This is a genomic window from Devosia sp. MDV22-iso42 (assembly GCF_058629155.1).
Window position 1 is genome coordinate 1 of the sequence record NZ_JBZVWR010000011.1, and the last position, 113,185, is coordinate 113,185.

The 113,185-nt window shown below is 64.4% G+C and carries 104 protein-coding genes, 1 other RNA gene and 1 pseudogene (1 of these 106 cut by a window edge); 40 read left to right on the plus strand and 66 right to left on the minus strand.

Annotated features, from left to right (window positions below):
* The first annotated feature begins 435 nt into the window (after positions 1–435).
* The 6 genes from AC4NN3_RS13440 (at position 436) to AC4NN3_RS13465 (ending at position 8,769) form a co-directional block, all read left to right on the plus strand.
* Complete coding sequence (locus tag AC4NN3_RS13440) at positions 436–2,346, plus strand: sensor domain-containing diguanylate cyclase (RefSeq protein ID WP_491927601.1); 1,911 nt, start codon at positions 436–438, stop codon at positions 2,344–2,346.
* A 404-nt stretch (positions 2,347–2,750) separates the two neighbouring features.
* The gene (locus AC4NN3_RS13445; protein WP_491927602.1) at positions 2,751–4,400 is read left to right on the plus strand and encodes an MGH1-like glycoside hydrolase domain-containing protein; all 1,650 of its coding nucleotides are present in this window, start codon (positions 2,751–2,753) and stop codon (positions 4,398–4,400) included.
* A gap of 70 nt (positions 4,401–4,470) precedes the next feature.
* On the plus strand, positions 4,471–5,760 hold the full coding sequence (locus AC4NN3_RS13450; RefSeq protein WP_491927603.1) for an ABC transporter substrate-binding protein: 1,290 nt from the start codon (positions 4,471–4,473) through the stop codon (positions 5,758–5,760).
* 100 nt (positions 5,761–5,860) lie between these two features.
* Entirely contained in the window at positions 5,861–6,754 is an 894-nt protein-coding gene (locus AC4NN3_RS13455; RefSeq protein WP_491927604.1) for a carbohydrate ABC transporter permease, read from the plus strand.
* 3 nt (positions 6,755–6,757) lie between these two features.
* Positions 6,758–7,651, plus strand: a complete 894-nt coding sequence (locus AC4NN3_RS13460) for a carbohydrate ABC transporter permease (protein ID WP_491927605.1) — start codon at positions 6,758–6,760, stop codon at positions 7,649–7,651.
* A gap of 47 nt (positions 7,652–7,698) precedes the next feature.
* A complete protein-coding gene (locus AC4NN3_RS13465) occupies positions 7,699–8,769 on the plus strand; it encodes an ABC transporter ATP-binding protein (protein WP_491927606.1) in 1,071 nt (356 codons plus the stop codon).
* Here AC4NN3_RS13465 and AC4NN3_RS13470 read toward each other — a convergent pair.
* The 4 genes from AC4NN3_RS13470 to AC4NN3_RS13485 all read right to left on the minus strand — a co-directional run bounded on the left by AC4NN3_RS13470 (position 8,766) and on the right by AC4NN3_RS13485 (position 14,326).
* Positions 8,766–10,571 (minus strand): glycosyltransferase family 2 protein, encoded by a 1,806-nt coding sequence (locus AC4NN3_RS13470; protein ID WP_491927607.1) that lies wholly within the window; start codon positions 10,569–10,571, stop codon positions 8,766–8,768. The two genes, AC4NN3_RS13465 and AC4NN3_RS13470, sit on opposite strands and share 4 nt — an antisense overlap.
* Before the next feature lie 345 nt (positions 10,572–10,916).
* A complete protein-coding gene (locus AC4NN3_RS13475) occupies positions 10,917–11,918 on the minus strand; it encodes an Hsp33 family molecular chaperone (protein ID WP_491927608.1) in 1,002 nt (333 codons plus the stop codon).
* Positions 11,919–12,062: 144 nt separating this feature from the next.
* Positions 12,063–12,995: an ornithine carbamoyltransferase gene (argF, locus tag AC4NN3_RS13480; protein WP_491927609.1), complete on the minus strand. Its 933-nt coding sequence runs from the start codon at positions 12,993–12,995 to the stop codon at positions 12,063–12,065.
* 131 nt (positions 12,996–13,126) lie between these two features.
* A complete protein-coding gene (locus AC4NN3_RS13485; protein WP_491927610.1) occupies positions 13,127–14,326 on the minus strand; it encodes an aspartate aminotransferase family protein in 1,200 nt (399 codons plus the stop codon).
* Positions 14,327–14,698: 372 nt separating this feature from the next.
* Between AC4NN3_RS13485 and AC4NN3_RS13490 the strand changes: the two genes are divergently transcribed.
* Entirely contained in the window at positions 14,699–15,265 is a 567-nt protein-coding gene (locus tag AC4NN3_RS13490; RefSeq protein ID WP_491927867.1) for a GcrA family cell cycle regulator, read from the plus strand.
* 253 nt (positions 15,266–15,518) lie between these two features.
* Here AC4NN3_RS13490 and AC4NN3_RS13495 read toward each other — a convergent pair whose 3' ends face one another.
* Positions 15,519–16,808 (minus strand): ATP-binding protein, encoded by a 1,290-nt coding sequence (locus AC4NN3_RS13495; RefSeq protein ID WP_491927611.1) that lies wholly within the window; start codon positions 16,806–16,808, stop codon positions 15,519–15,521.
* A gap of 87 nt (positions 16,809–16,895) precedes the next feature.
* Here AC4NN3_RS13495 and ppk2 point away from each other — a divergent pair, with 87 nt between their 5' ends.
* Positions 16,896–17,753 carry a polyphosphate kinase 2 gene (gene ppk2 / locus AC4NN3_RS13500; RefSeq protein WP_491927612.1) on the plus strand — a complete coding sequence of 286 codons (858 nt, stop codon included), beginning with the start codon at positions 16,896–16,898 and terminating at the stop codon, positions 17,751–17,753.
* Here ppk2 and AC4NN3_RS13505 read toward each other — a convergent pair.
* A complete protein-coding gene (locus AC4NN3_RS13505; protein ID WP_491927613.1) occupies positions 17,750–18,586 on the minus strand; it encodes a MurR/RpiR family transcriptional regulator in 837 nt (278 codons plus the stop codon). The genes ppk2 and AC4NN3_RS13505 overlap by 4 nt on opposite strands.
* A gap of 92 nt (positions 18,587–18,678) precedes the next feature.
* On the opposite strand from AC4NN3_RS13505, the gene AC4NN3_RS13510 reads away from it, so the two are divergent.
* The 5 genes from AC4NN3_RS13510 (at position 18,679) to AC4NN3_RS13530 (ending at position 25,073) form a co-directional block, all read left to right on the plus strand.
* Positions 18,679–19,449, plus strand: coding sequence for an N-formylglutamate amidohydrolase (locus AC4NN3_RS13510; RefSeq protein WP_491927614.1), 771 nt, complete (start codon positions 18,679–18,681; stop codon positions 19,447–19,449).
* Positions 19,450–19,484: 35 nt separating this feature from the next.
* On the plus strand, positions 19,485–20,981 hold the full coding sequence (locus AC4NN3_RS13515) for an amino acid permease (RefSeq protein WP_491927615.1): 1,497 nt from the start codon (positions 19,485–19,487) through the stop codon (positions 20,979–20,981).
* Positions 20,982–21,035: 54 nt separating this feature from the next.
* Positions 21,036–22,397, plus strand: coding sequence for a glutamine synthetase family protein (locus AC4NN3_RS13520; RefSeq protein ID WP_193337005.1), 1,362 nt, complete (start codon positions 21,036–21,038; stop codon positions 22,395–22,397).
* Between the two features lie 134 nt (positions 22,398–22,531).
* Positions 22,532–23,914 carry an aldehyde dehydrogenase family protein gene (locus AC4NN3_RS13525; protein ID WP_491927616.1) on the plus strand — a complete coding sequence of 461 codons (1,383 nt, stop codon included), beginning with the start codon at positions 22,532–22,534 and terminating at the stop codon, positions 23,912–23,914.
* A 4-nt stretch (positions 23,915–23,918) separates the two neighbouring features.
* Positions 23,919–25,073 (plus strand): iron-containing alcohol dehydrogenase, encoded by a 1,155-nt coding sequence (locus AC4NN3_RS13530; protein ID WP_491927617.1) that lies wholly within the window; start codon positions 23,919–23,921, stop codon positions 25,071–25,073.
* Between the two features lie 118 nt (positions 25,074–25,191).
* Here the strand turns inward: AC4NN3_RS13530 and AC4NN3_RS13535 are convergent, their stop codons facing one another.
* Positions 25,192–26,661: a mannitol dehydrogenase family protein gene (locus tag AC4NN3_RS13535; RefSeq protein ID WP_491927618.1), complete on the minus strand. Its 1,470-nt coding sequence runs from the start codon at positions 26,659–26,661 to the stop codon at positions 25,192–25,194.
* A 99-nt stretch (positions 26,662–26,760) separates the two neighbouring features.
* Between AC4NN3_RS13535 and AC4NN3_RS13540 the strand changes: the two genes are divergently transcribed.
* Positions 26,761–27,699, plus strand: coding sequence for a sugar kinase (locus AC4NN3_RS13540; RefSeq protein WP_491927619.1), 939 nt, complete (start codon positions 26,761–26,763; stop codon positions 27,697–27,699).
* A gap of 6 nt (positions 27,700–27,705) precedes the next feature.
* Here the strand turns inward: AC4NN3_RS13540 and AC4NN3_RS13545 are convergent, their stop codons facing one another.
* Together AC4NN3_RS13545 and AC4NN3_RS13550 are read right to left on the minus strand one after the other, a co-directional pair.
* Positions 27,706–28,248, minus strand: a complete 543-nt coding sequence (locus AC4NN3_RS13545) for a DUF924 family protein (protein ID WP_491927620.1) — start codon at positions 28,246–28,248, stop codon at positions 27,706–27,708.
* A 90-nt stretch (positions 28,249–28,338) separates the two neighbouring features.
* A complete protein-coding gene (locus tag AC4NN3_RS13550; RefSeq protein WP_491927621.1) occupies positions 28,339–29,262 on the minus strand; it encodes a VOC family protein in 924 nt (307 codons plus the stop codon).
* Between the two features lie 179 nt (positions 29,263–29,441).
* Between AC4NN3_RS13550 and AC4NN3_RS13555 the strand changes: the two genes are divergently transcribed.
* Both AC4NN3_RS13555 and AC4NN3_RS13560 read left to right on the plus strand, forming a co-directional pair.
* Positions 29,442–30,221, plus strand: coding sequence for an SDR family oxidoreductase (locus AC4NN3_RS13555; RefSeq protein WP_491927622.1), 780 nt, complete (start codon positions 29,442–29,444; stop codon positions 30,219–30,221).
* Between the two features lie 169 nt (positions 30,222–30,390).
* Complete coding sequence (locus AC4NN3_RS13560; RefSeq protein WP_491927623.1) at positions 30,391–32,313, plus strand: methyl-accepting chemotaxis protein; 1,923 nt, start codon at positions 30,391–30,393, stop codon at positions 32,311–32,313.
* Positions 32,314–32,379: 66 nt separating this feature from the next.
* Here the strand turns inward: AC4NN3_RS13560 and AC4NN3_RS13565 are convergent, their stop codons facing one another.
* From AC4NN3_RS13565 to AC4NN3_RS13575, 3 genes are all read right to left on the minus strand, one after another.
* Positions 32,380–34,185 carry an ABC transporter ATP-binding protein gene (locus AC4NN3_RS13565; RefSeq protein ID WP_491927624.1) on the minus strand — a complete coding sequence of 602 codons (1,806 nt, stop codon included), beginning with the start codon at positions 34,183–34,185 and terminating at the stop codon, positions 32,380–32,382.
* 363 nt (positions 34,186–34,548) lie between these two features.
* On the minus strand, positions 34,549–35,469 hold the full coding sequence (locus AC4NN3_RS13570; protein WP_491927625.1) for a lipid kinase: 921 nt from the start codon (positions 35,467–35,469) through the stop codon (positions 34,549–34,551).
* Positions 35,470–35,604: 135 nt separating this feature from the next.
* The gene (locus tag AC4NN3_RS13575) at positions 35,605–35,733 is read right to left on the minus strand and encodes a hypothetical protein (RefSeq protein WP_269802202.1); all 129 of its coding nucleotides are present in this window, start codon (positions 35,731–35,733) and stop codon (positions 35,605–35,607) included.
* 155 nt (positions 35,734–35,888) lie between these two features.
* On the opposite strand from AC4NN3_RS13575, the gene AC4NN3_RS13580 reads away from it, so the two are divergent.
* From AC4NN3_RS13580 to AC4NN3_RS13590, 3 genes are all read left to right on the plus strand, one after another.
* Positions 35,889–37,121 (plus strand): aminopeptidase, encoded by a 1,233-nt coding sequence (locus AC4NN3_RS13580; RefSeq protein WP_491927626.1) that lies wholly within the window; start codon positions 35,889–35,891, stop codon positions 37,119–37,121.
* A 108-nt stretch (positions 37,122–37,229) separates the two neighbouring features.
* Positions 37,230–38,063, plus strand: a complete 834-nt coding sequence (locus AC4NN3_RS13585; RefSeq protein ID WP_491927627.1) for a sugar phosphate isomerase/epimerase family protein — start codon at positions 37,230–37,232, stop codon at positions 38,061–38,063.
* A gap of 44 nt (positions 38,064–38,107) precedes the next feature.
* Entirely contained in the window at positions 38,108–39,823 is a 1,716-nt protein-coding gene (locus tag AC4NN3_RS13590) for a diguanylate cyclase domain-containing protein (protein WP_491927628.1), read from the plus strand.
* Between the two features lie 58 nt (positions 39,824–39,881).
* Here the strand turns inward: AC4NN3_RS13590 and AC4NN3_RS13595 are convergent, their stop codons facing one another.
* From AC4NN3_RS13595 to AC4NN3_RS13605, 3 genes are all read right to left on the minus strand, one after another.
* A complete protein-coding gene (locus AC4NN3_RS13595; protein WP_491927629.1) occupies positions 39,882–41,261 on the minus strand; it encodes an FAD-containing oxidoreductase in 1,380 nt (459 codons plus the stop codon).
* A gap of 299 nt (positions 41,262–41,560) precedes the next feature.
* On the minus strand, positions 41,561–42,976 hold the full coding sequence (sthA, locus tag AC4NN3_RS13600; RefSeq protein WP_491927630.1) for a Si-specific NAD(P)(+) transhydrogenase: 1,416 nt from the start codon (positions 42,974–42,976) through the stop codon (positions 41,561–41,563).
* 408 nt (positions 42,977–43,384) lie between these two features.
* Positions 43,385–44,245, minus strand: coding sequence for an LOG family protein (locus AC4NN3_RS13605; RefSeq protein ID WP_491927631.1), 861 nt, complete (start codon positions 44,243–44,245; stop codon positions 43,385–43,387).
* A 125-nt stretch (positions 44,246–44,370) separates the two neighbouring features.
* Between AC4NN3_RS13605 and ffs the strand changes: the two genes are divergently transcribed.
* The 4 genes from ffs to recR all read left to right on the plus strand — a co-directional run bounded on the left by ffs (position 44,371) and on the right by recR (position 47,263).
* An RNA gene (ffs, locus tag AC4NN3_RS13610) (signal recognition particle sRNA small type) lies at positions 44,371–44,466 on the plus strand.
* Positions 44,467–44,527: 61 nt separating this feature from the next.
* Complete coding sequence (locus AC4NN3_RS13615; RefSeq protein ID WP_491927632.1) at positions 44,528–46,288, plus strand: DNA polymerase III subunit gamma/tau; 1,761 nt, start codon at positions 44,528–44,530, stop codon at positions 46,286–46,288.
* Positions 46,285–46,608, plus strand: coding sequence for a YbaB/EbfC family nucleoid-associated protein (locus tag AC4NN3_RS13620; RefSeq protein ID WP_491927633.1), 324 nt, complete (start codon positions 46,285–46,287; stop codon positions 46,606–46,608). The genes AC4NN3_RS13615 and AC4NN3_RS13620 overlap by 4 nt, the downstream gene beginning before the upstream one ends.
* A gap of 58 nt (positions 46,609–46,666) precedes the next feature.
* The gene (gene recR / locus AC4NN3_RS13625) at positions 46,667–47,263 is read left to right on the plus strand and encodes a recombination mediator RecR (protein WP_491927634.1); all 597 of its coding nucleotides are present in this window, start codon (positions 46,667–46,669) and stop codon (positions 47,261–47,263) included.
* Positions 47,264–47,273: 10 nt separating this feature from the next.
* Here recR and AC4NN3_RS13630 read toward each other — a convergent pair whose 3' ends face one another.
* Together AC4NN3_RS13630 and AC4NN3_RS13635 are read right to left on the minus strand one after the other, a co-directional pair.
* Positions 47,274–47,588: an ATPase inhibitor subunit zeta gene (locus tag AC4NN3_RS13630; RefSeq protein WP_491927635.1), complete on the minus strand. Its 315-nt coding sequence runs from the start codon at positions 47,586–47,588 to the stop codon at positions 47,274–47,276.
* Between the two features lie 321 nt (positions 47,589–47,909).
* On the minus strand, positions 47,910–49,337 hold the full coding sequence (locus AC4NN3_RS13635; protein WP_491927636.1) for a DNA recombination protein RmuC: 1,428 nt from the start codon (positions 49,335–49,337) through the stop codon (positions 47,910–47,912).
* 137 nt (positions 49,338–49,474) lie between these two features.
* On the opposite strand from AC4NN3_RS13635, the gene def reads away from it, so the two are divergent.
* The 3 genes from def to truA are packed head-to-tail and all read left to right on the plus strand — an operon-like array spanning position 49,475 to position 51,692.
* Positions 49,475–49,990 carry a peptide deformylase gene (gene def, locus AC4NN3_RS13640; protein WP_491927637.1) on the plus strand — a complete coding sequence of 172 codons (516 nt, stop codon included), beginning with the start codon at positions 49,475–49,477 and terminating at the stop codon, positions 49,988–49,990.
* 41 nt (positions 49,991–50,031) lie between these two features.
* The gene (gene fmt, locus AC4NN3_RS13645) at positions 50,032–50,952 is read left to right on the plus strand and encodes a methionyl-tRNA formyltransferase (protein WP_491927638.1); all 921 of its coding nucleotides are present in this window, start codon (positions 50,032–50,034) and stop codon (positions 50,950–50,952) included.
* Between the two features lie 2 nt (positions 50,953–50,954).
* On the plus strand, positions 50,955–51,692 hold the full coding sequence (gene truA / locus AC4NN3_RS13650) for a tRNA pseudouridine(38-40) synthase TruA (protein ID WP_491927639.1): 738 nt from the start codon (positions 50,955–50,957) through the stop codon (positions 51,690–51,692).
* Here truA and AC4NN3_RS13655 read toward each other — a convergent pair.
* From AC4NN3_RS13655 to dapD, 4 genes are read right to left on the minus strand one after another with little or no spacing between them, the layout of a single operon-like run.
* On the minus strand, positions 51,689–52,261 hold the full coding sequence (locus tag AC4NN3_RS13655) for a hypothetical protein (protein ID WP_491927640.1): 573 nt from the start codon (positions 52,259–52,261) through the stop codon (positions 51,689–51,691). The genes truA and AC4NN3_RS13655 overlap by 4 nt on opposite strands.
* A 15-nt stretch (positions 52,262–52,276) precedes the next feature.
* On the minus strand, positions 52,277–52,810 hold the full coding sequence (locus AC4NN3_RS13660; protein ID WP_491927641.1) for a hypothetical protein: 534 nt from the start codon (positions 52,808–52,810) through the stop codon (positions 52,277–52,279).
* Positions 52,807–53,955, minus strand: coding sequence for a succinyl-diaminopimelate desuccinylase (gene dapE / locus AC4NN3_RS13665; RefSeq protein ID WP_491927642.1), 1,149 nt, complete (start codon positions 53,953–53,955; stop codon positions 52,807–52,809). Before dapE ends, AC4NN3_RS13660 begins: the two co-directional genes overlap by 4 nt.
* 1 nt (position 53,956) lies before the next feature.
* Positions 53,957–54,799 (minus strand): 2,3,4,5-tetrahydropyridine-2,6-dicarboxylate N-succinyltransferase, encoded by an 843-nt coding sequence (dapD, locus tag AC4NN3_RS13670; protein ID WP_491927643.1) that lies wholly within the window; start codon positions 54,797–54,799, stop codon positions 53,957–53,959.
* A 112-nt stretch (positions 54,800–54,911) separates the two neighbouring features.
* Here dapD and AC4NN3_RS13675 point away from each other — a divergent pair, with 112 nt between their 5' ends.
* On the plus strand, positions 54,912–55,148 hold the full coding sequence (locus AC4NN3_RS13675; protein WP_193337032.1) for a hypothetical protein: 237 nt from the start codon (positions 54,912–54,914) through the stop codon (positions 55,146–55,148).
* Between the two features lies 1 nt (position 55,149).
* Here the strand turns inward: AC4NN3_RS13675 and AC4NN3_RS13680 are convergent, their stop codons facing one another.
* Positions 55,150–55,989, minus strand: coding sequence for a prephenate dehydratase (locus AC4NN3_RS13680; RefSeq protein WP_491927644.1), 840 nt, complete (start codon positions 55,987–55,989; stop codon positions 55,150–55,152).
* Positions 55,990–56,244: 255 nt separating this feature from the next.
* Here AC4NN3_RS13680 and AC4NN3_RS13685 point away from each other — a divergent pair, with 255 nt between their 5' ends.
* Both AC4NN3_RS13685 and AC4NN3_RS13690 read left to right on the plus strand, forming a co-directional pair.
* On the plus strand, positions 56,245–56,997 hold the full coding sequence (locus tag AC4NN3_RS13685) for a c-type cytochrome (RefSeq protein WP_491927645.1): 753 nt from the start codon (positions 56,245–56,247) through the stop codon (positions 56,995–56,997).
* A gap of 72 nt (positions 56,998–57,069) precedes the next feature.
* On the plus strand, positions 57,070–58,008 hold the full coding sequence (locus tag AC4NN3_RS13690) for a 2-hydroxyacid dehydrogenase (protein WP_491927646.1): 939 nt from the start codon (positions 57,070–57,072) through the stop codon (positions 58,006–58,008).
* Here the strand turns inward: AC4NN3_RS13690 and AC4NN3_RS13695 are convergent.
* A complete protein-coding gene (locus tag AC4NN3_RS13695; protein ID WP_491927647.1) occupies positions 58,002–58,949 on the minus strand; it encodes a bifunctional helix-turn-helix transcriptional regulator/GNAT family N-acetyltransferase in 948 nt (315 codons plus the stop codon). The two genes, AC4NN3_RS13690 and AC4NN3_RS13695, sit on opposite strands and share 7 nt — an antisense overlap.
* A gap of 277 nt (positions 58,950–59,226) precedes the next feature.
* Here AC4NN3_RS13695 and AC4NN3_RS13700 point away from each other — a divergent pair, with 277 nt between their 5' ends.
* Positions 59,227–59,997 (plus strand): tetratricopeptide repeat protein, encoded by a 771-nt coding sequence (locus AC4NN3_RS13700; RefSeq protein ID WP_491927648.1) that lies wholly within the window; start codon positions 59,227–59,229, stop codon positions 59,995–59,997.
* On the opposite strand, the gene AC4NN3_RS13705 is transcribed toward AC4NN3_RS13700, so the two are convergent.
* Positions 59,994–60,902, minus strand: a complete 909-nt coding sequence (locus AC4NN3_RS13705; RefSeq protein ID WP_491927649.1) for a LysR family transcriptional regulator — start codon at positions 60,900–60,902, stop codon at positions 59,994–59,996. The two genes, AC4NN3_RS13700 and AC4NN3_RS13705, sit on opposite strands and share 4 nt — an antisense overlap.
* 184 nt (positions 60,903–61,086) lie before the next feature.
* Between AC4NN3_RS13705 and AC4NN3_RS13710 the strand changes: the two genes are divergently transcribed.
* Entirely contained in the window at positions 61,087–61,416 is a 330-nt protein-coding gene (locus AC4NN3_RS13710) for a RidA family protein (RefSeq protein ID WP_491927868.1), read from the plus strand.
* 14 nt (positions 61,417–61,430) lie between these two features.
* On the opposite strand, the gene AC4NN3_RS13715 is transcribed toward AC4NN3_RS13710, so the two are convergent.
* The 8 genes from AC4NN3_RS13715 to AC4NN3_RS13750 all read right to left on the minus strand — a co-directional run bounded on the left by AC4NN3_RS13715 (position 61,431) and on the right by AC4NN3_RS13750 (position 69,759).
* On the minus strand, positions 61,431–62,435 hold the full coding sequence (locus AC4NN3_RS13715; RefSeq protein WP_491927650.1) for a type II secretion system F family protein: 1,005 nt from the start codon (positions 62,433–62,435) through the stop codon (positions 61,431–61,433).
* Positions 62,436–62,453: 18 nt separating this feature from the next.
* Positions 62,454–63,431 (minus strand): type II secretion system F family protein, encoded by a 978-nt coding sequence (locus tag AC4NN3_RS13720; protein ID WP_491927651.1) that lies wholly within the window; start codon positions 63,429–63,431, stop codon positions 62,454–62,456.
* A gap of 2 nt (positions 63,432–63,433) precedes the next feature.
* On the minus strand, positions 63,434–64,930 hold the full coding sequence (locus tag AC4NN3_RS13725; protein ID WP_491927869.1) for a TadA family conjugal transfer-associated ATPase: 1,497 nt from the start codon (positions 64,928–64,930) through the stop codon (positions 63,434–63,436).
* Between the two features lie 34 nt (positions 64,931–64,964).
* Positions 64,965–66,236 carry a CpaE/TadZ family protein gene (locus tag AC4NN3_RS13730; protein ID WP_491927652.1) on the minus strand — a complete coding sequence of 424 codons (1,272 nt, stop codon included), beginning with the start codon at positions 66,234–66,236 and terminating at the stop codon, positions 64,965–64,967.
* A 138-nt stretch (positions 66,237–66,374) separates the two neighbouring features.
* Positions 66,375–67,796 (minus strand): type II and III secretion system protein family protein, encoded by a 1,422-nt coding sequence (locus AC4NN3_RS13735; RefSeq protein ID WP_491927653.1) that lies wholly within the window; start codon positions 67,794–67,796, stop codon positions 66,375–66,377.
* A gap of 12 nt (positions 67,797–67,808) precedes the next feature.
* On the minus strand, positions 67,809–68,744 hold the full coding sequence (gene cpaB, locus AC4NN3_RS13740) for a Flp pilus assembly protein CpaB (protein WP_491927654.1): 936 nt from the start codon (positions 68,742–68,744) through the stop codon (positions 67,809–67,811).
* A 205-nt stretch (positions 68,745–68,949) separates the two neighbouring features.
* Entirely contained in the window at positions 68,950–69,450 is a 501-nt protein-coding gene (locus AC4NN3_RS13745; protein ID WP_491927655.1) for an A24 family peptidase, read from the minus strand.
* Positions 69,451–69,561: 111 nt separating this feature from the next.
* Positions 69,562–69,759, minus strand: a complete 198-nt coding sequence (locus tag AC4NN3_RS13750) for a Flp family type IVb pilin (protein ID WP_491927656.1) — start codon at positions 69,757–69,759, stop codon at positions 69,562–69,564.
* 443 nt (positions 69,760–70,202) lie between these two features.
* Between AC4NN3_RS13750 and AC4NN3_RS13755 the strand changes: the two genes are divergently transcribed.
* From AC4NN3_RS13755 to AC4NN3_RS13770, 4 genes are all read left to right on the plus strand, one after another.
* Positions 70,203–70,598 carry a pilus assembly protein N-terminal domain-containing protein gene (locus AC4NN3_RS13755; RefSeq protein ID WP_491927657.1) on the plus strand — a complete coding sequence of 132 codons (396 nt, stop codon included), beginning with the start codon at positions 70,203–70,205 and terminating at the stop codon, positions 70,596–70,598.
* A gap of 123 nt (positions 70,599–70,721) precedes the next feature.
* The gene (locus AC4NN3_RS13760) at positions 70,722–71,288 is read left to right on the plus strand and encodes a TadE/TadG family type IV pilus assembly protein (protein ID WP_491927658.1); all 567 of its coding nucleotides are present in this window, start codon (positions 70,722–70,724) and stop codon (positions 71,286–71,288) included.
* Positions 71,289–71,347: 59 nt separating this feature from the next.
* Complete coding sequence (locus AC4NN3_RS13765; RefSeq protein WP_491927659.1) at positions 71,348–71,860, plus strand: TadE/TadG family type IV pilus assembly protein; 513 nt, start codon at positions 71,348–71,350, stop codon at positions 71,858–71,860.
* Between the two features lie 72 nt (positions 71,861–71,932).
* Positions 71,933–72,553, plus strand: a complete 621-nt coding sequence (locus tag AC4NN3_RS13770; RefSeq protein WP_491927660.1) for an HAD family hydrolase — start codon at positions 71,933–71,935, stop codon at positions 72,551–72,553.
* A gap of 45 nt (positions 72,554–72,598) precedes the next feature.
* Here AC4NN3_RS13770 and AC4NN3_RS13775 read toward each other — a convergent pair whose 3' ends face one another.
* From AC4NN3_RS13775 to AC4NN3_RS13840, 14 genes and pseudogenes are all read right to left on the minus strand, one after another.
* Entirely contained in the window at positions 72,599–72,994 is a 396-nt protein-coding gene (locus AC4NN3_RS13775; protein WP_491927661.1) for a VOC family protein, read from the minus strand.
* A 90-nt stretch (positions 72,995–73,084) separates the two neighbouring features.
* Entirely contained in the window at positions 73,085–73,726 is a 642-nt protein-coding gene (gene upp / locus AC4NN3_RS13780; RefSeq protein WP_491927662.1) for a uracil phosphoribosyltransferase, read from the minus strand.
* A 24-nt stretch (positions 73,727–73,750) separates the two neighbouring features.
* Positions 73,751–74,968 carry a phosphopentomutase gene (locus AC4NN3_RS13785; protein ID WP_491927663.1) on the minus strand — a complete coding sequence of 406 codons (1,218 nt, stop codon included), beginning with the start codon at positions 74,966–74,968 and terminating at the stop codon, positions 73,751–73,753.
* Between the two features lie 3 nt (positions 74,969–74,971).
* Positions 74,972–76,306 (minus strand): thymidine phosphorylase, encoded by a 1,335-nt coding sequence (gene deoA, locus AC4NN3_RS13790; RefSeq protein ID WP_491927664.1) that lies wholly within the window; start codon positions 76,304–76,306, stop codon positions 74,972–74,974.
* Between the two features lie 30 nt (positions 76,307–76,336).
* Positions 76,337–78,703: an aldehyde dehydrogenase family protein gene (locus AC4NN3_RS13795; protein WP_491927665.1), complete on the minus strand. Its 2,367-nt coding sequence runs from the start codon at positions 78,701–78,703 to the stop codon at positions 76,337–76,339.
* 121 nt (positions 78,704–78,824) lie between these two features.
* Positions 78,825–79,829 (minus strand): deoxyribose-phosphate aldolase, encoded by a 1,005-nt coding sequence (gene deoC / locus AC4NN3_RS13800; protein WP_491927666.1) that lies wholly within the window; start codon positions 79,827–79,829, stop codon positions 78,825–78,827.
* Complete coding sequence (locus AC4NN3_RS13805) at positions 79,826–80,620, minus strand: purine-nucleoside phosphorylase (RefSeq protein WP_491927667.1); 795 nt, start codon at positions 80,618–80,620, stop codon at positions 79,826–79,828. The genes deoC and AC4NN3_RS13805 overlap by 4 nt, the downstream gene beginning before the upstream one ends.
* Complete coding sequence (locus AC4NN3_RS13810) at positions 80,617–81,027, minus strand: cytidine deaminase (RefSeq protein ID WP_491927668.1); 411 nt, start codon at positions 81,025–81,027, stop codon at positions 80,617–80,619. The genes AC4NN3_RS13805 and AC4NN3_RS13810 overlap by 4 nt, the downstream gene beginning before the upstream one ends.
* Positions 81,028–81,073: 46 nt before the next feature.
* Positions 81,074–82,048: an ABC transporter permease gene (locus AC4NN3_RS13815; RefSeq protein ID WP_491927669.1), complete on the minus strand. Its 975-nt coding sequence runs from the start codon at positions 82,046–82,048 to the stop codon at positions 81,074–81,076.
* Positions 82,048–83,136 carry an ABC transporter permease gene (locus AC4NN3_RS13820; RefSeq protein ID WP_491927670.1) on the minus strand — a complete coding sequence of 363 codons (1,089 nt, stop codon included), beginning with the start codon at positions 83,134–83,136 and terminating at the stop codon, positions 82,048–82,050. Before AC4NN3_RS13820 ends, AC4NN3_RS13815 begins: the two co-directional genes overlap by 1 nt.
* Before the next feature lie 122 nt (positions 83,137–83,258).
* Positions 83,259–84,809, minus strand: a pseudogene (locus AC4NN3_RS13825) (ABC transporter ATP-binding protein); the annotation flags it as partial.
* Between the two features lie 25 nt (positions 84,810–84,834).
* Positions 84,835–85,836, minus strand: coding sequence for a BMP family lipoprotein (locus AC4NN3_RS13830; RefSeq protein ID WP_491927671.1), 1,002 nt, complete (start codon positions 85,834–85,836; stop codon positions 84,835–84,837).
* A 191-nt stretch (positions 85,837–86,027) separates the two neighbouring features.
* Entirely contained in the window at positions 86,028–86,150 is a 123-nt protein-coding gene (locus tag AC4NN3_RS13835; RefSeq protein WP_491927672.1) for a hypothetical protein, read from the minus strand.
* Positions 86,151–86,297: 147 nt separating this feature from the next.
* Positions 86,298–86,783, minus strand: a complete 486-nt coding sequence (locus AC4NN3_RS13840) for an SRPBCC family protein (RefSeq protein WP_491927673.1) — start codon at positions 86,781–86,783, stop codon at positions 86,298–86,300.
* A gap of 235 nt (positions 86,784–87,018) precedes the next feature.
* On the opposite strand from AC4NN3_RS13840, the gene AC4NN3_RS13845 reads away from it, so the two are divergent.
* Genes AC4NN3_RS13845 through AC4NN3_RS13855 form a run of 3 tightly spaced genes read left to right on the plus strand, consistent with a single transcriptional unit; the run spans position 87,019 to position 90,749 of the window.
* On the plus strand, positions 87,019–88,242 hold the full coding sequence (locus AC4NN3_RS13845) for a cell surface protein (RefSeq protein ID WP_491927674.1): 1,224 nt from the start codon (positions 87,019–87,021) through the stop codon (positions 88,240–88,242).
* Positions 88,243–88,273: 31 nt separating this feature from the next.
* Complete coding sequence (locus AC4NN3_RS13850; RefSeq protein ID WP_491927675.1) at positions 88,274–89,212, plus strand: DUF6384 family protein; 939 nt, start codon at positions 88,274–88,276, stop codon at positions 89,210–89,212.
* A gap of 4 nt (positions 89,213–89,216) precedes the next feature.
* The gene (locus tag AC4NN3_RS13855) at positions 89,217–90,749 is read left to right on the plus strand and encodes a coiled-coil domain-containing protein (RefSeq protein ID WP_491927676.1); all 1,533 of its coding nucleotides are present in this window, start codon (positions 89,217–89,219) and stop codon (positions 90,747–90,749) included.
* Positions 90,750–90,797: 48 nt separating this feature from the next.
* Here AC4NN3_RS13855 and AC4NN3_RS13860 read toward each other — a convergent pair whose 3' ends face one another.
* Complete coding sequence (locus tag AC4NN3_RS13860; protein WP_491927677.1) at positions 90,798–91,550, minus strand: SDR family oxidoreductase; 753 nt, start codon at positions 91,548–91,550, stop codon at positions 90,798–90,800.
* A gap of 100 nt (positions 91,551–91,650) precedes the next feature.
* On the opposite strand from AC4NN3_RS13860, the gene AC4NN3_RS13865 reads away from it, so the two are divergent.
* On the plus strand, positions 91,651–92,073 hold the full coding sequence (locus AC4NN3_RS13865) for a winged helix-turn-helix transcriptional regulator (protein WP_491927678.1): 423 nt from the start codon (positions 91,651–91,653) through the stop codon (positions 92,071–92,073).
* Here AC4NN3_RS13865 and AC4NN3_RS13870 read toward each other — a convergent pair.
* The 17 genes from AC4NN3_RS13870 to AC4NN3_RS13950 all read right to left on the minus strand — a co-directional run bounded on the left by AC4NN3_RS13870 (position 92,070) and on the right by AC4NN3_RS13950 (position 108,542).
* Positions 92,070–92,468: a VOC family protein gene (locus tag AC4NN3_RS13870; RefSeq protein ID WP_491927679.1), complete on the minus strand. Its 399-nt coding sequence runs from the start codon at positions 92,466–92,468 to the stop codon at positions 92,070–92,072. The genes AC4NN3_RS13865 and AC4NN3_RS13870 overlap by 4 nt on opposite strands.
* A 131-nt stretch (positions 92,469–92,599) precedes the next feature.
* Positions 92,600–93,187 (minus strand): SCO family protein, encoded by a 588-nt coding sequence (locus AC4NN3_RS13875; RefSeq protein WP_491927680.1) that lies wholly within the window; start codon positions 93,185–93,187, stop codon positions 92,600–92,602.
* Between the two features lie 4 nt (positions 93,188–93,191).
* Positions 93,192–93,671: a copper chaperone PCu(A)C gene (locus AC4NN3_RS13880; protein ID WP_491927681.1), complete on the minus strand. Its 480-nt coding sequence runs from the start codon at positions 93,669–93,671 to the stop codon at positions 93,192–93,194.
* Positions 93,672–93,725: 54 nt separating this feature from the next.
* Positions 93,726–94,109 carry a hypothetical protein gene (locus AC4NN3_RS13885; protein WP_491927682.1) on the minus strand — a complete coding sequence of 128 codons (384 nt, stop codon included), beginning with the start codon at positions 94,107–94,109 and terminating at the stop codon, positions 93,726–93,728.
* A 55-nt stretch (positions 94,110–94,164) separates the two neighbouring features.
* Positions 94,165–95,076, minus strand: coding sequence for a LysR family transcriptional regulator (locus AC4NN3_RS13890; RefSeq protein WP_491927683.1), 912 nt, complete (start codon positions 95,074–95,076; stop codon positions 94,165–94,167).
* Between the two features lie 32 nt (positions 95,077–95,108).
* Positions 95,109–95,846 carry a TSUP family transporter gene (locus AC4NN3_RS13895; protein WP_491927684.1) on the minus strand — a complete coding sequence of 246 codons (738 nt, stop codon included), beginning with the start codon at positions 95,844–95,846 and terminating at the stop codon, positions 95,109–95,111.
* 82 nt (positions 95,847–95,928) lie between these two features.
* A complete protein-coding gene (locus tag AC4NN3_RS13900) occupies positions 95,929–97,239 on the minus strand; it encodes a hypothetical protein (RefSeq protein WP_491927685.1) in 1,311 nt (436 codons plus the stop codon).
* A 66-nt stretch (positions 97,240–97,305) separates the two neighbouring features.
* The gene (locus tag AC4NN3_RS13905) at positions 97,306–99,204 is read right to left on the minus strand and encodes an ABC transporter ATP-binding protein (protein WP_491927686.1); all 1,899 of its coding nucleotides are present in this window, start codon (positions 99,202–99,204) and stop codon (positions 97,306–97,308) included.
* Complete coding sequence (locus AC4NN3_RS13910; protein WP_491927687.1) at positions 99,201–101,057, minus strand: ABC transporter ATP-binding protein; 1,857 nt, start codon at positions 101,055–101,057, stop codon at positions 99,201–99,203. Before AC4NN3_RS13910 ends, AC4NN3_RS13905 begins: the two co-directional genes overlap by 4 nt.
* Before the next feature lie 169 nt (positions 101,058–101,226).
* Complete coding sequence (locus tag AC4NN3_RS13915; protein WP_491927688.1) at positions 101,227–102,210, minus strand: acetyltransferase domain-containing protein; 984 nt, start codon at positions 102,208–102,210, stop codon at positions 101,227–101,229.
* Positions 102,207–104,060, minus strand: coding sequence for a DNA helicase RecQ (recQ, locus tag AC4NN3_RS13920; RefSeq protein WP_491927689.1), 1,854 nt, complete (start codon positions 104,058–104,060; stop codon positions 102,207–102,209). Before recQ ends, AC4NN3_RS13915 begins: the two co-directional genes overlap by 4 nt.
* A 59-nt stretch (positions 104,061–104,119) precedes the next feature.
* On the minus strand, positions 104,120–104,983 hold the full coding sequence (locus tag AC4NN3_RS13925; protein WP_491927690.1) for an SDR family oxidoreductase: 864 nt from the start codon (positions 104,981–104,983) through the stop codon (positions 104,120–104,122).
* A gap of 4 nt (positions 104,984–104,987) precedes the next feature.
* Complete coding sequence (locus tag AC4NN3_RS13930; RefSeq protein WP_491927691.1) at positions 104,988–105,299, minus strand: plasmid stabilization protein; 312 nt, start codon at positions 105,297–105,299, stop codon at positions 104,988–104,990.
* 296 nt (positions 105,300–105,595) lie between these two features.
* On the minus strand, positions 105,596–106,147 hold the full coding sequence (locus AC4NN3_RS13935; protein ID WP_491927692.1) for a DNA-3-methyladenine glycosylase: 552 nt from the start codon (positions 106,145–106,147) through the stop codon (positions 105,596–105,598).
* A 163-nt stretch (positions 106,148–106,310) separates the two neighbouring features.
* Positions 106,311–107,372: a D-TA family PLP-dependent enzyme gene (locus AC4NN3_RS13940; protein WP_491927693.1), complete on the minus strand. Its 1,062-nt coding sequence runs from the start codon at positions 107,370–107,372 to the stop codon at positions 106,311–106,313.
* The gene (locus AC4NN3_RS13945; RefSeq protein WP_491927694.1) at positions 107,369–108,145 is read right to left on the minus strand and encodes an SDR family oxidoreductase; all 777 of its coding nucleotides are present in this window, start codon (positions 108,143–108,145) and stop codon (positions 107,369–107,371) included. Before AC4NN3_RS13945 ends, AC4NN3_RS13940 begins: the two co-directional genes overlap by 4 nt.
* Before the next feature lie 7 nt (positions 108,146–108,152).
* Positions 108,153–108,542 carry a RidA family protein gene (locus tag AC4NN3_RS13950; protein ID WP_491927695.1) on the minus strand — a complete coding sequence of 130 codons (390 nt, stop codon included), beginning with the start codon at positions 108,540–108,542 and terminating at the stop codon, positions 108,153–108,155.
* A gap of 193 nt (positions 108,543–108,735) precedes the next feature.
* Between AC4NN3_RS13950 and AC4NN3_RS13955 the strand changes: the two genes are divergently transcribed.
* The gene (locus AC4NN3_RS13955; protein ID WP_491927696.1) at positions 108,736–110,193 is read left to right on the plus strand and encodes a M81 family metallopeptidase; all 1,458 of its coding nucleotides are present in this window, start codon (positions 108,736–108,738) and stop codon (positions 110,191–110,193) included.
* A gap of 186 nt (positions 110,194–110,379) precedes the next feature.
* Here AC4NN3_RS13955 and AC4NN3_RS13960 read toward each other — a convergent pair whose 3' ends face one another.
* Together AC4NN3_RS13960 and AC4NN3_RS13965 are read right to left on the minus strand one after the other, a co-directional pair.
* The gene (locus AC4NN3_RS13960; RefSeq protein WP_491927697.1) at positions 110,380–112,392 is read right to left on the minus strand and encodes a beta-N-acetylhexosaminidase; all 2,013 of its coding nucleotides are present in this window, start codon (positions 112,390–112,392) and stop codon (positions 110,380–110,382) included.
* Positions 112,393–112,546: 154 nt separating this feature from the next.
* Positions 112,547–113,185: the 3' portion of a MurR/RpiR family transcriptional regulator gene (locus AC4NN3_RS13965; RefSeq protein WP_193337082.1), read on the minus strand. 228 nt of this gene lie beyond the right edge of the window; 639 of the gene's 867 nt are visible here — the last part of the coding sequence; its start codon lies beyond the right edge, outside the window; the stop codon is at positions 112,547–112,549.

Sequence of the window (113,185 nt, forward strand, 5' to 3'; positions counted from 1 at the left end):
AGTCCGGAGCCGTTCGGCGCCGCGCCCTGAAGCGATGACCGGGTTATAGGGGCGGGCTTTTGCCGAGTCAACGCATCGTTCCTCATTTTCGTCGCGACACGTCATTTTTGTGTCGTGTGACGCGAGGCCATGTGGAAAACCCGACTCGTTTGGTCGCGCAAAGCCCCGGCCCGCATGAAGTTCCGGCGCCTGGCGCCGGTGATGGGCGATTTGCACCTGCTCTCCATGCCTCCCGCCTCTGCCCAGCCGCTTCGCGCTCGGCCCAATGAGAGATGGCAATATGGCCAGAGGCGCACGCCTGCGGCGGGGTGGCGGCAGGAGCCGTCCTTATCCTGGCATTCAGGCTCAGGGGCCGTTCAGAATTAACAAACCCTTGCCTGCTATTGTCGCCACCTGGCCGGCAGCGGCCCGCACAGAGCGCAGGCAGGTTTGAGTATGTTGACGGCGTCCACTTGGCAAATCCTGGCAGGCAATCTGGCTGTGGTCGCGCTCTTCGTGCTGTTCGGTTCTCGGGTCAGCTACTGGCTGAAGCCCCTGCCGCGGCCATTTGGCGGGTTCCTGTTTGGCGGCTTCATGGGCATAGGGGCGATTGCCTCCATAGGCATGGCGGCTCAGCTCGAGCCAGGGATCTATCTCGACCTGCGATACTCCTTGCTGGCGGTAGTGGCGCTGTTCGGCGGCTGGCCCGCTGCGCTGGTCAGTTGCGCCATTGCGGCGAGCTATCGCGCCACGATGGGTGGCGCGGCCATGTTTGCCGGCATGCTGGGGATCGGTCTGGCCGGTCTGGCGGGGCTATCGATCAACCTGCTGGTCGGCAGATCGACCTACCGGACCTGGCATGTGGGCGCGGTGGCCGTGCTGTCGGCGTTTCTGACCGCATTGGCGTCCTTGACGCTGCCCGGTGCGACCCCACAGAGTTTGCTGGCCGTTCTGGCACCGACGGTGCTGCTCAACATGACGACCACCATTGTCGCCGGGCTGGCCTATCTGCAGGCCTGGAAAATGACGTCCGAGCGCGAGTTGCTCGCCGTCGCCCTCACCAATGCGCCGGACATGGCCTATGTGAAGGATCGCCACGGCCGTTTCGCCGCGGCAAATCTGGCGACGGCGAAACTGTTCGGCTTTGAGGATGCCAAACGGGTCATCGGCAAGGACAATTATGCGTTTCAGCCAGCCGAGCGCGCCCGCCAGCAGCTCGAGGCCGAGCGACAGATCCTGCTGTCCGGCACGGCGCAACTGGGCCTTGAAGAACAGGTGACCGAGGCGGACGGTATCGTCCGCTGGTATGCAAGCAGCAAGGTGCCACTGCACGACAGGCACGGCACGATCATCGGCCTGGCCGGGGTGTCGCGCGACATCACGGCCAAGCGGCAGCTGGAACAGGACCTGGTCTTCAGCCGGGACACGCTGTCCCATGCGCTGGCCGAGATGACCGGCGGGCTGGCCATGTATGATAGTACAGGCACACTGCTGCTCTGCAACGAGCAGTATCGCGAAGCCTTTCCCTTTACCGGCAGCATGCGCCAGCCGGGCGTGCATTACCGCGATATCCTGCGCGCCGTGATCACCACGCGCGAACAGCCGTCCGCGCCACAGGATCAGGACGCGGCGGCCGCCTGGATCGAGAGCCGCTTCGCCAACCTGCAGCGCGAAACCGAGGACGAAATCCACCTGGCCAATGACCGCTGGCTGCAGATCCGCACGCGCCCGACCAGCAGTGGCACCACCATGGTGGTGGCGATCGACGTCACCCGGTTCAAGCAGGCCGAGATCGACCTGCACACCACGACCACCCAGCTCAAGCACCTGGTGCGCACCGACGGGCTGACGGGCCTGCTTAACCGGCGCGCCTTCGATGATGCCATCGAGGGCGAAGTCCGCCGCACCGGCCGGACCGGCACGGCGCTCAGCCTGCTGCTGGTCGATGTCGACCGGTTCAAGCCCTATAATGATCTTTACGGCCACCTGGCGGGCGACGAGGCGCTGCGCCGGGTTAGCGCCCTGCTCAAGGCCAGCCTCAAGCGGCCGGGCGATGTGGTGGCCCGGTTCGGCGGGGAAGAGTTCACCGCCATCCTGCCCGACACCGACGAGGACGGCGCCTATCTGGTCGCCGAGAGCTTCCGGCGCGCCCTGGCCGAGGCCCGCCTGCCCCATGCTGGCGCCGACAAGGGCTACATCACGGCCAGCGTGGGCGTCGCCACCTATATGCCCGATGCCATCGAGCGCAGCGCCGTGGATCTGATCGAAACGGCCGATGGCGCGCTCTACAGCGCCAAGGCGGCCGGCCGGGACCGGGTCTATGGTACACGCGTGGCCGCCAAGGGCCATTTCCGCGCACAATCCTGACCAAGCAGCCGGCGCGCTGCGGCATCTTGTATGGCAGTTTGCACAGCGTAACCTGCTGACATTAAATAACAATTTCTACGGTGATTGAAGAAATCCAACAAGATCATTGACTTCCCCCGCCTGCCCGCACCATCATCCGGCATCTGAGCGGGAACAATCCCTCAGGAACGGCCGGAGACGCGTCATGGGCCCATGGGCCCAGCCAGGGTATGTGGTCAAGCGCGCGCTACGCGGAATGTCTTTGGTCTGACCGCTGAACACGGACCAATGCTCGTTTCGACCTTCTGAGCGACCCGCAAGGATCTCAACCGTGCGGTCGCGGTTGGCGGGCAGGTCACTCCTACTTCCCAGCGAACCGCACACGGACATCGATCAATCGGTGCCGTCGCGCAGGAGGACCTGGGATGAACCATCAGCCGATCAGCCTCGGCCTGCTCGAGCGCCTGCGCAGCAGCGACCTGGGCACCCGCATCGGTGCAGTAGACAGTCCTGCCATCCTTGCCGAATTCATCGCCTCGGGCGTGCGCTTCGTCTCTTCGGCGCCGCAGATGGAAGCCCGCTATGCCGACGCGGTGCGCGAACTGCTCGCCTGCATCAAGCCGACCACCAATGACCAGCCGATCCTCAATGAGGGCGGCGTCTATCTCGGCTGCTGGCTGGAAAGCACCGGCACGATCAATGCCGAATTGCTCAGCCGCTTCATTCCTTCGGTAGCCGCGGCCACCTTTGCCGGCTTTGCGCACCACCAGCGCGCCGATGGCCTGCTGCCCTACAAGCTGACGGCCAGTGGCCCGGTGTTTTCGCAGATCCAGACGGTGACGCCACTGGCGCGGTCGGTATGGACGCATTATTGCCTCAACGGCCGCGACAAGGCCTGGCTGACGCCGCTCTACGCGGCCATGGCGCGCAACGATGCCTGGCTGGCGCAATGGCGCGATACGCGCGGCACCGGCGCCGTTGAGGCCTTCTGCGCCTTCGATACCGGCCACGACCTGTCGGCGCGTTTCTGGCATGTGCCCGACAGCCCGTTCAACAACGATCCCAAGCAATGGCACCCCGACAATCCGGTCCTGCCCTTCATCGCGCCGGACCTCACGGCCAATGTCGCCTGCCAGCGGCTCTATCTGGCCAGGATGGCCGAGGAACTGGGCGACGATGACAGTGCCTGGCGCGCCAAGGCCGAGGCCAGCACGGCGGCGCTGTTCGCGCAGTGCTTTGATGCAGCAGACGGGTTCTTTTATGATCGCGACCGGCATGACCGGCATGTGCGCATCCAGTCCGACGTGCTGCTGCGGGTGCTGGCCTGCGAGATCGGCGATGACGCCTTCTTCGTTCAGGCGCTGGAGCGCTATCTGCTCAACACGGCCAAGTTCTTTGCCAAATATCCCTTCACCTCCCTGGCGCTGGACGATCCGCGCTTTGACCATGGCTTTGCCGCCAATAGCTGGTGCGGACCGACCAATTTCCTCACCCTGATCCGCGCGGCGCATGCCTTTGAGATCCATCACCGCCATGTCGAGCTGAGCTGGGTCCTGCAGCCGATCCTGAGTGCCCTGTTCAAGGCGTCACGCTTTGCCCAGACGCTCAATCCGTTCACCGGGGAGACCGGGTTCACCGAAGGCTATGCGCCAGCCATCCTCTGCCTGCTCGATTTTGTCGAACGGCTCTGCGGCATCCAGCCCCGCCCCGACGGCACGCTGTGGTTCACCGGGCTGGTGCCGCAACAGATCGAGCACCGCGATGTGGCGCACGAGACCGGCTATGGCCGCCGGATCGAGGGTCATGAATTCGAGCTCATCAACACCCCGGCGGGCATGACCGCCTATCGCGAGCACGCGCCGCTGTTCTCGGCGCCACGCGGCGTCCGCATCATCACCGACCGCGGCGGGGAGGTGCTCGGACTTGTCGGCATGAGCGCCAGCCCGGTGACCGGCAGGCTGACCACACGGCATGGCACCATGGATCTTGCCGTGGGCGCCAATGAACAATTCGATCTCAGGGGGGACCGGTTGGTCCGGGTCCGCAACGCGGGCCTTGTTGCCCCCACCTATTAGGGTCTGGCGGCCGGTGAGGGACCGCGCCGCCAGACTCTGACTGACGTAGCTCACAACGGGAGGAACCACGATGAGCCAGTTCAACCGCAGGCGTTTCCTGCAAGCCACAGCCGGTGTCACCGCGCTGTCCGCCTTTGGCCTGCCGGCCTTTGCCCAGGACAGGCAGATCCGCCATTTCTGGTGGGGCAATCCGGAGCGCGACAAGCGCACCTTTGCCGTCATCGACCTCTATAATGCCAAGAATGCGGGCACGGTCGTCTCGGGAGAGTCGCTGGGCTTTGCCGACTACTTCACCAAGCTGACCACGCAGATCGCCGGCGGCAACATGCCCGACGTGATCCAGCAGGGCTATGGCGTGCTGTTTGAATATATCGCCAATGGCGCCGTCGTGCCGCTCGACGACTATGTCGGCAAGAGCCTCGATATCTCGATGATCGACCAGTCCGCCATCGATGCGGGTACGGTGGACGGCAAGTTCTATGCGCTCTCGATCGGCGCCAATTCGCATATGGCGCTCTACAATACGCGCCTCTACCAGGAAGCCGGGATCACCGGCGGGGAAAATTTCGACCCCTATGGCTACACCTATGACGACCTCAAGCGCATCGCCGTCGAGATCAAGAACGCCACCGGGATTGCCGGCACGGACGACAATACCGCCGACTACCAGAACTTCTCCGATTTCACCGTGCAGAAGGGCGCCAATCTCTACAACCAGGACGGCACCTATGGTCCGACCCAGGAAATCATCGAGGAATACTGGAGCATCTGGGCCGATATCCGCGAGGCCGGCGGCACACCGCCCGGACCGGAATCGGCGGGCCTGGCCGGCGTGTCCGAGCTCAGCCAGATCGGCGTCGTCACCGGCAAGTCGGCCACTTCGTTCCTGTGGAGCAACCAGCTGGTGGGCGCCCAGGGCCTGATGCAGGATCCGCTGGGCGCGGCCATGTATCCCAATACGCCCGACATGATCCCTGGTTCGGTGATCCAGCCCAGCCAGTTCGTCTGCCTTACCCGCGACAGCCAGGACCCAGAGGCGGCCACCGCCTATATGAGCTCCTTCGTCAACGATCTGGACATGACCAAGGTGCTCGGCCTCGAACGCGGCATTCCCTCCAACAGCGCGGTGCGCGCTGCGCTGGAACCGGACCTGTCGCCGGCCGAGGCGGTCTCGGTGGCCTTCTTTGACGCCATTCAGGGCAAGACGGCGCCGCTCACCGCGCCGCCACCCAGCGGCTCGGGCGAGGTGGAACAGACCTTCGAACGCGTCGCCGTTTCGGTGCTGCTGGGGGAAAAATCCATTCCCGAGGTTGCCGCCGATTTCCTTGCCCAGGCCAACGCCATCCTGCGGCGCGCCTAGCAGTCCCATCCGCCGCCAGTGATGGGGCGGAACCCGGGCGGGGTGCCGTGGTCTCCCTGACACAGCGCTCCGCCCAGGCCACGCCATAGAGAACCCGTTCATGGAAAAATTCCTTCGCCGCAACTTTGCCGGCTATGCCTTCCTGGCGCCATGGCTCGTCGGCTTCTTCCTCCTGGCCATCGGGCCGATCCTCGCCTCGCTCTATCTGAGCTTTACCAAGTACAATATCGTCCGCCCGCCGCAGTGGATCGGCCTCGAAAACTATCAATATATGTTCCAGTTCGACGACCGCTTTAAAAAGGCGCTCCAGGTCACCTTCACCTTCGTCGCCATATCGGTGCCAGCCAAGCTGGTCTTTGCGCTGGGCGTCGCCATGGCGCTGGACAAGGGCATTCGCGCCATAGGCTGGTACCGGGCGCTGTTCTACCTGCCCTCGATCCTGGGCGGCTCGATCGCGGTGGCGATCCTCTGGCGCCAGCTGTTCGACTACAATGGCGTGATCAATGCGGTGCTGCGCCTGTTCGGCAGCGACGGGCCCTATTGGCTGAGCGACCCCAACTATTCGCTATGGACGCTGATCGTGCTGGCCGTCTGGCAGTTCGGCTCGCCCATGCTGATCTTTCTGGCCGGGCTGCGCGCCATTCCCCAGGAGCTCTACGAGGCGGCCGAGATCGATGCTGCCGGCCCGGTGCGCAAGTTCTTTGCCATTACCGTGCCGCTGCTGGCCCCGGTGATCTTCTTCAACCTGGTGCTGCAGATGATCGAGGCCTTCAAGAGCTTTTCGGGCGCCTTCATCATCTCGGGCGGCAGCGGTGCGCCGCTGGACAGCCTGCTGTTCTTCACCGTCTATCTCTACAACGAGGCGTTCAGCTATCTGCGCATGGGCTATGCCTCGGCGCTGGCCTGGGTGCTGCTGGCGATCATCGCCCTCTTCACCGCCATTGCCTTCTGGAGCTCGAAATACTGGGTCCACTACGAAAATGAGCGGGGCTGAATCATGACCGGGATACCCATCAGCAACACGGCCGCCGTAGCCGCCGAATACCGAGCCGCCCGCGCCAGGCGCGCCAAGCGCGCCGGCCTGCTCAAGCACCTGTTCCTGACCGTCACCGCGCTGATCATGGTCTATCCACTGGCCTGGATGCTGGCGAGCTCGCTCAAGCCGGACAACCAGATCTTCGGCGACCTGTCGTTGTGGCCAAGCACGTTTGAATGGTCAAACTACTGGCAGGGCTGGAACGCGCTGCCGGTCAGCTTCACCCGGTTCTTCTGGAACTCCACCGTGGTTACCGTGCTCTCGGTGATCGGCAATGTCATCTCGTGCTCGTTCGCCGCCTATGCCTTTGCGCGGCTGGAGTTCAACGGCAAGACCATCTGGTTCGCACTGATGATGATGACGCTGATGATCCCCTATCACGTCGTACTGATCCCGCAATATCTGCTGTTTCTCAACCTGGGCTGGGTGGATACCTATCTGCCGTTGATCGTGCCGAAATTCCTCGCCGGCGACGCCTTCTTCATCTTCCTGATGATCCAGTTCTTCCGGCAATTGCCGCGCGACCTTGATGAGGCGGCGATGATCGACGGCTGCAGCCCATTCAAGATCTACTGGGCCATCATCATGCCCCTGAGCCTGCCGGCCATGGCGACGGCGGCGATCTTTTCCTTCATCTGGACCTGGGAGGATTTTCTGGGCCCGCTGATCTATCTCAACGACATGAACGACTACACAGTGCCCCTGGCCTTGCGCATGTTCACCAGCCAGGACAGCGTTTCGCAATATGGGCCGATGTTCGCCATGTCGATCCTCTCCATCCTGCCCATCCTGATCTTCTTCGTGATCTTCCAGCGCATGATCATCCAGGGCATCGCCATGAGTGGGCTGAAATGACGGCTTCGCCTCGTTACCGTCTCTCTGTATTCAACAAGGACTGACCCATGGCCTCCGTCACCCTCAGCGACGTCCGCAAATCCTATTCCAGCCTCGAGGTCATCCATGGGGTGAGCCTTGACGTGCAGTCGGGCGAATTCCTCGTGCTGGTCGGCCCCTCGGGCTGCGGCAAGTCCACCCTGCTGCGCATGATCGCCGGCCTTGAAGAGATCACCGACGGCACCATTGCCATCGGCGATCGCGTGGTCAACGACCTGCCCGCCAGCCAGCGCAACCTGTCCATGGGGTTCCAGAGCTATGCGCTCTATCCGCATATGAGCGTGCGCAAGAACCTGGCTTTCGGGCTGGGCAACCTGCGCATGCCGAAGGACGAAATCGCCCGCCGCGTCGCCGATGCGGCGAAAATCCTGCAGATCGAGGAATTGCTCGAGCGCAAGCCGCGCCAGCTATCTGGCGGGCAGAAGCAGCGCGTCGCCATCGGCCGGGCCATTGTGCGCGAGCCGCAGCTGTTCCTGTTCGATGAGCCGCTTTCAAACCTTGATGCGGAACTCAGGGTGCAGATGCGAGTGGAGCTGGCGGGGCTCTACAACCGGCTGGGCACGACCATGATCTATGTCACCCATGACCAGATCGAGGCCATGACCATGGCCACCCGCATCGTGGTGCTGCGCGCCGGCAGCATCGAGCAGGTCGGCACGCCCTACGAACTCTACAATTATCCGCGCAACCAGTTCGTCGCCACCTTTATCGGCTCGCCCAGGATGAACATCATCGCCGCCACCCATGACGGCAGCACGGCCACGCTCCCCGATTTCGGGGCTATTACCCTGCCGCTGGGCAACCGGGCCCCCGGCCCGATCGCCGTGGGCATCCGTCCCGAACAGTTCACCCTGGGCAGCGGCGGCGATGCCACCGCCAGCGGCACCATCACCCTGGTCGAATATCTGGGCAGCGAAATTTTTCTCTATGTCCGGCTGGCATCCGGCCAGACGGTCCTGGTCCAGGCCTCCGGCAAGGCGCAGCACAAGCTCGGCGAAAGCCTCGCCATCGCGTTTAGCGCGCAGAACGCGCACTACTTTGATGATCAGGGGCAACGCTTGGGGATGTTTGACGCCTAGCGCCCCTGCCCCGCTACCGGCTCGTGCGGGCTCTTGAACCAGTAGAAGGGCCGGCGCAGCAGATCGGTCAGGGCGCAAAGCGTGGCGGCTGAGATCAGCAGCCAGTAAAGCGGCAGCAGCAGCTGAGGCAGCAGTAGCTGCAGGCTGTGCACCCGGGCGAGGCCCAGGATCGTGGCGGCCAGCGTGCTGCCATAGCCCAGCACGAGGAAGCCGATATAGAGCACCGACCAGCCGCGCCCGTCAAAGAGCGGCGCGCCCAGCGCCAATTGTGCCAGCAGGCACAGGCCCAGGCCGCAATGCAGCAGCGGGGCCACGATCATGCCGAGCACCAGCACCTCAAAGACCAGTGCCGGGCCCAGGCCCATCTCGTCGACCAGAAGCAGTGGCCTGCGATTGTGCACGATGAAGGTCTGCATCCAGCCCTTCATCCAGCGGGTGCGCTGGCCCAGCCAGGGCCGCAGGCGCAGCGGGGCGTGCTCACTGGTGCTGGAATCGAGCGTATCGACGCGCAGCCGCCGTCGCGCCAGGCGGATGCCCAGATCGGCATCCTCGGTGACGTTGAAGGCATCCCAGCCGCCGATGGCGCGCAGGATCGACAGGCGGAAATGGTTGGAGGTGCCGCCCAAGGGCAGCGGCAGGCGCCAGCGGGCCAGTGCCGGCAGCAGCACGCCGAACAGGGCGGCATATTCGGCCGCGAACAGGGCCGCCAGCCAGCCGCGCTCGCCATTGTCGATTGACAGCCGCGCCTGCAGGCAGGCCAGCTCGGGCTCGGCGCGGAAGCGCAGGGCGGCCTGCCAAAGCTGGTCCGGATCGGGGATATCCTCGGCATCATAGACCACGACATGCTCGCCCCGGCACAGCGGCAGCGCATAGGCGAGTGCCTTGGGCTTGGTGTGCGGCGCGGCGTCGGGCACGGTGACCAGCGACACGCGCGGATCGCCCAGCCGGGCGGCGACGGCGGCAATGGTCTGGGGCGAGCCGGCCTCGACCACGAACTTGATATCCAGCCGGGCCGGCGGATAGTCGAGCGCCCAGAGCGCGGCGAACAGCTGGGGCACCATGGCGGCCTCGTGGCGCAGCGGCACCAGCACGGAATAGACCGGCAGCTCCTCATCAGGCGGGCGGCGTGGCGGCGATAGCGGTGGGCGGGGCGTACCCAGTGCCGCCAGACGGATGGAGGCCGGCCCCACCAAAAGCGCCAAGGCCACGGGTAGCAGCCACAGCTCGGCGATGAAGGGCGCCGACAGGGCCAGGACCAGCAGCAGCACCAGGCCCAGGGCAAAGGTCCAGCGGGCCGGCATGGTCAGATCGAGCTGGGCGGCGGCGTAGGGCCAGCGCTGGGCCAGGCCCTGGCGGGCGGCGGTGACCAGATCGTCCGAGACGGAAGCGGCCAGGTAGGCCTGCAGGGCGGAGACGGGCAGGATGCAGATGCGCTGGCGCAGAAGCGGATTGGTCCGTAGCCGGCGCCGCAACTGCAGCAGGCCGGCAAAATCAGGGGCGGTGAAATCGACACGGCGATCGAGCACCTGCATGCGGAACAGCCGCACGCCGGCCAGATGCTCGAGCTGCAGCGGTTCGACCTGGCCCGTCAGGCCGCGCGGAACCCGCTCGAAAAAGGCGTAGCCGGCCCAGGCTGCCGCCCGCTGCATGGCCAGCGTCTCGTCGACGCCGCAGACGATGATGGCGTGCAGCAGCGGGTCGGTCTCGGCTTCCAGCGCGGATTCCAGCAGGGCCAATGCGGCCGCGTCATCGGCGCAGGCATTGCCGAGCACGGTCCGGAGCAGGTCGAGCGCGTCGGACACCCAAAGTGTCCCAGGCGATCAGCGCCGCCATCGCCGTCGGTGGATCATGGCCATCATGGCGGCGCGCCGACAGCACGGTGGCGGCACGATAGTATTCATCTGCATGGCTCTGTCCCCCAAAGCTGCCTGGATGATCGATCTGGATTGGTCTGGCGTGGTGCGGCCAAGCCCTCAGCCGCGCATGGCCGTCTGCCATGCCCTGGCCCCGACGGTGGAGCCACAATCAATGATTAAACCACGCAATATTGCGTGGCTTCAGGTCTTTGTGCAAGACGGGGATGGACTGGGCGTCAGAAATATTTGACGCGCGAAAATGAGCGGGGTGCAGTCTCGCGCGTCCTGCGCTCAGTTCTTGACGTCGAACTGGTGCGGATTGAAGTGATAGGCTGTCGAGCAGAACTCGCAGACCACTTCGATTTCCCCGTTGACCGCCATTTCTTCGCGATCTTCTGCGGTAAAGCTGGTGGCCAGCATGTCTTCGATGCGATCGGCCGAGCAGCTGCAGCGCTCCACCACGGGCATGGGCAGAAACACCCGCACGCCGGTCTCGTGATAGAGCCGGAACAGCAGGCGCTCCGCGCTCAGTTCGGGATCGACCAGCTCGAGATCGTTGACCGTGGCCATCAGGGCCTTGGCCTCGTTCCAGCCGTCATCCTCGGTGAAATCGGGATCGGCCGTGTGCGGGTTATTGAAGTCGCCATCGCCGGGCAGGTCGGCGATATGGGACATGCCATGCTCGGGCAGATGCTGGATCAGCACGCCGCCGGCGCGCCAATGCGGGCGGTGATCGCCCTTCCTGGTGAACTCGGCGACGGCCAGGCGGACCTGGGTGGGGATCTGCTCGGACTGCATGAAATAGGTGTGGGCGACCTCTTCGAGCGAATTGCCTTGCAGCGCGACGATGCCCTGATAGCGCTCCATATGCTGGCCCTGGTCGATGGTCATGGCCAGGTGGCCATTGCCCAGCAGGTCAGCCGGCTTGGTGCGCCCCTCCTCGGCTGCCTTGAGCAGGGCCTCGTGATCGAAGCGGGCATAGCCGCGCAGCCCGTCCGGCGCGTCAAAATCAACCACGATCAGGTTGACCGGACCATCGGTCTGGGTCTGCATGATGAACTTGCCCTCGAATTTGAGCGAGGAGCCGATCAGCGCGGCCAGCACCACGGACTCGCCGAGCAGGCGGGCCACGGGCGCTGGATAGTCATGCCGGGTCAGGATGGTGTCGAGCGCCTCGCCCAGCCGCACGCTGCGACCGCGGGTGTCGAGCTTGTCCAGGGTAAACGGCACAACCGCGTCGTCGCCGCTTTCCGGCCGGTCGAGCCCCAGGGCCGTCATCAGGGTATCAGTCATGGGCGTCGTATCCGTCGTCATTTGTGGTCACGTGGCTTTCAGGTCGGCGGGGCCATAGCGGGGATAGCCCACAAACTCGGCAAGAGTTTGCGGGCTACGCGCACCGAACATTTGCAGGCCATCCCGGCCCGAAGATCGCAGCAGTTAGTTCGTTTCGACCCCGAAGGCCCAGCACAGGATGGCTTTTTGGGCATGCAGGCGGTTTTCGGCCTCGTCAAACACCACCGACTGGGGACCGTCGATCACCTCGTCGGTCACCTCGTCGCCGCGATGGGCGGGCAGGCAGTGCATGAACAGGGCGTCCTTGGCCGCCAGGCCCATCAAACTGGTGTTGACCTGATAGGGTTTCAAGACCCGACGGCGCTCGGCGGCGTCGGTGTCACCCATGGAGACCCAGGTGTCGGTGACAATGAGATCGGCATTTTCCACCGCCTCGCGCGGGTCCTCGATCAGCTTGACCCATTTGCCGGCCTTTTCGATATCGAGCATCAGGTCCTTTTCGGGCCGATACTCATCGGGCACGGCAATGGTCAGCTCGCATTCGAACAGCTCGGCGGCATTGACCCAGGAATGCAGCACATTGTTGCTGTCGCCGACCCAGGCCACCTTGGCGCCCTTGATCGGGCCGCGATGCTCTTCAAAGGTCATCAGGTCGGCCATGACCTGGCAGGGATGGGCGCGGCGCGTCAGGCCGTTGATCACCGGCACGGTCGAGCCTTCCGACAGCTCTACCAGGTCGGCATGGCTGAGGATGCGGATCATGATGGCGTCGACATAGCGGCTCATCACCCGGCCGGTATCGAGCAGGGTTTCCTCGCGCGCCAGCTGCATGTCATTGCCCGAGAGCATGATGGTTTCGCCGCCCAGCTGGCGCATGCCGACGTCGAAGGACACCCGCGTACGGGTGGACTGGCGCTCGAAGATCATGGCGAGGACCTTGTCCTCGAGCAGCTTGGGCCGATCGCCCTGCTTGAGCCGGGTCTTGAGCGAATTGGCGGCATTGAGCATGCCGCGCAGCTCGCCATAGTCGAAATCGTCGATATTGAGAAAATGCCGTGGCGTGCCGGTCGAGGTCATGGGCCGGGCTCCTTTAGTGACGCTGGGGTTATATCCGCCTGCCTGCTGGCCGGCGGCATGGCCTTGCCTCCCCTCTTGCGGGGAGGCGGGCGTTCATCGTCGGCGTCGCGCCTGCTGGAAAAGCATGGTGACTATCCTACCGCCGGGACCGAGGCCGTCTCGGCCTCGATGGCGTCAAAGGCGGCGGCCAGCTTGGCCACGGCCTCCTCGATCTCGACCTCGGTGACGATCAGCGGCGGGATCAGCCGCAGCACATTGTCGCCGGCGCCGACCGCCAGCATGTGGTGATCGTCGCGCAGCCGGGCGACGAAGTCGCGCACCGGCGGGGTGATCTTGATGCCGGCCAGCAGGCCCTTGCCGCGCAGTTCGAGCACATAGTCGGGATATTTCTGCGCCAGCTGCTGCAGGTGCCAGGCCAGCTTCTGGCCCATCTGGTTGACATGGTCGATGAAGCCGGGCGCCAGGATGCGGTCGAGCACCGCATTGCCCACTGCGCAGGCCAGCGGATTGCCGCCATAGGTGGAGCCATGGGTGCCCGGCACCATGGAAGCGGCGACCTCGCCCTTGGCCAGGCACGCCCCGAGCGGGAAGCCGCCGCCAATGGCCTTGGCCACGGCAACGATGTCGGGGGTGATGCCGCTCCACTCAAAGGCGAAGAAGCGCCCGGTGCGGCCATAGCCGCACTGCACTTCGTCCAGAATGAGCAGCAGGCCGTGTTCGTCGCACAGGGCGCGCAGACCCTGCATGAAGTCGGTTGTCATGGCGGTCACGCCGCCCTCGCCCTGCACGGTTTCGATCAGGATGGCGCAGGTCTGCGGTCCGATCAGCGCCCCCACGGCGTCAAGATCGCCCGGCGCGGTGTGCTTGAAGCCGGGGAGCGGCTGGCCGAAGCCTTCGAGATAGCTCGGATTGCCGCCGGCGGCGATGGTGCCCATGGTGCGGCCATGGAAGGCGCCGGTAAAGGCGATGATCTCGGTGCGGTCGGTTTCGCCCTTGGCCCAAAAATGATGTCGCGCCGTCTTGATGGCACATTCGAGCGCCTCGGCGCCCGAATTGGTGAAGAACACCGAATCCGCAAAGGTGGCGTCGACCAGGCGCTGGCCGAGCCGCTCCTGCTCGGGAATGGTGAAGACATTGGACGTGTGCCAGACCTTGTCGGCGGCGTTTTTCAGCGCCGTGACAATGTGGGCGTCGCCATGCCCCAGGGCATTGACGGCAATGCCGGAATGAAAATCGAGGTAAGCGCGGCCCTGCTGGTCAAAAAGGCGCATGCCTTCGCCCCGCTCAAAGGCGAGTTCAGAGCGGGCATAGGTGCCAAAGAGCGCAGACATGGGTCGAATTCCTTCTCAAAGGTCGAGGTTGTGCACGAGGTTTAGATCGACGCGTGACAATAGCGCCACAAAAACCAAAAACGCGCCTGTCTCGCAGCGCGTTTCCGGGGCAGAGTTAGGCCAGTTTTCCCAGATAAGTCAATGATCACAGGCCATGCCTCGCATTTGACTCAAAGATCGTTAGCATAATTTTAACCAGTGAATTTACGGGGAAACTCTCGCCCGACTCTTGATCCTGATTCCTCGCATGGCGTAAACTCATCGTCATTGGGAACACGATATCTCGTGTGGCGGACCCATTCAACATACGACGCCTAGCGTTTGATGGTTGCCAAGGTTTTTGGCGGCGCAATGAAGGATTCTGTTTTGACGATGGTTTCAGGAGCACAACCGGCAGGCTGGACGGACGAGCGCGTCGAGACCTTGAAGAAGCTCTGGATGGAAGGGCTGAGCGCGAGCCAGATTGCTGGCCAATTGGGCGAAGGGGTTACCCGCAATGCCGTGATCGGCAAAGTGCACCGCCTCAAGCTGTCGGCGCGGGCCAAGCCCACCAATTCCGCTCCGCGCGCCCGGCCAGCAGCGCGCCCAGCCCCCCGTCGTGTTGCCAGCCCATCGGCCAGCCCCTCCAATATGGGTTCGGCCAGCAAGATGCGCAGCTCGATGCCGCAGCGCCCGCAGTCCATGGGGGCCACGGCCCTGGCGCATAATCCGGAAATGGAGCACCAGCTCTATGTCGCACCGGCGGTGCAGGAATTGTTCATTCCCGAAGACAAGCGGCTCACTTTGCTGCAGCTGAGCGAGAGCACCTGCAAATGGCCGATCGGGGATCCGCTGCACAAGGATTTCTACTTCTGCGGCCAGCATAGCCTCGAGAGCGGTCCCTATTGCGAGTTCCACTCCAAGCGCGCCTATCACCAGGTCGACAAGAAGCGTCGCTGAGACGAAGCAAATACCAAGATCAAAATATCGGGCGCCCGCGGGCGCCCTTTTTTATCGCTTATGACCACGCTGCCGCATCGAGCCTTCCGGGAGGGGGACCGCCGTCAGGCGGTGGAGGGGGGTGCAACGAGCACGATGGCGATTGCCTATCGGGTGTCCGATGGGGTTCCGATCATGTGGCGCCCCTCTCCACCACGCTTCGCGTGGTCCTCCTCTCCCGTGAACGGGTGAGGATGAAGAAAGGGACGGCCTCTCAGGGCAGGAACACATCCACGCGCATGCCCTCGCCGGGCTTGCTCTTGATCGAGAGCTGGCCGCGATGGCGGTTGACGATGTGCTTGACGATGGCCAGGCCCAGGCCGGTGCCCTTTTTCTTGCGGCTGGCATCGGCGTCGATGCGGTAGAAGCGCTCGGTCAGGCGCGGCACGTGTTCGGGCTCGACGCCCGGGCCGTGGTCGATGATCGTGACGACGTGCTGGAAGCCCGGCCGGCCGGCCGGGGCCAGGCTGACTTCGACGAACTGACCGCCCGCACCATATTTGATGGCGTTGTCGAGCAGGTTCTCGAAGACTTCATAAAGCTGGCCGCGATCGCCGGTCGTGGTCGAGGGGCCGACAAACAGGTTGATGCGGATCTCGACATCGGCGGCCTTGGCCTGGGTCATCAGGCCCTCGCGCACTTCGCGCAGCAGTGCGGCCAGGTCAATGGTTCCGGTGGGGCGCACATGCTGGTGCATTTCGATGCGCGAGAGGCTGAGCAGATCGTCGATCAGCTTGCTCATGCGTTCGGCCTGGCCGCGCATGATGCCGAGGAATTTTTCGCGCGCCGCCGCATCCCGGGCCGCCGGGCCGAGCAAGGTGTCGATGAAGCCGAGCAGCGAGGCCAGCGGCGTGCGCAGTTCGTGGCTGGCATTGGCGATGAAGTCGGTGCGCAGGGCTTCGACCCGCTTGAGTTCGGTCAGGCTCTGGAAGGTGACGATGAGCTGGCGGTGGTCATCGGCGAACCAGTCGAGGCCTGGCTGACTCAGTGGCGCCACCACGACCTTGTCCCAGGTTTCGGAGGGCACGGTTTCGTGCAGCTCGATGCTGCGCGTCACTCCGGTGCGCATGGCCGCGTCGATCGCCTGCACCAGTTCGGGATTGCGCATGGAAAAGGAGAGCGGATTGCCGGTCGTCACGCCGGGAAACTGGCGGCGCGCGGCGGGATTGGCATGCAGCAGCACGCCGCGCCGGTCCAGCACCAGGCAGGGGTCGATCAGGGCATCGGCAAAGACCGAGACGGTGTTGGCCGGGACGACGACCGGCAGTGGCGCCGGCACGGGCTCGGTCGGCGTCTCCATCGTGACCGGGGTGGCCGGCAGCAGGGCGACACCGGCGACCACCGCCGCAAAGCCGATCACCGCGCCGGCCGGGCTCAGGCCGGCAAACAGCGCCAGCCCGGCAAACACGCCAGCGCAGCCGGCCAGCAGGCCGAGCTGGGCGCGCAGGCGAGACAAGGCGGGGTGGGGGCGGCGGCGCGCGGCGCGGCTGTGGGATTCGTCCATTTGCTTTTGCGATTCAGTCAGTTGCCAAGCCCCTTGCACAAGGGGGCTGCTCTATAGCACGGTGACCATGACAGTGGAGCGACACGCGTGACTGACCCAATTGACGGCTTCGACATTGAAAATCCTGAACTCCCCAAGGCCATCAAGAAGCGCGCCATGGAGTCGGGCGGCTATCCCTATGAGGATAAGCTGGATCGCGACAGCTATGAAGCCCAGATGTATGAGCTACAAAAACAGCTGGTGACGCTGCAGGCGCATCTGGCGGCGACCGGCGAACGCGTGATGATCGTGTTCGAGGGGCGCGATGCCGCCGGCAAGGGTGGCACGATCAAGCGCTATCTGGAAAACCTCAATCCGCGCTATTCCATTATTGCGGCCTTGCCAAAGCCCAATGATCGCGAGCGCACGCAATGGTATTTCCAGCGCTATGTAGACTGGCTGCCGGCGGCGGCCGAGACCGTGCTGTTCGACCGCTCCTGGTACAACCGGGCGGGCGTGGAAAAGGTCATGGGCTTCTGCACGCCCGAACAGACCGAACACTTCCTTGAGGAAGCGCCGGAATTCGAAAAGCGGATCACCCGGGACGGCATCCACCTGTTCAAGTTCTGGCTGTCGATCGGCAGGGAAATGCAGCTCAAGCGCTTCCATGACCGGCGCCACGATCCGCTCAAGATGTGGAAGCTGTCGCCCATTGATCTCGAGGCACTGCCGCGCTGGAACGACTATTCCCTGGCCCGCGACGAGATGATCACGCGGACCCATACCGAGCACGCGCCCTGGACGGTAATCCGTACCAATGACAAGCTGCGCGGCCGCATCACGCTGATCCAGAGCGTGCTGGATCGCCTCGACTATGCCGGCAAGGACAGCAAGGCCATCGGCGAGATCGATCCCAGGCTCTGCTTTACCGGCCCGCAGTTTCTCAAGATGCCCCGGACCGACTAGCTGCGCTCGATGGCGCCCATGCGCTTGCTGGCGGTCGCCCAGGTCAGTTCGGTGGTGCGCGCCAGCACGGCTTCGACCAGGGTCAGCAGGGCGCCATTGGCGTCCCAGGTGCGGCCCATTTCGGTGCGGGCGGGCAGTACCAGCTTGGCGAAACGGCTGACCGGGCTCATCCATTCATCGGTGATCAGCACGATCTGGGCGCGCCGCGTGGCCAGATCGGCGGCCAGCTCCAGCAGCGCCGGGTCGTAGCGGCGCACGTCGAACAGCACGGCGACATCGCCGGATCTGACATCCATCAACTGGTCGGTCCGGGTTGCCGGGCGGCCGTCGAACCGCTGTATGCCGGGGCGGATCAGCCGCAGATGGGCCTCCATATAGCCGGCCAGGAAATCGCTGAAGCGGCCGCCCGCCAGCCAGCAGTGGCGCCGGTCGTCGGCCAGCCGGGCGCAGACCGCTTCAAATTCGGAGGCCGGAATCAAGGCGGCCGTCTCGCGCAGGTTGTCCACGGCCTGGGCAATGAAATGATCGAGGAACTGGGCATCGCCGGCGCCCCGGGCGGCGCCGCTGGCGCTGCGCTGCAACGGCGATTTGGAGCGCTGCTCCATCTCGTCGCGCAGGGCGCGCTGGAAATCGGGATAGGACTTGTAGCCGAGCTGGGCAACGAAACGCAGCACCGTGGCCGAACTGGCGCCCGCCTGAAGAGCAAACTCGGCGACCGGCGCCAGGCCCAGCGTCGGATAGGAGCCCAGGAGCCCGCGCGCCGCACGCTTTTCTGCCGCCGTCAGGCGTTCGATGGCATCGTGAATGCGACCGGCAACCGACTTTCCCTCCATCGTTCCTCCTGAACCAGAGCTTTCAGCATTGACAGTTTTTGCATTTGTGAAACTACTGATACAGAAGTTAACCAATTCTGCGTAGGGGCCAAGTGAGCATTGTCGAACAAAGCCCGGTGCTGGTGACCAATGCGCGCGGGGCGTCGCCCTTCGTCATCGTCTGCGATCATGCCAGCAACCGCATTCCCGACCGCTATGGTGATCTGGGTCTGACAATGACCGAACGGCTCAGCCATATTGCCTGGGATCCCGGCGCGCTGGCGGTGAGCCGGCAACTGGCCGACCTGCTAGACGCCCCGCTGGTGCAATCGACCGTGTCGCGCCTGATCATCGACTGCAATCGCGACCTGGATGCGCCGGACCTGATCTGGACGTTGTCGGAGGCCACGGCCATCGCGGCCAATGAGAATCTGGCCGCCGGCGAACGGCAGTATCGGATCGACCATTACCACCGCCCGTTCCACGCCTCGATCGAGACGCTGCTCGAAGCGCGCCGCCAGGCCGCGCGCGAGACCATCCTGGTCTGCATGCATTCGTTCACGCCGGTCTATCACGGGCTGGCGCGCCCCTGGCCGATCGGGCTGATCCATGGCGTGGACCCGCGCTTTACCGAGGCCGTCTATGACGCGCTGGCGGCGGAAACGCCCGATCTCAATATCGGCTGGAACCAGCCCTATGCGGCGCTCAACGGCGTGACGCTGACGCTCGAAAGACATGGCGATGCGCGCGGGCTCGACGCCACCATGATCGAGATCCGCAATGATGAAATCCTCGAACCGGCGGGGGTGGACCTGTGGTCTGCCCGGCTGGCCCGTTGTCTGCAGGCGGCGCGACTGGCGCGGCAGGGGGCAATGGCCGTGTAGTCAATACCAGGGCATTTTCAAAGGGGGACGTGACTGTGAGTGAAACCAGAAAGGTCGGCAGTGTCGCTTATGCGAAACGCGACAAGAGCTATTTTGAAGAACGCGGCCTGACCCGCTATGCGGGCATCTGGTCACTCTGGGCGCTGGGGGTTGGCGCAGTGATCTCGGGCCATTTTTCGGGCTGGAATTTCGGCTTTGCCACCGGCGGCTGGGGCGGCATGGTGGTGGCAGCCGGCATCATCGCCATCATGTATCTCGGGCTGGTGTTCTGCATCGCCGAAATGAGCCCGGCTCTGCCGCATACCGGCGCGGCCTATTCATTTGCCCGCACCTCGATGGGCCCCTGGGGCGGCTTCATCACCGGCCTGTTCGAGAATGTCGAATATGTGCTGACACCGGCCGTGGTGGTCACCTTCATCTCGGCCTATTTCAGCGCCATTGTCGGGCTGGATACGGCCTACTTGCCGGTGATCTGGGTGGTGTTCTACGGCATTTTCCTGGCGCTCAACGTCTATGGCGTGGCCCTCAGCTTCAAGGTGACGCTGGTGGTGACGCTGGCCTCGCTGGCCGTGCTTGTCGTGTTCTGGATCAGCGCCATTCCCAATATCGATTTCTCGCGCTGGGCGCTCAATATCGCCGCCGACGGCTCCGAACTGCCCGAAGGCGGCGGCGAGCTCTTCCCGTTCGGCTTCAGCGGCGTGCTGGCCACCCTGCCCTTTGCGGTCTGGCTGTTTCTCGCCATCGAGCAATTGCCGCTGGCGGCCGAGGAATCGGTCGACCCCAAGCGCGACATGCCGCGCGGCATCCTGCTGGGCATGGGCACGCTGGTGATCTCGGCCTTCATGATCATGCTGCTCAACCCCTCGGTGGCCGGCGTGGGCGCCTATGCGCTGAGCACCTCGGGTGAACCGCTGCTGGACGGCTTCCGCGCCATCTATGGCACCAGCGGCGCCGTGGTGCTGGGCCTGGTCGCCATGATCGGGCTGATCGCCTCGTTCCACACCATCCTGTTCGCGCAGGGCCGCCAGGTCTATTCGCTCAGCCGGGCGGGCTATTTCCCCTCGGCGCTGTCGGTCACCCACGCCACCCACAAGACGCCGCATATCGCCATGATGGCCGGCGCCGCGCTGGGCCTGACGGTGATGCTGATCATCTGGTTTGCCAATGGCGGCGGCGGCGGCGGGGAGACCCAGCTGGGCGACGACATCATCGGCACCGTGCTGCTCAACATGGCGGTGTTCGGGGCGATGCTGAGCTACATCATGCAGGCGCTCAGCTTCATCCTGCTGCGCCGCAACCAGCCCAATATGGAGCGGCCGTTCCGCTCACCTCTGGGGATTGGCGGCGCCGTCGTCACCATCCTCATCGCGGCGGTAACGCTGTTCTACCAGATGCAGGATCCCAACTTCTTCAAGGGCGTGATCTGGGTGGTGCTGTGGTGCGCAGTGGGCATTGCCTATTTTGCCCTGGTCGGCCGCAACCGGCTGATCCTGTCGCCGGAAGAAGAATTCGCGCTCGAACACAAGGCCTGATTGCAGGCGGGCGCCCGGTGATCCGGGCGCCCATTCTTACAGGGGAGACTGAGCATGACCTATTCGCTGGCCGATCTGGCGGCCGACACTGCCGCAGGCAGCATTGATACCGTGCTCGTCGCCTTTCCCGACATGCAGGGGCGCATGATCGGCAAGCGTTTCCAGGCCGAGTTCTTCCTCGAAGTGGCCGAGGACGAAACCCATGGCTGCGATTACCTCTTGGCCGACGACATCGACATGGAGCCGGTGCCGGGCTATGCCGCCGCCAACTGGGGCAAGGGCTATGGCGACTTCGTCATGAAGCCGGACCTGACGACGCTGATGAAGGCGAGCTGGCTCGAGGGCACCGCCATCGTGCTGTGCGACCTCAGCGACCACCACCATCACGAGCCGATCGCCCATAGCCCGCGCGCCATTCTCAAGGCGCAGATCGAAAGGCTGGCCGCCATGGGCTTCATGGCCAATGCGGCCACCGAACTCGAATTCTACCTGTTCGACGAGGACTACCGAACCATCAGCCAAAAGGGTCACGCCAAGGCGCAGACCGCCGGCGACTATATCCAGGACTACCATATCTTCCAGACCACCAAGGAAGAGGGCGTGATGCGGGCGCTACGCAAGCACCTGCAGGCCTCGGGCATTCCGGTGGAGAGCTCCAAGGGCGAGTGGGGCCCGGGCCAGGAAGAGATCAACGTCAAATATGCCGATGCGCTGACCATGGCCGACCGCCATGTGGTGCTCAAGAACGCCACCAAGGAAATCGCCTGGGCCCAGGGCAAGGCCGTGACCTTCATGGCCAAGTGGGACTATGCCCTGGCCGGCTCCTCGAGCCATATCCACATGTCGCTGGCCAATCTGGACGGCAAACCCATGTTTCCCGACAGCAGCGACGACCGCGGCATGAGCACGCTGATGAAGCAGTTCATGGCCGGCCAGCTGGCCTATGCGCGCGACATCACCTATTTCCTGGCGCCCTATATCAATTCCTACAAGCGCTTCCAGGCGGGCACCTTTGCCCCGACCAAGGCGATCTGGAGCCCGGATAACCGTACCGCCGGCTTCCGCCTCTGCGGCGAGCATTCCAAATCCATCCGTGTCGAGTGCCGCATGGGGGGCGCCGATCTCAATCCCTATCTCGCCATCGCGGCGCTGATCGCCGCCGGCATCAAGGGCATCGAGGACAAGCTCGAACTGCAGCCGGCCTTTGTCGGCGACGCCTATGTCAGCGAACAATTGCCCGAGATCGCCAAGACCCTGCGCGAAGCCACCGACTGGCTGCGGCGCTCGGAAATGCTCAAGTCAGCCTTCGGTGCCGACGTCATCGGCCATTATGTGCACACCGCCGAGTGGGAACAGCTTGAATATGACCGCAGGGTGACCGATTGGGAACTCAAGCGGGGCTTCGAGCGCAGCTAGGTCTCCTTGCTGCCACACAATGTTTGACATACTCGGTGTCACCCCCGGCCCCCGCGCCGGACCGAGCCTGAGCGCTCGGCACAGATCCTGGCCCAGGGCCGGGATGACACCGTGGATTGGAAGAGTCCGGACCCATGACTGACACCGTAAAGATCATCTCCCCTATCGACGGCAGCGTCTATGCCGAGCGCCAGCTGGCCAGCGGCATCGATGTCGAGGCTGCGGTCATCCGCGCGCAGCTGGCGCGGCGCGCCTGGGGCGAGACCACCCTGGCCGAGCGGCAGAAGATCGTCAGCCACATGGTCGATGCCCTGCTGCTGATGAATGACGAGATCGTGCCCGAACTGGCCTGGCAGATGGGCCGGCCGGTCCGCTATGGCGGGGAGAAGCGCGGCGTCCAGGAGCGCTCGCGCTATATGATCGAGCTGGCCAGCAGCGCCCTGGCACCGGCGCAGCTGCCGCCCAAGGCGGGCTTTACCCGCTACATCACCCGCGAGGCCCTCGGCATCGTGCTGGTCATCGCGCCGTGGAACTACCCCTTCCTCACCGCCGTCAATTCCATCGTGCCGGCTCTGGTGGCCGGAAATGCGGTCATGCTCAAGCATGCCAGCCAGACCCTTTTGGCCGGCGAGCGCTTTGCCCTGGCCGCCGAGCAGGCCGGACTGCCCGCCGGCCTGTTCCAGAACCTGGTGCTGGGCCATGCCGATACCGAGGCGCTGATCGGCTCGGGGCAGATCGACCACATCAATTTCACCGGCTCGGTCGAGGGCGGCCGCCGCATCGAAAAGGCCGCGGCGGGCACCTTTGCCACGCTGGGCCTCGAACTGGGCGGCAAGGATCCGGCCTATGTGCGGGCCGATACCAATCTCGACAATGCGATCGAAAACCTGGTCGATGGCTCATTCTTCAATTCGGGCCAGAGCTGCTGCGGCGTCGAGCGCATCTATGTGCATGGCGACGTCTATGATCGCTTCGTCGAGGGTTTCCTCGACACGGCCAGTGGCTGGACGCTGGGCAATCCACTCGATGCCGATACCGTGGTGGGGCCGATGGCGCGCGGCAGCTTTGCCGACCACGTGCGGCAGCAGACCGAAGAAGCGGTGCGCGGCGGCGCCAGTGCCCGTCTCAACACCCGCCACCAGCTCGACGTCGCCGGTTCGCCCTATCTGCCGCCCGAAGTGCTGACCGGGGTCAATCACCAGATGAGCGTGATGCGCGAGGAGAGCTTCGGTCCGGTGGTCGGCATCATGAAGGTGGCCGACGACGCCGAAGCCGTCACCCTGATGAATGACAGCCCCTATGGCCTGACCGCCTCGATCTGGACGCAGGACCTGGACATGGCGGCAAAGCTGGGCGCGCAGGTCGAAACCGGCACGGTGTTCGCCAATCGCTGCGACTATCTCGATCCGGCGCTGGTCTGGACCGGGGTCAAGGACACCGGCAAGGGCGGCAGCCTCAGCGAAATCGGCTACGCCAACCTGACGCAGCCCAAATCCTATCACTTGAAGCAGGTGTGACCCCATGACCAAAGCCAACTGGAACTATCCCACCGCGATCAAGTTCGGTCCCGGCCGCATCGCCGAATTGCCGGAGGCACTCAGGAGTGTCGGCATCAGCAAGCCGCTGCTGGTGACCGATGCGGGCCTGGTCAACCTGCCGGTGACACAGAACACCATCAAGCTGCTCAAGGATGCCGGCTTTGCCGTTGGCGTCTTCGCCGAGGTCAAACCCAACCCGATTGCCGCCAATGTGGCAGCCGGCATCAAGGCGCTGCGCGATGGCGGGCATGACGGCGTCATCGCCTTTGGCGGCGGCTCGGGGCTCGACGCCGGCAAGGTCATCGCCTTCATGGCCGGGCAGATCCGGCCGATGTGGGATTTCGAGGACATTGGCGACTGGTGGACGCGGGCCGATCCCAAGGGCATCCTGCCCATCATTGCCGTGCCGACCACGGCCGGCACCGGTTCGGAAGTGGGCCGCGCCGGGGTGATCACCGACGAGACGACGCATACCAAGAAGGTGATCTTTCATCCTCTGATGATGCCCCGCATCGTCATCGCTGATCCCGAGCTGACGGTGGGCATGCCCCGGTTCATCACCATCGGCACCGGCATGGACGCGCTTGCGCATTGTCTGGAAGCCTATTGCGCCCCCGGCTATCACCCCATGGCCGACGGCATTGCCGTGGAGGGCATTCGCCTGGTCATGGAAAACCTGCCCAAGGTGGCAGCCAATCCCGATGATGTGGAAGCGCGCGGCCACATGATGAGCGCGGCCGCCATGGGCGCCACCGCCTTCCAGAAGGGCCTGGGCGCCATTCATGCCCTCAGCCACCCCGTCGGGGCGCTCTATGACACCCATCACGGCATGACCAATGCGGTCTTCATGCCCTATGTGCTGCTGGTCAATCGCGGCGCCATCGAGACGCGCATTGCCCGGCTGGCGGCCTATCTAGGCCTCGCACCCACCTTCGAGGCGTTCCAGCACGCCGTGATCGGCCTGCGCATGCGGCTCGACGTGCCGCATACCCTGGCCGAGTTCAAGGTCGATGGCGCCCAGCGCGAGCTGATCGCCGACATGGCCATTGTCGATCCCACTGCAGGCGGCAATCCGGTTCAGCTCACCAGGACGCTGGCGCTGGAAATCTTTGACCGGGCAATGACCGGCCGGCTCTAGGCGCCCCCCACCTCACCCCCCCTGAAGGGGGGAGGAGTCAGTTTGGTGTCTGGTGTGAGATAGCGCCCATGAGTGGAGCGGCTCCTCCCCCTTCAGGGGGAGGCCGGGTGGGGGATACCTAGCCAACCAGTTCGCGGATCGTCTCAACGACGCCATCATCGAACAGGCTCTCGAGCTGGGTGACCACGGCGTCGCCAAATTCCTGGTTGTCGGCCAGGTCGGTGCCGAACACTTCGGTCAGGGCCACGAGGCCAATATAGAGCGCCTCGGCATCGTCGCCGGCTTCGGCGGCAATGGCCATCATGCGCATGGCCAGAGGATCGCGGACGTCGATATTGCCGCCCTTCTCGTCAATACCCACGACATAGCGCATCCAGCCAGCGACGCCGAGCGCCAGCCGGTCAAAGCTCTGGCCGGCCTTGAGCCGGTCGCGAATGGTCCCGAGCAGGCGCTGCGGCAGCTTCTGGCTGCCATCCATGGCAATCTGCCAGGTGCGGTGCTGCAAAGCCGGATTGGCGAAGCGCTGTAGCAGTTCATCGCGATAGGCGCCCAGATCGGTGCCGGGCATGTCCAGCGTCGGCATGGCCTCTTCGGTCATCAGGCCGTGGATCAGCTTGAAAAAGGCCGGATCGGCAATGGCCTGGGAGACATATTCATATCCGGCCAGATAGCCGAGATAGGCAATGGTCGAGTGACTGCCATTGAGCATGCGCAGCTTCATCCGCTCGAAGGGCTCGACATCCTTGACCAGTTGCGCGCCGACCGTCTCGAAGGGCGGGCGTCCATGGGGGAACTTGTCCTCGATCACCCACTGGGTGAAGGGCTCGGTCATGATCGGCCAGGCATCGTCCGCCCCGATCAGGCCGGCAATCGTCGCCCTATCGGCATCCGTGGTGGAGGGCACGATGCGGTCGACCATGGTGCCGGGAAAGGCCACATTGGTTTTGACCCACTCGCCCAAAGCGGGGTCGCGCAGGCTGGCAAAGCGGGTGACGATGCGCTGCACGGTCTCGCCATTGGAGGGCAGGTTATCGCAGCTCATGACCGCGAACGGGGCAGTGCCGGCGGCATGGCGGCGCGCCAGCGCCTCGACCAGCATGCCGGGCGCCGATCTCGGTGCGGTCGGGTTGGTCAGGTCATGGGCAATATCGGGATGGCGCTCGTCGAGTTCGCCGGTCGCCGGATCGTGGCAATAGCCCTTCTCTGTCACCGTCAGCGAGACGATGCGGATCTTGGGGTCAGCCATCAGCGCTAGAAGCTCCTCGCGCTGGCTATTGGCGTCGAGCACGTCGATGATCGAGCCGATCACCCGCGGATGGGTGCCCGCGGCGTCGCGCACGGCGATGGTATAGAGGCCGTCCTGCGGCACCAGCGCTTCCTTGGTATCGGGGCGGCGGAGGCTCGCGCCGACAATGGCCCAATCGGGATGGGTCTTGAGCAGGTCGTCGACATAGACCGCCATATGGGCGCGGTGGAAGGCGCCGATGCCCAGATGCACGATACCGGCGGTCAGGGTGCTGCGGTCGTAATCGGGAACAGCCACCCCGGCGGGAATGCTGGCAAGGGTCTTGGCGCTCAGACGCGTCATGGAAATCTCCGGCGAAATAATCTGGCGGCACCATAGTGCCTTCCGATCTTGTATGGAAGATACTGGGTTGCGGCGAAATGGGCTTTACCGGCATAAGCCTTGAGCACGCAAGGAGGCAAGGCTTTGGCACAACAGCGCTTCGTCAGCATCGGTGAATGCATGATCGAAATGAGCGGCGGCGAGGACCGTCAATATCGCCTCGGCTATGCCGGCGATACGCTCAACACGGCCTGGTACATGCGGGCGCTGCTGGGCGACAACTGGTCGGTGGATTATTTCACAGCCTTGGGCGCCGACAAGTATTCGGCCGACATCAAGGCCTTCCTCGAGACCAACCGGATCGGCACCAGCCATATCCGCACCATTCCCGAGCGCCGGCCGGGCCTCTACATGATCCATCAGGCCGATGGTGACCGGCACTTTACCTATTGGCGCGACACCTCGGCGGCCAAGCTGCTCGCCGATGACAAGCAGGCCCTGGCCAAGGCGGTCGAGGGGGCCAGCATGGTCTATTTCTCTGGGATCACCCTGGCCATCCTGGCGCCGCGGGCGCGTGGCAGGCTGCTGGGCGCCATCGTGCGCGCCCGCGACAATGGCGCCAGAATCGCTTTCGACACCAATCTGCGGCCGGCGCTATGGACCAGCCCGCGCGTCATGGCCGGCGTGCTGACGGCCGCTGCCAGCCTTTGCGACATCGTCCTGCCCACCCATACCGACGAGGCGACGCTGTTTGGCGACAGGAATGTCGACGAAACGGCCGATCGATACCTCGAACTGGGCGTGGAAGAAGTGGTGGTCAAGGATGGCTCGGGCGAAGCGCTGATCGCCACCGCGCATGAACGGGTGCGCGTAGCGCCGCTGCCAGACGCCATAGTTGTGGATGCCACCGGGGCGGGCGACAGCTTCAATGGCGCCTATCTGTCGGCGCGACTGGCCGGCAAATCGCTGCAGGAGGCCGCCGAGGCGGCGCATCGCGTTGCCCGGATTGTCATCGGGCAAAAAGGCGCGCTGGTCGATCCCAAACTGGTCTCGCTCTAGCAGGCCCTAGAACACCCGCTCGCCCTGCTCGGCCATATAGGCAATTTCTTCGGACGTACTGGCGCGGCCGAGCGCTGCGTTGCGGAAGGGGAAGCGGCCAAAGCGGGCAATGGTGTCGCGGTGGCCGGTCATGAACTGCTGCAGCTCGGCATCGAAGACGGCAAAGAACCTCACCCCCTCCTCCTGGATCAGCAGCGATTCCGCATGCATGAAGGGCATGTAGAGGAACATGCGGCGCTCCAGTTCGAGCGCCTGGTCGGCGCCGGCGGCAATGGCTTCCTGGGCGAGCACCAGGGCCATCTTGTCCTGGGCGAAGGCCTGGGCCGAGCCGCGATGGAGTTGGCGGGAGAACTGGTCGAGCACGATGATTTCGGCCAGCCGCCCCGCGGGTGACTGGCGCCAGCGCCAGGCCTCGCCCCGGGCCACGGCGGCGTGGGTATCGGCAAAGCCTGCGGCCAAGGCGGCGTCGAACTCGGCCTTGCCGCCGAACCAGTCATCCTTGCCGTGCTGGACAAACCAGAAATTGATGACGTCCTGTGCTTGCTGCATGGAGCCTCCCTGTGGTGGACGATCGCGTGTCAGACGATCAAGGGCGCATCATTGAAGCTGGCGCCGCCGCTGGCAAGCCATGCGCCCTCATCAGGCGCTGACAACCAGGCGAAGGCGGTTGCCGGCGGGATCGCGCGTCTCGATGCCCTGCGCCAGCGGCTCGATGGCGGCGCCGGTCTGGCGCAGGCGGGCCGTGACGGCATCCAGCGTCGCCGCGTCGGGCAGCACGATGGTGAACCAGCGCAGGCCGGCCGATCCGGCAACAGGCTGGGCCGCATTGGCGCCCGACCAGATATTGAAGGCCAGCGTATGCGGCATGTAGTCGAGCCCGACATCGCCCATGCCGAAGGAGCGGATCAGCAGGAAGCCGGCAAAGCCGATCACGTCGCGATAGAAGTCCATGGCCATGTCGAGGTCGGTGACATGGACATGCACATGGCCAATGCGGGTGCCGGCCGGCATGCGCGCGGCCAGGGTGGGGTTCTCACCCAGTTCGGCCAGCAGGCCGTCGAGATCGATGGCTTCGCGGCCGGAATGGGGCTGGCCCTCGGCGGTCACGGCATAGGTCTGGCCCTTGTCGGGGTCGCCCAGCGTCCCGCGCCAGGGCGTTTCGAGGGTGATCTCGATGCCATTGCCGTCGAGATCCCACAGGTAGATCGCCTCCGATACCAGGTGATCGGTGGGCGAAATCCGCACATTGCGCTGCAGCGCCCGCACCGCCATCTGCGCCAGGTCGACCCGGCTGGGGACGTGGATGGCGACGTGATAAAGCCCAAGGCTGCGCGGCACCACCGGCCGAATGGCACCGGTTTCCAGCACGATCAGCGGCTTGCCGCCCGCGCCCAGGGTCATTGCATTGCCCGTCTCGTCGATCAGGTCGAGCCCGACCACGTCCTGCCAGATGGCCAGCGCCCGGGCGCGGTCGGTCACGGCGAGATGGACCGGTCCCAGTGTCGTGGCGAGCGGCAGCAGCGGCGCCGACCTCACATTGGTCTGGACGGATGTATCGATCATGGCGCGCTCCTGGGTGCCGCTGGGCATGGCCCTTACATAGGCTCGCCTGCCCGCGATGAGCAGGTGGCATTGAGCGAACAGTGCGGACGACAGAGTGGCGTGAAACGCACGATGCCAAGGAACCATGCGGCCGGGTCATGGTTGGTCACCCACAAGCTCACGCCAAGAGGACACAGCTCATGCACTTCACCGACAAGGTCGCCCTCATCACCGGCGCCGGTTCCGGCATTGGCAAGGCCACCGCCATGCGGCTGGCCAAAGGCGGGGCGCGCGTTGCCGTACTCAGCCGCACCGCTGAGGAGATCGAGGCGACCCGCGACGCGATTGCCGAAGCCGGCGGCGAGGCCATGGCGGTGACTGCCGACATTGCCGATGCCGCGGCCATGCGGGCGGCGGTGGACAAGATCATCGCCACCTGGGGGCGGCTCGACATCGTGGTGGCCAATGCCGGCATCAATGGCGTCTGGGCGCCAATCGACGACCTGCAGCCGGAGGAATGGGACCAGACCATGGCGGTCAATCTGGGCGGCACCTATCGCACGCTGCACCTGACCGTGCCGCATCTCAAAAAGGCCGGCGGCGCGATCATCATCGTCTCCTCGATCAATGGCACGCGCACCTTTACCAGCGCCGGCGCCACCGCCTATTCCGCCACTAAGGCGGGCCAGGTCGCCATGGCCCAGCAGCTGGCGGTGGAACTGGGGCCGCACGGCATCCGGGTCAATGCGGTCTGTCCCGGCGCGATCGACACGGAAATCGACGACAATACCGAAAAGCGCAATGTCGCGGCGGCAGAGATTCCCGTCGCGTTTCCCCAAGGCGATATTCCGCTGACCGGCGGGAAACCGGGGACGAGCGCCGACGTGGCCGAAGCCATCGCCTTTCTGGCATCGGACGCGGCCAGACACATTACCGGCATGCCGATCTATATCGATGGTGGTCAGTCGCTGCTGCGCTGAACCGGGCGGGACCGCCCGCCGGATTCACCTGCAGCCGATGCATAGGCGATATGCAGCCCAGGCGATTTATTTGATGCTTCACGCAAACTTAAGCGATTCAACCGATCTGTAGTGCGAAGGCTGGCGGCAGAACGCTGCGGTCACTTCCCGGGCACCAGGTTGCATCGCCATGAACTTTAGAAATTTTCCTATTCTACAGAAATTCATTCTGACGGTCCTGCTGATGGGCCTCGTAGCGACGGCCATTGCCGGCATTGCCTGGCGGGAGCTGGGATCACTGAGCGCCACCATGGACCGGGTTGGGGAAAAGGAAGTAGCGGCGCGCGAAGCCATGGACCTGCGCATGGACGTGATCGCCATCAGCCGCATGACCTACCAGCTGGTGCTCAATCCTGCCGGGGTCGCCGATTTCGTCACCCAGGCCGATCGCCGCATGACCGAGATGAAGGCCCGCTTTCCGGTCATCGAGGCCGCCGCCGACGCGACCGAGCTGAGCCAGCTCGAAGCGGTCAAGCCGGTGATGGACGCCTATTTCGAGAAGATCAACGGCATGCTCACCGTGGCAGCAGCGCAGCCCTTCAACCCGGCCGCGCTGGATGCGGCCCTGGCAGAAACGCTGGCGGCGCAGCTGGTGGTCACCGACACGATCAAGGTCTACAGCGCCTATTCGGGCGAACTGATGGCCGGCATGCGCGCCGATGCCGAGGCTTCGGCCTTCACCGCCATGCTGACCCTTGCCATCTCCGCCGCGGTGGGTATCGCCATCGGCCTGACCGTCAGCATGCTGGTGGGCAGCCGAACCATCGTCACTCCGGTGCGCAACCTGACGCAGACCATGAGCGAGCTGGCCGATGGCAAGCTCGATGTCGATATTGCCAATGCCGACGCCAAGGACGAGATCGGCGCCATGGCCCGCGCCGTCGAAGTGTTCCGTCAGAACGCCAAGCGCGTCGCCGCGCTTAGCGCCGAGGAAGCCGCCCACAACATGGCCATCGTCGAGCGCGCCGACATGATGGCCCTGCTGCAGGCCGAACTGGCTGCCGTGATGAAGGCCGCCAGCGCCGGCAATTTCGACCAGCGCGTGCCGACCGACTTCAGCGATGGCGAGCTCAACAGCCTTGCTGCCAGCGTCAATGGCCTGGTCGACACCGTCGATCGCGGCCTGGCCGAAACCGGCACCGTGCTGTCGGCCATCGCCAATACCGACCTGACGCAGCGCGTCACCGGCGACTACCAGGGCGCTTTCGGTGCCCTCAAGAACAATACCAATGCCGTGGCCGAAAAGCTGGCCGATATCGTCGCCCAGCTGCAGGACACCTCGCGGTCGCTCAAGACCGCAACCAGCGAAATCCTGGCCGGCGCCAACGATCTGAGCGAACGCACCACCAAGCAGGCCGCGACGATCGAGGAAACCTCGGCCGCCATGGAAACCCTGGCCGATACCGTGATGAAGAATGCCGAGCGCGCCCAGCAGGCCAATGGCAAGGCCAAGGAAGTCACCATCTCGGCCGAGCAGAGCGGCGAAGTCATGGCCAAGGCCACGGGCGCCATGGAGCGCATCACCACGTCCTCGTCCAAGATTTCCAACATTATCGGCCTGATCGACGACATCGCCTTCCAGACCAACCTGCTGGCGCTGAACGCTTCGGTCGAAGCCGCCCGCGCCGGCGATGCCGGCAAGGGCTTTGCCGTGGTGGCCGTCGAAGTCCGCCGCCTCGCTCAGTCGGCAGCCTCGGCCTCGGCCGACGTCAAGGTGCTGATCGAGCAGTCCGCCAATGAAGTGCGCGATGGCAGCCGTCTCGTGGCCGATGCTGCCGACCGCCTCAATGGCATGCTCGAAGGCGTCCGCGCCAGCTCGACGCTGATGGACGGGATCTCGCGCGACAGCCAGGAGCAGTCGACCGGCATCACCGAAGTCAGCATTGCGGTACGCCAGATGGACGAGATGACCCAGCACAATGCTGCCCTGGTCGAGGAAATGAACGCGGCCATCGAGCAGACCGAGACCCAGGCCACGGAACTCGACATCATCGTCGATATCTTCAAGGTGAGCGACGCCCGCAGCCAGCGCAGCATGGGCCGCGCTGCATAACCAGCGCCGACGGCACCACCGCCGAGAAACCAAAACGCCGGGGCCCTGCCCCGGCGTTTTTCATTATCAGGCCACCATGCCCTTGGTCAGTTCCAGCGCCTGGCGCTCGAACAGGCCGCGATAGATGCCGCCCTTGAGCTTGATCAGCGCCTGGTGATCGCCCTCTTCGACGATGGCGCCCTTGTCAAAGACCAGCAGCCGGTCCAGCGCCCGCACGGTCGACAGGCGGTGGGCGATCACCAAAGTGGTGCGGCCCACCATCAGCCGCTCCATCGCCTCCTGGATCTGCGCCTCGCTTTCGCTGTCGAGGCTCGAGGTCGCCTCGTCCAGGATCAGCAGCCGCGCATCGGCCAGGAAGGCCCGCGCAATCGCGACGCGCTGGCGCTCGCCGCCGGACAGCTTCACCCCGCGCTCGCCCACCATGGTCTCATAGCCCTTGGGCAGACCGGTGATGAAGTGATGCGCATTGGCCTGCGTCGCCGCCAGCTCGATCTCGGCCCGCGTGGCGCCCGGACGGGCATAGGCGATGTTTTCGGCCAGGGTCCGGTGAAACAGGATGGGTTCCTGCTGCACGATGGCGATCTGGCCGCGCAGGCTCGACTGCTGCACCTCGGCAATGTTCTGGCCATCGATGGTGATCGCCCCGGCATTGACGTCATAGAGCCGCTGGATGAGCTTGACGAAGGTCGTCTTGCCCGAACCGGAATGCCCCACCAGGCCGACGCGCTCGCCCGACGCGATGGTGACCGAGAAGTCCTTGTAGAGCGGGGTGGCATGGGCGCCATATTGGAACGTCACGTTGTCGAAGGCGATGGCCCCGTCCGTGATGCGGATCGGGCCGGAACCGGGTTGGTCGTCGATGCCCATGGGCTGTTCACCCAGGGCCACCAGTTCTTCCATGTCGTTGACCGAGCGCTGCAGGTTGCGGATGTGCTGGCCGACATCGCGCAGATAGCCCTGCAGCACGAAGAACATGGTCAGCACAAAGGTGATATCGCCCGGCGTGGCCAGGCCCTGCCGCCAGAGCCATAGCGCCGTGCCCAGAATGGAGGCCTGCATGGCGGCCATCATCAGCCCCTGGGCGCCGCCATTGAGGGTGCCGCGCTGCCACAGCCGGCGCGTGCGCAGGCGCCACTTGCCGACCACCCGCTCGAGAATGGCTTCCTCGCGCTGTTCGGCGCCGAAGGCCTTGACCACCGAATTGCAGCTGACCGCATCAGCCAGGGCGCCGCCCATCCTGGTGTCCCAGGCATTGGCCAGCGTGCCGGCCGGCGCGACAAAGCTCACCGAGAGCCATACCGTCACCCCGACATAGATCAGCGAGCCGAGGCCCACGACCAGGCCCATGACGGGCCAGACCGAACCCAGGATGGCCGTCGCCCCAATCAGCATGACCACCGAGGGCAGCAGCGCCACCAGCAGCGTGTCATTGAGCAGGTCGAGCGCGCCCGAGCCGCGTGTGATCTTGCGCACCGTGGAACCGGCAAAGCTGTTGGCGTGCCAGTCGGTGGAAAAGCGCTGTACCCGATGAAAGGCATCGGCAATGACGTCCTTCATCATGGCCAGCGTGAAGCTGATGATGTTGAAGAACACCAGCTGCCGCAGCACGACGGCGCCCAGATAGAGCGTCACCATCGTGGCGAAAGCGCCCATGGCCGGCCCCCAGAAGGCGTCGTCTATGCCGCTGCCCGAGGCAATGGCGTCGACCATGCGGCCGGCAAAGATCGGGCTGAACGCCTCCGCCAGGGTGGCGGTCAGCACCAGAACGGCGATGAGCGTGGCGCGCCAGGGCTGCTTGGCCCAGTGGCGGAAGGTATAGCCGAGCACGTCGCGGAAGGCGTCGGCCCGGAAATCGAGTTTCTTGCGACTCATAATGGCAGCCCGACTCCGTTCTCCGGCAGTCGGCCCTCAAAAACTTCAGAAATGAAAAGGCACAGCCAGCCAGGCAAAGTGATCGATGAGATCGGGGGGGCTGGGGGAGAAACCGCGACGGCGCGCCTTATGGGCGGACCACGAATGGCAGGGGCCTAGGCCCTGGACGTGCCTGCGGGAAGTTCGATGAATGCCACTGTCATGCAACGCCTCCCTTGCTGGTGATCTGGAGCGGTTCGACGTTTGTAGCGAAAGTGCACGGCCTTGCCAACCGGGTGGCATGCGTCCAGGCACCGAGTGATGTGCGAAAGCCACAGGGGGGCGGCTGGTCGCCCTGTCCCTATCGCGGACGCTGCGTGGCCATCAGGCCGCCGCGGCGTGTGTTTCTGCCGCCGACGCCATGGACGAAAACACCGAGATGGCGCTCGGCCTGATGATGAAATGCGCCGGGGTCTGGGTGACGATATCGCCATCGGTATTGATCGGCATCGGCTCTCTCGTGCGAATATCGAATTCGGTGCTCTTGGCTGTGCGCACCTCATCCCAGACGCCATGCTCGCCGCGGCGGAAGGCGCCGAGCATCAGCCCGAACTTCCAAACACTCTCGAGCTCGAGACTATAGAGGTCGAGGTGCCCGTCCTCGATCGTGGCATCGGCATGAATGACGGTGCCGCCGCCATAATGCACGCCATTGCCGACGGCAATCTGCAGCGTCTTGACCCTGACCGTGCCGATGTCGCTGATGATCTCGGCGCGAAAGGGCTTGGCCTTCAGCAGCACCTTGAGGGCGGCCAGGCCATAGCCCAGCTTGCCCCAGCGCCGCTTGGCCTGAGGCGTCAGGCCGCGCGCCAGATCGACCGAGAGGCCCAGGCTCGCCACGTTGAAGAATGGATGGCCGTTGACCTCACCAAGGTCGACCCGGCTGAGATGGCCGGCCAGGATCACGTCGGCGGCCTTGAACAGGTCGTCCGGAATGCCCAGGGTCCGCGCCAGGTCATTGGCCGTGCCCATCGGCATGATGCCCATGGGCAGGCCGGTCTCCAATATGCCCCTGGCGGCCGAATTGATGGTGCCGTCCCCGCCGCAGACAATCACCAGGTCCGCCTCATGCCGGCGCCGGGCAATGTCGGCCGACACTTCCTCGGGCGCATTGAAGCGCTCGATGATGGCATCGATGCCCCCGGCGCGCAGATGATCGACCACCGGTTCGAGCGCGGCGGTCCCCCGGCGGGCATTGGGATTGACGAGCATGAGGGCACGACGGCGGGCGGGAAGGGCTGACATGGGCGTCCGGAGCTGGTTTGTCTCCGACATGGCCTGTCTGCCGGCCCGGTGCAAGGGGCGACACTATTACCGATTGGTCATGCGGCGCAGGCCGACATGCCCAAGATCACTGCGTCGCCGGGCCTCGGCTGGCGATCACTGCGCGGCGGTGGAACCGGTCAGCTTGCTGTCGCGCGTCATCCACGCGCCATAGGCCAGTGCGGCGATAAACAGCACGAACGGGCTGCTGATCACGACCAGCGCCAAACCCAGATTTGCAACCATCGATCAGACTCCTCTTGCGATGGCTCCGTGCTCGCATGACAGGGGCTTTTCACCATTGATTCAGGTCAAGCAATTTTGCGTTTTGTCCGGGTGGCGCAGCGGTCGCGGCGGGACTAGGCTCCGGCCAACCGATTCAAAGCAAAGGCTTTCGCCCCATGACCATCGATCCCGTCAAGCTCGACAAGCTCGCCCAGGTTGCCATCAAGGTCGGCCTGCAACTGGCCGAGGGCCAGGACCTGATCATGACCGCGCCGATGACCGCCGCCCCCCTGGTGCGCCGCATCACCGAGCACGCCTACAAGGCCGGCGCGGGCCTGGTCACCACAATCTATTCGGACGAGGAAGCCACCCTGGCGCGCTACCAGCATGGCCATGACGCCAGCTTCGACAAGGCCGCCGGCTGGCTCTATTCGGGCATGGCCGAGGCCTTCAAGGGCAATGCGGCCCGCCTGGCCATTGCCGGCGACAATCCGATGATGCTGGCGGGCCAGGACCCCGACAAGGTCAGCCGGGCGCAGCGCGCCAATTCGGCGGCCTATAAGCCGGCTTTACAGCTGATCACCGGCTTTGACATCAACTGGAACATCGTCTCCTATCCCAGCGCCGCCTGGGCGAAACTGGTCTTTCCCGACGACAGTGAAGAGGTCGCGGTCGGCAAGCTGGCCGATGCCATCTTCAAGGCGAGCCGCGTGGATGTCGACGATCCCATTGCCGCCTGGGCCGAGCACAATGCCAATCTCAAGGCGCGCTGGACGTGGCTGAACGGCAAGGCCTTCTCGGCGCTGCACTATACCGGCCCGGGCACCGACCTGACCGTGGGCCTGGCCGATGACCACCGCTGGAAGGGCGGCGCGTCCGAGGCCAAGAACGGCATTACCTGCAACCCCAATATCCCCACCGAGGAAGTGTTCACCACGCCGCACCGGTTGCGCGTGGATGGCCATGTCGCGGCCACCAAGCCGCTGAGCCATAACGGCACGCTGATCGAAGAAATGCAGGCGCGCTTCGAGGGCGGGCGACTGGTCGAACTCAAGGCGTCCAAGGGGCAGGACATCTTCAACAAGGTGCTCGACACCGACGAGGGTGGCCGCCACCTGGGCGAAGTCGCGCTGGTGCCGCACTCCTCGCCGATTTCCGCCTCGGGCGTGCTGTTCTTCAACACGCTCTATGACGAGAACGCGTCCTGCCACATCGCCCAGGGGCAGTGCTATTCGGACTGCTTTGTCGGCGGCAAGGACCTGAGCCAGGCCGAGATCAATGCGCGGGGCGGCAACAGCTCCAATATCCATATTGACTGGATGATCGGCAGCGACAAGATCGACATCGATGGCGTGCATGCCGATGGCAGCGTCGAGCCGGTCATGCGCAAGGGCGAATGGGCCTATTGAGGCCTGCCGACGGCGACAGGTCCGGCCGGCATTGGGCCGGCTGACGATATTACCGGTTGAGTCCCGCGCAGCGGCGTGGGACTCTGCCGGTCAAATGGAGAGTTTATCGTGTCCACTATCAGCGCTGACCGTATTGCCGTTTCGACCTGGTCGCTGCACCGCCTGCTCGGCACCACCTATCCGCATGATCTGACCACGTCCGAAGTCGGGCCGATGCAGGAAACCTATGGCGAAGGCGAAGAGACGCTGCTGGGCCTGCCATCGGTGCTGGCCAATCACGGCTATCACCGGCTCGAAGTGGTTTCGTTCCACCTGCGCAGCCGCGACCCGGTCTATCTGGGCGAATTGCGCGACCAGCTCAAGATTGCCAATGTCACGCTGCAGACCCTGCTGATCGACGCCGGCGATATCAGCCATCCCGAGCATGGCGCCCGCGACCAGGCCTGGATTGCCGGCTGGATCGAGACGGCCAATGAGCTGGGCGCGCAGAATGCGCGGATCATCGCCGGCAAGCAGAAGCCGACGCGCGATGCCCTGGACCGCTCGGTCAAGGCGCTGACCGCGCTGGCCGACGGCAATGCCGGCTCGAGCGTTCGTCTCGTCACCGAGAACTGGTTTGACCTGCTGGCCGAGCCGGCGCATGTGCATTTCCTGCTCGACAAGCTCGATGGCCGCATTGGCCTGCTGGCTGATTTCGGCAATTGGGGCGGCCCGGGCAAATATGCCGACCTGAAGTCGATCTTCAACAGGGCCGAACTGTGCCACGCCAAGGCCAGCTTCATCGATGGCGATCTGGACGAAGCCGATTACGGCCAGTGCGTCGCGCTGGCGGAAGCCGCCGGCTACAAGGGGCCCTATACGCTGATCTTTGACAGCGAGATCCCCAGCGAATGGCATGGCTTGGGCATTGAGCGGGACTTCATCACTTCTGCCGAGGTCTGAGCTCCCTAAGCGAGTTGTTAACGGAACGGTCTCACACTGAGCGGATGCCGTTCCGGTCCTCATCTGCCGTCCTGCCGCTGCACCGCTTCGCGCCGGTGGACGCCATGCTGTTGCGCATCGTCGACCATGCCGCCGTGGGCATGGTGGTGTGCGACATGACGGGCCACGTGGTCTATGCCAACCAGGCGTTTCACGGCATTCTGGGGCATGAGGTTGGTGCCGCGGTTCCCATCCTCGATCTGGTGCATGCGGATGACGAGAGCGCCGGGGCGCAGCAGCTGCAGCGCCTGATGCGCGGCGAGGCCGACGACTATCGCGGCGAGCACCGGTTTTGTCATGCCGACGGAAATCCGATCTGGGTGGCGGTGGCGGCTTCCGTGCTGCGCGACGATGCGCCCGAGGCGCCGCATTACCTGATTGTCCAGCTGACCAGCATCGAACGGCAGAAACAGGCCGAAGCCGCCCTGGCCTATTCGGAGAGCCGCTGGAACTACGCCCTGGAAAGCGCCCGCCAGGGCGTGTGGGATCACGACATCCGCACGGACGCCATGTTCTACTCGCGCATGTGGCGCATCATGCGCGGCATCCCGCCCGACGAGGTGGTGGATGGCGACCAGCAGAAGTGGCTGGCGCGGATCCATCCCGACGACCTCCAGCATGTGCTCGACAATGTCGAGAAGCAGGATCGCGGCGATGCCGACTTCGATGCGCTCGAATATCGCGAGCGCAAGCGCGACGGCAGCTATGTGTGGATCCTCAGCCGCGGCAAGCCGGTGGAGTGGGACGCGTCCGGCCATCCGGTGCGCACGCTGGGCACCGATACCGACATTACCCATCTCAAGACCATCGAGCTGGAGCTGGCGGCGGAAAAGGAACGGTTGCGGGTGACGCTGGAGGCGATTGCCGACGGCATGATCTCGACCGATGCCGAGGGCAATATCGTCTTCATCAATCCGGCCGCCCAGGTGTTGACGGGCTATAGCAGCCAGGCAGCGCTGGGCCGCCCGGTGCGTGACATCTTTGCCCTGTTTGCCGGCGACAGCGGGGAGCGCCAGCCCTGCCCGGTGGCGCAGTGCCTGGCCACCGATACCGCCAGCCATATCGAGGACGACATGGTGCTGATCGGACCGACCGGCATCGAGCGGGAAATCCGCTGCACGGCCTCGCCGGTCAAGACTGCGGGCAATGAGCTGGCTGGTGCGGTGCTGGTGTTCCAGGATGTGACGCAAAGCCGGGCCATGCAGCGCCAGCTCGCCCATTCGGCCAATCACGACGACCTGACCGGCCTGCCCAACCGGGCTGCCTTCGACCGGGCGCTCAATGCGGCGATTGCCGGCACGGCCGGCGGGCAGCACCAGCACTGCCTGCTCTATGTCGATCTGGACCGCTTCAAGCCGGTCAATGATACGGCGGGCCACGCGGCCGGCGACGCCCTGCTGCGCCAGGTGGCGCAGACCATTCGCGGCAGCTGCCGCCAGCACGACCTGGCTGCCCGCATCGGCGGCGACGAATTTGCCGTGCTGCTGCTCGACTGCCCGGCCTCGGGCGGCACGCTGATCGCCGACAAGATCGTGCGGGCGATTGGCGCCCTGCTGTTCGACTGGGCCGGGCAGACCTACCAGATCAGCGCCAGCATCGGCGTCACCGTGGTCACGGCCAAGCCGTCCTCATCGCTGGGCTTCATGGGCGAGGCTGACGCCGCCTGCTACGCCGCCAAGGCCGTGGGCCGCGGCGCGGCCAGGCTGTTCAGCGAGCTCTAGGTCTTTGAGCTGTCGCGTTTTCGAACCGCAAAAGTGAAGACACTTTTGCTCAAGCGCTCTAGTCGAGCGGCTTGAGATCGGCCAGCAGCGTGGGCAGCAGTTCGCTCACCGTGGGATGGATGTGCATGGTTTCCATCATGGTGGTGTAGGGGGTGCCCGCAACCATCAGCTGCAGCAGATTGTGCACCACTTCGTCGCCGCCGATACCCAGAATGGCCGCGCCGAGGATGAGCTTGCTCTCGGCATCCACAAGCACCTTCATCATGCCCTGCGTCTCGCCGCGCTCCTTGGCGCGGCTGACCCGGTCCATGGGCCGCGTCGCCATCAGGGCTTTTTTGCCCGACTGGCGCACCTCGGTCTCGCTCATGCCGATGCGGCCGAGCGGCGGATCGATGAACAGGCCATAGACCGGAACGCGGTTGGCCACCGAGCGCTTGCCGCCATCGATGACATTGTCGGCGACCACCTCGAAGTCGTTGTAGGAGGTATGGGTGAAGGCGCCCCTGCCATTGACGTCGCCCATGGCCCAGATGCCGGGGACATTGGTGCGCAGATGCTCGTCGGTGGTTATATAGCCGCGCTTGTCGGTCTTGACCCCGGCAGCTTCCAGGTTCAGCGCGGCGGTATTGGGCGTGCGGCCCAGGGCGACCAGCAGGTGAGTGCCCTCCACCGAGGCGCGCCGCTCGCCGGTCTTGAGCGAGAGCAGCACGCCGCCACCGGCGCGGGCCACCGATTCCACCGTGGTATCGAACAGGAAAGTGACGCCCTCTGCCTCGATGATCTGGCGGATCCAGGCGGAAATATCCTCGTCCTCGCGCGAAGCGGGCCGCCCGCCGCGCTCGATGACCGTCACCTTGGCGCCGAAGCGGGCATACATTTGGGCGAATTCGAGCCCGATATAGCTGGCGCCGACGATGACCAGATGGCCCGGCAGGGTATCGAGGTTCATCATGGTGGTATTGGTCAGGAAGGGCACGCTGCGCAGACCCGGCCAATCGGGCACGCTGGCGGCGGCACCGGTATTGATGAAGATCTGCGGCGCCGTCACGGTGCGGCTGCCGACCTTGACCGCAGTGGGCGAGACGAAGCTGCCCTCGCCCTCGATATAGTCGATCGCGTCGATGCCGCCGATCCACTCGGTCAAGCTGCGCACCGAGGCGCCAACCACCGCATCCTTGCGGGCCTTGACGGCCTTCATGTCGACGCTGACCGGGCCCTTGACCACCACGCCGAAATCACCGGCATGGCGGGCGGCCCAGGCGGCGCGGGCGCTGGCGACCAGCGTCTTGGTGGGGGTGCAGCCGTCATTGACGCAGGTGCCGCCCAGATGCTCGCGCTCGATCAGCGCGACGGTCTTGCTGGCCGAGGCCAGGCGCGCCGCCAGAAAGGGCCCCGACTGGCCGGCACCGATGATGATGGCATCAAACTGGTCTGACATGGCTGGTCCCCGTGTAATGGCAACAGCTTAGGGGGGAGGGGGTTGGCGCGCTAGATAAAAGGTGGGTCAGCCCCATCGGGGCAGAATGTTCGGACGGCTTTCCTCTCCCGTTTACGGGAGAGGGGGACCACGCGCAGCGTGGTGGAGAGGGGGGGCAGCATGCGCCGGCCTGCCGGGTCAAGGCGGGACACGTCAGAGCATTGCACTCGTGGCGCCCCCCTCCACCGCCCGACGGGCGGTCCCCCTCCCCCGCAGGCGGGGGAGGATTGTCGACTGAGCGTGCAGAGATGGTTTCCTGCCTACTCGATCGGCGCCATGGGTGTGGTGCGCGGCATGCGGTTCCAGGCATCCAGCGCAGCAATCTTGTAGGCTTCGGCCAGCGTGGGATAATTGAAGGCGTTCTCGACGAAATAGTCCAGCGTGCCGCCCAGGTTGAGCACTGCCTGGCCGATATGGATCAGCTCGGTGGCGCCCTCGCCGACGATATGCGCGCCCAGCAGCTTGCGCGTCTTGAGCGAGAAGATCAGCTTCATCATGCCCGATTGCAGGCCCATGATATGGCCGCGCGAGGTCTCGCGGAAGCGCGCCACGCCACTCTCATAGGGGATGCCGCGCTGGCGCACTTCCTGCTCGGTAAGGCCGACCGTGGAGATTTCCGGCACGGCGTAGATGCCATAGGGGAAATATTCCGGCGCGGGCGGCATGGCCGCGCCACAGGCATGCAGGGCCGCGATGCGCCCCTGCTCCATGGAGGTCGAGGCCAAAGAGGGAAAGCCGATGACATCGCCGGCGGCATAGATGTTGCGGGTTGTGGTCTGGAAGGTCACCGGGTCAACCTTGAGCCGGCCGCGCTCGGCCGGGGTGATGCCGCAGTTCTCCAGTCCCAGGCCGGCCGTGGCGCCCGAGCGGCCGGCGGCATAGAGCAGCATGTCGGAGCGGATGGTGCGCCCGTCGGTCAGCGTCGCCACCGGCCAGCCCTGGGCATCGAGTTCGACCTTTTCCACCTTGGCGCCGAAGCGGATGGTCATGCCGCGCTTGCGCAGGTCATGGGTGAATTCCTCGATGATCTCACGGTCGATGAAATCGAGAATGGTGTCGCGGGGCTCGATGATGGTGACCGGTACGTCCAGCGCGGAAAAGATGGTGGCGTATTCGATGCCGATGACGCCGGCGCCCACCACGGTCAGGCTGCGCGGCACGCGCGGCTCGGCGACGAGGCTGTCGCTGTCGACCACGGAATGGTCGTTGAAGGGGATATTGGCCGGACGATGGGGTGTCGTGCCCACCGCGATGACGGCAAATTCGAAGCCGAACTTGTGTTCTTCCCCGCTCGGGTCGGTCACGCAGACATGGTTGGCATCGATGAAGCGGGCCATGCCGCCAAAGGTGCGCACGCCATTGCGGGCGAACTGATGCTCGAGCACCTCGATCTCGTGGTCCAGCGTCATACGCAGCCGGGCGCCGAGATCCTTGCCCTCGATGTCCTTCTTGACGCGATAGGACAGGCCGTAAAAGCCGCGCTCGCGCCAGCCGGACAGGTTCAGCACCGTCTCGCGCAGGGTCTTGGAGGGAATGGTGCCGGTATGCACCGAGACGCCGCCGAGCCGCAGGCGATCCTCGACCACCAGCACCGACCTGCCCAGCTTGGCGGCCTGGATGGCCGCACGGCGCCCGGCCGGGCCGCTGCCGATGACAACGAGATCAAACTTCTCCAAGCTTCTACCCCCGATTCGACGCGCAAACGCCTATCGAGGCACTGTGACACTGCCATTGCCGGCGAGGCAATGTGGCCCAGCGAAAGGCAGGCCTATAAGGGGCGCAGAGGCCATGCCTGCCGGTGCAGATACTTATCCCCGGGTCCACGGCCGCGCGCATAATGGCGTCCATCACCCCGCGCGGGCGGCCTGCAGGCGAACAGTGGTGGGGTGGGCCGGGTGGCGGTTTTGCCTCCTCCACAGGTTCCAAGTTCGGTTGCGACAGGGCGAGCGACCCCTAGAACCGGACAGTTCCAAAAACCGGCGCCCCGAGGCGGTTTCCGTCTCATTTTTTAACTTACCAGAGGCGGCAACCGCCTCGGGGCCCGTCCGTTTGATCACCGCGTTGCAGGCGGCGCTTCGGCACGGCTAATCGCCGCGCAGGACCTCGTCGATCTGGGGCAGGTTGTAGAAGGCGCGCACGATGTCCCAGCCCTCATCGGCCGTATCGACCACCGAGAACAGCTCGAGATCGCCCGGCGAGATGGTGCCGGCTTCGGCCAGGGCTTCCAGGTGGAGCACCTTGCCCCAGAACTCCTTGCCGAACAGCAGCAGGGGCACCCGGGCCATGCGGCCGGTCTGGATCAGGGTGAGGGTTTCAAAGAACTCGTCGAGCGTGCCGAAGCCGCCGGGGAAGACGGCGACGGCCCGCGCGCGCATCAGGAAGTGGATCTTGCGCGTGGCAAAATAGTGGAAATTGAAGCTCAGTTCGGGCGTCACATAGACATTGGGCGCCTGTTCATGCGGCAGCACCACATTGAAGCCTATCGAGGGTGCGCCGACATCGGTGGCGCCGCGATTGCCCGCTTCCATCACCCCGGGCCCGCCGCCGGTGACAACGACAAAATCCTTGTTGTCGAGGCTCTTGGCCGTCGCCGAGGCCAGCTGGGCGAAGCGGCGGGCCTCGTTGTAATAACGCGATGCCGCCTTGAGATTGGTGCGTTGCACCTCGTTCTTGGCGGCCCAGGCGTCCTTGCCCGGCTCGGGAATGCGCGCGCCGCCGAACAGCACGACCGTGGAATTGATGCCACGCTCGCGCAGGGTGAATTCGGGCTTGAGATATTCGAGCTGGAAGCGGATGCCGCGCGTATCTTCGGAGGTCAGAAACTCGTCATCGGCAAAGGCAAGACGGAAGGCCGACGATTCCGTCTGGGGCGTCCGGGGCGCAAGCTTGGCGGAAGCGATATCCTCCTTGGAGGTCCGCAGGGTGGTGGGGTGGCGCTTGGCCATGTAGACGTTTCTCCTGTGCTGTCGCCCCGTCTAGCCCAAGGTGGCAGGGATCGCAACGCAAGGCCCCGTGTCACAGTTTGCGCGCAGGCCTTGCCATGGGCGCAATAAATTCGCATATAGCGGCCGGGAGGTTGGCGCGGACGTGTTCCTCGCCAACCGGGTCAGGTCCGGAAGGAAGCAGCCCCAACGAGACCTTCACGGGTCGTTGCCAGCCTCCTACTTGCCACTATGATGGTCTGATGATCACAGGCAGATTCCCGAAGCTTGACCTAGAGGGGCACGATGGCTGACGCTACGACCTCGCCCTATCTCGTTCTCGCCCGCAAATACCGGCCGCGCGACTTCACCACCCTGGTCGGCCAGGATGCCATGGTGCAGACGCTGGGCAATGCGTTCACGCAGAACCGCATCCACCACGCCTTCATCCTGACCGGCGTGCGCGGCGTGGGCAAGACCACCACCGCCCGCATCCTGGCCCGCGCCTTCAACTATGAAGATGCCAGCGGCCCGCATCCCACGCTCGATCTCAGCGTCGAGGGCGAGCACTGCCGTGCCATTATCGAGGGTCGCCATGTCGACGTGATCGAGATGGACGCTGCCTCCAATACCGGTATCGGCGACATTCGCGAAATCATCGACTCGGTCAAATACGCCCCCTCATCGGCGCCCTACAAAGTCTATGTCATCGACGAAGTGCACATGCTCTCGACAGCGGCCTTCAACGGCCTGCTCAAGACGCTCGAAGAGCCGCCGCCCTATGTGAAGTTCATCTTTGCCACCACCGAAATCCGCAAGGTGCCGGTGACAATTTTGAGCCGCTGCATGCGCTTCGACCTGCGCCGCATCACGCCCGAGATCATGTCGGCCTATCTGCAATCGATCCTGGGCCAGGAAGGCATCACCTTCGAGCCGGAAGCACTGGCGATGATCGTGCGGGCCGGCGAAGGCTCGGCGCGCGACAATTTGAGCCTGCTCGATCAGGCTATCGCCCATGGCAATGGCACGGTAACGGCGGCGACGGTCAAGGCCATGCTCGGCCTGGGCGACCGGGCGCGGATCATCGATCTGTTCGAGGAGCTGATGGGCGGCCGGATCGGCGAGGCCATCGAAACGATGCGCAGCCTTTATGACATGGGCGCTGATCCGCAGACGCTGATTGCCGATCTGGCCGATTTCACCCATCTGGTGACGCGCATCAAGGTCGTGCCGGCCGCGGCCGACGACGTGTCGCTGACCCCGGACGAGCAGCGGCGCGGCGCCGAGCTGGCCGGCAAGCTGCCCATGCGGGCGCTGACGCGGGCCTGGCAGATCCTGTTCAAGGGACATGACGAGGTGGCGCGGGCTAATAATGGCCTGCAGGCCGCCGAGATGGCGCTGATCCGGCTGGCCTATGCCGCCGACCTGCCCAGCCCCGACGACCTGATTGCCAAGCTGGCCAACCAGCCGGCACCGGTGCCCAGCCAGCAATCGATGATGCCGCTGCCGCGCGGGCCGTCCGGCAGCCCGTCAGGCGGTTCTTCCGGCGGCGCGTCGGCCATGCGGGTGGAGCAGCCCCGGATCGTCGCCACCGAGGCCGTGGCCAGCCAGCCTGTCGTGCCGCAGGCGGTCATCGCGCCGGCTCTGGCTACGGTGGGCAGCTACAAGGAACTGATCGCCCTGGCCCAGGCGAAGCGCGATGTGCTGGTCAAGCTGGCGCTCGAAGGCTCGATGCGGCCGATCTCGTTCGAGCAGGGCCGCATAGAGGTGGCGCTGCTCGACGGCACTGATCCGGGCATCATCGCCACGCTCTCGGCGCGGCTGCAGCTCTGGACCGGCGAGCGCTGGCTGATCATGGTATCGTCCAAGCCCCCCGAAGGGCTGACGGTGCGCCAGGAAACAGAACAGCGTACCCAGGCTCATCATGCCGCCGCGCATGAGGATCCGCTGGTCAAGGCCATACTCGAGACATTTCCCGGGGCCAAGGTGGTCAACGTCAAGGTGCGCGATGACGCCGCCGTGGTCGATGAGGTTCCCCCGCCCCCACCCGAAGAGGACGACGAATGAAAGACATCATGGGTATGATGAAGGCCGCCAGCGAGATGAAAGGCAAGATGGAGGCCATGCAGGCCGAGCTTGCTGCGCTGGTTGTGGAAGGTCGCTCCGGCGGCGGCATGGTCACCGTGTCGCTGAGCGGCAAGGGAGAGATGAAGGGGCTCAAGATCGATCCGAGCCTGTTCAAGGAAGACGATGTCGAGGTACTCGAAGACCTGATCGTGGCCGCGCATAACGACGCCAAGGCCAAGAGCGAAGAAGAAATGCAGAAGCGCATGAAAGAGGTGACCGCCGGCCTGCCGATCCCGCCCGGGATGAGCCTGCCGTTCTGAGCCGTGACGCTCAACGTTAACAGTCTGCTAACCAATTCGAGCATGAGCTAGCGCAGCAATGGCCAATGGCGGACCCGAGATCGAACAGCTGATCCAGCTGCTGGCACGCCTGCCCGGGCTCGGGCCGCGCTCGGCCCGGCGGGCTGTCTTGCAGCTCATCAAGAAGAAAGAACAGCTGATGATCCCGCTGTCGGCAGCGCTGGATCGCGCCGTCGTGGCGGTGCGCAGCTGCGAGGTTTGCGGCAATATCGATACGGTCAGCCCCTGCACCATCTGCGCGGACCCGCGCCGCGCCGATAGCGGCATGCTGATCGTGGTCGAAGACGTCGCCGACCTCTGGGCGCTGGAACGGGCCGGGGTCGGCGCGGTGCGCTACCATGTGCTGGGCGGCGTGCTGTCGCCGCTGGATGGCGTGGGGCCCGACGACATCACCATCAACGAGCTGATCGCCCGGGCGCCCGACTACAGCGAGATCGTGCTGGCGGTCAATGCCACGGTGGAGGGCCAGACCACCGCCCATTACATCACCGATCGCCTGGCCGGATCGGCCGTCAAGATCACGCGCCTCGCCCATGGCGTGCCGATGGGCGGGGAGCTCGATTATCTCGATGAGGGGACGCTGAGCCAGGCGCTCAAGGCGCGTACCGCCATCTAGTCCGGCTGTATCAGGCGGCCTGTGCCAGGGGCGCGGTGCCACTGCTCAGCGTCGCGTAGCAGAGCCGCAGCTGCTCGATGCCATAGCCACAGGCGTCGATCCGGGTCGCGAGAAAATCAAAGCCACCGCGCCCGTCCTGGGAGCGAATTCCCGCTTCGACGACGCTATCGGCGAAGGCGTCACCCGCAGAGCCTACGAGCCCCAGGCAATGGGCAACCAGCGCCCCAGCGGAGCGGTCGGCCCGGGCACGGTCATAGAAACGGCGCTCCTCGATAACGAAGTATTTGCGTTCCGTGGTTTCGTTCGCCTTGTTCAAATTCGTCATCTTTTCCCCTGGGCCTTCTGGCCCTGCAGGGGCAAGATGGGAGCGCAAGTCTAACGGGCACTCACTGAAATCCGTACAATTGCACCGTTCGCATGCCGGCCACACCCATCCAAACAGCCCCGACCTGCCATTTAGATTCCGCGGAACAATAAAAGACAGACGCCATAGCGCGTTAATGTGGTTCATGGCGTGGTAACCCTGGCACCACGATTGACCAAGCTGCCTGGGCCCGGAATGGCATCGGGAAGGATCATCGGGCCAAGGCCGGGCTATGGGGGCAGCAAGGCGGCGACCGATCAGCGGTTCGCGGGCCCGTCGCGATCAGGCCAGATCGCCCGGCTCGTCGCCGACCAGGCGCAGGGTTGGCTCGGGCTTGTCCGCCCTGCCCTCGCCGCCTTCCCAGCCGGGCGGCATGATCTGGCTGGACTTGGCGCCAAGCTCGCGCAGCATTTCCACCTGGCGCACCATATTGCCCTTGCCTGTCGACAGCTGGCCCTTGGCCGCATCGAAGCTTGATCGCGCCTTGTCGAGATGACCATCAAGCTTGTCCATGGATCCGAGAAACCCCACGACCTTGTCGTAGAGCGCGCCGGCACGGCTGGCGATTTCCTCGGCATTGCGGTGACGCTTTTCGATGTCCCAGACATTGCGCACGGTGCGCAGCACGGTCATCAGCGTGGTCGGCGTGGTCAGCATGACACCCTGGCTCATGCCATATTCCACCAGCTTGGCATCGGCCTGGATGGCGGTCGCCAGCGCCGATTCGATGGGCACGAACATCATCACGTAGTCCATCTTGCTCTGGGCGTGACGCTGATAGGTCTTGTCGCCGAGCGTCTTGATGTGGCTGCGGATGGAGACGATATGGGCCTGAAGGAAGCGCCCCTTGGCGTCGTCCTCGCAATTGACATAGGCCTCGAAGGCCGTGAGCGAGACCTTGGAGTCGATGACCAGCCGGTCATTGTTGGGCATCAGCACCTCGACATCGGTGCGGACGCGGCTGCCGTCGTCGGCAGTATGGCTGGTCTGGGTGATGAACTCCTCACCCTCGCGCAGGCCGGAGCCTTCGAGAATGGTTGAGAGGATCATCTCGCCCCAGGCGCCCTGCGTCTGGGAATTGCCCTTGAGCGCACGCGTCAGGTTCTGCGCCTCGGTCGTGATCTGCAGATTGCTGGCCGCGAGGGCGCGGATCTGTTCGCCCATGGTAGCGCGGTCACGCAACAGTTCGCTCTGGAATTCGACAATCTTCTCGTTGAGCGGCTTGAGCAACACGTCGACCTGCTCGCGGTTCTGCCTGGAGAAGGTCTCGCTATGGCTCTTGAGCACCTCGCCGGCGATGGACTTGAATTCGTCCGTCATGCGCTGGCGCGCTTCGAGGAAGCGCTTGAGGTTCTCTTCATATTGCTTGGTCTGTTCGGCCATGCTGGCGCGCAGGCCGGCATTGTCGGCGCGCAGCGAGCTGGCCCTTTCGCGCTCGATGTCCAGCAGTTCCTCGCCGCGTTCGCGTTCCTGCGCCAGCTGATGGTCCAGCTCATGAATGCGGCTGTCACGCTCGCCGAGCTGGGTGAGAAAACTCGTGCGCAGCTGTTCGACGGCCTGCTGAGCGGCACGCTCCGCCCGTGCCGCGCTGGCGCGCACGGCGCCGAGCATGATCGTCCCCAGCAGAATAACGAGCAAAAGGGCGCCGAACAGGGCGGCGATGTGGAAGGTAACCGGCCAGTCGCCGAGCATAAAAATCACTGTGTCCATGGGCGGAGTCTAGCCGATTCGGTGCGTTCCTGTAATGTTCTGAGCAGCAGGCGCCAGCGGACCAGTGCCACAAGAGTTGACCTCAAGCGCGGAAATACCATATCGAGGGGCACTTCCCCTATTGCCGGACCTCAACCATGGCCATCCGCCCCATTCTTGTCATTCCCGATGCACGCCTGCGGGCCGTTACCGATCCGATCATCGAGGTGGATGACGAGATCAAGGCGCTGGCCGCCGACATGCTCGAGACCATGTATGACGCGCCGGGCATTGGCCTGGCCGCGCCGCAGATCGGGGTGATGAAGCGCATCGTGGTGATGGATCTGGCCGGCGAGGACGAGACCCCGACGCCGCTGGTGATGATCAATCCGGAGATCACCCATTTCGGCGAGCAGATGCAGGTGACCGAGGAAGGCTGCCTGTCTATTCCCGAGCTCTATTACGAGGTCGAGCGCCCCAATGAGGTCACGGTGAAATATACCGATCTTGAAGGCAAGGAAGTCACCACCGAGGCCGAGGGCAAGCTGGCCGTGTGCATCCAGCATGAGCTCGATCACCTCGATGGCGTGCTCTACATCGACTATCTCAGCCGCCTCAAGCGCGACCGGGTGATCAAGAAGTTCGAAAAGGCCGCCAAGCGCGCTGCCGGCTAGCCCCGCCTCAAGCGGATCGCTCAACAAGGATAATCTGCCGCATGCGCGTCGTCTTCATGGGTACGCCCGAATTTTCCGTGCCGACGCTGACCGAGATCGTCTCGAGCGGGCATGAGGTCGTGGCGGTCTATACCCGCGCGCCCAAGCCGGCCGGACGTGGGCAGGAAGAGCGCAAGTCGCCCGTGCACCTGGCGGCTGAGGGCTTCGGCCTGCCGGTATTCACGCCGCGTTCGCTCAAGGGCGAGGCCGAGCAGATCGTGTTTGCCAGCCATGATGCCGATGTTGCGGTGGTGGTCGCCTATGGCCTGCTGCTGCCCAAGCCGATCCTGGAGGCGCCGCGGCTGGGTTGCCTCAACCTGCATGGCTCGCTGCTGCCGCGCTGGCGCGGTGCTGCCCCGATCCAGCGGGCGATCATGGCGGGCGACCGCCAGACCGGCGTGCAGGTCATGCAGATGGAAGAAGGCCTCGATACCGGGCCGATCGGGCTGGGCGAGGTCATCGCCATCGGCCCGGACATGACGGCCGGCGAGTTGCACGACACCATGATGGTGGTGGGTGCCGACCTGATGGGGCGGGCCTTTGCCGCGCTGGAGCGCGGCAGCCTGCAGTTCACCCCGCAGACCGAAGACGGCGCCGTCTACGCCAAAAAGATCGAAAAGGCCGAGGGCCGGATCGACTGGTCACGGCCGGCAAGCGAGGTGCACAATCACATTCGTGGCCTGTCGCCCTTTCCCGGCGCCTGGTTCGAGATCGAACTGGGTGGCAAGCCGGTACGGGTCAAGGCGCTGCGCTCGACAATGAGCGACGGCTCGGCGGCGGCCGGCACAGTGCTGGACAATCTGACGATTGCCTGCGGGACCGGCGCCGTGCGGCTGACCCAGGTGCAGCGCGAGGGCAAGGGCGCCATGGATGGCGCCACCTTCCTGCGCGGCGCCGGACAATTGCCACCAGCCGTTGCCTGACCATGCCGCGCTACAAGCTTACAATCGAATATGACGGGACCCCGTTTGCCGGCTGGCAGCGGCAGAAGACCCATCCGAGCGTGCAGCAGGCACTCGAGGAAGCGATCTGGCGGATGTCCGGCGAGAGCGTGACGCTGCAGGCGGCCGGCCGCACCGATGCCGGTGTGCATGCGCTGGGCCAAGTAGCCCATGTCAATCTTAGCAAGCCCTGGGAGCCATTGCGCATCCGCGAGGCGCTAAACTTTCACCTGCGGCCCAATACGGTCGGGGTGATTGCGGTCGAAGCCGTAGACGAGAGCTTTGAAGCCCGCTTCTCCGCCACGGCCCGCCACTACGAATACCGCATCCTCAACCGGCGCGCCCCGCCGGTGCTGGAGCGCAACCATATCTGGCATGTGGCCAAGCCGCTCGATGCCGACATCATGGGCCGGGCGGCCGGGATGATCCTGGGGCTGCATGACTTTACCACCTTCCGCTCCTCGGAGTGCCAGGCCAAGTCGCCGCTGCGGACGCTGGATGTGCTGGATGTAAGGCGGGAGGGCGATCGCATCCTGGTCAGTGCCAGTGCCCGCAGCTTCCTGCACCATCAGGTGCGCTCGATGGTGGGCTGTCTCAAGCTGGTGGGCGAAGGCAAATGGACGCCTGCCGACTTCCGGGCGGCGCTGGACGCCAGGGATCGCAGCCATTGTCGGGCCATGGCGCCCTCGGACGGGCTCTATCTGATGCGGGTCGATTACTAGGCGACAGGCGGCATGAAGATGCCAGGTGCGACGATCGCAATGATCAGCCCCATGACGACGGCCTGGATCACCAGCTTGGCAACGATGAACACCACGATCTGGAGCGGAGCCAGCGTCACGATCAGACGAGCGATGTTGATCTCGATGACAAGCGCGGCCACGCCCACGACAAGGGTGGACAGCTGCCCGGCGCCCACCAGGAGCAGGATCATCAGAATCAGCGATGCGAAGAGATTGATCCAGTTGAAGGCCACCAGATAGGGCACGAAGCCGTCGAGACGGGCAAACTGGCGCAGCACCAGCCAGCCGGCGCCGGTCTGCAGCGCATAGAGCACGGCGCTCATCAGCAACCCCGTGGAAGCAGCGCCGCCCTCGGCCGACAAGCCCAGCAGACGCGGCCCGAAAGCGGAAATGGCGCCGGCCAGCACGAAGGCGATGAAGCTGCCCACCAGCCCGCGCTGGCTGAAGTCAAAATAGGTCGGTGCCTTGCGATCGCCGGTCAGCAGGGCAACGGCGCCCTGGGCGGCAGCAAAGAACTCATCGAGGAAGGTTGGGGTCGACTGGGCCAAAGCGGTCTCGATCGGTCAGAGGGAGGCTGTGGAAACCATGTAGAGCGCAAGGCGCATCGCCACAAGGAGAAGGACCGTCAAAACCGCGAAGCCGGCGGCTATGCCGCGGCTCCAGTCAAGTGCGTGACGGGTCAGGCGGTACAGCAGGTAGCCGGCTCCGATCCAGGCCAGCATGACAATGGGGCCGCCGATCATGGCCAGCAGACCTTCGAACAGCAGGAAGCCGGTGAGGGCATAGACACCCGGGACGAGGACGGGCAGCAGCGGGGCGTGGTTGCCGAGGAAGTTGCGCGTGACCAGCAGCGACAGCACCAGTGCAATGACCGGCACGGCCAGCACCACCATGGCGGCCAGCACGGCGAAGCCGCCCAGCATGCCGATGCTCATGGCAGCGACGGCAACAGCCAGAAAAGCCAGGAAGGCGTAGATGAACAAGGCAGTAGTCAGGCCCGCGGCAGTGAGGGTGAACTGGCTGCGCCAGCCCGGTTCGCCGCGCACGATCATCTGCCAGCCGACAATGGCGCGGTTGAACACGGTCCAGAGCTTCATGCCGGCCTGCCGAAGAAGGCCAGCATGAAAGCGCGGTAGATGTCGGTCAGTCCGGTCAGGTCGCTGATGGCGATGTGCTCGTCGGCCTTGTGCATGGACGGGCCGACCAGGCCACATTCGACCACCGGGCCATACTGGGCGATGAAGCGGGCATCCGAGGTGCCGCCGCCGGTCGACAGGGTCGGGCGCTGGCCGGTCACTTCTGCAATGGTGGCTGTCAGAGTCTCCACATCGGCACTGAGCGGCGACAAAAACGACAGCGACGGCTCGCCTGCCCGTTGCAAGGTAATGGTGGTACCGGCGGCATCAACGCTGGCGATACGGCTACGGACCCAGTCCATCAGGGTTTGTGGCGTCCACCGGTCATTATAGCGGATGTTGAACCGGATGGTGCCGACAGCCGGGATGACATTGGAAATCCCATTGCCGACGTCGATGGAGGTTACTTCGAGATTGCTGGCCGGGAAGTGTTCGGTGCCGTCGTCGATACTGGCATCGAGCGCGGTGACCACGCGGGCCAGCGCCGGCAGGGGATTGTTGGCCTTGTCGGGATAGGCGACATGGCCCTGGCTGCCGGCAACGGTAATGGTGCCCGAGAGCGAGCCGCGGCGGCCGATCTTGATGCTGTCGCCCAGACTGGCGGCCGAGCTCGGCTCCCCGACCAGGGCGAAATCGAAATGGTGCCGCTGCTGCTTTGCCCATTCCATCAGCTTGGCGGTGCCGTTGATGGCGTCGGCCTCCTCATCATTGGTAATGGCCAGCATGATGGTTCCCGCCTCGGCAGGAATGGCGGCGGCGGCGGCGACAAAGGCGGCAATGCCCGATTTCATGTCAGCGGCGCCGCGGCCATAGAGCTTGCCGTCGGCCTGACGAGGGGTGAAGGGATTGGCGGTCCAGTTGTCAAGATCGCCGGGCGGCACCACATCGGTATGGCCGGCAAACAGCAGGCGCCGGCCGTTATTACCCCGAATGGCAAAGAGGTTGTCGACCGGATAGGAGCCATTGCCCTCAAAGCGCAACCGGGTGACGGCAAAGCCGATACCGGTCAATGTCGTCTCGAGCAGATCGAGCGCGCCGGCCTCGGCTGGCGTCACCGAGGGACAGGCGATCAGCGCCTTGAGCAGGTCGAGCGGGTCCAGGCTCATGTCAATCGCGCAGCAATTCGTTGATGCCTGTCTTGGAGCGCGTCTGCGCATCGACGGTCTTGACGATCACGGCACAGTAGAGCGAGGGGCCCCAGTTATGGCCGGGCATCGGCTTGCCGGGCAGGCTGCCCGAAACCACGACCGAATAGGGCGGCACCTTGCCGATGTGGATCTCGCCGGTGGCGCGATCGACGATCTTGGTGGAGGCGCCGATGAACACGCCCATGGAGATCACCGAGCCCTCGCCCACCACCACGCCTTCGACGACCTCGGAGCGCGCGCCGATAAAGCAGTTGTCCTCGATGATCACGGGGCCGGCCTGCAGCGGCTCGAGCACGCCGCCAATGCCGACGCCGCCCGAGATATGCACGTTCTTGCCGATCTGGGCGCAGGAGCCAACGGTGACCCAGGTATCGATCATGGTGCCCTCGCCGACATAGGCGCCGACATTGACGAAGCTGGGCATCAGCACGACCGACTTGGCGATGAAGGCCGGCCGGCGCACCACGGCGCCCGGCACGGCACGGAAGCCGGCCTGGCGGAACTCGGCCTCGCCCCAGCCCTCGAACTTGGTGGGCACCTTGTCCCAGTAGTGCGAGCCGCCGGGCGCGCCTTCGATGAGCTGGTTGTCATTGAGCCGGAAGTTGAGCAGCACGGCCTTCTTGAGCCACTGGTTGACCTGCCAGGCGCCGTCGATCTTTTCGGCGACCCGGGCCTTGCCGGTATCGAGCAGGTCGAGCGCTTCGACCACGGCTTCGCGCACGGGACCTTTGGTGTCGAAGCCGATCGTGGCGCGGGCCTCGAAGGCGTCATCAATGGTCTTGGTGAGATCGGCAAACGACATGGCAGGTTCCTCAGAATATCCGGGCGGACCATAGCGGGACAGCTAGGGGTGTCAATTGCCTAGGGATTTGGCTGACGAGGTGCTAGGCCCGGCGCGAACTCTGGAGAGCGCCATGGCGACGATGTATCTCGTGCAAGCCTTTAAGCAGAACGGCAAGAAGCTGATTGCCGACCCGGTGCAACAGGCCAAGAGCGAAGAAAAGGCCATCGCCACGGCCGAACGCCTGGCACCGATGCGCGCCGGTGTGCTGGTATTTTCACAGGAAGTCGATGTCGAGACCGATGCCTATGACGAGCCGCGGGTCATCCTGCGCATCGGCACCCTGCCCCCCGGCCTGATGGACGGCTGAGCTATTCGTCGGCCGCCGCAGCAGCGGGATAGACGCCCAGGATGCGGAAATAATCGGTGAAGAAACCGAGTTCCTCGAAGGCGTGCACGACGCCGGGATCGGCGGGATGACCCTCGATATCGGCATAGAACTGGGTGGCGGTGAAATTGCCGCCCACCATATAGCTTTCGAGCTTGGTCATGTTGATGCCATTGGTGGCAAAGCCGCCCATGGCCTTGTAGAGCGCCGCCGGCACGTTGCGGACGCGGAAGACGAAGGTGGTCTTGACCTTGCCGCCCTGGGGCGCGCGCTTTTCGTCGCGCGACAGCACCAGGAAGCGGGTGGTGTTGTGGTCGGCATCCTCGATATTGGAGGCGAGCACATCCAGGCCATAGATTTCGCCGGCAAAGCGCGAGGCAATGGCGGCCACCGATCTGTCGGCCTTTTCGGCCACTTCACGAGCCGAGCCGGCGGTGTCGACGGCATTGATGGTGCGCAGGCCGTGTTCGGTGATGAACCTGCGGCACTGCCCCAGCGCGACCGAAAGCGACTGCACCGCCTTGATATCGGCAAGTGTCGATCCGGGCACGCCGAGCAGGGTCATCTCGACGCGCAGGAAGGTCTCGCCGATGATGAACAGGCCGCTTTCAGGCAGCAGATGATGAATGTCGGTGATGCGGCCATAGAGCGAATTTTCCACCGGAACGACGGCAAAATCGGCCCGACCGGACTGCACGGCGATGAGGGTTTCTTCAAAGGTGACGCAGCCGATGACATCCTGCCCGGGGAAGAAATTGCTGGCGGCAGCGTGGCTGAAAGCGCCAGGCTCCCCCTGAAAGGCGATCTTGATGGTCATCGGCATGGGTCCAGTTCTGGTCGGCGAGGAGGCTTTTGAACCCGGGGAGAAGCGGAGTCAATTCGGGCCGGGGGCGCAGCCGCAGCGCGGTTGCGGTGGGGAATTGTCGCAGCAGGGGTTTGCATGGTTGCGCCTTGCCGGGCATCAGACTATCTTCCGCCCGCATCGTATCCCTCCGTTGAGGCGGATTCCTTTTGGGTTTCCGAATGTTGAGCCGGGTGCGAGCATCGTCCGCAGGGGATGGACTGGCAGAGAGACCAAATGGATTCGTTTGAGCTAAACAAGATTATGGGCGCCGTTCTGGGCACGTTGCTGTTCGTGATGGGCGCGGGCTTTGTCGCTGAAGCCGTCTACCACCCCATCGAGGACAACGGGCCAGGCTATGCCCTGCCCGAACCAGAACTGGTGGCGGGCGGGGCGCCAGCCGAAGAAGCCGCTCCGGAAGTACCGCTTGGGGTACTGCTGGCCAGCGCCGATGCGACCCGCGGCGCCGCCGCCGTCCGCAAATGCCAGTCCTGCCACAACTTCGGCGAGGGTGAACCCAACAAGCAGGGTCCGCACCTGTATGACGTGGTCGGTCGTCCCGAAGCCAGCGTCGAGGGTTTTGCCTATTCCGACGCGCTGCTGGCCCACAATGCCGCTGGTGATGTGTGGAGCTACGAAAATCTCAATGCCTTCCTGGCCAAGCCTAGCGACTATGCGCCCGGCACCAAGATGGCCTTTGCCGGTATCCGCACTGCTGAAGAGCGCGCCGACATCCTGGCCTATCTGCAGTCGCTGAGCGCCACGCCCGTGCCGTTCCCGGCCGCCGAGGCAGTTCCGGCAGCAGAACCGGCATCGCCGGCGGAAGATGCCGCGGTCTCGCCGGCCGAGTCGCCCGCCAGTGCCACTGAAGCGCCGGCCGCTGCACCTGCGGATGCGCCTGTCGTGTCGCCCGAATCGGTGATCGAAACGCCGACCACCGCGCCGACGGAAACCCCGGTTCAGGGAACGCCGACCACAACCGCGCAATAGTTCGGTCAATCGGAAGAATTTCGAGAGCCGCGCCCGGTCAACGGCGCGGCTTTCTGCTTTAGGAGACCATCCATGCTGCTGCTGCACCTGAGCGATGTCGACGAGGCCAACTGGGCCGAGCAGTTCCGCACAGCCCTCGCCCCCTATCGCGTGGTGCGGCGCGGCGATGATTTCGATCCGGCAGCAGTCCGCTACATCTTCGTCTGGAAGCCCAAGCCGGACGCCTTCGAAGGGCTTACCGGGTTACGCGCGGTGCTGTCACTGGGCGCCGGGGTCGATGCCCTGCTCAGACACCCTTCCCTGCCCGACGCGCCTATCGTTCGCTTCGTCGATGCGGATCTCAGCCAGCGCATGAGCGATTATGTGGTGGCCCATGTCACCATGCATCATCGCCTCTATACCCGCTTCCAGGCCGACCAGAAGGCACGGCGCTGGAGCCAGCTCTATCCGCCGGCCGCCTCGGAAACCACGGTGGGGATTATGGGCATGGGCGTGCTGGGTCAGGATGCCGTCCGACGGCTGCTGCCGCTGGGCTTTGCACTCCGCAGCTGGAGCCGCACGCCCAAGTCGATCGAGGGGGTGGTGGGCTTTGCCGGCGACGACACCTTTGACGAGTTCCTCGCGGGCACCGATATCCTGGTGAACCTGCTGCCCTTGACGCCGCAAACCACCGGCATTCTCAACAGCGCCACCTTTGGCAAGCTGCGCCGCGACCGGCTCGCAGGCGGACCGGTGATCATCAACGCGGCGCGAGGCGGCCACCAGCGCGAAGCCGATATCGTCGCGGCGCTGGCAGACGGCACCCTGGGGGCGGCGAGCCTTGACGTCTTCGAGACCGAACCCCTGCCCGCCGATAGCCCGCTCTGGGCCATCGAAAACTGCTACATCACGCCCCATATTGCCGCAATCAGTAACGAGACGAGCGGCGTGCGCTATTTCAGCGAGATCATCAGGCGTCACGAGGCCGGCGACGCACTGATCAATGTAGTCGATCGCCAGCGCGGCTACTGAGCCGCCGTCTCCAGCGACAGGGCCCAGTACTGCCCGTTCAGATCGGCGCCGAAGGAATGATGGGGTTCCTCGCGCAGCAGGGTGAAGCCGGCCGCCTGGTAGATGTGGCGGGCTGCGATCAGGCAGTCCTGAGTCCACAGGATGACGCGGCGGTAGCCCGCTTCGCGCGCGAAGCGCACGGCCTGCTCGACCAGCACCTTGCCGACGCCCTGGCCGCGAAAGGCGGGCTCGACATAGAGCATGCGCAGCTGTGCGGTGCCCTCGGGTTCGGTAGCCGCTGCTGGGACGATGTGAACCGATCCGGCAATCTCGCCGCCCCGTTCGGCGATCCATAGCGATTTGGGCGGCGTGGCCGGGGCGGCAACGAAATCTCCATAGAGCTTGGCGATCAGCATTTCGAACCCGCCGTTCCAGCCCTGCTCGAGGTGGTAGAGCAGGCCCTGACGGTGGATCAGCCAGCCAATGTCGCCGACGCGGTGCGGGCGCAGGATCAGCGCCTCGCCGCAGGGCTCGCCCAGCATGGCCTTGATGCGGGCCATGGCACTGACTAGGTCGCGGCGCTGGAAGGCATCGAGCGGGGCGATCAGGGCGTCCACCGCCGCATTGCTGGCGTCGTCAAAGCCCTGATAGACAGCGTCTCCCCGCGGGCTCAGGGCCAGATTGTTGATGCGCTTGTCGCTGGGGCTCTGCGTAATGGCCAGGAGGCCGTAGCTATCCAGCCGCTTGACCAGTCGGCTCAATTGCCCCGGATCCATGCCCAAATCACGCGCCAGCTCGCTGGCCGCAATGGTGGTGCCGCAGCGGCCGAGTTCATAGATGACCCGGGCTTCCGCCAGGCTGAAGATACTCTCGTGCATGCCTTCGCCGAGCAGGCCGATGACCCGCGTGTAGAACCGATTGAAGGCCCGGATCTGTGTGACTTCCTGCGACTTTGCGGACATGGCCGACCCTCACTGACGGTTGATATCGTCAACCAAATGATTGTCATCGTCAACTAAATTGACGGATCGTGCGGATGATGTCCGCCCCCCCCTGGCTGTCCGCTTTGCCCGGTCCCTCCACTTGCAGGTGGCTATGGCCCCCGCCGCCGCCCCGCCTTAACGGGGTGTTAGGGTTAATGATCTATGTCTGTGGGGGATTGGGCACGAGCCCGAAACAGACGATCACGCGGTGCCGGCGACAAGACTTCGCTCGCTTCGACCGCGCCGGGAGCCGCCCTTGACGTTCCGCCTTCCTCGCACCCGCCCCCTGCGAACCCTGCTGCTGGCAGGCATGGCTGTTGTCGCGCTGGGTGGCTGTGCCATCAACCGCACCAGTTCCCCCTCCCCCGACTATGCCGGCATGTCCGCCGGCCAAAGCCAGGCCACGCTGGGTGAGCTGACCGGCCGCTACAAGGCCAATCCGCGCGACAAGGGCAATATCATCCACTATGCGGCCGCCCTGCGGGCGGCGGGACAGTCCGGCCAGGCGGTATCGGTGCTCGAACTGGGCATCCAGGCCCATCCCGGCGACGTCGACATATCGGTGGGCTATGCCAAGGCCCTGACGGCCGATGGCCGCTTCGAGCAGTCGCTGGCGGTGCTGGACAATGTGATCCGGCTTGATGCACCAGACTGGAATGCCTTGCTGGTCAAGGGAGCAACCCTGGACCAGATGGGCCGCAATGGCGAAGCGCGCCAGCTTTACATCCAGGCCCTGACCATCGCCCCCGGCGAAGCCTCGATCGAGGCCAATATGGGCCTGAGCTATGCCATGACCAGTGAGTTGGGCACCGCCGAACAGCATTTGCGCCGGGCTGTGCAGATGCGCGGCGCCAGCAGCCAGATCCGGCAGAACCTGGCGCTGATTGTCGGGCTCCAGGGTCGGTTTGATGAATCGCGAGCGCTCTATGCCGCCGAACTGCCGCCCGATCAGGTCGAGAACAACATGACCTATGTGCGCGCCCTGCTCACCCAGCAGAACCGTTGGGACGCCATCGCCAAGAGCTAGGGTCCTGCCGCGGCGATGCCCTCGACCAGCAGGTCGATGAAACGGCGGACTCGTGCCTCCAGCAGGTGCTTGTCGGGATAAAGCACAACAATATCGACCTGCGCCGCGACACGTTCTGCCAGCAGCGGCTGCACGCGGCCCGATGCCAGGTCGTCGGCAATGAGAAAATGCGGCAGATAGGCGATACCGAGCCCGGCAATGGCGGCGCGGCGGATGGCGTCGCCACTATCGAGCCGCAGCCGGCTGCGCCCCATTACGCGAACTGTCGATCCGTCAGCGGCGGGCAGGTGCCAGCCCTGGCGGTGCTGGCGACTGCTGAACAGCAGGCAGTCATGCCCATCGAGATCGGCAATGTCGCGCGGCTCCCCGCGATGGGCGAGATAAGCAGGCGCGGCGCAGAGCATGACGGGATAGCGGGCAATGACCCGCGAGATCAGGCTGCTGTCACCATGGGTGACGCCGATGCGAATGGCCAGATCGAAGCCCTCTTCGAGCAGGTCGTCGACCCGGTCGGTGAAACTGAGCTCCACCTGGATGTCGGGCCAGGCCGCCAGGTAGCGCTCGAGCAGTGGCAGGACCACCAATCGACCAAAGGCGTCAGGCATGGTCACGCGCAGCACGCCGCGCGGCACCCCCCCGTCGGGCCCGGCTACGCTTGCCTCTGCAGCATCGACAGCAGCCAGGATCGCGCGGCAGTGCGCGCAGAAAGTCTCGCCCTCGATCGTCAGGCTCAGCGCCCGCGTGGTACGATGCAGCAGCCTGGTGCCGAGGCGGCTTTCCAGTCGGGCGATCGCCTTGCCCGCCGCCGAGCGCGAGAGGCCGAGGCTCTGGCCGCCTGCGGCAAAGCTGCCCGCATCCGCCACGGCAACGAATATGGCGATGTCGTCGAGACTGGCATTGGCCAAGGCAACCTCCGGTCCGCTGGGGCGCCTGACGCTCCTCTATGGCGACGTCCATTCGCCAATTGAATGGCTATATCCCAATACGAGACAAAGGAGAATATCTGTGACCACAGCACAACCCATCACGCACTTGAACCCACCTTCCCTGCCAGATGCGTCAGCCTTCGGCCATTCGCAGGTCACCATCATGCAGCCCGGTGCCCTAGCCTTTATTTCAGGACAGGTAGCCTGGCAGCCCGGCGGACGGCCGGTTCCCAGCGATCTGGGAGAGCAGGCCATGTCAGTGCGTGACAATGCCCGCGCTGCGCTAGCCGCCGCCGGCCTGGCGCCCGCAAATCTGGTGATGGTGCGGGTCTATGTCGTCGATCTCACGCCCGAGCGCCTGCAGCTGGTCATGCCCGTGTTACTCGAGCTCCTCGAAGGGGCGCGGCCCAGCCTGACCGGCATTGGCGTCGCGGCGCTGGCAGGTCCGGACCTGCAGCTGGAGATCGAAATGATTGCCCGGGTATCGGACTGACGGCAGCGCCGGCTTCAGCCGCCGGCGACGCCGCCCGGGCCAAAGACCTTGAGCATGGCTGGCGAGATGATGACGATAAACAGCACCGGCAGGAAGAACAGGATAAGTGGCACGGTGAGCTTGGGGGGCAGCGCCGCTGCCTTTTTCTCGGCGTCCATCATGCGCTGTTCACGCCCCTCTTCGGCCATGACTCGCAGCGCCTGGCCGACCGAGGTGCCGTAGCGATCGGCCTGGATCAGCGCCGTCATGACCGACTTGACGCCATCCAGCCCGGTGCGGCGCCCGAGATTTTCATAGGCCCGGCCACGATCCTCGAGAAAGGCCAGTTCGGCGGTCGTCAAAGCCAGCTCTTCGGCCAGTTCAGGGCTCTGCTGGCCGATCTCCCGGCCCACCCGCTTGAAGGCATGTTCCATGGACATGCCCGATTCCACGCAGAGCAGCATCAGGTCGAGGCAATCGGGCCAGGCGCGGCGGATCGAGAACTGCCGCTTGTCGGTGCTGTTCTTGAGCATGATCACGGGCAGGAAGGAGCCCAGCAGACCGGCGCCGACCGCATAGGCCAGGTTGAGATAGAGCGGGCGGTCGGCGGGTGCGAGCACCAGCAGGTAGACGGCCGCCACCAGGAAGATGGCGATGGGGGTGGAGAGGCGCATGAACAGGAAGGTGGTCAGATGGCCCTGGCCGCGAAAGCCCGCCATGGCCAGCTTGTCGATGGTGGCGTCATCCTGGAACGCCTTCTTGAGGTCGAGCCTTTCGACCACGCTCTTCATATAGGTCTTGGTTTCACCCGTCCGCCGGATGCCTCGCCCCTCGACAACGGCGCCGCCATTGCCCCGCAGCCGGGCCATTTCTTCGGCCCGCATCTTCTCGCGCTCCAGCGCGACGCGTTTGATGCGGTCCTTCATCTCGGATTTGACGATGAAGCTGGAGCCGAAGGTGAACACCACGGCCGCCATGGAGATGGCCGCGAGGACGGCAATCATGAAGTCGCGCTGGGCCAGAAGGTCAAAGATCATCATTGCGGTATTCCTGGCCGATCAGTAGTCGAACTTGACCATCTTGCTCATCACGAAAATGCCGGCGCAGAGCATGGCGATGCCAATGCCCAGCCAGATATTGCCCAGGGGCGTCACAAACAGCGGCGCCAGATAGGTCGGAGAGGTCAGGCTCACCAGAATGCCCACCACAAAGGGCAGTGAACCGATGATGCCGGCCGAGGCCTTGGCCTCCGAACTCATTGCCTTGATCTTCTGTTTCATTTTCTTGCGGTTGCGCAGCACCTTGGCCAGATTGCCCAGTGCCTCGCTGAGATTGCCACCGGCCTGCTGCTGCACCGTGATGACAACAACGAAGAAGTTGACCTCGGGCAGCGGCACGCGGTCGAGCAGCACTGCCACCGCATCGGTCATGCCCATGCCGACCGCCTGCTGGTCGAGCACCCGGGCAAATTCGGATTTGACCGGCTCCTTGGCATCCTTGGCCACCACGCGCATGGAATCGTTGAGCGGCAGACCCGTCTTGACGCCGCGGACGATGGCTTCGACGGCATTGGGCAGTTCGTCGAGGAACCGGTCCTGATATTTGCGGCGCTTGCGGCTGACATACATGCGCGGCAACAGATATCCGGCGGCCACGGCAAAAACCGGCGCGAAATATACCGGCACCTGCACCACGATCAGCAGCAGGAAGACCACAATCCCGAAAATGACGCTGTTGCGGACGAAGGCGGCCGGCTTGATGGTCATGCCAGCCTGGAACAGCAGTTGCTTGAGCGTGACGCGCTTCTTCTGGTTGAGGGCGGCGGTCTGGCTCTTGAGGGTCTGCTGCAGTTCCTTGCGGCGCTGATCGCGGTTGCGTGCGGCATTTTCTTCGAGCCGGTTGACCTGGATATCGCCCTTGAAGGTTTTCAGCCGCTGCTGGGCCCGTCCGCCGCCCAGCGCCGACGGCACCAGGGCAAAGCCGAGTGCCCCGACGACGACCATGGCCAGCAATGCAATGCCGAGGGGGGCGAGCATGGTCAGGAGCCCATCAGTTCGTGTTGTTCGACATTGGACTTTTCGAGCGCTTCGACCAGGTTGGCTTCCTCGTTGAAGTAGCGCGCGCGCTCGGCGAACTGGGGCTTGGTGATGCCGGTGGAGCGATGCCGGCCCACCAGCATGCCATTGGCGTCTTCGCCCATGATATCGTAAAGAAAAATATCCTGGGTCACGATCACGTCGCCTTCCATGCCGAGCACTTCGGTGATGTGGGTGATGCGGCGCGAACCATCGCGCAGGCGCGCGGCCTGCACCACCACGTCGATCGATGAGGTGATCATCTCGCGTATGGTCCGGCTGGGCAGGCTATAGCCGCCCATGGTGATCATCGATTCCAGGCGGGCCAGGGCTTCGCGCGGGCTGTTGGCGTGCAGGGTCCCCATGGAGCCGTCATGGCCGGTATTCATGGCCTGGAGCAGGTCGAAGCTCTCGGGACCACGCACTTCGCCGACGATGATGCGTTCGGGCCGCATGCGCAGGCAGTTCTTGATCAGATCACGCATGGTGATCTCGCCCTCGCCCTCGAGATTGGGCGGACGGGTTTCGAGACGCACCACATGCGGCTGCTGCAGCTGCAGTTCGGCCGAGTCCTCGCAGGTGATGACGCGTTCGTCCTTCTCGATAAAGGCCGTGAGGCAGTTGAGCAGCGTGGTCTTGCCCGAGCCGGTACCGCCCGAAATCAGCACATTGGCGCGCACCTTGCCCAGGATGCGCAGCACTTCGGCGCCCTCGGGGGAGATCGAGTTGTACTTGACCAGCTGCTGCAGCGTCAGCTTGTCCTTCTTGAACTTGCGGATGGTGAGCGCGGCGCCGTCAATGGCGAGCGGCGGAGCGATGACGTTGACGCGGCTGCCGTCGGGCAGGCGGGCATCGCAGATGGGCGAGCTTTCATCGACGCGTCGGCCCACCTGGCTGACGATGCGCTGGCAGACATTCATCAGGTGGGCGTCGTCGCGGAAGCGGACATTGGTCAGCCGCACCTTGCCGTTGACCTCGATGTAGCAACGCTGGCTGCCATTGACCATGATGTCGGCGATGTCGTCGCGGGCCAGCAGCGGCTCGAGCGGCCCATAGCCCAGCACGTCGTTGCAGATGTCCTCGAGCAGGTCTTCCTGCTCGGAGATCGACATGATGATGGATTTCAGGGCGATGATTTCGGCGACGATGTCGCGGATTTCCTCGCGCGCTGCCACCTGCTCCATGGTGGCGAGCTGGCTGAGATCGATGGAATCGATCAAGGCGTTGAAGATGGCCGACTTGGTGTGGAAGTATTCCTTGTCGCGCGCCGCGTCGGCGGGGGCGCGGACGTCGACGACCTCTTCACTGCTGCGAATGCGAGCGGCCATGCCATCGGTATCGCTGCCGCGGCGCGCCAGGGGCGCGGAGCCCTCGGCCCGCGGTGGCGGGCTTTGCACCGGTCGCGCGATCTCGCCGACGCCGGGGGTGTTGCCGCCAAAACTGGTGCGCTTACCAAACATAGTCATCTCACCATTTCAGGCTGCCGCAGCGCGGTCAGGCCCGCTTCTTGAGGAACGAAGGCAGTTTCATCAGGCTCGATGACTTGCCCCCGACATGGGCGGCCTGCCGGCCGGTCACATGCATGCCGATCGCGCGATAGACGTCGTTGAGCTTGTTGTTGGCGGCAACCTCGGCGATCATCTGGCCATTGTTGGCGGCCGTGCCGAACAGGGCCGCATCGAAGGCCAGTTGACCGATCAGTTCGCATTCGACCGAGGCGGCAAATTCGCCGGGATTGATCTCGGGGCGCCGTGGCAGACCCACCTTGTTGAGCACCAGCGAGGGCGGGGTCTCGGTGGGCCGCAGGGCCTTGATGGTGTCCGCCAGGTTCTTGGCATTGCGCAGATTGGCGAGGTCCGGCTCGGCTACGATCACCACTTCATCGATGGTTGCCAGCGTGTGGCGGATCCAGGCATTCCAGGCGTGCGGGATATCGAGGATCACCACAGGCATGGTGTTCTGGCACATGTCGAGGATCTGCTCGAACTGCCGCTCCTCGAAATCGAAGGTGTGGTCGAGCGTCACCGGTGCGGTCAGCAGGTTGATGTGGCTGGCGGCCTTGCTCATCAGGCGATCCAGCATGGTCTGGTCCACCTTCTGGTTGGCGGTGACGGCATCGGCCAGGCCGTGCGGCGGGTCCTGGTTGAAGTTGAGACCAGCCGTGCCGAAGGGCAGGTCCATGTCCAGGATCAGGCAGTCCTGCCGCAAAGCCGTGGCAATGGCCCAGGTGACATTGTGCGCCACAGTGGAGCCGCCGGCGCCGCCCTTGGCGGAGACAAAACCGATGGTCCGGCCGATCGGGGCAGCATTTTCGGAGGCGAACAGCTCGGTGATCGCCGAGACGATCTGGCTGGCCGTGGCCGGCAGCACGATATATTCCGAGATTCCCGACCGTACCAGTTCGCGATAGAGCAGCACGTCATTGACGTGACCGAGCAGGACCACCCGGGTCGAGGCGTCGCACACTTCAGCCAGCCTCTCGAGCGCCGCAGGGATCAGCTCGGGCGGAAGCGTGCTCTCGACGATGATCAGGTTGGGGGTCGGGTTGGACTTGTAGGTCTCGATCGCCCCGTCAATGCCGCCATTGTGGGTGGTGAGGGCCACCTTGGACATGCGGCGGTCGTGGATGGCGCTCTCGACCAGTTGGGCGGTCTGGGAGTGCTCGCAAAAGGCCTGGATGGTGATGCGGGGAATCAGCCGCGCGCCGGCAGCGATATCGGCCGCCGGTTCGTCGGTCTTCCTGGTATCGGGGGTGAGAAAACTCATGAAACCTACTCTCCTTGACCGGGGCCGGTACGCCGCCCCTCAAGCCAGTGGCCCTTGGACACAGTCCACGGGCCGACTTGCACTAATCTGTTATCGCCCGGCGCATGGTGGACAGGTTCTGTCACCGCGCGCCCGGCGCTAGTCGAGCACGAAGCCGACGGAGCCCGAAATGCTGCCACGCATTTCGCCGGTCTGGCCAACGCCATACATGTTCTCCAGCCGCCCCAGAAAGATCGACTCCGCGTCGGTGGCTACGCTTGAGGCGTCGGTCGGCACCGCGATCGTATTGGCCGGGCTGGGCGCCACCAGATAGGGGGTGACCAGAATGACCAGCTCGGTCTGCTCGGTCTGGAAATCGCGGGACCGGAACAGGACACCCAGAATGGGGATATCGCCAAGCCAAGGAAACTGCTCGATCTGCTGGCTGGACTTTTCTTCCAGCAGCCCGCCGATCGACAGTGTGGTGCCGCTGGGTAGCTCCACCGACGTATTGGCTTCGCGCTTGGTGATCGAGCCATTCGCCTGGGGTTCGGAGACCGAGGTCTCCACCTTCAGGCTGATGGTGCCGTTGGATTTGACCACTGGGGTGAACCCCAGCTCGACGCCATAGGGTTTGAACAGGACGGTGCGGGTGCGGGTGCCGTTGTCTTCTTCGGCAAAGGTGTAATAGGGCATTTCGCCGCCGGCGAGGAACGTGGCGGCCTCGCCTGAAATGGCGGTGAGGGTCGGCTGGGCCAGCACCCGCAGGGCGCCGCGGCCTTCAAGCGCGCGAATGGCCGCAGTAACCGAATTGCCACCGCTGCTGAAGCGCGCATCGACGCCATCGAGCGGGAATGCATCTGTCAGCAGGCCGTTGGCGAACTGCAGCAGGTTGGTGGTGCCAACATTGAAAGCCGCCCCCAGGTTGATGCCGAGCTGCTTGGCGATGGTCCGTTTCACTTCGGACACGGTGACCTGAAGCATGACCTGCTGGGCACCCGAAACGTCGAGAATATTGGCCACGTTTTCAACGCCGCCGGCAAACTGCACGGCGACCTCGGTGGCGCGGGCACGATCTTCACCGGAAAGCACATTGCCGGTCAGCACCACACGGTTGGTATCGCCGCCCAGGGTGACGGACTCCACGCGGATATTGGAGCCCGGAATGATACGGGCCAGTGCAATCTGCAGGGCGTTGCCAACCTGAGACGGTTGCTCAATGACGTTCACGTCCAGCACGGCAATGGTGCGTCCCATATCGTCGAGAAAGAAAATATTGGTATCGCCGCCCGTCATGCCCTGCACAATCGCCCGGGTCCGGCTTCGCATGATGGCTGCGGCCACATTGGGCTGGGACACGATGACCTCTGCCGCGCCGGCGGGCAGATCGACCAGCACGGTCTTGTTGATCTGCACCTCGAGCTGGCGGGTGGCGCCATAGGCGGCAGCCGAAACCGTCACATGCGTCTCGCTGGCGGACGCCGGGGCGGCAGCGAAACTGGCAGATACGAGCATAGCGACCAAAGCCGGGGCGATGAGTTGCTGAGCGCGGTGGCGGAGCCGGTGCAAAAAGTTCGTCATGTTGTTCTCCACCTACTGCACCATCGGTCCGACCGGCGTCCCGCCGACTTCGCCAGAGGTCCCTGCCCCGGCGGCCGGCATGACCGGCATGCTCACACCCGTCGTCTCGACCAGCTGCACCTGACCGGCGCTGCCGGCCAACACGCTCTGCTCCTTGCCGAATCGAAAGACGCGAATGGCCTGGTTGTTGCCCGGCCGCTGTATTGCAGCGTCCTCGGCAAAATCGGCCACCGAGCGCAGGGTCAGCGACAGCTGTCCCTGGGTGGTGGCGTTGATCAGGGTTTCGGCCTGGTTCGGGTCGAGCTCAAGCGTGGCAATGGTGGCATCATCAAAGGTGACGGCCTGCGGCGCACCGCCGGCAGCGATCTCCTCCTCGGTCTGGCCGCCGCTCACCCCGACCTCGCCAAGGCGCTTGCCGATGGCGAGGATACGCACATTGGCCAGAATAACGTCCGATCGCTCGCCGGCCGCGCTCTGGGTGGTCAGGACAACATCAACATGATCATTGGGTACGATGAAGCCGCCCGCACTGGATACGGCGCTCACGCCGACCGAGACGCCACGCATGCCGGGCTGGAGCACGGCGGAAAGATAGCCCTGGTCGGCACTGACCAGCTTGGCCTGGCGAATGGGCTCGCCGGCAAAAAATTCGAAACGCGCCACGGCGCCGGTCAGCTCGGCGGGCGCGTCGGGCATGGCGTCAATGGTTACATAGTCGGTCCGCAGGGCGCCTTGCGGCCATTCCTGCCATTCCAGCGTTTCCACTTTGAGCCGCTCGCCCATGCCGATGGGGGCACTGGCGACCAGGATTTGCGTCTTGGCCTCAGGGACGATTTCGGTAACGGACTGGGGTTCGGGCGCCGGGCCGCCGCCTCGGGTCACCAGGAAGGCAGCCAGGCCGCCGGCAACCAAGGCTACAAGCAACAGGATGATACGCGCCGGCTTCATGACTCACTCCGGTTGCACTCAGGACGCGGACGCCCAACTCGACCGGCTGAACCTTGCACCCAAAGGGTCAAAGTTTGGTTAATCGGAGCTTTGCAGAACCGGTTAACACTTTGTGAAATCGGGTAAACCCGGAGTCTGTATCACTGCGATGTCGGAAAATAGAACGCGCTTGATCGGAGCAATCTAATCTGCATCTGAACTGCAGTCACGCAGTCAGGCGCTCGAATATAGTTGAGCTGGAATAGGTCAGCAGGCCCGCAATGGCCAAGGCGATACCATAGGGAACACCCGACTTCGGATTATGCAGGCGTTCCAGCCAGCCATAGCGTGCCAATACCGGCATGAGGGGCAGATTGCGAAGCCCCAGAATGGCCAGGGTCAGCGCGCCGCCGAGCAGGGCTGCATAGACCAGGTAAGGCATGGCCAGGCCAAATCCCAGCCACAGCGCCGTGGCCGCGGCCAGCTTGGCGTCACCACCCCCAATCCAGCCCAGGGCAAAGAAGGTGAAGCCGGCGACAAGCACGACAAGGGCGCAGGCGACATGCAGGGCAAGGACGTCGAGAGGCAGCTGGACTGCCAGGGCAATGCCGAAAAACGCGGCGACGAGCAGCAGTACCAGCTTGTTGGAAATGGTCATGGTGAGCAGGTCGGACACGGCCGCCAGGGCCATGCCGGCCGGAAACAGCAACAATGCGATGGTCGACATGCCCGGCTTATCCCCACTGGTCGGTCCGGGCGGAATCTGCCGCCGAAGGGTTAACAAACAAAAAAGGGGACCGCTGATGCGGCCCCCGTAAGCTTTGCGTTAGTCAACCGATCAGGTGGCAGGAGCGGCGTTGATCGTGGTAGTCGAGTTATCCAGCTTGCCGGAAATGCCGTTAAACAGGTCACCAAGGCTGCCGCCGAGGGCGGAAGCGGCAACGATGATGCCGACAGAGATCAGCGCGGCGATCAGGCCGTATTCAATTGCGGTCGCGCCGGACTCGTCCTGCGCGAAGCGTGCGAAGAGGTTCATTCCCAGACTCCAATTATACGTCATCAAGAGACGCCATCGTTCGACACGTTAGACATCGAACATGGCTCAAGGCTATGCCGCACTCCTTGAAAATGCGTTAATCGAAAGCCGGCAGCGCGCGAAATTCCTAGCAAATTCAATATAGTTACCGATTTTTTAAGAAAATTGACTGTATCTTAGCGACAGTATTTCTAATTATTTTTCGCAATCAATTGACATAACTGAACTTCAACGGAATTTATTTTCCATCCAGCAGTAAATATCTAGAAGTCTCAGAACATTACTACAGCGAGACCAGTGGCAGTCTATGGGCGGCGTTTGCCAAATATTCACCATTCGCGTGGAAAATGGCCGCATCGAGTACCCGTACCGCCGGAACCGCCATGCGCATCAACCCTGCTGCCGTCTTCGCTCTCTGCCTGTCGTTGGGAAGCGGCCTTGGCATGACTCCGGTCGTCGCCCAGGATGGTGCGCCGATCAATGTCAATGTGAACATGGCCCGGGTCCTGCGCATCAATGCCTCGGCGGCGACCGTCATCGTGGGCAATCCGGGGATTGCCGATGTCACCATCCAGGACCCGAAAACGCTGATCCTGACCGGCAAGAGCTTCGGGCAGACCAATCTGATCGTGCTGGACAATGCCGGCAATCCGATCGCCGATACGATCATCGAAGTGGTGCAGATGCAGGCCGGGGTGACGACGGTCTACCAGGGCCAGGCCCGCACCAGCATTGCCTGCGCGCCGGTGTGTCAGAACATCATCATGATGGGCGATGATCCGGCATTTTCCGGCCAGGCGATTGCGTCGTCGAGCATGATGAGTTCGATGGGCAACTGAGCCTTCGCGTGGCATTAAGGCGCCATTAACCGCGCGGGCAGTTGCCGGAGCGTTCTGACCCTGTCCTAACCATCAGTTAGCCACGCGCGACTAGCTTTGCCCCATTGCAACAAGGCAACGCTGATGGCCACTGGACTGGGATCACTGATCGGACAGGCGCTGTTCCGCCAACGGCGCCGCTTTGTGCGCGATCAGCGTGGCGCCACGGCCGTTGAATTCGGTCTGCTGGCCCTGCCCTTCTTTGCCATTATCGGCGCCATTCTGGAAACGTCGGTGGTCTTCCTGTCCGGCCAGGTGCTCGAAAGTGCCGTACAGGACACCAGCCGCTATATCCGCACCGGACAGGCCCAGGGCGTCATCGTGACGGCGGCCGACTTCAAGGCCCGGCTCTGCGATCGCCTATACGGCATGTTTGGCGACTGCAGCGGCCTCTATGTCGAGGTGCAGACCATCAGTGATTTCAGCTCGATCGCCATATCCCCGCCGATCGACTGGACTTGCCAGAACAACTGCCAGTGGAACCGGCCGGAAGCCTATACCGCCGGCCTGGGCTCGAGCATTGTGGTGGTGCAGGTGTATTACAAGTGGCCTATCATCCTGTCGCTGGGCGACATGACCCTGGCCAATCTGCCCGAGCAGAAACGGCTGCTCGGAACCGCCACTGTCTTCCGCAACGAGCCCTATAGCTGATGCGGGCGCGTGCCACATGGCGCGGCTGGGCCCGCGCATTCAGGAATGGCGAAAGTGGCGTGGCCGCTGTGGAATTCGCGCTGATCCTGCCCATCATGCTCATGCTTTATATCGGCATGGTGGAGGGAAGCGCGCTGATTTCCATGGATCGCAAGGTGCAGACCGTCTCGGGCGCTGTGGGCGACCTGGTGGCCCGTTCCAACGGGACGCTCAGCACCAGCACGCTGGACAATTATGTCAAGATCGCCGGCGGAATCATGACGCCCTATCCTTCGGACCAGCTGGTGCAAATCGTGACGCAGGTCAAAGTCGATACCGCCGGCAAGGCCACCGTGGACTGGTCGAGGCGTTATGTGGGAGAGGCCGCTCAAACCACCGGCGCGCATGTCAAGGGCGCGGTCTTTGCCCTGCCGGCTGAAGTCGTGGCCATTGCCACAGGCGAATATGTCATCGTCACCGAGAGCGGCCTGGCCTATTCGCCGCTCTACGGCATCGTCTTTGACTCGGCGGTCAACCTCTACCGCGAGAACTTCTTCATGCCGCGCTTCCGCGAGCAGATAAAGCTCAACTAGAGCCGCGGCCTTGCACCGCCCCGGACTGCATGGCACAAGCCGGGCAAGATCCCTCTTTCCGGCAGATTCAGCATGACCGATACGCTCGTCCCCGTATTCGACCTTGGCGGCGTTTTCGTCGACTGGAACCCGATGTACCTGTTCCGCAAGCTCTTCGAGACCGAAGAGGACGCGGTGTGGTTCCAGCAGAACATCTGCACGCTGGACTGGAACCTCGAATTCGATGCCGGCGAAATCTATTCCGAAGGCGTGGCCAAGCTGATCACCCGCTTTCCCAAATACTGGCGGGAAATCCAGGCCTATGACCTGCGCTGGAAGGAGACGCTGGGCGGCTTCATCCAGGGCACGATCGACATCCATGACGAGTTGATCGAGCAGGAAATCCCCACCTTCGCCATCACCAATTTCTCCTGGGAGAAATGGGTCAGTTGCCTCGGCGAATGGCCGTTCCTGGAAAAGTTCGACGGTGTCATCGTCTCGGGTCTTGAAGGCCTGGTGAAGCCCGATCCCCGGCTCTATCGCGTGTTCAGCGAGCGCTACGGCATCGCTGGCGAAAACTGCGTCTTCATCGATGACAGCGAGCCCAACATCATCTCGGCGCGCAAGTTCGGCATGCATGGCATCCACTTCAAGGATCCCATTCAGCTGCGCCAGGAGCTGATCGCCCTGGGCCTGCCGCTCAAGACGAAGTAGCAAAAGCAAAACCCCGGACCGATCCGGGGTTTTTCGTTTCCGGCGTCAGCCGAAGCGGCCACCGCGCTGGATGACCTCGATCTGGTAGCCGTCGGGATCGGCAATGAAGAAGAAGCGCCCCACCGGCACATCACCATTGTTGAAATCGACCAGCTTGCGCGGCGCATAGCCGAGCCCGGTCAGCCGGGCGTGTTCGGCATCGAGATCGTCCACCACCAGGGCGATATGGCCATAACCATCGCCCAGTGCATAGGGTTCGCCACGGCCATGATTGATGGTCAGTTCAAGCTCGAAACCGCCGGTCTCGGCCGCGAGATAGACCAGGGTAAAGTCGGCAAAGACCAGCCGGTCGGCAATGCGCAGGCCAAAGGCCTGGGTATAGAAATCGACGGAGCGCGCCTCGTCGAGGACGCGGATCATGGAATGGACGAGCTTGGCCATGAATTGAACTCTCAGTTGCCGTGGACGAGCGCAGCGAGGACCCCGCGCGTGGCGCGCCCCGTCCGGAGCGCGACCAGCGCGTGAGGACTGCTATTTGGTGCCGTACATGCGGTCGCCGGCATCGCCCAGGCCCGGAATGATATAGCCCTTGTCGTTGAGCTTCTCGTCGATGGCCGCGGTATAGACGGGCACATCGGGATGGGCCTCGGTGAAGCGCGCCACACCCTCAGGTGCAGCCAGCAGGCACAGGAAGCGGATATTATTGGCGCCGCGCTCCTTGAGCTTTTCAATGGCGGCGGTGGCCGAATTGGCCGTGGCCAACATGGGGTCGACGACGATGATCAGGCGGTCTTCGAGGTTGGACGGCGCCTTGAAGTAATATTCCACCGGCTGAAGCGTCTCGTGGTCGCGATAGAGGCCGATATGGGCGACGCGGGCGGCGGGCACCAGGTCCAGCATGCCGTCGAGCAGGCCATTGCCGGCGCGCAGGATCGAGGCAAAGACCAGCTTCTTGCCCTTGATGGTGGGGCTGTCCATCCGCGCCATCGGGGTCTCGATCGAGACCATCTCCAGTTGGAGATCCCGCGTCACCTCATAGCACATCAGATGGGCGATCTCGCGCAGCAAGCGGCGGAAACCGGCGATCGAAGTCTCCTTGTTGCGCATGATGGTCAGCTTGTGCTGGATCAGCGGGTGATCGATGACGGTTACATTGCCGCGCGCTGGAGTCATGGGATCGCCTGCTGCTGTGGGTTGCTAAAGGAAGCTCTTGCCGTGACGGCCAGGCTCGAGGCCGAGCCAGTGGGCTATGCTTTCCCCAATATCGGCGAATGTGGAACGAATGCCAATCTCTCCTGCGTCCAGGCTTGGGGAAAAGACCAGAATGGGGATCTGCTCGCGGGTATGATCGGTGCCGGCCCAGGTCGGGTCGTTGCCGTGATCGGCGGTCAGTACCAGCAGGTCGTCGTGTCGCATGGCGGCGATCATCTCGGGCAGGCGGCTGTCGAAGAATTCGAGCGCCGCGGCATAGCCGGGCACATCGCGGCGATGGCCATATTCGCTGTCGAAGTCGACGAAATTGGTCATGATCATGGCCCTGTCGGCGGCCATGGTCATGGCATCAAGCGTCTTGTCGAACAGTTGGCCAAGGCCGGTGCCCTTGATCTTGTGGGTGACGCCATGGCCCGCATAGATGTCGGAGATCTTGCCGATGGCATAGACCTGATGGCCGGCGGCTTGGTTGCGGTCGAGCAGGGTCGGCTCGGGCGGCGGAATGGCGAAGTCGCGGCGGTTGCCGGTGCGCTTGAAATTGGCGGCGTCGTCTCCCACAAAAGGGCGAGCAATGACGCGGCCGATCATCAGCGGTGCCGTGAGTTCGAAGGCGATCTGGCAAATGTCATAAAGGCGATCGAGGCCGAAATGGCTCTCATGCGCCGCGATCTGGAAGACGGAGTCGATCGAGGTGTAGCAGATCGGCTTGCCGGTGCGGATGCTCTCCTCGCCCAGCTCGGCGATGATGGTGGTGCCCGAAGCATGCTTGTCGCCCAGGATGCCGGGCAGCCCTGCCCGCTTGACGAATTCGGCAATCAGCTCCGGCGGAAAGGTCGGCTCGGTATGGGGGAAATAGCCCCAGTCGAACGGCACCGGCACGCCAGCGATTTCCCAATGCCCCGAGGGCGTGTCCTTGCCATTGCTGACCTCGCGGCCGACACCGAAGCGGCCACCTTTGGCGCTGGCGGAGAGCCCGGGCGGCAGTCTGCCAGTCGAGAGCTGGATCGCTGCGCCGATGCCCATTGCATCCAGATTGGGCACATGGAGGGGACCACTGCGCAGGCCGGCACGGTCGGCCTTGCCGGAAGCGGCCCATTCGGCGATGTGGCCAAATGTATTGGCGCCGACATCGCCATATTTATCGGCATCGGGGGCGCCGCCGATGCCGACGCTATCGAGAATGCAGAGGATGGCGCGGGGCATGGGTCAGATCTCCTGAGACGTGGCAAAGGGCACGGCGTCGGGGATCAAAGCATGCAGCGGCGCGGCGGCGCCCAGCCGATAGGCGGCCTTGATCCGGCGTTCGGCATCGTCCGCACTAGCCGCATCGGCAGCGTGCAGCCGCGCGAGCGGGGTGTGCCCGTCAAGCGTGGCGCCCAGGCCCGCCAGCCGGTCAAAGCCGACGCGGTGGTCGATGGCATCGGTGGGCATGGTACGGCCGCCGCCCAGGGCCACCACCGCCATGCCGACACCCTTGGTGTCGATCTCGGCTATGGTGCCCTGGCCATCGGCGAAGACGTCGCGGATGATCGGGGCGGCCGCTAGATAGTGATCCGCCTTGTCGATGAAGTCACCCGGCCCGCCCAAAGCATGCACCATGACGCCGAAGCGCTCGGTGGCGCGGCCGCTATTGAGCGCAGCTTCGGCCAGCAGACGGCCAGCTTCTACGGTGCCGGCAACCCCGGTCATTTCCGCCAGGACAGCGCAGAGCGACAGCGTCACCTCCTTGAGGCGCGCGTCCTGGTGGCGGCCGGTCAAAAAGTCGACCGCGTTGCGCATTTCAAGGCCATTGCCGGCGGCGCTGGCCAGCGGCTCGTTCATGTCGGTGATCAGCGCCCCGGTCTTGAGGCCGGCGCCATTGGCCACGTCGACCAGGCTCCGCGCCAGCTCGCGCGAGCGATCGAGCGTCGGCATGAAGGCGCCCGAGCCGGTCTTGACGTCCAGGATCAGCGCGTCGAGCCCGGCGGCCAGCTTCTTGGAGAGGATGGAGGCGGTAATCAGCGCGATCGATTCCACCGTGCCGGTCACGTCGCGAATGGCATAAAGCGCCTTGTCGGCCGGGGCCAGATCGGCGGTCTGGCCGATAATGGCGCAGCCGGCCTGGCGCACGACCTGGCGGAAAAGGGCATTGTCGGGCTGGGTCTGGTAGCCGGGGATGGCATCGAACTTGTCGAGCGTGCCGCCGGTATGGCCCAGGCCCCGGCCCGAGATCATCGGCACGAAAATGCCCATGGCCGCCAGGATCGGCGCCAGCATCAGGCTGACATTGTCGCCGACGCCGCCGGTCGAATGCTTGTCGGCCACCGGCCCGTCGAGATCAGACCAATCGAGTACCGTGCCGCTGTCGCGCATGGCCAGCGTCAGCGCCACGCGCTCGGGCATGGTCATGTCCTGGAAATAGACCGCCATGGCAAAGGCTGCGGCTTGGGCATGCGAGACGCTGCCCTGGGTAAAGCCGGCAATGAAGGCGCCGATTTCGTCGACACTCAGGGCATGGCCATCGCGCTTGCGGGCGATGACTTCTTGGGGGAGGAAGACCATTGATCGGCTTTCTTGTTCGGGGCTGCCGGCTCAGGCCCCATAGGGAATCCAGACATTCTTGACCTGGGTGGCCTTGGCCAGGAAATAGTCGCCCTCAAAGCGGCGATCGGCCAGATCATAGTAGAGGCCGCGGCTGGTCCAGGTTTGCTTGAGGTTGGAGGTCGAGGCCTTTTCCACCATGGTCGAGGCCTCGGCATTGCCGGCAAACCACAGGCCATCGACGCCGTCATGCTCGGCCAGCGTCTTGGCCAAGGCCACGCTGTCGCCGGTGACGATATTGATGACGCCGGCGGGAACGTCGGAGGTTTCGATGACCTGGTAGAGGTCGGTCAGCGACAATGGCGATTGGCTCGAGGGCACCAGCACCACGGTATTGCCCATGGCCAGAGCCGGGGCGATCAGCGCGATGGAGCCCAGCAGCGGGCGACTTGGCGGCGCGACGATGCCCATCACCCCGAGCGGCTCGATCATGGCGGCGGCGACAGCGCGCAGCGGCGGATTGTGCACGGCGCCATCATATTTGTCGGCCCAGCCGGCAAAGGCGAAGAGGCGTTCCACCGAGAGGTCAACCTCTTCGGCGCCGTCGTGACCGGTCTGCAGCTTGATGCGGGCGGCGAACTCGCCGCGGCGATAGTCGAGGTTTTCGGCCAGAAAATAGAGGATCTGCGCCCGCGTATGGGCCGGCGTTGTCGACCAGCCCAGCGCGGCGCGAGCGGCTTCCACGGCGTTGCGGATATCCTTGCGATTGCCGTCGCCGACTTCCCCGATCAGCTCGCCCCTGGGGCCGAGCACGGGGCGGGAATAGCCCGAGTCGGGACGGGCCTGCTTGCCGCCGATATACATCTTGGCGGTCTGGTCGAGATGACCTGCATCGAGCGGATTGGTAGCCTTGGCCTCAACCACTTTGGCGGCGGGTGCGGGCTTGAGATCCTTTTCCCAGGCCGGCTTGAGATAGGCGCTCATGCCCTCGCGGCCGCCTTCGCGGCCGAAGCCGGATTCCTTGTAGCCACCAAAGCCGACCGCGGCGTCGAAATTGTTGGTGCCATTGATCCAGACCACACCGGCCTTGATCTGCGGCGCGATGTCGAGCGCCAGATTGATGTTCTCGCTCCAGATGGTGGCGGCGAGGCCATATTGGGTATTGTTGGCCAGGGCCACCGCCTCTTCGGGCGTGCGGAAGCTCATCGCGACCAGCACCGGCCCGAAGATCTCCTCGGCCACCAGACTATTGGCGGGCGAGACATTGGTGACCAGAGCAGGCTTGAGGAAACAGCCCGTGGTGGGCAGCGCGCCTTCTGGTTCGTGCACCACCGCGCCCTCGGCGACACCGCGCGCCATGAGGTCGCGGATACGCGCCACCTGGACGGGGTCAATCATGGCGCCGATATCGATGGATTTGTCCATCGGATCGCCGACGCGCAGCGTTGCCATGCGGGTCTTGAGCTTGGCGATGAACCGCTCCTCGATGCTCTCCTGCACCAAAAGGCGCGATCCGGCGCAGCAGACCTGGCCCTGGTTGAACCAGATGGCGTCGATCAGGCCTTCGATGGCGCTGTCGATATCGGCATCCTCAAAAACGATATAGGGCGACTTGCCGCCCAGCTCGAGGCTGAGCCCCTTGCCGGTACCCGCCGTCGTCGCACGAATAATCTTGCCCACTTCGGTCGAGCCGGTAAAGGCGATCTTGTCGATCCCGGCATGGGCGGTGATCGCCGCGCCGGTCTCGCCGGCCCCGGTGACGATATTGACCACGCCCTTGGGCAGGCCGACGCGCTGGCAGATTTCGGCGAACAGCAAAGCCGTCAGCGAGGTGAATTCGGCCGGCTTGAGCACGACCGTATTGCCCGCGGCCAAAGCGGGAGCGATCTTCCAGGCCAGCATCAGCAGCGGGAAGTTCCAGGGAATGATCTGGCCGCAGACGCCATAGGGCACGGCATCGGGGAATTCACGGCCCAGGTGCTGGGCCCAGCCGGCATGGTGGTAGAAGTGGCGCGCCACCAAGGGAATATCGATATCGCGGCTTTCGCGGATCGGCTTGCCGTTGTCGAGAGTTTCGAGCACGGCGAAGAGCCGGGCATGCTTCTGCACTGCGCGGGCGATGGCATAGAGATATTTGCCGCGCGCATAGCCCGACAGCGCGCTCCAGCCTTTGAAGGCGGCGTGGGCGGCCTTGACCGCCGCGTCGACATCCTCGGCCGTGCCATTGCTGATCTGCGCCAGGCTTTTGCCCGTCGCCGGATTGTCCGATGAAAAGCTCTTGCCGGGCTTGGTCCATTCGCCGTCGATGAAATGGCCGAAGCTGCCGTCATGGGCGTCGAGCCAGGCATTGGCCTGTTCGGGGCCTTCGGGGGCCGGGCCGTAATCCAGCGACTGGAAGATTTGCGCGATCTTGTTCATATCCATTCCTCCGGAGAGATTCCCGTCTGCGCGGGAACGGCGCCGTGCGTGCTGTTTGTCCGGGCCCTGCGCGCATAGCGCTCCGGGCGTTCTTCGTGGGCGCGAGCGCACCCAACACTCATCACACCATGGGCTGGCGATAATCCGCCGCATAATGCCCGGTCAGCCCGTGCTCGAGCTGGCGTTCTATATCGGTCAGCAGGGTCGAGGCGCCGAAGCGGAACAGGTGCGGCTGTAGCCAGCCATTGCCCAGTTCCTCCTTCATCAGCGCCATGTATTTGAGCGCATCGGCGGCCTTGGAAATGCCGCCGGCCGGCTTGTAGCCGATCTCGATGCCGGTCTCTTCGGCAAACCAGCGGATCATGCGGATCATGGTGAGGCTGGTCACCAGATTGGCATTGACCTTTTCCTTGCCGGTCGAGGTCTTGATGAAATCGGCACCGGCCATCATGCAGACCAGGCTCGCTTTGGCTATATTGCTCTGGGTGGCCAGCTCGCCGGTGCCCAGAATGGTTTTGATATGGGCATCGCCGCAGGCCTTGCGGAAGGCACGGATCTGGTCGTAGAGCCCCTGCCAGTCCTGGCGCAGCACCATGCCGCGCTCGATGACGATGTCGATTTCCTGCGCCCCCTCGGCCACCGAGAGCTCGATCTCGCGCAGCTTGGTCTCGAGCGGCGCCAGGCCATGCGGAAAGGCGGTGGACACGGCGGCAACCGGAATGCCGGTGCCCTCAAGGGCCGCCACGGCGGTCTTGACGAAGCTATGATAGACGCAGACCGCGCCGGGCAGGATGCGCAGCTCGGGCACGTCGAGGCGGTCGAGAATGTCTTGGCGCAGCGGATGGCGCGCCTTGGCGCAGAGACGCTCGACGCGGCCGGCCGTGTCGTCGGCATTGAGCGTGGTCAGGTCGATCAGGGTAATGGCCTTGAGCAGCCAGGCCAGCTGATAGTCCTTCTTGACGGTGCGGCGGGCGCCGATCGAACCAGCGCGGCGCTCCAGCGCCGAGCGGTTCATGCGGACGCGTTCGACCCAGTCGAGATCGAGCGGAAAACCGGGATTGCGCTTGTGCGGGCTGTGGGTCGTTTGACCGCCCTGGGGCGTCTTGTCGATAACGCGTAAACTCATAGCTCCTCCACCAGCGCCGGAATGAGCCTTTTCAGCTTCTGGGCGCCCTGTACAGCCATGGTCTTGGTATGCTCATGGCTGATGTTTTCGCTCGACAGGCCCGCGCCCATATTGGTGATGGACGAACAGGCCCAGATCTTCATGCCCAGGAAACGCCCGAGAATGACTTCAGGTGCCGTCGACATGCCCACCGCATTGGCGCCGAGGCGCACGGCCATCTGGATTTCTGCGACGGTCTCGAAGCTGGGGCCAGAATACCACAGATAGATGCCTTCGCCGAGCTTGATATCCAGCCTCTCAGCCAGGCCCTGGGCCTTGGCCCGCAGTTCGGGATCGTAGCAGTTGACCATGTTGACGAAGCGCCGGTCGGTGGCCTCGCCGATCAGCGGGTTCATGCCGGCATAGTTGATATGGTCGGACAGAACCATCAAATCGCCCGGCTGGAAGCGCGCATCGAGCGAGCCGGCCGAATTGGTGAGCAACAGCCTTTCTGCCCCCAGCTCGGACATGGCCTCAAGCGCCGGGCGCATGGCGGCGGCATTGCCGTGCTCATAGTAGTGCTCGCGGCCGGTCAGCACGGCGACGCGCTTGCCGCCCAGAATGCCAATCAGCAGGTCACGGCCATGGCCGGAGACGCCACCGCCGGGAAAGCCCTTGAGCTCGGAGTAAGGAATGGTGAGCTTGTCGGCCAAAAGGTCGCCAATGGCCGACAGGCCCGAACCCAGCACGATAGCGGCCGCAATCGGCTTCTTGCCGGCGATCTTGATTATGGTTTTGGCTGCTTTGGTCATTTGGGCAGATACTCCGGCCCGAAACTGTGCGGCAGCAGCTGATCCAGCGTGCAGATCAGGGGGTCGCCGTCGACGCCATGGGAAATGATCTCGACATCGAGATCGGCGAATTCGCGGATGCGCTGGCGGCAGCCGCCGCAGGGGGTGACCGGCATGGTGCCGGGACCGGTGACATAGATGCGCTTGATGCGCTTGGCGCCGCCGGCCAGCATGGCAGCGATGGCGCTGGGCTCGGCGCAATTGCCCACCGGATAGGCGGCGTTTTCGACATTGCAGCCAGTATAGATCTTCCCGTCATCGGCCAGGATGGCCGCGCCGACCTGGAAGCGCGAATAAGGCGCATAGGCCTTGGCCCGAATGGCCTCAGCGGCCAGGAACAGCTCCTGGTCCCTTGATGTGTCAGCCATGTGCAATCCTTCTGTCAGTAGACCTCAATGGGTCGAGCGGCCGCTGCTAGCGCTCCTTGGTATAGGGCACGCCGGCGGCCTTGGGGGCTACGGCCCGACCGATGAAGCCGGCGAGCAGCACCACCGTCAGGATATAGGGCAGCGCCTGGATGGCCTGCACCGGCACTTCGCCAATAATGGGGAAGGACTGGCCCTGGATGCGGAACTGTACCGCGTCAAGGAAGCCGAACATCAGGCAGACCAGCAGCGCCGGGCCCGGCCGCCACTTTGCAAAGATCAGCGCCGCCAGCGCGATATAGCCGCGACCGGCCGACATGTTGTTATTGAAGCCGGCCGACTGGGCAATCGACAGATAGGCGCCGCCAATGCCCACCAGCACGGCGGTGATCACCAGCGCCTGATAGCGCAGCAGCGTCACCGAAATGCCGGCCGTGTCGATGGCCTTGGGGTTTTCACCCACGGCGCGCAGGCGCAGACCGAACCGGGTGCGGAACAGGATGAAGGCGGTCGCCGGAACGCAGAAAAAAGCAAAATAGGTGATGATATTGTGGCCCGAAATCAGCTCCCAGTAGATCTGGCCGAGCACCGGCACGTCACGCAATTCGCTGGCAAAGGGCAGCGTGATGGGGCTGAAGCGCTGGTCGCCGCTCAACTGGGGTGTATAGCCGCCGCGCTGGAACCAGCTCTGGCCCAAAAAGGTGGTGAGACCGGCGGCGAGGAAGTTCAGCGCCACGCCGGAAATGGTCTGGTTGCCCTTGAAGTTGATCGAGGCCAGGCCATGGATGCCGGAAAACATCAGCGCTGCGCCCACGCCGGCCAACAGGCCGAGCCAGGCCGAGCCGGTGACGGCCGACATGGAGGCGGCGGCAAAAGCGCCAGCCAGCAGCTTGCCCTCAAGGCCGATATCGACAATGCCGGCGCGCTCGGAATAAAGCCCGGCGAGGCAGGCCAGGATCAGCGGCACCGCCAGGCGGATAGTGGAATCCAGGATCAGGGTGATGTCGACGAGATACTGTTCCATCACTTGGCTCCGGCCACGGGGTCTGGTTGGGCCAGGATGCGCGACAGCGGGCCGCGCAGCATGTCGCCCATGGCGCCGGTAAACAGGATCACCAGCGCCTGGATGGTGACGATCATTTCACGGGTAATGCCGGGCATCTGGAAGGCCAGTTCCTGCCCGCCCTGGTAGAGGATGCCGAACAGCAATGCCGACAGGGCGACGCCGACCGGATGCCCCTTGCCCATGAAGGCCACGGCAATGCCGACAAAGCCGGCGCCGTTGACGAAATTGAGGATCAGCCGACCCTGCACGCCGCCGACATTGTTGACCGCGACCATGGCGGCAAAGGCACCGGCCAGGGCCATGACGATCATGATCATCTTCTGGTTGGAAATGCCGGCATAGTTGGCGGCGACCGGATTATTGCCCAGGGCGCGGACGGCATAGCCGAACTTGGTGCGCCAGATCAGCCAGTAGACGAAGAACAGGGCGGCAATAGCCAGAAAGAAGGTCACGTTGACCGGGGAGTTCTTGAACAGCTCGATGAAGGTGCGCAATTGCGGCACGCGGGTGATGGCGTCGAGCGGAGCGCTCTCGTCGGAATTGACGCCGGCCGGCTTCAATATCCGCGAGATGATGTAGCCCATCATCGAGACGGCGATGAAGTTGAAGAGGATCGTGGTGATCACCACGTGGCTGCCGCGCTTGGCCTGCAGGTAGCCTGGAATAAAGGCCCAGAACGCGCCGAAGGCGGCGCCGCAGACGATCATCAGCGGGAAGACGATGGCCCAGTGCGTGCCGTTGAGCGCCAGCCCGATCAGGATGACCCCGAGACCGCCGACATAGGCTTGGCCTTCGGGCCCGATATTGAACAGGCCGGCATGATAGGCCAGCGACACGGCCAGTCCGGCAAAGATGAAATCGGTGGTGTAGTAGAGCGTGTAGCCAAAGCCCGAGCCATAGCCGAAAGCGCCGTAGAGCATGATGCCGACGGCTTCGATCGGGTTCTGCCCGACCGCGAGCACGATGAGCCCGCCGACCAGGAAGGCCAGCACCACATTGAGCAAAGGCAGAAGGACCACGTCGGCCCAGCGCGGCAATGTGGTCATCAGTTGGTTTCCCTGCCGGAATTGTTCTTGGGGCTCATTTCCACGAGCGTCTGCTGGATCGGGGTCTCGTGCGCCGGCAATGTGCCTGGCTCGGTGACTGTCTTGACCGCGCCGGGGTGCGAGCCGGTCATCAGCAGGCCGAGTTCGGTCTCGTCGGCCGTGGCCGGATCGGCCTCGCCAACGATCTGGCCGTCAAACAGCACCAGGATGCGGTCGGAGAGCGAGCGGATTTCGTCGAGCTCGACCGAGACCAGCAGGATGGCCTTGCCGGCATCGCGCATCTTGATGATCTGGTTGTGGATGAACTCGATGGCGCCGATATCGACGCCGCGCGTCGGCTGGCCGACGATGAGCACTTCGGGATTGCGCTCCATCTCGCGCGCCAGCACGATCTTCTGCTGGTTGCCGCCGGAGAAATTGGAGGTCTTGAGGTCGATATTGGCCGGCCGTATGTCGAATTTCTTGATGTAGTCGGCGGCGGTGGCGCGCGCCTTGGCAATGTCGAGGGCCGGGCCGTCGCCATAGGAATGCTGATAGCCCAGGATGGAGTTTTCCCACTGGGAGAAATTGGTGACCAGACCCATGCGCAAGCGGTCTTCGGGCACATGGGCAAGGCCGGCGGCGCGGGCGCGGGCAGCGCCATCGTCGCCCTCGAGCGACAATGGCTCGCCATTGAGCCGGATCGTGCCGCCCGCTTGGTCGCGCATGCCGGCGATGGATTCGAGCAGTTCGGACTGGCCGTTGCCGGCCACCCCGGCAATGCCGACGATCTCGCCAGCGCGGACCTCAAAACTCACATGCTTGACGCGCGGCACGCCGAAATCGTCGGTGACGACGAGGTCTTCGACCGAGAGCATCACCTTGCCGGGATTGGCGGGGCCCTTGTCGACGCGCAGCAGCACGTGGCGGCCCACCATCAGCTCGGCCAGCTGCTCCGGGCTGGTCTGGGCGGTGGAGAGCGTTGCCACCACGGCGCCCTGGCGCATGACCGAGACGTCATCGGTAATGGCCATGATCTCGCGCAGCTTGTGCGTGATCATGATGATGGTCTTGCCCTCGTCGCGCAGCTTGCCGAGAATGCGGAACAGGTGATCGGCCTCGGCCGGCGTCAGCACGCCGGTGGGCTCGTCCAGGATGAGGGTTTCGGCACCGCGATAGAGCGCCTTGAGGATTTCGACGCGCTGCTGCTGGCCCACCGAGAGGTTCTCGACGATGGCGTCGGGATCGACCTCGAGGCCATAGTCGCGGGCCAATTGCTTGAGCTGTTCGCGCGCCTTGGTCAGGGTCGGCGCCAGCAAAGCCGAATTCTCGGCGCCGAGCACGACGTTTTCGAGCACGCTGAAATTGTCGACCAGCATGAAATGCTGGTGCACCATGCCGATGCCCAGGGCCAAGGCATGGCGGGAATCGGTGATGGCGTGGGGGATGTCATTGACGCGGATTTCGCCGCTGTCGGCCGTGTAGAAACCATAGAGGATCGACATCAGTGTCGATTTGCCGGCGCCGTTTTCGCCGACAATGCCGTGCACCGTGCCGCGGCGGATGGCCAGGTGGATATCGCGATTGGCGTGGACCGGGCCGAAATGCTTGTTGATGCCGATCAGCTCAATGGCAAGCGGGGCAGCAGCGGCCTTTTCGGACCGCTGCTGGTGTGTCGGGTCAAGACTCGTCATCGATGAAAGTCCAACCCTGTTGGCATTAGAGCGACGGGCACTGCTTGTCGCTGCGGAAGTCGTGCACGGTGACGGCGCCGGAGATGATGTCGGCGGTCGCCTTTTCGACGGCTGCCTGCATTTCCGGCGTGATCAGCGCGGCATTGTTGTCGTCCATGGCGGCGCCAACGCCTTCTTCGGCGAGGCCGAGGACGATCAGACCGGGGGCCCAGGTGCCGTCTTCAACGCCCTTCATGGCGTTGTAGGTGGCGACGTCGACGCGCTTGGTCATCGAGCTCAGCACCGAACCGGGGTGGAGATGGTTCTGGTTGGAGTCGACGCCGATGCCGAACTTGCCGGCGTCGGCAGCGGCCTGCAGCACGCCTGCACCGGCGCCGCCAGCGACCTGGAAGATCACGTCCACGCCCTGGTCGAGCTGGGACTTGGCAACTTCGGTAGCCTTGACGGGATCATTGAAGGCTTCAAAGCCGGTGCCGACATAGGTCTCGAGCACTTCGATGTCGGGGTTTACCGACTTGGCGCCCTGGGCATAGCCGCAGGCAAAGGCTTCGAGCAGGTCGAAGTTGAACGCCGGAACAACACCGATCTTGCCGCTTTCCGACTTCATCGCGGCCAGGATGCCGACGAGATAGGAGCCTTCCTGTTCCTTGAACACTACGGACTGCACGTTGGGCAGGTCGACGACGGTGTCGATGATGGTGAACTTGGTATCGGGGAATTCAGGCGCAACGGTGCGCAGCGCGGTTTCCCAGGAGAAGCCCGGCAGCACGATCGGGTTGTTGCCACGGGCGGCGAACTGGCGAACGGCCTGTTCGCGCATAGCGTCGCCGGAGATTTCCAGATCCTGGTAGGCGCCGCCTTCGGCCTTGAACTTCTCGGCGCCGGTATAGGCGGCTTCGTTGAACGACTTGTCGAATTTGCCGCCGCCGTCATAGACCAGTGCACCATCGGCGAAGGCAACGCCGGCCATCAGCGCGCTGAAGGCAACGCCGCTTGCGACGGCCTTGGTAAGGGTCGAAATTTTCATAGATTGCATCTCCCTGTCTTGCACGCTCGCGCCGGCATGGGCCCCATCAGGTACTCGGCGTGCACTGGAAGCCGATACAATCGTGCAAACGGGCCGCTTGCAAGATGCAATTGCGCAATTTTTTCCGGTTGGTCAAAAATCGGGCAGCCGGGTCGACGCAAGGGCACGCTTTAACCCGGTGGCAGGTACGTTCAGAGGCGCGCCAACAGCAAACTGAAGAGATGCTCGAGATCAATGTCGGGAAACAGTACTGCGATGATGGCGAGTGAGCCAATGGCAAAGAGGGCGATGGTGTCCCTAGTCTGGGTGGTCATGACAATTTGCTTCAAGTTGGACGGATCTGCCCCTCTGCATAGCCCGGACCCGCCCGCACGATTGTGATGGTTTGAGGGCAGCTGCCGATATGGTTAGGGCAATGCTAACAAGCCATCGGATCATGCCTGGCCTGCAGGGCACCCAGATCAGGGAACGGGGTCGGTGTCCGGCTCGACCGGTAGCGGCGTCACCTGGGCGCCCATGGCGGCGCCGAAGCGTTCGAAGAAACCGTCGATGACCTTTTGCGCCGAGTGGCCGATAATGGCCTTGCCCAACTTCATGATCTGGCCGGAGGCACCGCCCCGCGCGACAAAGACCAGCAGCGTATCTTCGCCCTGGTCGGACAGGATGATGTCAGCCGAGCCCTCGGCAAGCCCGAGCAGGCCGCCCTTGCCGCGGCCGGTCAGGGTATAGCGTTCCGCCGGCACGATGCCGCTGAGCGCCAGGTCACCCTTGAACACGGGATGAACCACGCCGAGATTGACCTTGATCTCGAGATCGAGCGTGTCGGCGCCCGACCACACGATCTTGTGGCAGCCCGGAATGGCGGCCTTGAGCATGGCCGTGTCGTTGAGCGCCGCCCAGACGGCAACCCTCGGCGCTGCAACAATGTAGCGTCCGCCAAAGTCCATCAGCGGCCCCCCGCGCAGCGCAAGCAGGTGCCGGCCCTAATATGGCCGCGAAGACCCCCGAAATACCTGCCTGCCATAGTTGCGTCCCCGCTCTTTACGTGCGGCTTTTTCGCACCAATATGGTCTAAATAGTTGTCTTGGCAGAGCGATGCAATTGTCAGGCGGCGACGGAGCGGCGATCAATGCGCAACGAGGCGCGTTTTGACGTTTCGGCATGAGAAGCGGGAGCGAGACGATGGCCCATGATGTGACCCCTGCACCGACCAGCCAGCTGGCGCCTGTCGGCACGGCAGCAACGCCCCTGCAGTACCTGGACAAGGCGGTCAACGCCATTCGCGATCTGGGAATCTGGCCCGAGCAGCAAGGCGAGGCGCCGATTACCGGGCTGTTGCAGAAGATTACCGAACTGGACGAAACCCGCGTGTTGCTGATCGGCCGCACGCTCAGCCAGGCCAGCGCCTTCAACGAAGTGGTGCGCGAGCAGATCGCCGCCATGCAGATCGGCGAACGCTATGAAGACATCACCAAGGGCTTTGATTCGATCCGCGACGATGCCAAGGGCATGGTCGACCAGTTGGCCGACAACAAGCTCGACCTGCTCGAGCGCGCCTCCAATGTCTGGATGAAGGTCAGCCGCGGCGATATCGCCAGCCGCTTTGACAAGATCCGCGACACCTACCTGGCGGTGACGGCCGACACCAAGGACCAGATCGACCGCGAACATACCATTCTGGAGGCCTATCGCGATTTCCGCGGGGCGCTCAAGCAGTCCGAGGTGATGGCGCTCGAAGTGCTGGCCACTGCCGAGCAGCGCCTGGCCGCCAAGAAGGATATCCTGGTGGCCGCATCGACCGCCGTGTCGAGCTTTGCCGGCAGCGTGCCGGCCGACCGGGCGCGGCTCGAGATGGATCGCGACGAAAAGCTGCGCGCCATGCAGAATGAGGAGGCCCGCTACCAGATCGCCAAGGACCTCTCGGACAATCTGACCATTTCCTACAATACGTCCGAAGTGGTGATGGCCCGGCTGATGCAGACCACCAATGCCAAGGAGCGGGTCTATCAGCAGTCGATCTCGTTCTTTTCGACCAATGAGACAGTGCTGACGGCGCTGAGCGCTTCGTTTACCGGCATGTTCGGCCTGCATGAATCCACCGCGACGCTGAACGCGATGAAAGAGGGCATGAGCAAGAGTCTCGAAACCCTCGCCGAGATCGGCGACAAGGTGACCGAGGAGGCCGTGCGGGCCGGCTATGGCCCCACTGTACGCGCCGATGCCGTCAAGAAGCTGGTCGATTCCGTGGTCAATTTCCAGGAAAAGAGCCGCACCATCATCAACGAGATGCGCATCGCCTCGACCAAGAATTCCGCCGAAATCCGCGATGCCGTGGAAGATGGCAAGCGACGCCTCGCGGCGCTGGCCGCCGAGGGCAATGCTCTGCTGCTCGATAGCAGAACCTGAGGGGACGGACACACACGGGTGGACGGCAACAATGAGTGACGTGACAGCGAAGTCCGCTGCCCCCCTGGACGAAGTCATGCTGGCCATGGACGTGGTGGACACGCTCCGCCACCAGCAGGGCCTGGCGACGCGCGAACTCGATACCGATGCCAAGCAGGCACAACTGCTGGAGAAACTGCGCGACATCTATCACCAGCAGGGCATCGAGGTGCCCGACCACATCCTCAAGGAGGGTGTGACGGCGCTGCAGGAAAGCCGGTTCACCTATGATCCGCCCGCGCCCAGCTTCGGGGTGACGCTGGCCCGGCTCTATGTCAGCCGTGGCCGGTGGGGCAAGCCCGTGTTGGTGGTGGGTGGGGCGCTGCTGGCGCTGATCATCGGCTATTTTGGGGTCTGGCAGCCCTATCGCGCCGGCCAGGCGGAACAGGCGCGCGTCGAGCTGGCCGAAGGATTGCCGGCACAGATGGACAGCCTCTACGAAACCATCTTTGAAGAAACCAAGGTGCAGCAGGCGGTGATGGAGGCCGAGGCGATCCGCACGCGCGGGCAGACCCTGGCGGCCGAGGGCAACCGGCCGGCCGCCGAACGCGCCGTGGCCGAGCTTGCGGCGCTGCGCGACACCATCCGCCAGGAATACAGCCTGCGCGTGGTCAACCGAGCCGATGTGCAGTCCGGCTTCTGGACCATCCCGGAAGTCAACACCGACGCGACCAACTACTATCTGGTGGTCGAGGCAGTGAACGACGAAGGCCAGACATTGAGCCTGCCCATCCTGAACGAAGAGAACGACACGACCGAGACGGTCAGCATCTGGGGCATTCGCGTGCCCGAGGCGGTCTATGATGCGGTGTCGGCCGACAAGCGCGACGACGGCATCATCCAGAACAATGAGGTCGGCCGCAAAACCTACGGCTTTGTCGAGGTGAACTACAATGTGCCGGTGTCCGGCGGGGCGGTAACGCAGTGGTAAGATCATGAGCATCCGCGGCCCTGAAGCTCTGGCGAGCCTGGATGAAGCCATGCGCGATATCCGCCGCGAGGAAGACGAGATCTCCAAGCGGCTGGCGCGCTCGGCCGAGCGGGTCAGCAAGATCCGTGCGACCGAGGCCGAGCTGTTTCGCCAGCTGGCGCGGCTGCGGCTTGATCCGGCTTTGCAGGGCGAACTGGACGGCGCCATTTCGGCGGCCGAGACCAAGGCGCGAGCGCAGCTCAAGGCCCATGCCAGTGACCTGGGCAAGGCCGAGCGCGCCGTGGCCGAGATCGACGCCCGTCTGAGCCAGCTCACGGCGGACCGCGCTGCCGCGCTCAAGCAGTTCGAAACCCATCAGGCCGAGCTCAAGGCCCTGGCCGGCAGGCTGGGCGCGTCGATCGCCCGCGATCCGGACTTTGCCGCCAAGCGCGAAGAGGCGGCGGCGCTGGCCGAAATTGCCGCCCAGTCGATGCGCAAGACCGAACAGGCCGAGGCGGACCGCGAAGCCAAGGGCAAACCCTATCGCGACGATCCACTGTTCATCTATCTGTGGGAAGCCGGTTACGGCACGGCCAATTATCGCGCTAATAATCTGGTGCGCTATCTCGATGGCCTCGTCGCCAATCTGGTGGGTTTTAACAGGACACGGCCGAATTTTGCCATGCTCAACGAGATTCCGCTGCGCCTGCGCGAACATGCCGAACGCCAGATCGCCCTGGCCCATGCCGCCGAAGCCGAGCTCGACGCGCTCGAAACCGCGGCAATCGATGCGGCCGGCGGCAAGCCGATACGCGACGCGATGATGGCGGCGCAGCAGCAGATTGCGGCGCTGGATGCCGAGATGGTGGTCAGCGAAGACCAGCGCGACGAGAGCGCCAAGGCCGTAGCCGCGCTGTCGCAGGGCCTCAACCCGGCCTTTGAAGGCGCACTGTCGGAGCTGGCATCGGCGCTGGGACGCGAAGATATCCAGACCCTGCTGGCCGATGCCCGACGCACCCGCACCGGGCAGGATGACACCATCGTGGCCCAGATCGACGATGCGCGGGCGCGTGCCAAGGAAGAAGACCAGGAAACGCGCGAGCAGAAGGAACGCCTCAAGACCCTGGCCGCCCGCCGGCGCGAGCTGGAAGACATCCAGTGGGAGTTCAAGAAGCAGCATTTCGACGACCCACGCTCGACCTTTCGCGAGGACCGGCTGGTGGGCGATCTGCTCAACGATTTCCTGCGCGGCGGCATTACTGCTGCGTCCTATTGGGACAAGTGGCAGCGCAGCCAGAACTGGGGCGCCGGCACCTCGGACTGGGGTGGAGGCGTGGGCCTGCCCAATAATGGCCGCCAGCGCAGCAATGCCCCGCGGCCCGAGAGCGGCGGCTTTTCCTGGCCGGACAACAGCTTTGGCGGCGGCGCGGGCGGCAAGTCCAAGGGTGGTTTCGGCGGCGGCTTTGGCGGCGGGCTCGGGGGCGGCTTTTCGCGCCCCCGCACCGGTTCGACCGGCACCCGCAAGCATGGCGGGTTCAAGACCGGCGGCGGCTTCTAGCCATGCCCGGCAAGTCGCCCCGCCTTCCGGCGGGACGACACGCCTTGCTCAGACCGGATTGATGAAGCCGAACATCTCGCCCGCCTTGCCGTTCTGCTCGGCGAAGCGCAGCGGGTGCACGCGCTGCACCAGCACTTCACCATTTTCAGGCGCGCCGGCCAGTAGGGCCATGGTTTCCTCGAGGTATTCGGCCAGCGGCATGGCATGGGGATCGCTGGCCTGATGCGCGCCCTGCAGGAAGGTCTGCACATAGGGCGGGACGATCTCGATCACCTCGATGCTCGTATCGCGGAGCTGATGGCGCAGCGCCTGCGAATAGGAATGGATCGCCGCCTTGGTGGCGCTGTAGGTGGGCGTGGCCCCCATGGGCACGAAGGCGAGCCCGGATGACACCGTGAGCACGCTGGCCTTGGGCTGGGCCAACAGATGCGGCAGTAGCGCCGCCGTCAGCCGGATCGGCCCGAGCAGGTTGGTGGCAATGGTGGCCTCAGCCGTCGCCAGGTAATCGGGTGCGGCCAGCATGTGCTCATTGACCATGATGCCGGCATTATTGACGACGGCATTGAGGGTCGGATGCGCGGCAATCACCTGCGCGGCCAGCGCGCTGATGCTGGCGGAGTCGGTCATGTCCACGGTGAAGGCCGTCATGCCGGGATTGGCGGCGGTGACCTCGGCCAAAGCCGCGGCACGGCGACCCGAGATGATTACCTGATTGCCCTGGGCATGAAACGCTTCGGCGAGGCCGCGGCCGATGCCGGAACCGCCGCCGGTGATGAGGATGGTATTGCCTGTGGTCTGCATGAGGACTCCGTTGCTATTGCCCGGCGCAGAGATAGACCTCATACTCTCCACAAGAAAGTAGGCGCCCGAAAGTTCGGTACGCACCCAAAGGAGAGTGTCAATGTCGGAGACCGCGGAAGCACCCGCCATCTACCACTGGAGCGGTCGCGACGCCGCCCAGCCCGTCGATCCCGCGCTCGAGGCCATGGTGCGCGACATCATCGGCAAGGTGGCCGACAAATGGACCATGCTGATCCTCGAGGCGCTGGACGAGCATGGTACGCTGCGCTTTACCGATGTGGGTCGCAAGGTGGGCAGCATCAGCCAGAAGATGCTGACCAAGACGCTGCGGCAGATGGAGGCGGACGGGCTGGTGGCGCGCAAGGTGCACCCTGTGATCCCGCCGCACGTCGATTACCGGCTGACCGAGATGGGTCGCAGCCTGGGCGCCGCCTTCTGCAGCGTCTGGATCTGGGCCGAGGCGCATCATAAGCAGATCGAACAGAGTCGCGCCGCGTTCCGCGCCCGCAACGAGGAAGCCTAGTTGGCTGGTGGCTGCGCCATCAGTTCCCAGACATTGCCTTCGCTGTCCTCGAAATAGGCTGAATAGCCCCATTCGGACTGCGTGCCATCGGTGATGATGGCGCCGCCGGCGGCCAGTACCTGGCGCAGGATGTCGTCGACCTCGGCGGGGCTCTGAGCCTGGTGGCTGAGCACGAAGCCCGGCGTGCCGGCAAGGGCGACGTCCTTGCCGGCGGTCTGGGCCAGTTGTTCGCGTGCGAACAACACGAAGGACAACCTGTCATCAATGAAGAAGGCCACGTGGTCGGCACCGGCGCCGATCTGCTCGTCGCCGATCTCGAACAGGGCGCGGTAGAAGGAGAAGGCGCGTTCGAGGTCGTCGACGCCAATGGTGATGATGGAGATCGAAGGCTTCACGGCGCGCTCCTGTGGTACTTGGGCGCCAATCTAGTGACCGGCGGCCGCTTCGTCACCCGCAATAGTCGCCAGACCTGTACCCATCGGGGCCAGGCGCCCGGCCGGTCGTCGATCCGGTCGGGCGCCTGCAGTTAGGACTTGGCGAGCAGGTTGCGCAGCTTGCCCAGCGCGGTCGCCTGGTCCTCGCGATAGGCGATGGTGCCCTGGAACTCGCCACTGGCATCGAGCAGGAAGACCGAGGCGGTATGGTCCATGGTGTAGTCGTCGCCACCAAGCTCGACCCGCTCGTAATAGACGCCCCAGGCCTTGGCGATCTTGGCGATCTCCTCGGGCGTGCCGGTGAGGCCGGTGATGCGGTCGCTGACCCAGCCGACATAGTCGCCCAGCACGGCGGGCGTATCGCGCTGCGGGTCGATGCTGACGAAATAGGCGCGCAGGTCCTGGCCCTCCTCGCCGAGCTGCTCGAACCAGCTGGCCATCTCGGCCATGGTGGTGGGGCAGACTTCGGGGCAATGGGTAAAGCCGAAGAACAAAGCCGAGGGGTGGCCGGCGAACACGGTCTGGTCGACCGGTGCGCCATTCTGGTCAATCAGGTTGTAGCTGCCCTGGCCGAAACCGGCCTGCTCGGGCTGACGCAGCAGCACAGCCGCGACAACGGCGGTCAGGGCCAGGGCGCCAACGGCGCCCCAGAGCCAGATGCGGATGGATTTGATGGTCATGGCGCTATTTGTGCATGCTGTGGGCCGCGTCGGCGGCGGTGCCCATGACGGGCAGTTCCAGCTCCACCGGACCGGCCTTTTCGAAGACCAGTGTCACCGGCACGGTCTCGCCTTCGACAAAGGCCTGGGTGAGGCCCATGAACATCAGGTGGAAGCCGCCGGGCGCCAGGGTGACCGTCTCGCCCGCCGGAATCTCGAGACCATCGGCAAGCTGGCGCATCTTCATGACGTCGCCTTCCATGGCCATTTCGTGAATTTGTACCATGGCGGCAGCGGGCGAACTGGCCGAGACCAGGCGATCGGCCGCGCTGCCGGCATTTTCGATGCTGAGAAAGCCCCCACCGACCGGCGCATTGGGCAGGGTGGCGCGGGTGAAAGGCGCGGTGAGGTTGAGGTCACCGAGGCGAACGGCGCCATCTTGGGCAAAGGCGGGGGCGACAAGCAGAAGGCTGGCGGCGAAGGCCGCGCGCAGGAAACGAAACATGATGATGACTTCCGAAAAGGACATGGAAAGGGGTGGAGCCGCAGGCTCCGGCAATCAGCGTCCGGCCGGCGGTCCGCGCGGCCCCGAAGGCGGGGCAATAGGGGATGGAAGCGCGCTTGCCATGGCCAGTGGCCGCGGCGCGGCCAGCAGGGTGGCGCGCAGATCGAGCCGCACGGTGTCGAGGCCGGGCGCAACGGCCGCGGGCTTGCCTGCCCCCGACACCGGGCATTTGCTGACCGCATTGACGCCATCGTGGTCGGTGTCCTCGGCCGCGGCACAGAGCACCCAACCGTTGGTCAGCGTGGAATAGCCCAGTTCTTCGAAGGCAAGTTGGCTGGCGCGGGCTTCATGCAAGGGCGCGAGGATAGTCAACAGGTAGATGGCCAGTACGGCCAGGGCCGTTCCGATCTCTCTGCCAATTTTGCGCCTGTGGGTCATGCCCTTTTCATAGGCCGGCGGCAGGCCGGGGGAAAGGGCCGTGTTGTCGCAAGCCTCAGAGGGCGGGCACATAGGTCTCGCTGCACAGGGCGATGAAGCTTTTCATGGCCGCCGAGAGCGGCGTCGACTTGCGGCGGGCAACCAGCAGCTGGCGCAGCGCCCAGGGCTCGGCCAGCGGGGCGCAGACCAGATCGGTGCCGGCCAGCAGATGCAGGCTGGTGGAGCGCAAAAAGCCGATGCCAAAGCCGGCTTCGACCATGCGCACCAGAGCGGGAAAGCTCTCGACGCGGACGGTCTCTACCAGCGGCTTACCCGCCGCCTTGGCCGCATCGGCCAGCAGGCGATCGAGCGAGCCGGCATGGTGGATGCCGACAATGGCGTGGTCCAGCACGGCGGCAAAGGCAATGTCCTTGCGCGGCTCGATACTGTCAGCCAGCGGGTGATCGGGCGGCGCCAGCACCCAGACCCGGTCATCCTCGAAGGCCTTGATCTCGAAGCGGGTGAAATCGTAATTGTCCGAGACGATGGCGATATCGGCGCGCCCCTCGTCGAGCGCCAGCAGGGCCTTGGCGGCGCTCATCTCCTGAATGTCGAGATCGATGCCGATGTGCCGGCCGGCGTAATGGGCCAGCAGTTCGGGCAGCCTGCCGGTCAGGGCCGAGCTGGTGCAGGCCAGGCGCAGCGCCCCGCGCTGGCCGCTGCCGAAATCGGCCATCACTGCATCGAGGTCGGCAATGGCGCGCAGTACCACGCGACAGCCCTCGGCATAGGCCTGTCCTGCAGTAGTCAGCTTGACGCCATGGGCGGAGCGATCGAACAGCACGACGCCCAGGCGGCTTTCGAGATCGGAGACGCGGCGGCTCACGGCCGAAGAGGCAATGCCTTCGCGCTCGGCGGCGCGGCCAATCGAGCCGGTTTCGGCCAGCAGCAATATCAGGCGTGCAGTGACGCTGTCGAACGGTGCCATCGAGTCTCCTGCTGGCACCATACTGATCGCCATCAGATCAGCAAGGAAATGCCGCGAGCCAGATAGAAAATGCCGATGGCCGTCACGATGAGCCGGGTCCAGGCGCGGAAATTGGCGTCCGTCAGGCGCTGCAGCACCCAGTGCCCGGCGCTGGTGCCGGCCACGGCAAAGGGCGCGGCCAGCGCCACCCAGGTCCAGTCGGTGGCAGTCAGCATGGTGGTGGCGTTCCAGTAGAAGACGATCTTGGCGGTGTGATTGACCACCTGTGCCGCCGCCTTGGTGGCGATGATGGTGCGGCGGTCCATCCGGGTGCGGATGAAGAACATGTCGATGGTTGGCCCGGCCACGCCGACCGCCAGATTGACCCCGCCGCCCAGCACGCCGCAGACAAAGGCATGGCTGGGCTTGCTGGCGTCCAGCGCCAGCCAGGATTGCGGAATCCACAGCAGCGCCGGCAACAGGCCGATGATGATGCAGACAGTGGCCAGGTCGGGGGTATAGCGCACGATGAACAGCACCACGCCGACGCTCACCAGGCCCAGCGTCATGATGGCGAGCACCCGCCAGTCAATATAGGCGCGCGACATGAAGGCGCGCGAGCCATTGGCTACCAGTTGGATGGCGCCCTGCACGGCAATCGCCGTGCCCACCGGCAGGATGAGCAGCAAGATGGCCAGCAACACCAGCCCACCGGCCATGCCGAAAACGCCCGAGAGCATGGAGGTGAAGAACACGGACACCAGAAGCGCCGCCGCGAGCAGAATCGTCATCAATGGGTCCCCACGATCCAAGCTTGATGCGCCGGGCGCCGGCGGCGCGCCATGCGCAATTGGGCAAGAGGGGGTGCCGGTGCTATCGGGCCAGGCTGGGGAAGTAATCGCTGGCAGTGGGGGCCAGCAGTTCGGGAATGTCGGCAAGCCGCACGGTCAAGAGATCTCCACCACAGGCGGCGACGACATTGGGCAGGCCCTCGAGGGTGAACAGCACCTGATCGCCCGGCACGAAGCGCGCGCCAAGATAGGTAGCAATCAGCTCGTCTATCCCGCATTCGGCTTCGAAGTCAGCGTCGGGATCAGGCAGGCGGTTGGCGATGACATAGTCGATCAGCGTCTGGCCGGCGCTCCAATAGTAATCGTCGGGCGCATCGGCGGCGGCGGCCTGATCGATCGCGGCACCATCGTCATCGCCGGTCTTTCGACTGGTTGCCGTCCAGTCCTTGAACACTTTGCCCAGCGCAAGGGTCGTGCCGGTGCGCACGTCAAGGTTGACGCTGTCGGCGTGATTGTCGGGGTGGGCGCCGCCACACCAGGTGCTGCCCGATTCCATCCAGCTCATCACGGTAGGGGAAAGATGGGACACCGCGATGGTCTCGCTGTCATAGTCGCCCAGCGTGCCGGGCCCCATGCCGATTGAATACTGGTTGGCGCCAAAGCCGGCATAGATCTGCGCCAGGCAATCGAAGGCGCGAAAGTTGATCATGGCATGGCGTGCGGCCAGGCCGCGATTGGCCGCGTCGGGCGCGCTGCCATCGGCCAGCGCGACGATGCGGGGAAAGGCGAACTTTGTCCGCGGATCGGTGACGAAGCGGATGGTCGAGCCCTCCACCGCCTGGATATCGCCGAACTCGAGCGGGACATCCATCCTGGCAAAATCATAGGGCGCGCTCTGCGCATTGAAGCCGGACAGTCCGCCATAGCTGAGCTGAAAGACGCTGTCGTACAGATCATAGGGGGTGAGTTCGGCGCCTTCGGGAAGGGTGCGGCGGCCAATCTCCCTGAGCGCGATGGGCAGCGTCTTGCCGGCCTTGCCCGTGGGCTGCCAGCCGCCGGTGAGGGTCTTGTCGGTGGCGGACCATTGCAGCGTCCAGGTGGCGCCGATCGGCGGATCGACCACGATGCCGTCGTCGTTCTGGATGCAGGTATCTTCGGCGCATGGCGCCTCTTCGGCGAGCGCAATATTGCCCTCTGTGCTGTCCATCACGTCGAGCGGGATATCGCCACCTTTGGAAAGGTAACTGTAGCGCCCGACAATTGTAGCCGATGCGGGGTCGGTAAGCTCGGCGATGATGTCGAACTTGCCCAGCGTGCCCTTGAAGGTCACCGCCTCGAGGGCCAGGACCGGGGTGATGGCGAGCGAGAGGATAGCGACGAGGGCCAGGCGCATGCGGGTCTCCGTTTTAGCGCGCACGCTAGCAGGCGCGCGCGTCTTTGGGGAGCCGGCTCGCCGGGCTTAGGTACTCGCCGCCTTGGCATTGGCCTGGCTGACCAGCTCGTCGGGGATATCGTCGAAGCTGGCATAGTTCATGTTGTAGAGCTTGGCGTAGAGTCCCTCGCGCGCCATCAGCTCGTCATGGTTGCCGGTCTCGATCAGCTCGCCATTCTGCAGCACGATGATGCGGTCGGCACCGCGAATGGTGGCCAGGCGATGGGCGATCACCATGCCGGTGCGGCCCTTGAGCAGCGTCAGCAGGGCCTTCTGGATCTGCCGCTCGGTGTAGGAATCGATATTGGCCGTTGCCTCGTCGAGCACCAGGATCTTGGCGTCGGCGACCAGGGCTCGGGCAAAGCTCAGCAGTTGTCGCTGGCCGAGCGAGAGATTGGAGCCGCGCTGCTCGAGAATGCTGTCATAGCCCTGCGGCATGCGCTCGATGAATTCATGGGCGCCCACCGCCGTGGCGGCATCCACGACATCCTGGCGGGTGGCCGAGACCTTGTTGTAGCGGATATTGTCGAACACCGAGCCGGTAAAGAGGAACGGCTCCTGCAGCACCATGGCCACCTGTTCGCCCAGAGATTGCTGGGTCACATCGCGCACGTCGTGGCCGCCGACCAGCACGGCGCCGGACTGGACCTCGTAGAAGCGGTGCACCAGGGCCATGGCACTGGTCTTGCCCGAGCCGGTGGGGCCGACCAAAGCGACGGTTTCGCCGGGCCGAACCTTGAAGCTGACATTCTTGAGCACCGGGCGATCGGGATCATAGGCGAAGCCGACATTACGGAACTCGACCGAGCCGTCCATGTCGCGAGTCAGGGCAATGGCATCGGGCTTGTCGTTGATCGAGGCGGGAACGTCGAGCACTTCGGTGATGCGGCGACCCGAGGTCATGGCGCGCTGCATGATGGAATATTGCATGGTCAGCGAACGGATCGGGTCAAAGAAGCGCTGGATGTAGAACAGGAAGGCGACGATGACGCCGATTTCGAGCTCGCCATTGAGCGCCAGCGAGCCGCCAACCACCACGACGATGGCCATGGCGCTGCCGGTCAGGCTGTCGACGATGGGGACCATGACCTGGGCAAAGCGCGAGCCGGTCAGCTGGGTGCGCAGATTGATATAGGCCTTGTCGTCAAACAGATCGAAATTGACCTTCTGGCGGTCGAGGTTCTGCACGGTGCGCACGCCATTGATGCCCTCGGCCATGGCGCCGGCAGTGATCGAATTGGTTTCATGCGCCGCCCAGAAGGCGCGTTTGGCCGGCGGCAGCCAGAAGATGCGGACGATGAACAGGATGGGCATGGTGGACAGGGTCAGCAGTCCCAGCCGGAAGTCGAGGCTGAGCAGCACCACGACAATGCCCACCAGCAGCACCAGGTCGCCGACCGAAATCACCGAGGTTTCCAGAAATTCCTGCATGGAATTGACGTCGCCCTGCAGGCGGCTCATCAGCCGGCCGACCTCTGTCTTGTCCATGAAGCTGAGCGAGACACGCTGCAACTGGGCGAACATGGCGCGGCGCATGTCGAACAGCACGTTTTCGGCGACCTTGCCCACCTCGGTCTCCTGCACGAAGGAGGCGGCGAAATTGACCAGCACGACCACGGCAAAGGTGGCGACGGCCCAGGCCAGATTGGTGGAATTGCCGCCCTCGGTCATGCCGCTGTCAATGGCGCGGCCAATGATGAGGGGAATGGCCAGCTGGGTGGCCGTAAAGATGAGTACGGCGGCGACCGACAGGTAGATCTTGAGCCGGTAGGGCCGCACAAAGGCCCAGATGCGGCGGACCGTCTTGGGGTCATAGGCCTTGCCGAAGATGTCTTCCTCGATGCGGTGGCTGCCCACGCTGGCGCGCGGCGGGCGCTGGCCCGGAAAGGCGGCGACGTCGCGGTCGTCTTCGTCGGTCACGCTCATTGGGCGGCGCTCCCCAGTTCGAGGTCATCGGTGGGGCGGGTCTGCAGATCATAGAGGGCGCGATAGCGGCCGCCCTGGGCCAGCAGTTCGTCGTGGCTGCCCTGCTCGACAATCTTGCCATCCTCGAGAAACAGGATGGTGTCGGCATGCAGCAGTGAGCTCAGGCGATGGGAGATTACCAGCGTCACCCGGTCGCTGGCATAGCGGCGAATGGCGCTGCGGATGCGGTGTTCGGTACCGGCGTCGATGGCGGCGGTGGAATCATCGAACACCATGACGGCGGGCTTGAGCACGAGGCTGCGCGCGATCGACAGGCGCTGGCGCTGGCCGCCCGAGAGCGAGACGCCGCGCTCGCCGACCACGGTGTCGTAGCCGGCCGGCAGGCCCATGATGTAATTGTGCAGCTGCGCGCTTTCGGCAGCCTTTTCGATCTTGGTCTCCTTGGACCAGGGGTCGCCATAGGCGATGTTGTTCTGGATGGTGGTGGTGAACAGAAAGGTATCCTGCTGCACCACGGCCACGGCGCGGCGCAGGGACTGCAGGGTGACCTGGCTGACATCCTGGCCATCGATGGTGATGCGGCCGCTGTCGATGTCGTAAAAGCGCGGGATCAGGTGGGCGAGCGTCGACTTGCCGCTGCCCGGCACACCGACAATGCCGATGGTCTGGCCGGCCCGGGCCTCAAAGCTCACGCCATCGAGGGTGGGATGGGTCGCGCCTGGATAGGTGAAATGCACATCCTCGAAGCGCAGCGTGCCCTTGGTGAGCTTGAGATCGACCGCACCGGGCCCATCGTCGATGGCGAGCGGCTCGTCGAGAAAGGCAAACAGGCGATCGCCGCAGATCGAGGCGCGGGCGAAGGAATTGACCATCAGCCCGAGCTGGCGCACCGGCATCTGCAGGATGGTCATGAAGGTGAGAAAGCTGGCCAGCGTGCCGACGCTCATCTCGCCGGCAATCACCTTGTTGCCGCCGAACCACAGCACCAGGCCCATGGCGGCAAAGAAGGAAAAGGTCATGGCGCTGGTATTGCGCACCCGCACGTCCACCCGCTGGTGCGACAGCGCCAACGCCTCGCGCGAGGCGGCGTCGAACTTGTCGAGCTCGAACTTCTGGGCGGAAAAGGCGCGCACCACGCGGATGCCGCCGAGGTTTTCCTCCATGACGCGGGTCAGGGCGGAGAGCTTGTCCTGCAGGATGATCCAGGTGGCGCGCAGCGTCAGCTGGGCCACCGAGGAGCGCCACGCCACGAAGGGCACGAAGCTCAGTGCCAGCAGGCCCAGCAGCAGATCGGTGGTGAGCAGCATATAGGCACCCACCCCGATCAGCACCGACAGCAGCACCATGCGCACCAGGCCGGTGGCAAAGAACATGCGCACCCCATCGAGGTCGAGCAGGCCCATGGTGATCAGGTCGCCGGTATGGATCTTGTCGTGATAGGAATAGGAGAGCTTTTGCACCTTGTCGTAAAAGGCCAGCCGCAGCTCGTAGCCGACATGATGGCCGACGCTTTCGGAAAAGTAGTTCTGCAGCAGGGTGAAAAAGCCACGCGCCACCGAGACCGTGAGCAATGTCATGGCGCTCCAGAACAGGGCCTGTTCGGCCCCCTCCCCCGCCGTGCTCAGAATACCCTGTGCCTGATCGACGGCATGGCCGAGCAGGCGCGGGATCAGCAGTTGCAGCACCGAAGCGACAATTGTGGCGCCGATGGCTAGCCCGGCCTGAAAGGGATGGCGCAGGGAATAGAGGGCGATGCGAACCAGCGCGGTGCGGCCCTTGCCGGCATGGGCGGCTGCCAGATGTGCCCGTGCATCGCCGCGTGAATGGTCGCGGCCAGCCGTGTGGGTGGTCAAGGAAGGATCCAGACTTTTAAAATACTAGGTCCGAGCGGGCCGGGCGCGAAGCGTCACCGGGGTTCGGACAAATCAACATGGGAACCATAAAAGGCTCATTCGCTCTGCCATTCAAGGCTGAATTTGAGCAAAAAACGCAACAACAACGTTCCAATGGGCCGAAAGCCCGTCAGGGCGTGTCGGTGAGCGCGGGATAGATCAGGGCGGAGCACTGCCGGTTGCTGGCATCCAGAATGGTCTGCTGCTGGGCCGAAACCACGCCCGAATAAATGGCTTCCCAGAGATCGTTTTCTTCCACGCCTTGCAGGCCGCATTGGCAATAGGTGGTGCAGAGCGGCGCCGTGGTGCCGCCCGCCTCGCAGGTGGACTGGCAGGAGGCGAGGAAATCGGTCTGCCGCATGGCCAGCTGCGGCTGCAGCACAGCCGCGGCGGGATAGATCAGCCCAAGCAGGATGGGCTGGTGCAGCAGATAGATCAAAAGACTCCAGCGTCCAAGGACAGCCAACAGACGCGGCAGGCGCCCGGTCGGGTTGATGGCGGCGAGGCGCGTTGCCAGCGACGAGGCCAGGATCAGGCGCATGGCAATGACGCCGATGAGCACGGCGGCCAGCCAGGGAAAGATGGGCACCAGATCATTGGTGGGCGGCGGCACTTGCCAGAAGCCGATCCAGGAATAGAGCTTCTCGTTGAACAGGGCATTGGAAAACAAGAACGGCAGCGCAATCATCGCCACCGCGACCAGCCCGGCCAGCCAGAGCGGCGCGAACAGGAAGGGCAGCGCCAGAACGCTGAACAAAGCGATGGCATGCAGCACGCCGAAATAGACAAAGCTGTCGGGGAAGACCAGGAAAGTGCCCAGGCTGATGGCCAGCGCGCCCAGCACGACAAAGCCGGTGCGCCGCCAGAAGGCCCGCCAGCGGATGCCGCTGCCATGCCCCAGCACCAGGCCGACACCGACCAGAAATAGAAACACCGCCAGAATGGAGCGGGCGATCAATACCCAGTTCGGATCACGCCCGACATCGGGGGCGATGAAGCGGAAATAGCTCAGGTCCCAGCACAGGTGATAGGCGACCATGGCAATGATGGCGACGCCGCGGGCGATATCGACAATGGCAAAGCGCGGGCGCGGCGCGGCAGCAGGCGCGCTCACGCCGCCACCCGTGCCACCACGGCCAGAAAATCATCGCCATAGCGGTCGAGCTTGGCCTGGCCGACGCCCGGAAGATTGAGCATGTCGTGCGGGTGGCGCGGCACGGCCATGGCCATGGCGCGCAGGGTGGCATCGTGGAAGATAACATAGGGCGGCACGCCCTGGGCCTTGGCAAGGCGGGTGCGTTCCTCGCGCAGCGCCTCGAACAGGGGCAGTGCGTGGGGGGGAATGGTCGCCGCGCGCTCGAGCGAGCGCCGCACATCCACCGATTTCTTGGGCCGGTCCTTGCGCAGGGTCACCTTGCGCTCGTGACGGAACACGGCGCGGGCGCCCTCGCCCAGGGTCAGCGCGCCGTGAGCGGCGTGATCGACAACGATCAGGCCAGAGGCAGTCAGCTGACGCAGCACCGATTGCCAGCTGCGGGAATCGAGATCGGCGCCCTGGCCGAACACGGCCTGCTTGTCATGGCCGAAGCGGGTCACCTTGTCGGTGGCCTTACCCATCAGCACATCGATGACATGGGCGCCACCAAAGCGCATGCCGGTACGGTAGATGGCCGCCAGCGCCTTGATGGCCGCTTCCGTGCCGTCCCAGGTTTCGACCGGGGAGCGACAGGTATCGCAATTGCCGCACTTGCCGGGATGGGCCTCGCCGAAATGGCTCAGGATCGCCTGGCGGCGGCAGTCTGCGGTTTCGCAGACGCCGAGCAGGGCGTTGAGCTTGCCATGTTCGAGCCGCTTGATCTCGTCGGGGGCATTGCCCTCGTCGATCATGCGGCGGCGCTGCACCACATCGGCCATGCCATAGCTCATCCAGGCATCGGCGGGCTGGCCATCGCGACCGGCGCGGCCGGTTTCCTGGTAATAGGCCTCGATGGAGGACGGCAGGTCCATGTGGGCGACATAGCGCACGTCGGGCTTGTCGATGCCCATGCCGAAGGCCACGGTGGCGACGATGCAGATGTTTTCTTCCTTGAGGAAGGCATCCTGATTGGCATTGCGGCGCTCGGCGCTGAGGCCGGCATGATAGGGCAAAGCCGGGATGCCCTTGCCCGATAGCCATTCGGCCGTGTCTTCGACCTTGGCGCGGGAGAGGCAATAGACAATGCCCGAGCTGCCCTTGTGCGCGGCCAGGAAGGCCAGCAGCTGGTCGCGGGCCTTGTCGCGCTCGACGATGGAATAGGAAATATTGGGGCGGTCGAAGCTGGTGGTGAAGACCTCGGCCGTTTCGAGCCCCAGCCGCTCAATGATGTCTTCGCGGGTGGTCGGATCGGCTGTGGCGGTGAGGGCTATGCGCGGCACGCCGGGGAACAGTTCGGTCAGCCGGGTCAGTTCACGATATTCCGGCCGGAAGTCATGGCCCCACTGGCTGACACAATGAGCCTCATCGATGGCGAACAGGGCAATGTCGATACCCGAGAGCATATTGGCAAAGCCCGGCGTCGCCACGCGTTCGGGCGCGACATAAAGCAGGTCGAGCTCGCCCCGCCGTAACTGGCTGCGCACCTCCGCTGACTCTTCGGGCGTGAGCGACGAGTTGAGCGCGGCTGCCGCGACGCCAGCCTGGCGCAGCGCCTCGACCTGGTCGCGCATCAGGGCGATCAGTGGCGAGATGACAATGCCGACGCCGGGGCGGCAGATGGCCGGGATCTGGTAGCACATCGACTTGCCGGCGCCGGTGGGGAAGAGCACCACTGCATCGCCGCCATGGACGACGTGATTGACGACATCGGCCTGCAGGCCACGGAAGCTCTTGTGGCCGAAAACGTCGCGCAGCACGGCAAGCGGGTCACGCGGCATGACCGCTTGTCCCGCGCCGAACAGATCGATATCCGATTCAAGTGCGCTCACCCCGCCCTTGAATCACGGGACGGGGTGCGCCGCAAGGCAGCATGGGTCAACGTGACTTTCTATCCACCGACGATCTCGCCGCCATTGGGGTGCAGCACCTGGCCGGTGAGATAGGAGCTCTCATCGCAGGCGAGGAACAGGTGGCAGGTGGCCACCTCATTGGGTTGACCGGGCCGCTTCATCGGCTTGTCGGCGCCAAAGCTGGCGACCTTTTCGGCATCGAAGGTGGCCGGAATCAGCGGCGTCCAGATCGGCCCGGGCGCCACGGCGTTGACGCGGATGCCCTTGTCGACCAGGTTGGCCGAGAGGGCGCGGGTGAAGGCGACAATGGCGCCCTTGGTGGCCGAATAGTCGAGCAGGGTCGCCGAGCCGCGATAGGCGGTGACCGAGGTGGTGTTGACGATGGTCGCGCCCTGTCGAAGAAACGGCACGGCCGCCTGCGTCATGTAGAAATAGCCATAGATATTGGTCTGGAAGGTACGCTGCAGCTGGTGGGCCGAGATATCGGTGATCTCGTCCTGCGGGTGCTGCTCGGCGGCATTGTTGACCAAAACGTCGAGCCGGCCGAATTCCTCAATGACCTTGCCGACGACATTGTCGCAGAATGCCTGTTCGCCGATATCGCCGCGGACGAGCAGCGGATCCTTGCCCTCGGCCCGGACGGCCTCGGCGGTGATCTTGGCGTCCTCGGTCTCGTTGAGATAGATCAGCGCCACCTCGGCGCCCTCGCGGGCGAACAGCACGGCGCAGGCCCGGCCGATACCACTATCGCCGCCGGTAATGATGGCGACCTTGCCCTCCAGCCGGCTATTGCCGGGGAATTTGGGCATGAATTCAGGCTTGGGGTGCATCTGCGTCTCAAGACCGGGCTGCTGATCCTGATGCTGCGGCGGATTGATGGCGTTGTCGGTGGCGTGGTCCACTGTCTTATCCCTTGTTGGCGGCGTTACGTTTACGGGTCGCGGCGGCCTTCTTGGCGGAGGCGGAGCGCTCGGCTGCCGAGCGGCTGGCCGAGGCGGCGCCGCCCTTTTGACCGCCCTTATGCGCGGCGGGATGGCCGGTATCGGCGCCACGACCCGAGCCAGACTTCTTGCCGCCGCCATCGTCCTTGTTGACCGTCGCCCAGGCGCGGCGCTCGGCCTCGTCCTTGTTGACGCCACGATCCTCATAGTCCTGCTCGATATGGGCGGCCTTGCGCTGCTGCTTGTCGGTATAGGCGGATTTGTCACCCTGGGGCATGATCACACTCCTAGAAGCGGTCGAGGCCGGCACGGGCGGGATAAGGGCTCGGCTGCCGTTTCGTTGGCCAGACTGGGAAACCGGAAAAACCCGTCTGTTCCCTCTGCCGCCATGTCCGGTTGACGCGTCCCGGCCTCGTGCACCCAAAAGCGCCAGAACCGGACTTTGGTTCCGTCACGTCTGGCCGGCGGTCATCACGTCTTTCTTCGGGCGCTGCAAGCTCTTGGCGTGCGGGCAGCCGCCCACGATGCCATCCACGCGGGACCGGGACGCAGGGGTGTCGCCAGCCGGAACATCTAGCGCAGCGGCTTGCTCAGGAAGGGCGAGCCGGGCCGGACGAAACGCCAGGGCGTATCCACGCCCTTGGTGATGCCGATGCGCGGGCCGGTGGCGACCGGATGGGCATCAGGGCTGGCGCTGAGGCGAAACGGCGCGGCATCGAGCGGCATGCCGTCATGGTCGCGGGTGATGGCCAGCGCCTGGCAGAGCTTGCCGGGGCCCGAGCAGAGCTGGCGGGATGCGAGGCCGCCCCGGCGCTGCTGCATCACATCGACCCCATGCAGTGGCTCGAGCGCCCGGATCAGCACGGCGCTGCCGGGCTGGCAGACAAAGTTGAGGCACCAGTGCATGCCGTAGATCTTGTAGACATAGGCATGGCCGGGTGGCCCGAACATGGCGGCGTTGCGCGGCGTCGGCCCCTTGAAGCTGTGCGAGGCCGGGTCGGTCTGGTCATAGGCCTCCACCTCGACCAGGACCCCACCGACGCCATCGACCAGCAGGGTCATGCCGATCAGTTCGGGGGCGACCATGTCGGCCGGGCGGTCAAAGAAGGCGGGGGTGATCGTCATCCCTGCAGGCGGCTGAGGGTCTCAGGACCCCCACCCTTGATCCCTCCCCACAGGGGGGAGGGAGACGATGGATACGGGCGCCCGAGCGGGCGCCTCCCTCCCGTTGATGGGGAGGGACTGAGGGTGGGGCGACAGGGCAAGGGCGGCATAGGTCGCACCGTCCTCACCCCACCCGGCCGCGTGCATCGACCCGAACGGTCTCGACGACGTCGTCACCCGAAATCAGCGTCACCGTGTCGAACAGGTTGGATACCACGCAGGCATGGTTGGGGATGATGCGCAGCTGTTCGCCGATGGCCGGCTTGGTAGCACAGTTCGTCAGGTCGATGGTGCCATGCTCTTCGCTCAGGCCGACGATCTCGGCGCCCGGGTAGGCCTCGATCAAGCCGAAGCCGGTCATGCCCAGCGTATCGCTGGTCAGCGCCTTGGAGCCGGCGTCGATAATGGCCCGGTTTTCTGTCGGGCGGCTCACCACGGTGGCCAGCACGGTGAGGGCGCAGTCTTCGAAGCCACCGACGCCTTTGGAGACCTGGAAGCGGTCGAGATAGATATAGGTGCCGGGGCGATGCTCGGTCGCCGCCGTCACTTCATGGGCGCGCCACAGGTCGGGCGTGCCGCCATTGGAGATGATGGCGGGCGGCAGGCCGGCCTCGATCAGGGCCTGCCTGGCACTGGCCAGCCAGGCGGCGTTGGTCTCGACATGGCCGGCGGCCGGATAGGTCATCAGGCCGCCAAATTCGAGACCGGGGGAGGCCGCGATCAGCTGGGCCAGGGTCACGGCATCGGCCGGGCTCTGCACACCGCAGCGGCCCATGCCGGTGTCGCATTCCACCAGCACGGTCAGCGGGCCGACGGCATCGGCAAAGGTCAGCGAGAGGCCGGCCACGGTTTCGGCGCTGTCGGCGGTCACGGTGATATGCACGCGCTCGTTCAGCGCCCGCAGGCGCGCCAGCTTGGCGGCACCCAGAATATTGTAGGGCAGGAAGATCTCGCTGATGCCGGCATCAGCCATCACCTCGGCTTCGCCCAGCTTCTGCACGGTGATGCCGACGGCACCCAGTTCCATCGCCCGTCGGGCAAAGCGCGGCAGCTTGTGCGTCTTGATATGGGGCCGCAGCTTGAGGCCGTGGCTGTCGGCATAGGCCTGCACGCGTTTGAGATTGGCCTCGACGCGATCGATATCGATCAGCACGGCGGGGGTATCGAGTTCGGAAAAACGGGTCATTTGCCCCTCAGGACGTCATCGACGAAAACCAGATTGCCGGCGGTCAGCCCGGCATCGACCGGCAGCACCGTGCCGGTAATGCCCGAGGCAGCGGGCGCGCTCAAAAATACTGCCGCATTGGCCACCTCGGCGGGGACCACCATGCGGCCGAGCGGATAGTGCGGCAAGACATTGTCCAGCAGGGTCGGATCGGCCGCGAGGCGATGATCCCAGGCCGGCGTGCGCACCGAGCCGGGGCAGATCACATTGGCCCGCACCCCATGCCCGCCCCGCTCCACCGCGATGGCCTTGGCATAAGCGACCAAGCCCGCCTTGGCCGCCGAATAGGCCGGGTTGCCATAGTGGCCCAGTGCATTGACCGAGGAGATGAAGACGAGGCTCCCCGAGCCGCGCGCCGCCATGGCGGCCACGATCGGATCGGTCATGGCATAGGCGCCACTCAGGTTGATGGCGAGTTCGCTCGCCCAGACCTCGTCATCGAGCTGATCGAGGGTTTCAGCCCGGGTAAAGCCGGCATTGGACACCACTGCGTGTGGCGCGCCATGGTCGGCCAGATAGCGCTCAATTGCCGCCCGCGTCGCCTTGGCATCGGCCTGGTCGAACAGCACTGTGCCGGCCAGGTCGAGGCCCGCCAGCATGCTCGCCTCACGGTCGGCGCCAAAGACTGTAGCACCGGCATCGCGAAAGGCGGCGACGAGCGACTGGCCGATGCCGCCGCCGGCGCCGCTGATCAGGACTTTCTTGCCATCAAGTCTGAAGGGGGAACTGTACATCATACGTTCATACTGGTGACCGTTTGTAGGCAACGCAGTCGATCTCGACCTTGCAATCGACCATCATGTGGCTCTGCACGCAGGCGCGAGCCGGCGGGTGCTCGCCGAAATAGCTCTTGTAGACGCCATTGAAACTCCAGAAGTCGCGCGGATCATCGAGCCAGACGCCGCAGCGCACCACATCTTCGAGGCCATAACCAGCCTCGGTGAGGATGGCGATGATGTTCTGGATGGTGAGATGGGTTTCCTCCACGATACCCCCGCGGACAATCTCGCCATCCTTCATTGCCACCTGCCCGGAAACATAGAGCCAGCCATCGGCCTGGACGGCACGGGCGAAGGGCAGGTTCTGGCCACCGGCCCCGGACTTTTCGGCGCCATAACGGATGATCGACATGAGGGTCTCCTGAGCAGGCTTCTGAAAGCCAGTTTCGTTATGTGCCAGCATAGCTGGCCAAAATCGGCATTTCATCGAGAAAATGCCGCCAAACATGTAAATTTCTTACGTGATCACGCCCCGTTGCCTATGCTATCGTGCAGCAAGCCCTTCTTGCGGCCAAGCCCCTCTTGCCCTCAATGCGAGTTTCCACGTGCGCGTTTTTACCGCTGCCCTGGCCACCGAAACCAACACCTTTTCGCCCATCGCGATCGACAAGCGCGCCTTCGAGGCCTCGCTTTATGCCCGCCCCGGCGAGCACCCGGCAACGCCCACTCTGTGCACGGCGCCCATCACCGTTGGCCGCGAGGTCTGTGCGCAGCAAGGCTGGACGCTGATCGAGGGCAGCGCCAGCTGGGCCGATCCGGCCGGCCTGATCGCGCGCGGCACCTATGAGGAACTGCGCGACGAAATCCTTACACAATTACAAGCCGCTATGCCGGTTGATGCCGTGCTGCTGGGCCTGCATGGCGCCATGGTGGCGCAGGGCTATGACGATCCCGAAGGCGACCTGCTGACGCGGGTGCGCCAGATCGTGGGCCCGCACGTGCTGGTCTGCGCCGAACTCGACCCGCACAGCCACCTCACCGCCAAGCGCGTTGCCGCCGCCAATTTCTTCGTCGTGTTCAAGGAATTCCCGCATACCGATTTCGTCGACCGGGCGCGCGACCTCTGGGATATTGCCGTGCGCACGCTCAAGGGGCAGATCACCCCGGTGATGAGCGTTTTCGATTGCCGGATGATCGATATTTTCCCCACCTCTAAGCAGCCCATGCGCGGCTTTGTCGACAAGCTCTATGCCCTCGAGAAGTCCGAGCCCGGCCTGCTGTCGCTCTCGGTCATTCATGGCTTCATGGCCGGCGACGTGCCGGAAATGGGCACCAAGGTCATTGCCGTGACCGATGGCGATGCTGCGGCGGGCGCTGCCCTGGCCGAGAAGCTGGGGCGGGAGCTGTTTGCCATGCGCGGCACCTTCATGGTCGCCCAGGTTGATGAGAAGGCCGCGGTCGATGCGGCCGTGGCAGCGCCGGTCGGCCCGGTGGTGATTGCCGATGTGTGGGACAATCCGGGTGGCGGCACGGCGGGCGATGCCACGGTCATTCTCGCCGAACTGATCGCCCGGGGCATCACTGACGTGGCCGTCGGTACGATCTGGGACCCGATTGCAGTACAGATATGCATGGCCGCCGGCGAAGGGGCTGTCATCCCGCTGCGCTTCGGTGCCAAATCGGCGCCGCATACGGGTAACCCAATTGACCAATTGGTGACCGTCAATCGAGTCGTCTGCGACGCGCAGATGCGCTTTGGCGACAGCTATGCCCCGTTCGGCGATGCGGCGTGGATAAGCTTTGCCGGCATCGACGTGATCCTCAACTCCACGAGGGCGCAAAGCTTTGATCCCAGCTTGTTTTCGGCGCTGGGGATTGACCCGACATCGCGGAAAATCCTGCTGATCAAATCGACCAACCACTTCTATGACAGCTTTTCCAAGATTGCCTCGCAGATCATCTACTGCGCGGCAGGAAAGCCCTATCCCAACACGCCCAAGACCACGCCCTATCGCAAGGCGCGGCGAGACATCTGGCCGATGGTGGAGAATCCTTGGGGGTAGGCTTCCTCTCCCGTTTACGGGAGAGGTGGACCACGCGAAGCGTGGTGGAGAGGGGTGCAACACGCACCTATCTGAAGTGCGATTGGGCAGTGCTCATTCGCGACATCGCGGGTGTGGCTCCCCCCCCACCGCCTATTGGCGGTCCCCCTCCCCGCAAGCGTGGGAGGCTGAGCTCCGTGCAAGCGGTTATTCGGCGGCCCAATTTCCGTACATGATCGGCATCAGGCCGACGAGCGCCTTGAAGCGATCCCAGCTCTTGCGCTCGGGGGTGGTCCAGCCGGCTTCGGCAATGGCCGAGAGGCGCGGGAAGACCAGGCGATCAAAGATGGCGCGGTCGGTCATGGATTCGCTCCAGATACAGGCCTGGATGCCCAGCAGGTGGGTCAGGCCCTGTTCGGAAAAGCCGGAGCGCGCCTCAAACTCATAGGTTTCCTGCGGGCCCGACCAGCCGGCCCAGCCGGCGCCAGGCTCGGCCCAGTTCACGCCATTGGCCATGTCGAGATAGTAGCGCTGACCCGGCGAGACGACGATGTCAAAGCCCTTCTCGGCCAGGGCGGCGTTAATCTCGACATTGCGCCAGCCGATGACGAAGCTCTTGTCCTGGTCGACCGCATTTCCATGCGCGGCCTCTTCCCAGCCGCCGGTAATGGCGCCCTTGGAGGCGATATATTCATGGACCCGCCGGACAAAGGCAGCCTGGATCAGCGCGGTCGGGGAGCCTTCGATCTCGTCGGCACCGTGGTAGACGCTCAGCTTGTTGAACTGACGCTCATGTTTGGCGCGCATCTCGGGACCGCCGAGCCTTTCGATCATGTCGAGGGCCAGCGGCGAGCCGGACCAGGCGGCCAGCGGCACCTCATCAGCGCCGAGGTGGAAAATGCCGGCGGGGAAGAGCTCGAGCACTTCGTCGACCACCGTCTCGATGAACTTGTAGACCGGCTCATAGGCCGGGTTGAGGCTGTTATTGGGAAAACCCTGTACCGACTGGTATTCGCCCTGCTCGGCGGGGTCACGCAGTTGCGGCAAGGCCTGCAGCGTGGCGTAGGAATGGCCGGGAATGTCGATTTCGGGGATGACCGAGATCGCCAGGCTATCGGCCAGGGCGACGATCTGGCGCACGACATTCTTGGAATAGTAGCCGCCCGTCGGATGCGGGCCGGAGCCGAGCAACGGCGGCAGTGCCATGCCGTGGCCGCGCCAGGCGCCGATCCGGGTCAGTTCGGGGAAGGCGTCGATCTCGATGCGCCAGGCCTCGTCTTCGCTGAGGTGCCAGTGGAACTTGTTGAGCTTGTTCCAGGCCATCAGTTTGAGCAGCTGGCTGACTTCGGCGCCGGAATAGAACTGCCGCGCCACGTCGAGATGGCAGCCGCGATAGGCAAAGCCGGGTTCGTCCGTAATGGTGCCGCCGGAGGGGAAGACGAAGGTCTGTGGGTACTGCCGCGCGCCGCGCAGGATCTGTCCCAGCGTGATCAGGCCATAGACCATGCCCTGGCGCGTGGTGGCGGCAACGGTGGCGGCATTGTCGGCAAAGCTGACTTCATAGGCCTCTACACCGAGACCTGCCTTGTGCTCGATCGTTACCGGCATGCCCGCTTCGGAAGCGGGGCGCACCAAGCCCTCCACCGGGAAGAGATCGGCGACGAGACCGGCAAAGGCGGCAGCCGCCCTGTCGGCGTCATCACCCTGCGGCTTGAGATCAAGGCCGGGAGGCGCAACGCGGGCGCCGGTGGTGGCAACCGATTTGGGCCAGGGAATGATCGACACGGAAACCGGCGCCTTGGCCGGAACGGGGAACCTGGCCGTGCCCTTGAGCAGGGGCGCATTGTGGCCCTTGCCCTGGGTCGGCGCTGTTGGCAGCGTGATGACGGTGCCGTCGGCCAGCGCGACATAGGCGGCATTGGCGCCGTCGCTCCAGTGGCGCAGGCCATAGGACAGGCCGCGCGCCACGGAACGCCAGGTGGCGCCGGGCTCGAGCACGAAACCATCGGGCGGCGCGATCAGGGTGTGGTTGGACAGGCGCTTGAGCAGCTTGCCATTTTCCAGCGTCGCGGTGGGATCGATGCGGGCGGGACCGGAAAAGCCCAGGGTGAAATCGGTGATCGCGATATCGCCGTCATTGGTCAGCTCAAGGCCATAGGCGAGTTCCTCGCCGTCGGTGGGAGGGTTCCAGGTGGTGGCAAGCGAAAGGGCGATCGTCATGGAATAGTCCTTCAGTAGACCTCATCCTGTGCGTGTCGAAGGAGGAGGTCGTGGCGGTTTCGGTGGCTGCGCCCCCGGATCAGGTCCGGGGCATGATCTCGTGGTTCTTGCCTTGGCACGCACACCATGAGGTCTACGTGGGGTCGGCGGTGAGCTAATCCCCCAGCGGCTGGGCGTCGTCGCCGTCGCGATTGACGACGAGCTGATGCTTGATGCGGCGCATGCTGGCGACAGCAGATGGGCCCAATCGCGTCGCCACGGTCTGCGCCAGCACATCGACCGTCGCCAGAAAGGCATAGCGGCCCGGCGTGGGACGGAGGATGTCGGCATTCTCGTGCCAGTTGACCGGCAGCAGGATGTCGGACTGGGCCGAGACGATGGAGGCCGAGCGGGTGATGACGATGCGAGTCAGGCCATATTCACCGGCCACGGTGAGGGTCTTGGCCAGCTGCGCATTGTTGCCCGACAGCGAGAAGGCGACGATGACGGTGCCGGCCGGGGCGGCGGCGGCGCGCATCATCTGCAGTTGATGGTCGTCGGTGGAGGCGACCTTGAGACCGAGGCGAAACAGCCGCGCCTCGACTTCGCCCGCCATCATCGAGGAGGCGCCACCCGAGCCGAAGGCGAGCACGAAGCTGGATTTGACCAGGCTCTCGGCCGCCCGCTCGACGGCAGCGAAGTCGAGGTGGTCGAAGGTCTCGTAGATGATGGACTGGATGCCGTTGACCACGCCCTGGGCAATCTCATGCACGCTGGAAGGACCGGCGGCAGGGGCGAAATAGCGCTGGCCGAC

What these genes read in the sequence shown, in the direction of transcription:
- cpaB (WP_491927654.1), bottom strand. Translation starts at nt 68,744, where the DNA reads ATGAAGCCGGCGCGTATCATCCTGTTGCTTGTAGCCTTGGTTGCCGGC.
- AC4NN3_RS13845 (WP_491927674.1), top strand. Translation starts at nt 87,019, where the DNA reads ATGGCCCATGATGTGACCCCTGCACCGACCAGCCAGCTGGCGCCTGTC.
- AC4NN3_RS13815 (WP_491927669.1), bottom strand. Translation starts at nt 82,048, where the DNA reads ATGGAACAGTATCTCGTCGACATCACCCTGATCCTGGATTCCACTATC.
- AC4NN3_RS13810 (WP_491927668.1), bottom strand. Translation starts at nt 81,027, where the DNA reads ATGGCTGACACATCAAGGGACCAGGAGCTGTTCCTGGCCGCTGAGGCC.
- AC4NN3_RS13455 (WP_491927604.1), top strand. Translation starts at nt 5,861, where the DNA reads ATGGAAAAATTCCTTCGCCGCAACTTTGCCGGCTATGCCTTCCTGGCG.
- AC4NN3_RS13950 (WP_491927695.1), bottom strand. Translation starts at nt 108,542, where the DNA reads ATGTCGATCATCCGTTATGGCGCCGAAAAGTCCGGGGCCGGTGGCCAG.
- AC4NN3_RS13505 (WP_491927613.1), bottom strand. Translation starts at nt 18,586, where the DNA reads ATGGAGGGAAAGTCGGTTGCCGGTCGCATTCACGATGCCATCGAACGC.
- dapE (WP_491927642.1), bottom strand. Translation starts at nt 53,955, where the DNA reads ATGAGCCTGGACCCGCTCGACCTGCTCAAGGCGCTGATCGCCTGTCCC.
- AC4NN3_RS13775 (WP_491927661.1), bottom strand. Translation starts at nt 72,994, where the DNA reads ATGGCCAAGCTCGTCCATTCCATGATCCGCGTCCTCGACGAGGCGCGC.
- AC4NN3_RS13795 (WP_491927665.1), bottom strand. Translation starts at nt 78,703, where the DNA reads ATGAACAAGATCGCGCAAATCTTCCAGTCGCTGGATTACGGCCCGGCC.
- AC4NN3_RS13560 (WP_491927623.1), top strand. Translation starts at nt 30,391, where the DNA reads ATGAACTTTAGAAATTTTCCTATTCTACAGAAATTCATTCTGACGGTC.
- AC4NN3_RS13595 (WP_491927629.1), bottom strand. Translation starts at nt 41,261, where the DNA reads ATGTCAGACCAGTTTGATGCCATCATCATCGGTGCCGGCCAGTCGGGG.
- AC4NN3_RS13885 (WP_491927682.1), bottom strand. Translation starts at nt 94,109, where the DNA reads ATGACCCACAGGCGCAAAATTGGCAGAGAGATCGGAACGGCCCTGGCC.
- AC4NN3_RS13895 (WP_491927684.1), bottom strand. Translation starts at nt 95,846, where the DNA reads ATGACGATTCTGCTCGCGGCGGCGCTTCTGGTGTCCGTGTTCTTCACC.
- upp (WP_491927662.1), bottom strand. Translation starts at nt 73,726, where the DNA reads ATGACTCCAGCGCGCGGCAATGTAACCGTCATCGATCACCCGCTGATC.
- dapD (WP_491927643.1), bottom strand. Translation starts at nt 54,799, where the DNA reads ATGTCGTTTGCCGATCTCACCAAGACCATTGATGACGCCTTCGAGGCC.
- AC4NN3_RS13575 (WP_269802202.1), bottom strand. Translation starts at nt 35,733, where the DNA reads ATGGTTGCAAATCTGGGTTTGGCGCTGGTCGTGATCAGCAGCCCGTTC.
- AC4NN3_RS13930 (WP_491927691.1), bottom strand. Translation starts at nt 105,299, where the DNA reads ATGCCCCAGGGTGACAAATCCGCCTATACCGACAAGCAGCAGCGCAAG.
- AC4NN3_RS13880 (WP_491927681.1), bottom strand. Translation starts at nt 93,671, where the DNA reads ATGTTTCGTTTCCTGCGCGCGGCCTTCGCCGCCAGCCTTCTGCTTGTC.
- AC4NN3_RS13565 (WP_491927624.1), bottom strand. Translation starts at nt 34,185, where the DNA reads ATGAGTCGCAAGAAACTCGATTTCCGGGCCGACGCCTTCCGCGACGTG.
- AC4NN3_RS13635 (WP_491927636.1), bottom strand. Translation starts at nt 49,337, where the DNA reads ATGGACACAGTGATTTTTATGCTCGGCGACTGGCCGGTTACCTTCCAC.
- AC4NN3_RS13555 (WP_491927622.1), top strand. Translation starts at nt 29,442, where the DNA reads ATGCACTTCACCGACAAGGTCGCCCTCATCACCGGCGCCGGTTCCGGC.
- AC4NN3_RS13785 (WP_491927663.1), bottom strand. Translation starts at nt 74,968, where the DNA reads ATGCCCCGCGCCATCCTCTGCATTCTCGATAGCGTCGGCATCGGCGGC.
- AC4NN3_RS13615 (WP_491927632.1), top strand. Translation starts at nt 44,528, where the DNA reads ATGGCTGACGCTACGACCTCGCCCTATCTCGTTCTCGCCCGCAAATAC.
- AC4NN3_RS13580 (WP_491927626.1), top strand. Translation starts at nt 35,889, where the DNA reads ATGACCATCGATCCCGTCAAGCTCGACAAGCTCGCCCAGGTTGCCATC.
- AC4NN3_RS13620 (WP_491927633.1), top strand. Translation starts at nt 46,285, where the DNA reads ATGAAAGACATCATGGGTATGATGAAGGCCGCCAGCGAGATGAAAGGC.
- AC4NN3_RS13545 (WP_491927620.1), bottom strand. Translation starts at nt 28,248, where the DNA reads ATGCAGCAAGCACAGGACGTCATCAATTTCTGGTTTGTCCAGCACGGC.
- AC4NN3_RS13820 (WP_491927670.1), bottom strand. Translation starts at nt 83,136, where the DNA reads ATGACCACATTGCCGCGCTGGGCCGACGTGGTCCTTCTGCCTTTGCTC.
- AC4NN3_RS13695 (WP_491927647.1), bottom strand. Translation starts at nt 58,949, where the DNA reads ATGTCCGCAAAGTCGCAGGAAGTCACACAGATCCGGGCCTTCAATCGG.
- AC4NN3_RS13935 (WP_491927692.1), bottom strand. Translation starts at nt 106,147, where the DNA reads ATGACGATCACCCCCGCCTTCTTTGACCGCCCGGCCGACATGGTCGCC.
- AC4NN3_RS13755 (WP_491927657.1), top strand. Translation starts at nt 70,203, where the DNA reads ATGACTCCGGTCGTCGCCCAGGATGGTGCGCCGATCAATGTCAATGTG.
- AC4NN3_RS13570 (WP_491927625.1), bottom strand. Translation starts at nt 35,469, where the DNA reads ATGTCAGCCCTTCCCGCCCGCCGTCGTGCCCTCATGCTCGTCAATCCC.
- AC4NN3_RS13660 (WP_491927641.1), bottom strand. Translation starts at nt 52,810, where the DNA reads ATGAAGCTCTGGACCGTGTTCAACCGCGCCATTGTCGGCTGGCAGATG.
- AC4NN3_RS13720 (WP_491927651.1), bottom strand. Translation starts at nt 63,431, where the DNA reads ATGCTCGCCCCCCTCGGCATTGCATTGCTGGCCATGGTCGTCGTCGGG.
- AC4NN3_RS13835 (WP_491927672.1), bottom strand. Translation starts at nt 86,150, where the DNA reads ATGACCACCCAGACTAGGGACACCATCGCCCTCTTTGCCATTGGCTCA.
- AC4NN3_RS13730 (WP_491927652.1), bottom strand. Translation starts at nt 66,236, where the DNA reads ATGAGTTTTCTCACCCCCGATACCAGGAAGACCGACGAACCGGCGGCC.
- AC4NN3_RS13875 (WP_491927680.1), bottom strand. Translation starts at nt 93,187, where the DNA reads ATGACCATCAAATCCATCCGCATCTGGCTCTGGGGCGCCGTTGGCGCC.
- AC4NN3_RS13465 (WP_491927606.1), top strand. Translation starts at nt 7,699, where the DNA reads ATGGCCTCCGTCACCCTCAGCGACGTCCGCAAATCCTATTCCAGCCTC.
- AC4NN3_RS13685 (WP_491927645.1), top strand. Translation starts at nt 56,245, where the DNA reads ATGGATTCGTTTGAGCTAAACAAGATTATGGGCGCCGTTCTGGGCACG.
- AC4NN3_RS13630 (WP_491927635.1), bottom strand. Translation starts at nt 47,588, where the DNA reads ATGACGAATTTGAACAAGGCGAACGAAACCACGGAACGCAAATACTTC.
- recR (WP_491927634.1), top strand. Translation starts at nt 46,667, where the DNA reads ATGGCCAATGGCGGACCCGAGATCGAACAGCTGATCCAGCTGCTGGCA.
- AC4NN3_RS13940 (WP_491927693.1), bottom strand. Translation starts at nt 107,372, where the DNA reads ATGACCCGTTTTTCCGAACTCGATACCCCCGCCGTGCTGATCGATATC.
- AC4NN3_RS13710 (WP_491927868.1), top strand. Translation starts at nt 61,087, where the DNA reads ATGCAGCCCGGTGCCCTAGCCTTTATTTCAGGACAGGTAGCCTGGCAG.
- AC4NN3_RS13830 (WP_491927671.1), bottom strand. Translation starts at nt 85,836, where the DNA reads ATGAAAATTTCGACCCTTACCAAGGCCGTCGCAAGCGGCGTTGCCTTC.
- def (WP_491927637.1), top strand. Translation starts at nt 49,475, where the DNA reads ATGGCCATCCGCCCCATTCTTGTCATTCCCGATGCACGCCTGCGGGCC.
- AC4NN3_RS13735 (WP_491927653.1), bottom strand. Translation starts at nt 67,796, where the DNA reads ATGACGAACTTTTTGCACCGGCTCCGCCACCGCGCTCAGCAACTCATC.
- AC4NN3_RS13495 (WP_491927611.1), bottom strand. Translation starts at nt 16,808, where the DNA reads ATGGACGAATCCCACAGCCGCGCCGCGCGCCGCCGCCCCCACCCCGCC.
- deoA (WP_491927664.1), bottom strand. Translation starts at nt 76,306, where the DNA reads ATGGTCTTCCTCCCCCAAGAAGTCATCGCCCGCAAGCGCGATGGCCAT.
- AC4NN3_RS13475 (WP_491927608.1), bottom strand. Translation starts at nt 11,918, where the DNA reads ATGACTGATACCCTGATGACGGCCCTGGGGCTCGACCGGCCGGAAAGC.
- AC4NN3_RS13690 (WP_491927646.1), top strand. Translation starts at nt 57,070, where the DNA reads ATGCTGCTGCTGCACCTGAGCGATGTCGACGAGGCCAACTGGGCCGAG.
- deoC (WP_491927666.1), bottom strand. Translation starts at nt 79,829, where the DNA reads ATGAGTTTACGCGTTATCGACAAGACGCCCCAGGGCGGTCAAACGACC.
- AC4NN3_RS13960 (WP_491927697.1), bottom strand. Translation starts at nt 112,392, where the DNA reads ATGACGATCGCCCTTTCGCTTGCCACCACCTGGAACCCTCCCACCGAC.
- AC4NN3_RS13715 (WP_491927650.1), bottom strand. Translation starts at nt 62,435, where the DNA reads ATGATGATCTTTGACCTTCTGGCCCAGCGCGACTTCATGATTGCCGTC.
- AC4NN3_RS13535 (WP_491927618.1), bottom strand. Translation starts at nt 26,661, where the DNA reads ATGACGCGTCTGAGCGCCAAGACCCTTGCCAGCATTCCCGCCGGGGTG.
- AC4NN3_RS13750 (WP_491927656.1), bottom strand. Translation starts at nt 69,759, where the DNA reads ATGAACCTCTTCGCACGCTTCGCGCAGGACGAGTCCGGCGCGACCGCA.
- AC4NN3_RS13485 (WP_491927610.1), bottom strand. Translation starts at nt 14,326, where the DNA reads ATGTCTGCGCTCTTTGGCACCTATGCCCGCTCTGAACTCGCCTTTGAG.
- AC4NN3_RS13770 (WP_491927660.1), top strand. Translation starts at nt 71,933, where the DNA reads ATGACCGATACGCTCGTCCCCGTATTCGACCTTGGCGGCGTTTTCGTC.
- AC4NN3_RS13725 (WP_491927869.1), bottom strand. Translation starts at nt 64,930, where the DNA reads ATGTTTGGTAAGCGCACCAGTTTTGGCGGCAACACCCCCGGCGTCGGC.
- AC4NN3_RS13450 (WP_491927603.1), top strand. Translation starts at nt 4,471, where the DNA reads ATGAGCCAGTTCAACCGCAGGCGTTTCCTGCAAGCCACAGCCGGTGTC.
- AC4NN3_RS13460 (WP_491927605.1), top strand. Translation starts at nt 6,758, where the DNA reads ATGACCGGGATACCCATCAGCAACACGGCCGCCGTAGCCGCCGAATAC.
- AC4NN3_RS13520 (WP_193337005.1), top strand. Translation starts at nt 21,036, where the DNA reads ATGACCTATTCGCTGGCCGATCTGGCGGCCGACACTGCCGCAGGCAGC.
- AC4NN3_RS13855 (WP_491927676.1), top strand. Translation starts at nt 89,217, where the DNA reads ATGAGCATCCGCGGCCCTGAAGCTCTGGCGAGCCTGGATGAAGCCATG.
- AC4NN3_RS13905 (WP_491927686.1), bottom strand. Translation starts at nt 99,204, where the DNA reads ATGAGCGTGACCGACGAAGACGACCGCGACGTCGCCGCCTTTCCGGGC.
- AC4NN3_RS13900 (WP_491927685.1), bottom strand. Translation starts at nt 97,239, where the DNA reads ATGCGCCTGGCCCTCGTCGCTATCCTCTCGCTCGCCATCACCCCGGTC.
- AC4NN3_RS13675 (WP_193337032.1), top strand. Translation starts at nt 54,912, where the DNA reads ATGGCGACGATGTATCTCGTGCAAGCCTTTAAGCAGAACGGCAAGAAG.
- AC4NN3_RS13550 (WP_491927621.1), bottom strand. Translation starts at nt 29,262, where the DNA reads ATGATCGATACATCCGTCCAGACCAATGTGAGGTCGGCGCCGCTGCTG.
- AC4NN3_RS13605 (WP_491927631.1), bottom strand. Translation starts at nt 44,245, where the DNA reads ATGGCCAAGCGCCACCCCACCACCCTGCGGACCTCCAAGGAGGATATC.
- fmt (WP_491927638.1), top strand. Translation starts at nt 50,032, where the DNA reads ATGCGCGTCGTCTTCATGGGTACGCCCGAATTTTCCGTGCCGACGCTG.
- AC4NN3_RS13760 (WP_491927658.1), top strand. Translation starts at nt 70,722, where the DNA reads ATGGCCACTGGACTGGGATCACTGATCGGACAGGCGCTGTTCCGCCAA.
- AC4NN3_RS13945 (WP_491927694.1), bottom strand. Translation starts at nt 108,145, where the DNA reads ATGTACAGTTCCCCCTTCAGACTTGATGGCAAGAAAGTCCTGATCAGC.
- AC4NN3_RS13890 (WP_491927683.1), bottom strand. Translation starts at nt 95,076, where the DNA reads ATGGCACCGTTCGACAGCGTCACTGCACGCCTGATATTGCTGCTGGCC.
- AC4NN3_RS13490 (WP_491927867.1), top strand. Translation starts at nt 14,699, where the DNA reads ATGGTTTCAGGAGCACAACCGGCAGGCTGGACGGACGAGCGCGTCGAG.
- argF (WP_491927609.1), bottom strand. Translation starts at nt 12,995, where the DNA reads ATGACCTCGACCGGCACGCCACGGCATTTTCTCAATATCGACGATTTC.
- AC4NN3_RS13805 (WP_491927667.1), bottom strand. Translation starts at nt 80,620, where the DNA reads ATGACCAAAGCAGCCAAAACCATAATCAAGATCGCCGGCAAGAAGCCG.
- AC4NN3_RS13865 (WP_491927678.1), top strand. Translation starts at nt 91,651, where the DNA reads ATGTCGGAGACCGCGGAAGCACCCGCCATCTACCACTGGAGCGGTCGC.
- AC4NN3_RS13445 (WP_491927602.1), top strand. Translation starts at nt 2,751, where the DNA reads ATGAACCATCAGCCGATCAGCCTCGGCCTGCTCGAGCGCCTGCGCAGC.
- AC4NN3_RS13840 (WP_491927673.1), bottom strand. Translation starts at nt 86,783, where the DNA reads ATGGACTTTGGCGGACGCTACATTGTTGCAGCGCCGAGGGTTGCCGTC.
- AC4NN3_RS13530 (WP_491927617.1), top strand. Translation starts at nt 23,919, where the DNA reads ATGACCAAAGCCAACTGGAACTATCCCACCGCGATCAAGTTCGGTCCC.
- AC4NN3_RS13860 (WP_491927677.1), bottom strand. Translation starts at nt 91,550, where the DNA reads ATGCAGACCACAGGCAATACCATCCTCATCACCGGCGGCGGTTCCGGC.
- AC4NN3_RS13440 (WP_491927601.1), top strand. Translation starts at nt 436, where the DNA reads ATGTTGACGGCGTCCACTTGGCAAATCCTGGCAGGCAATCTGGCTGTG.
- AC4NN3_RS13590 (WP_491927628.1), top strand. Translation starts at nt 38,108, where the DNA reads ATGCCGTTCCGGTCCTCATCTGCCGTCCTGCCGCTGCACCGCTTCGCG.
- AC4NN3_RS13745 (WP_491927655.1), bottom strand. Translation starts at nt 69,450, where the DNA reads ATGTCGACCATCGCATTGTTGCTGTTTCCGGCCGGCATGGCCCTGGCG.
- truA (WP_491927639.1), top strand. Translation starts at nt 50,955, where the DNA reads ATGCCGCGCTACAAGCTTACAATCGAATATGACGGGACCCCGTTTGCC.
- AC4NN3_RS13680 (WP_491927644.1), bottom strand. Translation starts at nt 55,989, where the DNA reads ATGCCGATGACCATCAAGATCGCCTTTCAGGGGGAGCCTGGCGCTTTC.
- AC4NN3_RS13525 (WP_491927616.1), top strand. Translation starts at nt 22,532, where the DNA reads ATGACTGACACCGTAAAGATCATCTCCCCTATCGACGGCAGCGTCTAT.
- AC4NN3_RS13850 (WP_491927675.1), top strand. Translation starts at nt 88,274, where the DNA reads ATGAGTGACGTGACAGCGAAGTCCGCTGCCCCCCTGGACGAAGTCATG.